This is a genomic window from Hymenobacter bucti (assembly GCF_042681145.1).
Taxonomy (GTDB): Bacteria; Bacteroidota; Bacteroidia; order Cytophagales; family Hymenobacteraceae; genus Hymenobacter; species Hymenobacter bucti.
Window position 1 is genome coordinate 284,148 of sequence record NZ_JBHUFD010000003.1, and the last position, 115,343, is coordinate 399,490.

Below are 115,343 nucleotides of genomic sequence, written 5' to 3' on the forward strand. Positions count from 1 at the left end.
AGGTAGCGGCGAAGGTGCTTGGAAACGTGGGTGCTACAAATGAGGCTGCGTTGGCATCCAGGCCCGCCAAGAACACATTTATCTGGTTGATGGCGGCGTAGCCCGCCCCCCACATATTGATAACGTCATTCTGCGAGGACTCCGTCTCCGTGTGGTTCCACACCGTTAGGCCCGTTACGGCATTGTTGGTGCGGTTGAGAAAATCGTTGGCGCGAATGTCTCCGTACACTTGAGCGCGGCCGCCCAGCAGGTTGCCGGCCTTCACGTAGCTGTAGAGGCCCTGCACCTGCAAACCGATGCGGGCGGGGTTGCTGAATACTACCTGGTCGGAAAGCGTAATCTGAGAAGCGGGTTCCAGTAGGTCGTTGTTGCAGGAAAAGGTACCTAGGCCCAGGAAAAGGGTGCACGCAACGGCGGCCGTCTTTTTTAAAGCTAATTTCATGGAGTGCTATAATTAAAAGCCAATGTTGAGTCCGGCAGTGTAGGTGCGGGCTTGTCCTACCGAGTTGCGGTCGACGCCGGCGGCACCGTTGTTGGCGCCATTCGACGAGATTTCGGGGTCTATGCCAGTATAGCCAGTCACCAGTGCCGCGTTTTGCACTTGCACGTATACGCGCACCGAGGCTACTTTAAGCGCACTCAGCTGGGTTTGGCTGAGGGTGTAGCCGAGCTGCACGTTGCGCAGGCGGGCAAAGTCGCCCTTCTCCACGTTGGAGGACATGATGAGGGCCGACCCGTTCGAGACGTTGTCGCCGTACACTACCCGCGGGTACTTGGCATTCTGGCCCGGGGTGGTCCAGCGCTCTAAGATGTCGGTGCTGTTGTTCCAGAAGCGCTGGTCATGCAAGCCGGCCTTGGTGCCGTTATAGATGTAGTTGCCGCCCGAGAATTGGACGAATACGCCCAGGTCAAAGTTTTTGAAGCGGAACGTGTTATCAAAGCCGCCGTACCAGGTAGGCAGCACGGGTCCGTAGTACACACCATCGGTGAGCTGAGTGGGCGCCGTCGTGCTGGCGCCGTTGGTGCCATCGGCATTCACGGTTGTCCAGCCGGCCGTCAGGTCAAACTGTGCCACGGTGCCATTGGCCTTTTGTATCAGGCGCCGGCCATTGGCCGGGTTTACCCCCAGCGTAGGCACGGCCAGGATGCTGCCAATCGAGCGGCCGGTTTCCGTGTAGTTAACGGTTTCCAGGCCCGAGGTAGCAGTGCCAATGCGCTGGCCCTCAGTGGCCAAAGCTTCCACGCGGTTTTTGAGGGTCGAGATGTTGCCACTCACCGTCCAGCTAAAGTTCTTGCCCTGAATGGCATTGAACCGCAAATCAAACTCGACCCCGCTGTTCAGCATCGAGCCAACGTTGGCGGCGATGGAGTTGTTGGGAACCCCGCGGGAGGGCGACGTGGGCACATTCAAAATAAGCCCGTCCACTAAATTGCGATAGTAGGCGAAGTTGCCCGTCAGGCGGTCCTGCAATAAGCCAAAGGAGAGGCCCAGGTCGGTTTTCTTGCTGGTTTCCCAGGTCAGGGCCCGGTTGCCGGCGTTGGAGAAGTACAGCGTAGAATTGGCCGCGTTCAGGCCCGAGGTGTACGTAGACTGCGAAACGAAGTCATTAATACCCTGGTTGTTGCCTACGTTGCCGAAGCTACCCGTCACTTTCAGGAAGGAAACGGCCTGGCCCAGTGCGGAGCTTTTCCAGAAGTCTTCTTCCGAAATGGCGTAGCCCAGCGAGGCGCCGTAGAAGTTACCCCATTTGTTGGCAAATGCCGAGTAGCCATCGCGCCGCGCATTGAAGGTCAGCAGGTACTTGCGGTTGTAGTTATAGTTCACCCGGCCAAAGAACGATACCAAGTAGTTGAATCCGTAGTCGTTACCCGTCGCGGCAATGTTAGTGAAGTTGCCCTGGAAGGTGGTGAAGAACGGGTCGGCCACCAGCGTGCGGACCGCGCCCCAGCGCAGCACGTTGGTTTGCTGTTGCTCGGTGCCGACCAGCACTGACACGTTGTGCTTGTCGCTGAACGTGCGGTCGTACTGGGCCGTAGTCTGCCAGTCCCAGCGCTTGTTGGTGCGGAAAACGTTGGTGGCCGAGCCGCCGGGGTAGCCATCGCCCGCGATGGGCGTGCTGAACGACTTATCCTCGAAAGAAGTGTTGTCGAGGCCAAACTGGGTGCGTAGGTTCAGGCCCTTCAGGATTTCCCACCCTAGGTAGGCGCTGCCCTGAATTTGGTTGCTCTCGGACGTGTAGTAGTTGTTGTCGAGGTCTACCACGGGGTTGAAATAGCCGGTTACCAACCCGCCGCTGGCGCCGGTGGGGTTGAGGTTGGCCCCCGACCCGATGTTGGGCCCGTTCGTGTTGTAGGTGCCGTCGGCGTTGTAGGGGCTGATGTTGGGCGGCAGTACCAGCGGCACCCGGCCGAGGCCCGAAATACCAAACGCTCCGTCCGCGCCACCCACCGAGCCCGAGTTGGGCGACGAGTTGAGGTTGTTGGAGTAGTTGAAGCGCAGGCCTACTTTAACCTTGTTGAAGAGCGTGTGCTCCACGTTGAGGCGGGAGGCGTAGCGCCGGAACTCGTTGTTTACCAGCATGCCCTTCTGCTTGGTGTAGTTCACCGACGCGTAGTAGGTCGTTTTGTCGGTACCGCCCGAGAAGTTCAGGTTGTGGCTTTGCGAAAAGCCCGTACGGTAGATGTAGTCGTACCAGCGCGTGTCAACGGTGCTGCCGTCGGCATTGAGCGTAGGCAGGAAGGGACCAGTAGCATTTAGCGGAAGTCCTTGATTAGCTCTTAGATTATTAACAGCCTCATTCTTAATTGTCATGTAGTCCGTTGCCCCCAGCACATCGTAGAGGCGTACGGCTTGCGTCAGGCCGGCCCAGGCATCATACGACAACCGGCCCTGGCCCTTCTTACCCTGCTTGGTCGTGACCAGAATAATGCCGCCCGCCGCCCGCGAGCCGTAAATAGCCGTGGCCGACGCGTCCTTGAGCACGTCCACGCTCTCGATATCGGCCGGGTTGATATTGCCCAGCGGGTTGTTGGGTACGGCACCAATGGCCGAGTTATTGCCCGTGAAGGTCGGCACGCCGTCGATAACCACGAGTGGCTGAGTGCTAAGCGCAATTGAGTTCACGCCCCGGATGCGAATAACGGGTGGATTGTTCAGCACGCCGTTGGGAGTAGTAATGTTTACGCCCGCCGCCCGGCCCTGCAAGGCCTGGTCGAAGCTTTGCACTGGTAGGTTGGCAATTTCCTTGCCTGCCACAGTAGCCACGCTGCCCGTCAGGTCGCGACGCGATTGCGTACCGTAGCCCACTACTACGGCCTCATCGAGGCTGGTCGGATTAGAAGTCAGGGTGATGTTAATGGGGCCATCACCAATTTTTGCTTCTTTGCTATCGTAGCCCACAAAGGAGAAAACCAGTGTAGTGGCTGTAGCCGGCACGGCTAAAGTGTACCGGCCATCTACGTCGGTAGCTGTGCCCTGCGTTCCGCCCTTCACCAGCACTGTAACGCCGGGCAAGCCCACTCCGTCACTGCCAATAACCCGGCCGGTGACGGGACGATTTTGGGCATGGAGGTCCCGGGCTCCTACCATCAGGACGACAGCAGAAAGAGGGAATAAGAGTTTCCTCATAATAAAAAGTAAAATTGTTGAAAAGAAGTAGAGTGCCAAATATAGAGGAGTATTTCATGAAGAAAGCACTTTTTTACGATAAAGACTATAAAAAAATATGTCTGTAATGATAGAAGATATACTTGTATCATAAAACGACCTCTTAAAAGAACCCATATTTCTCGAATTACCTATATCTGAGCACACTTTCGTAATTCTCTGAAAGGTTCTATGTAAACACCCGTATGAAAATGCGTTAAGTATCGTCAAACTGACTATATTCTAGCCCCTGAATTGATGATGGTGGGTGAGGTGGCTCGCGGCGAGCTCAGCAAAAACAGCCAATACACTGCTATGGCATTTGAGACCGCAGCACGGCGCTTGTTAGGGGCTACCCGCTTTGTTGTTCTGCAGCAGGCCAAGCACATTTACCCCGGCGCGTACCTACCGGTGAATTAGACACTCGAGTGTAGCCCATACTATTTCCCTTGCCAAAACAGTATCTACAGCGGTCGTTTCCCAACTCGAAGCTGCTAAAAATGAGCTGGTAGCTGGCTTACCAGCGTTTCAGTGTCTCATGCCAGCCTATGTATTAGCATCGCCATTGATAGGCCCGGCAAACGGAGCAAGCCAGGCGCACATTGCCACCGCGCCTAGGTATGCGTGAGCTGCTGTGTAAAATCGACCTCGCCTGCGCACCCGAGGTCTAATCTATGGGTGCGATATTCTCTTTACGCTGCTGCGTAGCCAGCACCTGCCCGTGTCCCACAAACTGCTAGGTAGATGCGGGCCTAGCAATTTGCTATAGGCGGACTGTCGGGCCACCTGCGGCTGCCACATATTATTCTAGCCGCGGCAGCTATTACTGTGGGGCAGCTCTACGGTAGGCAGGCTTGCCTTGCTCAGTGGCCAACGGCATAGCTATTAGCAGACCGCGCTGGCCAAGCGGGTGAATGGTATCTTGAAAGATGAGTGCTTGTCTATGCCGCCCGACAACCTGACTTAGGCGCGCTTATTGGCCAAACAGGCGGTGTCGCTCTACAAGCCGGAACGCCTGCGTAAGCCTTGAGCTACCCAATGCCAAGCCAAACTCATCGGCAAACAAAAACCCCCGCCGGAAAATCCGAGCGGGGGTTTTGTTTTTATCCCTGTCAGTGCATAGCTAGACGGGACGGGAAGCTGTGAGAATGCTTAATACCCCGGATTCTGCGTTACAGAGGGATTATTGGCGATTTCTAGTTGCGGAATAGGCCACAAGAATAGCGAACTAGTGTAAACAACAGGGGATACCAACTGGCCGGTTAGTAAGGACGTGTTACCGCAGGCGTAGCGGGCTAGCGTTACTTGGCCGCCAACGGTACCGTTGAACTTAGCCGGTATACCGCCGCCACTTACTGGCGAATACGTGGCATCTGGCGATAGGCGGGAAATGTCGCCCCAGCGCTTGCCTTCGCCGATGAACTCGATGCGGCGCTCATTCAGAATAGCGCGCACCAGGCTGGTGCCCGTCAGTGAGCCTGCCGCATATTGGTCACCATCGGTCGTCACCGACCGATTACGCACCGCGTTAAGCAGGCGCAACGCGAGGGCGTCGTTCGTGCCTGTGCGAGCCAAGGCTTCGGCCTGATTTAGCAGTACCTCTGCATAGCGAATGATGGGCGCAAAGTCAGAGCTGGTTGCAGCATCGGTGTACTTTTTGATAACGTAGCAGGGCCGCACGCCGTCGGGTTGCATCATTACCGTGCGGCGCAAGTCGTTGCAGGTAAAGAACGACGCGTTGTAGAGGTTAGGGCTAACGGCCAGCAGTGCCCGGCCATTGATGCCGCCGTTGGCGGGTGCTGCCGACGAGCCATACACGTTGGCTAGAGCGCCGTTTACGCCGGGGTTATCGGCCGCACTGTTTTCTACCGAAAATACGTTCTCCGCAGTGGTAGTTGCCCCGCCGGGGAAGGCCGCCCGCTGGGTAGGCATGAGGCTGTAGGTACCAATACTGGTTGGGCTGGTAAAAGTCGTAGTGCCCGAAATTAGCTTGTTGCCCTCCGTGACTGCCGCTGCCCAGTTAGCTTGGTGCAGGCGAATACGCTGCTTTAGGGCAACAGCAGCAGCTTTGGTAGCACGAGTGACCGATGGCGCAACAGCCCCCGAAATGGAGCGCGTAACTGGCAGATTGGTTTCGGCAAAATCTAGGTCGGCCAACATCTTCGTATAATCGTCAGCTACTGTGCCACGGGCCAGCGCGCGTGCTTGAGCTACCGATGCTGGGGTATTGACGGCGAAGTCCCGGTAAGGAACACCTATTGCGCTGCCATTGCCGTCCGTGAAGGGGCGGGAGAAGTGCATCACTAGCTCGTGGTGTGCCAGCGCCCGCAAGAAGCGGAGCTCGCCTTCGTATATCAGCTCGTCGGCCGCCGTGATTACGCCCGCTGCCTGCGCTTGCTTGATACCTTCAATGGTAACGTTGGCCTGGTTGATGACTGCATAGGCGTTCGACCAGATGTTCACCACGTTGGGGCTCGAGGAAGTAAACGTATTGGCAAACACAAGGCTAAAAAAGCCTGCCATATCCGATACATCTTCGCCGCGCGCATCATCCAGCGCATTGGTTGCGGCTCCGAAAGGATAGCCCCGTACCACAAGCCCGCTACCGTTCAGAGGGTCGTAAAAGCCCGACTGGGCCGAGTTGTATACCCCGGCTACGGCCAGGGCCACGCGCGCTGGGTCGTTGTACACGGCCGTTTCCGAGAGCACATTTTTGGGCTGCAAATCAGTTACTTCGCAAGCCCCTAAGCCTAGTGTTGCCCCGAAGGCAATAGTTAAGGCGCGCTGACGGCTGCCCACTAAGAAGGATAGTATATTTTTCATTGAACCTAACGGAAGCAAAAGATTAGAAAGCTACGTTTACACCACCCGTAAACACCCGCTGCTGCGGGTTGCTGTTGTAGTCAACCCCAGCCTGCGAATTCGACGTGTAGTTAGTATTGACTTCGGGGTCAACACCACGGTATTTGGTGATGGTTGCAATGTTTTGCGCTTGCACAAAAACCCGTACGCGGCTTAGGTTAACCGGGCCCAATAAGCGAGCTGGTAGGTTGTAGCCAAGCGAAATGTTCTGCAGACGTAGGAAGCTGCCGTTCTCCACAAAGCGAGACGAGGCATTATTGGTCGTGTTGATGAAATCGCTGGTGCCCGATACGTTGCGTGGCGTATTCGTGATGTCCCCTGGATTCTGCCAGCGAGCCAATATTTCACTACCGTTGTTCAGAAAGTCCGTGCGCAGCAATTGCTGGCGCGTTACGTTCATAATGCGGTTGCCAACATTATAGCGCAGGAAAATACCTAGGTCGAAGCCCTTGTAAGTAAAGGTGTTGTCGAACCCACCGAAAAACTTAGGGTTAGTCTGACCGAGGAGAATCTTGTCGCTATTGTTGATGGTCGTCGTTACGTTGGCTCCCGTGCCCGAAGTTACTAGGGCTGCCCCCGGGTTGTTAGAGTCGAAGGTGTAGTACCGGTTCACGGTGTTACCCGAAGCGGCCGTGCTGGCCTGAATCAGGTCGCCGTTGGGACGCTTGTAGATGGGGCTACCGTTGGCAGGGTTTACGCCTTGGTAATCGTAGCCGTACAGGGCAGAAATCGACTCGCCTACCCGGTTGATGTTGTAGGTGTACAGGATGTCCTCGTTGTTGTTGAGGGCCGTTATCTTGTTCTTATTGGTTGAAAAGTTGAAGCTTGACGACCAAGAGAAATTCTCGTTGCTGATATTCTGCGTGGCAATTGTCAACTCAAAGCCCTGATTGTACATCGAGCCAACGTTGGCATTGTAGCTATTGCCCGGTACGCCGACTGAAAGCGGAGTGCGGACGGCCAGAATGAGGCCATCAATATCGTTGCGGTAGTAATCGGCGCTTACGGTGATGCGACCACTGAAGAAACCGAGGTCAACGCCGTAATCCTGCTTCTTGGAGGTTTCCCACTTCAACTGGTCGTTGCCGAACTGGCCGTAACTAATGCCCGACATGGACGCATACTGCGCCGGCGAATAATAGCCAACGTAGGGAAAATTACCGATGTCGGTATTACCCACAACGGCGTAGGAGCCGCGCAGCTTGAAATCGGTCCACGACTTGGCCAAGGCCGAGTTTTTGAAGAACGACTCTTCCGACACGCGCCAGCCCACCGAGCCCCCGGGGAACAAGCCCCGGCGATTAGCTATCGGCAAGGACGACAAGGCATCCGAGCGCATGGTGAAGCTGAGCAGATAACGGTCTTTGAACGAGTAGTTTATCCGGCCAAAATAGGACTGCAAGCCGTTCTCGAAATAATCACCCCCAATGGTTGGCGTGGCCAGCGTGGAACTGATAATACCATTCTGCCCCAGCGTCCGGTCCGAAAGGCCTACGCCATTTGCGGTGAAATAGGAACCAGTCGTTTTCTGATACTCAGCCCCAACTACCGCGTTTATTTTGTGGTCGTCGGCAATGACGTTGTTGTAGGAGGCCGTATTTACCCAGTTCCAACGAATGCTAGGCCCAAAAAGCTGGTACACCGAGCCATTGGCGCTGCGGCCATCGCCCTGCCGGGGGTCTAGATACTGGAAGTCGTCCTGCAGCTGGGTGTCGGTACCCATTTGCGAGCGCAGGCGCAGGTTTTTTAGGGGCTCTACCTCTAAGTAGCCGCTACCCAGGATGCGGTAGCTAATAGAGCGATAGATGTTGTTCTCCAGCGGGAAGATGATGTTTGGGTAATTGAAAGCAATAGATTGCGTGTTATTGCCTTGCCCCAAAATACCGGCTGCATTTACATAAGGCGTGCCGTCGGCGTTGCGCGCCGGTACGTTTGGTAGCAGCGCGAGTGCGCCGGCTACGTTGCCCGACAAGCCGTTGGTGCTGCTGTTCAGGCCCATGACTTGCGAACGGGTCAGGCCCATCGTCATGCCCACCTTCAACCAGCTTTTTACCTCGCTGTCGATATTTGCCCGGAAGGAAAACCGACGCAGCGAGTTAGCCTTGATAACCCCCGTTTGGTCGGTGTAGCCACCCGAGAAGTAGTAATTCGTTTTGTCAGTGGCTCCCGACACGGAAAGAACGTGATTTTGCTGAAAGCCAGTCCGGAAAATCTCATTCTGCCAATCAGTGCTTACCCCATTGTTGCCGGCATTATTAGTGTCCGTGTAGGCCTGCGCAACCGTGCCAGTGCCGCCCGCGTTGCGGTCCCGCTCATTGGCGATAGTGATAAAGTCATTAGCTCCTAGTACACTGTAACGCTTCAGCGTCTGGGCCACGCCCATGTAGGTATCGTAGCTAACATTAGTTCTGCCCTTGCGGCCCCGCTTGGTCGTAATGAGGATAACCCCATTGGCCGCCCGTGAACCGTAAATGGCAGTAGCGGAGCCATCCTTCAATATCTCGTACGACTCAATATCGTTGGGATTGATATCGGCCAGTGCGTTCGAGCCATTGGCAAATGCGCTGGTGTTGCCCGTAAAAATGGGTTGGCCATCCACTACTACCAGCGGGTAGCTGCCCGACGAGATGGAGTTGGTACCCCGAATCTGAATACGTGGCTGCGTGCCCAGCAGGGCACTCGGAGTCTGAACGTTTACGCCGGCCGCCCGGCCGCCAAGCTGCTGTGCAAAGCTCGGCGAGGCGAGGTTGGCCACGGCTTCGCCTTGTACCGTTGCAATGGAGCCCGTTAGGTCGCGGCGCTCTTGCGTGCCATAGCCTACGACTACAGCCTCGTCGAGGCTGGTCGGGTTCGAAATCAGCGTGATGTTGATAGGGCCATCGCTAATCTTGGCTTCCTGGCTGGTGTAGCCCACGAAAGAAAATACCAGCGTAGTAGCAGTAGCAGGCGCCGACAAAGTGTACCGGCCATCTACATCGGTAGCCGCACCCTGCGTTCCACCTTTCACTAGCACCGTAACGCCGGGTAGGCCTGTGCCATCGCTACCAACTACTCGGCCGGTGATAGGACGATTTTGGGCGTGCAGGTCCCTGGTTCCTACCATCAGGACGATAGCAGAGAGCGGGAATAATAGTTTCCTCATATGTAAAGGATTAATTTATGAAAAGAAGCGGAGCGCCAAATATAAAGGGATATTTCATTAGGAGTTCACTCTAACCTGGTCAGTACCATACAAAAATGGGTCAATGGCTGCAAAAACTGCGTGTGCAATGTAATTTGTCCCATTTCGATGGTCCTTTTCTTAGTAGAATAAGCTAGATAGCCTAGGCTGCTGAATCTGCATTATCAGGCGACGACTGCCAATATTGACCATTCTCTCGCCATCGTCAAAAAGCTGCTCATGCTCTGCTGGGCCTCGCTAGCCGGCCGCCGGCTGATACTGGCGACAGTGGTGTAGCTCGGGTTGGTTTGCGGCAGGGGTGCGCGCAGCTAGTAATTTGCGAGGTATTCTCTCCTATTATGACCATTCGCAACCGTCTGACCTGGCTATTTGTGAGCGTGGTGGCCGTGCTGCTACTGGCCGTGCTTACGGTGGTGTACCTGCTGCAGAGTGGCTCGTCGCAGCGCGAGTTTCGGCAGCGGCTGCGCGAGCGGGCGCAGGTGACGAGCTACATCTACCTCGAAAAGGATGAGATGCGCGCCACGGCTTTCCGCGATTTCGAGAAAAAGTACCTGCAGTCGCTCACCAACGAGATTTTGCAGGTCTACGACGCCAGTGGACGCGTGCGTTTCGTGGCCGAAGACGAGCGCGTGCGGCTGAGCGATGCGCAGCTGGCTCGCATCGTCCTGTATAAGGAGTCGTATTTTAAGATAGGCTCGCGGCAGGCCGTGGGTATTTTTTATCACGACAACCAGGGCGACTACGTGATAGTGGCGGCGGCCGAAAATGTGTATGGGCAGCGGCGCCTGCACAGCCTAGCTACTATTATGACGGGCATTTTTGTGCTGAGCCTGGTGGTTATCTACCTTGTGGGCAGAATTTTTGCCGGCCGGGCGCTGGCGCCCATCGCGGCCCTCAACGACCAGGTCGACCGCATTACGGCGGCAGACTTGCACCTGCGCGTGGATGAGCCGCTGCGCACCAGCGAGAAAGACGACCTGCGCCGCTTGGCCCGCACCTTCAACCGCCTGCTTGGGCGGCTCGAAACCAGCTTTGAGGGCCAGCGCACCTTTGTGCGCAACGCCTCGCACGAGCTGCGCACGCCGCTCACGGCCAGCATCGGCGAGCTGCAAGTGCTGCTGGCGCGCGAGCGGGCGGCCGAGACGTACCGCGAAGGTGCTACGTCGGTGCTGAGCGAGTTGCAGCAGCTCAAGCAACTGATTAATAATTTGCTGGATATGGCGCAGGCCGACGAAACGGTGCCCTTAACCGATGAAATTCGCCTCGATGAGTTGCTGTGGGAGGTGCGTGAGGCCGTGGCGCCTGCCCAGCGCAGCCGCGTGCAAGTAGACCTAGGCGACCTCAGCGAACTGCCCGACGACCCGGCCGTGTTCGAGCTAAAAGGCCACCGTGTGCTGCTAGCCCGCGCCCTCGGCAACCTAGTCGATAACGCCCTGAAGTACTCCAGCACTGAGCAGCGCGTCACGCTCAGCTTGCGCTATTCGGCCGGGACCGGGCTGGTAGTGCAGGTGGTTGATGATGGGCAGGGCATTGCTGAAGAGGATTTAGCCCAGGTGTTTCAGCCTTTTTTTCGGGCGGCTAGCGTGCGTGGGGTAGTGGGGCACGGGGTAGGGCTGCCGCTGGCCCAGCGCATTGTGGCCCTGCACGGCGGCACGCTGGCGCTGCGCTCGGAGGCAGGGCGCGGCACGGTGGCTGAAATAGCTTTTAATCAGTAGGTAAACAGCAAACAAAGTTGGGATTATTCTGCTTAAATTCATAATTCTTCCTATTCTAATCCGTTTTTAATGTCTCTCTAATACCGGCCTAATGTCGGCTTCGCTAATTTGTATCTTCAAGGCCCAAGTAGGGCTGACTACAAGCAAGTGATTTTAGAAAGATTCCTAGGTGCGGCCCGCCGCTGCCTATTACCTGCCAAGGCCCAGCGGGCCAGTGAAGCGGGCCAATTGCTGCGCTATTGCGGGCTGGTGCTGGGCCTGGGTTTGGGCCTGAGCTCCACTGCGCACGCCCAAACGCCCCTCATCGCCGGCGCGATTTCGTCTGATACCGTGCGCCTGACTTTGCCCGACGCCGAAGCGCGCTTCGTGCAAAACAACTTGCAGGTGCTGGCCCAGCGCTACAACATCACCGCCCAGCAGGCGCTGGCCGTGCAGGCCCGCCTCATCGACAACCCCACCGTTACGCTCGACCAGAATGCCTTGCAGCAGGCCATTCACCGGCAGGGCGCGGTGGGCGACAACCCCGACCTGCGCCGCAACCAGGTGGCCATTCAGGCCCAGCAGCTCTTCTCGCTGGCTGGCCGCCGTAAGGCGGCGGGCCGGGTAGGGCAGCAGGCCGCCGTGGTCGAGCAGTTCAACCTCGAAGACCTGGTGCGCAACCTGCGTTTTCAGCTGCGCACCACGTTCTACGACATCCATTACCGCCAGCAAACGCTGCGCGTGTATGATGCTGAGATTCCGCAGCTGCGCCACACGGTGGACCTCTACCAGAGCCAGTTTGAGAAGGGAAATATTGCGCTCAAAGAGGTTATTCGCTTGAAAGCCTTCTTGTTTACGCTGGAAACCGAACGCGTGGGGCTAGTAACTGACCAGGCCAATTCGCAGGCCGACCTCCACATTTTGCTGCGCGACTCGACCAACGCCGTGTACCGGCCCATCACGAACCCCGACCGCATCCGCAACTTATCGCTGGGCGCTTACCCCGAGCAGCAGCTCATCGACACGGCCCTCGTGCGCCGCGCCGACCTGCTGAGCCGCCGTGCCGAGGTGCAGCGCCAGCAGCTAAACCTGCGCCTGCAGCGCGCTGTGGCCACGCCCGACCTGGCCGTGGGCTACAGCTACGACCGCCTAGGGTCATACTTCGACAACTATAACTCGGTAACGCTGGGAATGGCGGTGCCCATCTTCAACCGCAACCAGGGTAATATTCAGGCCGCTAAGGCGCAGATAAACAGCGCGCAAGCCCTGGCCGCTGAACAGCAGCTCACCGTGCGCCGCGATGTGCACGAAGCCTACCAGATAGCCCAGCGCCAGGACGAGCTCTACCAGCACACCAGCCGCGATACCACGCCCTTCTCGCGCCTCATCGACAACATCGAGCAGGGCTACACCAAGCGCCTCATCAGCATCGTGGAGTACCTCGACTTTTACGAGGCCTACAAAAATAACGTGTTGCAGCTCAATACGCTGCGTGCCAACCGGATGCGGGCCTTCGAGAGCGTAAACCTCTCCGTGGGCCGCGTGATGCTGAAGGCGGAGTAAGTCAATTATCAGTCATCAATTATCAGCCAGTGGATACCGCGTCCACGCAAGAGGGATGATAATTGATGACCGATAACTGCCTCGCTGATAACTGATAATTGATAACTGTTAACTGAACTAATGAATCGTTCGACCATCCTTTTCCTTCTGACCCTAGGTCTCGGCGCGTGCTCTAAACCGGCCGAAACGGCGAAGGAAGAACCCACTGCTACCAAGCAGTTTTTTCTGTCTAACCAAACCCTGAAAGAGCTGGCCTTCGACACCGTGCGCCTCGAGCCGATGCGCAGCGAGCAGTCGTACTCAGGCCAGGTGACCACCAACGGCGACAAAACGGCCAACGTGGTGCCCCTGGTGGGCGGCGTGGTCGAAGACCTGCGCGTGGAACTCGGCGACCACGTAACCAAGGGCCAGGTGCTGGCCGTGGTGCGCTCAGGCGAAATCGCCGACGTGCAAAACCAAAACTCCAACGCCGGTACTGACCTGGCCATCGCCCAGAAAAACCTAAGCGTGGCCGAAGACCAGTTCAAGGCCGGCCTGGCCGCCGAGCGCGATGTAGTGCTGGCTCGCGAAGAGCTACGCAAAGCCCAGAGCAACCTAGGCAAAACGGGCAAGCAGCTCGGCATCTACGGCGTCGATAAAAACGGCCATTATACCGTTGTCGCGCCGCTGTCGGGCTTCATCACCGACAAGAGCGTGACGGAAAACATGCAGTACACGACCTCGAGCGTGGACAAGTTTTTCACTATCGCCGACCTCGACCAGGTGTGGGTGTTGGCCAACGTGTTTGAGGCCGATATTGATAAAGTGAAGGTTGGCTACCAGGCCGATATTACCACGCTATCGTACCCCGATAAGCACTTTACCGGCGTGGTTGATAAGGTATTCAACGTGCTTGACCCCGAGAGCAAGGCTCTCAAAGTTCGCATCAAGCTGCAAAACCCCGGCTACCTGCTCAAACCCGAGATGTACGCCCAGGTCCGCATCCTGAATACGGGCACGCAGAAGGCGCTGTCGGTGCCCGCCAGTTCGGTAGTGTTTGACAAAGACCAGAATTTTGTGCTCGTTTACAAGAGCCAAAAAGAGGTTGATACCCGCCCCGTAACGGTGACCAAAACCGTGGGCAACATCAGCTACGTGACCGGTAATTTGAAGGCCGGCGAGGCGATTATTACCAAGAACCAATTGCTCGTGTACGACGAGCTGAATGACTAACTGTCATTTAACAGGTATCATCTAACATTTGACAGGCAATGAGTTGCGCGGCTTAAACTGCGGTAATTCTACTGTTGGTGGGGAGTGATAAGGCGCTGAAAGAGCAACTGTTAAATGTTAAATGATAATTGTTAAATGAATAAGTTCATCCAAGGCATCATTGCCTTTTCCCTGAAAAACCGGGGCTTTGTATTCCTGATGACGCTCGTGGCGGTTATCGCCGGGGTCATCAGCTACCGGAACACGCCCATCGAGGCGTTTCCGGACGTGACGAACACCGAAATCACCATCATCACGCAGTGGTCGGGCCGCTCGGCCGAGGAGATTGAGAAGTTCGTGACGGCGCCCATCGAGATTGCGCTGAACCCCGTGCAGAAGAAGACGAGCGTGCGCTCGACCACGCTCTTCGGCCTGTCGGTGGTGAAAGTAATCTTTGACGACGGCGTGGACGACGCCTACGCCCGCGTGCAGGTTAATAACCTGCTCAGCGGCGCCGACCTGCCCGAGGGTGCCAACCCCGAGGTGCAGCCGCCCTACGGCCCCACTGGCGAAATCTACCGCTACACCTTGACCAGCAAGGATAAAAGCACCCGCGAACTGAAAACCATTCAGGACTGGGTTATCGAGCGCAACCTGAAGGCCGTGCCCGGCGTGGCCGACGTGAACAGCTTCGGCGGCGAGGTGAAGAGCTACGAAATATCGGTAGACCCCAGTAAGTTGCAGGATTTTAGCCTGACGCCGCTAGATCTCTACAACGCCGTGCAACGCTCGAACATCAACGTGGGTGGCGACGTGATAAACGAGGGCCAGCAGAACTACGTGGTGCGCGGCATCGGCCTGCTCAACAACATTTCGGACATCAACAACACGGTCGTGAAGAACGTGAACGGCGTGCCCATCCTCATCAAGGACGTGGCGCAGGTGCAGGAGTCGGCCTTGCCGCGCCTAGGGCGCGTGGGCCGCGGCCTGGAGGACGATAAAGTAGAAGGCATCGTGGTGATGCGGAAGGGCGAAAACCCGTCCGAAGTCATCAAGCTATTGCAAGCCAAAGTGCAGCTGCTGAACGAGAAGATTCTGCCGCCCGACGTTAAAATCAGCACGTTTTACGACCGCCAGCAGCTCATCGACTTTTCGACCGAAACGGTAATTCACAACCTGATGGAGGGTATGCTTTTCGTGACGGTGATTGTGTTTCTGTTCATGGCCGACTGGCGCACGACGCTCATTGTGAGCATCATCATTCCGCTGGCGCTGCTGTTCGCGTTCATCTGCCTGCGCCTGCGGGGCATGAGCGCCAACCTGCTCAGCATGGGCGCCATCGACTTCGGTATCATCATCGACGGCGCCGTGGTGATGGTGGAAGGACTCTTTGTGGCTCTAGACCACAAGGCCCACGAGGTAGGTATGGAGCGCTTTAATAAGCTTGCCAAGCTGGGCCTCATCAAGAAGACCGGCCGCGAGATGGGTAAGTCGATTTTCTTTGCCAAGGCCATCATTATCACGGCGTTGCTGCCCATTTTCTCGTTCGAGAAAGTGGAAGGTAAGGTGTTCTCGCCGCTGGCTTGGACGCTGGGTTTTGCCCTGCTTGGGGCCCTGATTTTCACGCTAACGCTGGTGCCGGTGCTGGCCAGCATCCTGCTGCGCAAGAACGTGCGGGAAAAGGACAACTTTGTGGTGCGGGGCATCGCAAAAGGCGCCAAAAACGTGTTTGACTTCACCTACGCCCGCAAAACGGCGAGCCTGCTTTTTGCCGCCGCGCTAGTGGTAGTGGGCGTGGGCATGTACCAGTTCCTGGGTACCGAATTCTTGCCTGAGCTGAATGAAGGCTCGATTTACGTGCGAGCGCAGTTGCCGCTGAGCATTTCGCTCGACGCCTCGAACAAGCTCTGTAACGAGATGCGGCGCGTGTTTATCTCCTTCCCCGAAGTGAGCGACGTGGTGAGCCAGACCGGCCGCCCTAACGACGGCACCGACCCCACGGGCTTCTACAACAACGAGTTTCTAGTGCAAATCAAGCACGATGATGCGACGCAGAAAAAGATGAAATCGAAGGAGTACCGCGAGGAGCTCATCGCGCACATGAAGGCGAAGCTGAACCGCTTTCCCGGCGTGGATTTCAACTTTTCGCAGCCCATTACCGACAACGTGGAAGAAGCCGCGTCGGGCGTGAAAGGCTCCATCGCCGTTAAAATCTATGGCACCGACCTCAAGCTGATGGAGGGCAAGGCCCGTCAGGTGTTTGAGGTGCTGCAAAAAGTGGATGGTATTGACGACCTAGGGCTGCTGCGCAATATCGGCCAGCCCGAGCTGCACGCCGACCTCGACGAGCGCCGCATGGCTAGCTACGGCGTGAGTAAGAGTGATGCCAACGCCGTGCTCGAGATGGCGGTGGGCGGCAAGCAAGCCAGCCAGATGTACGAGGGCGAGCGCAAGTTCCCCATCCGGGTGCGCTACGAGTCGCAGTTCCGCGAGTCGCCCACCGAGGTGGCCGCGCTCATGGTGCCGACCCAATCGGGCAAAACGGTGCCGCTGAATGAGATTGCCGACGTGAAGCCGGTGACCGGCCCCAGCCTGATTTACCGCGACGACAACACCCGTTTCTCAGCCGTGAAATTCTCGGTGCGGGGCCGCGACCTGGGTTCAGCCATCGCCGAGGCGCAGGAGAAAGTGAACAAAGCCGTGGTGCTGCCCAAGGGCTACTCCATGAAGTGGACCGGCGACTTTGAGAACCAGCGCCGCGCCTCGCAGCGCCTGGCGCAGGTGGTGCCCATCTCGCTGGCGCTCATCTTCTTTATCCTCTTTATTCTGTTTGGTAATCTGAAAGATGCCGGCCTGGTGCTGCTCAACGTGCCGTTCGCCCTCATCGGCGGCATTGCAATGCTGCTCATCACGCACACCAACTTCTCGATTTCGGCCGGTATCGGCTTTATCGCCTTGTTCGGTATCTGTATTCAGAACGGGGTGATTCTTATCAGCGTCTTTAAGCAGAACATGCTCAACAAGATGAGCCTTGACCGTAGCCTCTCGGAAGGCGTCGCCTCCCGCGTGCGCCCGGTCGTGATGACGGCCCTCATGGCTATCATCGGCCTGATGCCAGCCGCCCTCAGCACCGGCATCGGCTCGGAGACTTCCAAGCCGCTGGCTATCGTAGTTATCGGTGGCCTGCTCACCGGCACGGTGCTCACGCTGTTCATCTTCCCCCTGATTTTCGAGCGCACCTACCGCGCCGAGCACACCCACTACGCCGACGACCTGCCCGCCAACCGCGCGCATGCGCACGCCTAGGGTAGCTGGAAGCAATAAAAAAGGCTTGCGCACCACGCAAGCCTTTTTTTATGCGCGGCCGTTCTAGCGGCAGTCTTAGCCGCACAGCGGCGCAACTGCTATCAGCGCGTCCGCGCTTTATGGTTGTCCAAAAAGTTGATTACCACCTCCTGCCACGCCTCCGGGTGTTTGAGCCAGTAGGGCTCGTGGCCCGAGCCATCAAAGTCGAGCCGCTGCTTGGGGCCGGCGAGGTTGGCAAAAATGGCGTCGGTTTCGGCGCGGGTCACGCGGGGGTCGGCGGTGCCCCACAGCAGCAGGGTAGGGGTCGTGATGCGGCGCGCAAACTCCTCGCCCTGTAGGCTATAAGCCCAAAAGCCGTTTTGCACGCCGCCCCAGAATACCAGCATATCGGCCAGCGGAAATGCCGGCACGTGCATCGAATGAAAGCGATTGTACACCGTTTGGCGCATGGTGCCGTAGGGGCATTCCAGGATGTTGATGTCCGCTTTTATCCCTAGCTCGGCTTCGGCCCGCATGATAGCCACCGCGCCCATGCTCACGCCGTAGAGGATGAGCGAATCGGGGCTGGCGGCGGTCTTTTGGGCGCGCAGATACTGCACGGCGGCGGCCACGTCGTCGGCCTCGCGGTAGCCGATGGTGGTGCGGGTGCCGGCCGAGTTGCCATTGCCGGTCTGGTCTACGAGCAGCACCGCGTAGCCTAGGCGGCGAAAGTAGCTGGCCTCATGGAGTAGGTGCGCCTTGCTACCCGTGTAGCCATGAAACAGCGCTACTGTGCCCCTAGGTGTCGCCGCAGGTGGCCTAGCGTACCAGGCTGACAGCGGGCCGTTGGGGCTATCGATGGTGATGTTCTGCACCGCGAAGCTGGGTTCCAGCAGGTTCTGCGGCTTGGGATTGCGCACGCCCGTCAGCAGCACCCAGAGCTTGTGCGAGGTGGTCAGCTGCTCGGGGTTGGGCGAGTGCACGCCCCCTTCGTCGGAGAAGTGCGTGAAGCGCCAGGCGTGTAAAAACGCCACCACGTTGCTAGCAACAAATACTAGGCTTCCGAGCAGAATAAGGCGGCGTTTCATGCGGCGAGTAAGTTGGTTAGGCGCGACGACCCTTAGAAGCTGAATACGGCCGCGCTGGTTTCGGCCGGGCCACGATATGGCTCTGGCCGGCGCCTGCCAGCCTACGCAGTGCCGTTACCTCGTCAGTAGTCAGCTCGCGCCACTGGCCGGGCGCTAGGTCGCCCACGGCCAGCTCAGCTAGGGCCACGCGCACCAGCCGCAGGCAGGGTAGGCCCACAGCGGCGCACATCTTGCGTACCTGCCGGTTCATGCCCTGCGAAATGGTGATGGCCAGCCAGCTCGTCGGGATGCTGGCCCGGTACCGAATGGGCGGGTTGCGCGGCCAGAGGTCGGCCGTGGCTTCTTCGGGCAGCGCCGCCACCTCAGCTGGCAGCGTGAGGCCATCTTTAATCTGCACGCCCTGCCGCAACAGCTCTAGGGCCGCCTCGGTGGGCAGGCCCTCCACCTGCGCCCAGTAGGTCTTGGGTACTTTGTAGCGCGGGTCGCTGAGGCGGTGTTGGAGTTGCTTGTCGTCGGTGAGCAGCAGCAGGCCCTCGCTATCGAAGTCGAGCCGGCCCACGGGATACACTTCGGGCACACTCACGAAGTCTTTGAGCGTGGCGCGGCCGTGCTCATCGGTGAACTGGGTGAGGACTTCGTAGGGCTTGTTGAGAAGGATGTATTTCAAGGTAATAAGGGCTAAAATTCGGCGAGCCGTAGCGCGAACTTTGTAGTTCGCGTTCGTTCGGGCTATTCGGTTGCCTGCTCGCAAACGCGAACTACAAAGTTCGCGCTACTAGCTCGCCTAGGTGTGCAAGCATAGAGTTTTACACGCCGCCTTGGTACTTGCGCGTGGCCCACTCGGCCGTTAGCAATGCCAGCAGCAGGAAGAACAGCCACTTCAGGTTAATCAGGTCTTTCAAATCCTCTTCGCTGGAAATGACTGGCTTGAAATTGCGGGCCACGATGTCCTGCGCTAGCTTATCGAGTTGGGCGGGGTAGTAGAGCTGCCCACCGCTGCGGCGGCTGAGCTGCGCCAGCAAGCGGTGGTCGGCCCGCGATTCCTGGGCTTCGAGAGGCTGGTTTTGCACCAGGATTTCCCCCGCGGCCTGCTGGGCTTGGCCGCCGAGCGTGGCACGGGCCTGGTAGCGGTAGGTGCCGGCTGCCAGCGGCCCTAGGTGCAGAGGCGAGCCATCGGCGGGGTTGCTGAACGCGACGGTGCGCGTCTTGCGGGCCGAGTCGGTGAGGGTAAGCGTGATTTTCTGGTCGTAGATGCGCTCAAACACGGCGTTGTAGGTCTCTGCGCCCAGTGTCACATCGTCTTGGGTGCCGAAGGCATCCTGGGTGGGGTACACGTCGAGGCGCTTTTTGTTGGCGTTTTGGGTGAGGAGTTGTAAAGTGCGGCCGATGAGGCGGTCGTAGGCCTCGGCGCGGTCGTCGTGGGCGATAGCTTCCTGCAAGCGCCACTGCCAGGTGTTTTCAGCCAGCAGCGTGGCGGCCCTCGGGGTAGCGGTGGCGCTGCCAAACACCAGCAGCGGCTTTTGGGTGGGCAGGCGGCCTACCTGCTGCCACAGTGCGGCCTCGGCCCCGCCGTTCAGCCGCAGCTCGCCAAAGGGCACCTGCGCGGGCGGGTACTGCCCAAAGCGCCGCCGGCTTTCCTCTTCCACCGGGAAGCGGGCGAAGCCGGGGTTGGGCAGCGGCGTCACCTCGTCGGTTTGGGCGCCGCGCGGCTGCACGCGCACGCCGCCGTTCAGCTGGTCGTAGGCCGCGAAGTCGGACTGCGCGCCCAGCACGTAGAGCACCGGCACGCGGGCCGCCCGTACCCGCGCCAGCAATTCCTGCCCTAGGCCGCCCCGCGCCGGCAGCTGGTGCAGCACGGCCACGTCGAAGGTGGTGCCGGCGGGCAGCGGCGCGCCCACGCCGGCCACGCTCAGCGTCAGGTCGAAGTTGTTATTAGCCAGAATGGCGGCTCGTAAGGCTTTCAAATCGGGATGCGGCGCGGCCCCGGCCAGCAGCACGCGCAGCTTGCCCTTCACCACCTCTATAAAGGCCGTGCGAGTATTATTCAGCACCGTAAACTCGCCGGCTTGGGGCACCACGCGCACCTCGTAGCGACGCTTGCCGGGCGCGGGCGCGGTGAGCAAAAATGGGACTTTGAGCCGGCGCCGGCCGGCGGGCAGCGCCACGCGGCGCGACTCCAGCACCCGGCCGCCCTCGCGCACTTCCACGGTGGCCACACCGCCCGCGTAGCCTTCGTAGCCGATTTCGGCTTCCAGCGGAAATTTATTGCCGCTGAAGGCTACCCGGTTGTATGCCAGGTCGGTGAGGCGCAGGTCTTTTTTGGCAATGGTATCACCTAGGGCCACGCCAAAAATAGGGAAGTTGAACTCCGCAAATTGGGGCTCCTGACCCTGGTTTACGATACCGTCGCTCACGAGTACTACGCCGGCCAGGTTGCGGTCGGCGGTAGCCTCGCGGCTGTCGATGAGTAGCTTGTTGAGGTCGGTACGGTCGGCGGTGAAGCGCAGCGAGTCGGGCGCGGCCTCGGCTTTGGTGAGGGTGCGCATTTCGACGCGGAAGCCCTTTTCGCGCAGCGTGGCCGCCAGCTGCGGCAGCCCGGCCGTGAGCTGTCCTAGGGCCTGCTTGGGTGTGAATAGGCTTACCGACTGCGAGTTATCAATCGCCAGCACCACGGTGGGCGCTTCAGTGCGGGTAGTCGTGGCCTTGACAAAAGGCGAGAGCAGTAAAAAGCACAAGAAGCTGACGACCACGAAGCGCAGCGCTGCCAAACTGTAATTAACGACCCGGCGCCATGGGGCCTTGGCCGAGTAAAGCAGCGCCGCGTAACCCACGCCCACGGCTAGGCACAACAGGATAAACCAGGGGGAATATGCAGTAGAAAGCAAGAGCAGGGGGGCGCTACCCAAGCAGCACGAAGCAATAAACGAAACAAACCCGCTCGCTTACCGCCGTACGACGGTGACCAACTCGGGGCTGCTAAAGATACTGGCCGGCGAAATGACGGGCTCCGACAACGGTAGTTGCGCGCCGTAGCGTTCCCGCAGCTTGGCCCGCACGGCGGGGTGGCTCAGATCAAAGTCGCGCAGCTGCTGCAATTTTCCGAGTTGCCGGTGCAGCCCGCGGTCATACACCTTCCAAATGAGCTTTGAACAATATATCCGTTCATCCGACCACTCAAAAGCTAGGTCGTACTTGTGCCCCAGCATCGGCTGGCCCGCCGCCCGCAGCCGACCTAGGGCGGCCGGCGTGAGGGCTGTTTGGGCATCGCGCAGGCGCTTCACCACGAAGTGTTGGCCCTGCCCCCGCGCCACCCAGCGGGTCAGCGGCGTCAGCTTCACCGGCTGCACGGCCTCAAATACCTGCCACTCACCGTTGGTTTTGTACAGCAGCCCGCAGTGGCTGTAGGGCGAGTGCGTGGCGAGTTGAATGGCCTGGCTCTGGGCCGATTGTGAGGTGTGGAAAATGAGGTCGCCCTCGTGCAGCGTAGCCGCTAGGGGCGCCGTGGCAGCAGTGGCTTGGCGCTGGGCCTGCCAGCGGTAGAACTTGGCACCTAGGCGCGGGTAGGCAAACAAGCCGGCCGTGCCAGCTAGTAGCAGTGATGAAAACAACAGCTTACCTGATAATGACATGTCAGTCTTCTGTTTCGTCCTCTTCGTCGTCTTCCGATTCGTATACCTCTGTTTGCCAGTCAGCAGCTTTGACTATGCGTTGGGCTTGCCAGCCATAGTTGAGCTGAAATAACTCATTAAGGGTAGAGTCACGTTTGACTAATGCTTCCAGCGCCACAATTTTCAAGTCCTCCACTTCGTATGTCGTGTCGCACAAAAATTGCCACTCCCCATCGGCTTCGTGAATGACGCGCAAAACGGGTAATCCTTCCAGCACCTGCCGGGTGGTGAAAACCGCTACGTTACGTTCCTCCCGAAACTTAAAATCCAGATTGCGGTCAAGCAGTGGCTGCCCAGCTTTCCAAGCTGGGTTAAAGCCCTCTTCCCAAGGAAAGAGGGCTTTTTTATCAGGCCAGACGATTTGCAGGGCTGGAAAGTCTTGGCCTTGGTTAAACCAGATGCCGTAGCCAAAGTAGTACTTGTACCAAGCTTTATCGACGGTCAAAAGGCGCACGTCGTAGTCACCGATAAAGTCTGAGTAACCTAGGGTTTGGTCGGGTATAGGCTGCTTATCCAGCAGCTCCTTACCCGACCAAAGTACCGAATGCAATAAGTCCTGATTCAGGCTGAAACAGATAAGCTCGGGGTACCCATGCGTTTTGTACAGCCCGATAGTGTAGGCAAAAGCGGGGGAGTAACCATCGCCAGGAACAATGGCGACGTGAAACCCATACTTCGCTACGTCGCTGCTAATCTGCCTTTCAGCGGCGGCATCATGTTCGGCATGCTCCTCAGGCGTAATCATCCTGCGGCTAGGTCAGCATTCCGCCATCTACTTGCAGCACCTGCCCGGTGATGTATGCTGAGTCATCCGAAGCCAGAAACGCCGTGGCCTTGGCCACGTCTTCGGGTGAGCCGCCGCGCTTGAGCGGGATGGCCTTGCGCCACTCGTCGACCTGCTTGGGGTCGAGGGCGTCGGTCATTTCGGTTTCGATGAAGCCGGGGGCAATGGCGTTGCAGCGGATGTTGCGCGAGCCAAGCTCCAGGGCTACCGACTTGGTGAAGCCGATGATGCCGGCCTTGCTGGCGGCATAGTTGGCCTGGCCGGCGTTGCCCTTGATGCCGACTACGGAGGTCATGTTAATGATGCTGCCAACTTTAGCGCGCATCATGGGCTTGGTGGCGGCTTTAGTGAGGTTGAACACCGATTTGAGATTCACGTTGAGCACGTTGTCCCACTGCTCCTCGCTCATACGCATGAGCAGACCATCCTGCGTGATGCCGGCGTTGTTGACCAGAATATCCAGCTTACCAAACTCCTTTACTACGTCATCAACCAGCTTTTCGGCCTGGGCATGGTCGGAGGCATCGGAACGGTAGCCTTTCACTTTGCTGCCGTGGGCGGCGAGTTCGGTTTCGAGCGCCTGGCCCTTCTCAACCGACGACAAATAGGTAAACGCAACCTGCGCGCCCTGCTGGGCAAACAATGTGGCAATGGCGCGGCCAATGCCCTTTGAGGCCCCCGTGATGAGGGCTACTTTTCCGACGAGAGTTTGATTCATGGGGCAAATATTAATAGGTAATGGGTAATGGGCAATGGGTAACGACTTCTACGCCGTTGCCCATTGCCCATTACCCATTACCTATTAATACTTTATAGCTCCGAGAGCGGCTCGGCGGCGAGGTGCTCCAGGCCCTGGGGGCCGTCTTCTTCCTCCACACGCTTGGCGGCGCGCACCAGCGACGAGCTAAAGATGAACTCGCGCAACTCGGGCACCTTAGCGTTCAGAATTTCCTCCTTGTTACCGTCCCAGAGCTTTAGGCCCTGGTGCAGGAAAATGATGTGGTCACCGATGCCCACCACCGAGTTCATGTCGTGGGTAATGATGGCAGTGGTGATGTTGTATTCGTGCGTGATTTCGTAAATCAGCTCGTCAATCTTGATGCTCGTGGCGGGGTCGAGGCCCGAGTTGGGCTCGTCGCAGAAGAGGTAGGTGCAGTTGGGCGCAATGGCACGGGCAATGCCCACGCGCTTTTTCATACCACCCGAAATGTCGGAGGGCATCTTATCACCCGCATTCTCTAGGCCCACGCGCTTGAGGCAGAATTCAACGCGGTCGCGGCGCTCCTCGGGCGTCATGTCAGGCGTTAGCATTTGCAGCGGAAACTCCACATTTTGGGCCACCGTCATCGAGTCGAACAACGCCGAGCCCTGGAAGAGCATCCCGATTTTACGACGGATTTCCTGGCGGATGTCCACCTTGGCGTTGGTGTACACGGTGCCATCGAAGGTAATAGAGCCAATATCAGGCTTTTGCAAGCCCACAATGCACGAGAGGAGTACACTTTTACCGGTGCCCGAGCCGCCGAGTAGCAGGTTGCATTTGCCGGTTTCGAGGGTACAGCTCACGCCTTTCAGCACCTGGTTTTCGCCGAAAGACTTCTGAAGGTTCGATATTTCAATCATATACAGAGTTGCGGAATTGTCGAATGGCTAAACTGATGGATTGTTCAAGGATTCAAGCAACAAGGCAGCCCAGTAGCTTAACCATTCAACAGTTCAACAGTTAATTTAGAGCAATATCGCCGCCAAGGCATAGTCGGCCAGCAGGATAGCGATGATGGAGTTGGTAACGGCCGAGGTGCTGGCCGCGCCTACTTCCAGGGCACCGCCCTCGGTATAAAAGCCTTTGTAAGCCGAAATACCCGATACCAAAAACGCGAATACGACGGCCTTAATCAGGGCAAAGAAAATATTGTACGGAATAAAATCAGTGCGAATGCCTTCAATGTAGTCAGTGGCTGCCATCACGCCCGAAAGCGTGCCGGCTAGGTATCCACCCAGGATGCTCAGCGCCATCGCCAGAATAACGAGGAGCGGAAACATGAAGATAGAGGCGAGAATGCGCGGCAGCACCAGGTAAGAAGTGGCATTGATGCCCATGACCTCCAGCGCCGAAATCTGCTCGGTGATGCGCATGGTACCTAGGCCGCCCGCGATGGACGAGCCCACTTTACCAGCCAGCACAATGCTCGTGATGGTGGGCGCCAGCTCCAAAATCGTCATTTCGCGCACCATGTAGCCGATGGTCGACTTCGGGATGAGCGGGTTGGTGAGGTTGTAGGCAATCTGAATGCAGGTAACGGCCCCGATAAAGGCCGATACGATGCCCACAATGAAGATAGAATCGACTCCGATAAGGATAGATTCTTCCATAAAGCGCCTCCAGATAACGCGCAGCCGCTCGGTGCGCGAAACCATATTTTGCAAAAACAAGACGAAAGAGCCGAAAACTTTGAGCATAGAGAGGAGGTAAACGGAAGTAGAGGGTGCCCGGATAAGCCCGCGCTTGCGAGGACCAAGCACCCTGCCGCGTCATACGTAAAAAACCGAAAAACAGTGAATTCTTCTTCGCAATTAGTTGTCGTGACGGGCGGTAGCCAGGGCATTGGCCGAGCATTGGTCGAGCGCTTCCTGCGGGCGGGCTACGCGGTGGCCACCTGCGCCCGCTCGGCCCAGGGGCTGGCGCAACTGCGAGCGGAGCTGCCCACCGCAGCGCTTGGCCAACTGCACACCCACCCGGCCGACCTAGGGCAATGGGACGACTGCCAGCGCTTTGCGGGCTTTGTACTGAGCCTCGGCCTGCCCCTGGCGGCCCTCATCAACAATGCCGGAGCCTTCGCGCCCGGCCGCCTGCAAGACGAGCCCGCCGATGGCTCGCGCCTGCGCGATATGCTGGGGGCCAACCTGCTGAGTGCCTACGACGTAACCCGGGCGCTGCTGCCGGCTTTTACAGCGCAGCGCAACGGGCATATTTTCACCATCTGCTCCACGGCCAGCCTCATGGCGTATCCCAACGGCGGCTCGTATGGCATCGCCAAATTTGCGCTGCTGGGCTTCACCAAAACCCTGCGCGAGGAGCTGAAAACCCAGAACGTCCGCGTGACGGCCGTGCTGCCCGGCGCCACGCTCACCCGCAGCTGGGACGGGGTGGGGGAGCCGCCCGAGCGCTTTATCCGCTGCGAAGACGTGGCCGAGGCCGTCTTCTCGGCCTTCAGCCTCTCGCCGCAGGCCGTGGTAGAGGAGCTGGTTATTCGCCCCCAGCTAGGTGATTTACTGTAAGCGACAGGCTCGCTACTGCCTCACTACTTTGCCCATGCCCTTAATGTCGAGGCTGCTGGGGCTACCGGTGTAGTAGAGCGTGCCTTTGCCCGCCACGGTGCCCCCTAGGTGCTGCGTGGTCTGCACGTGGGCATCGCCGATACTCGTGCGGGTGGTCTCGAAAAAGCAGCTGCGCGTGGCTAGTCCGCCCGCCAATAGAAAACCGGTGCCGCCTACCAGCGCGTGAAACTCATCAGCGGTGCCGTTGAGCGTCATGTCGCCGAGCTCATACATATCGGCGTATAAATACTTGCTGGTCAGGTCAAGCTGCACGTCGCCAGCCCCGAGCAGGTGCACAAACAGCGTGTCCTGCGTCCAGCGGCTGGCCGTGCTGACGAGGCCGTAGCCGAGCTGCCGCACATCGGTGAGGTGCGGCACGTGCAGGCGAACTTCGTAGGGCGTGTCGTAGCTGCGCGCCCAGTTGCAGCGGTTGGTGTTGTTGAGCACCAGGGTGCGGGCGTCCTGGTAGGTGAGCGTGAGGCCGTCGATGACGTGCTCGCCGGCGCGCACCTCGGCGTAGGTAGCCGTATCGGGCACGATGGTGAGGTCCACGTTGTCGTAGACCAGCACCGTGCGGGTGCGGCGGTCCACGGCGCGGCGGTGCGTAACTACGCTGCCATTGCTTTTCAAGCAGTCAACTTCGGCCGTGCAGGCACATAGGCCAATGGCGCCCGCCAGCAGCCACGCGCCGCGTTGCAGCCGCCCTAGGGCCTTACTTTGCAGCCAGATTAGAAAAGCCATCGCCTAAAATTTCATTAAAAATATGGACCTGACCGGAAAAATAGCCATCGTGACGGGCGTGAGCAGTGGCATCGGCCGCGCCACCGCCGAAGCTCTGCTGGCCCGCGGGGCCGCCGTGGCCGGCTGGGGCCGCAAAGCTCCCGAGGACCTCGACAACGAGCGGTTCCTGTTTTTCGAATGCGATGTGCGCGACGAGCACGCCGTGGCCGAAGCATACACCAACACCCAACGCGAGCTGGGGCTGGAAATCCACATCTTGGTGAACAACGCCGGCCTGGGCATCTTCGGGCCCATCGACGGCTTCAAGTCGGAAGACTGGCACGCCATGTTCGATACCAACGTGAACGGCCTGTTCTACTGCACCCGCGCGGTTTTGCCGCAAATGAAAAAGCAGCACGCCGGCCACCTCATCAACGTAGCCTCGCTGGCCGCCACGGCCGGCACCGCCAACCTGGCCGGCTACTGCGCCACCAAGTACGCCGTGCGCGGCTTCTCCGACGCGCTATTTAAGGAGGTGCGCCCCGATGGTATCCGTGTTACCTGCGTCATGCCTGGCTCGGTCGAAACCAACTTCAACGGCGCGCAGCCTGGCACCGACCCTGACCCCTACAAGATGCAGCCCGAAGACATCGCCGCCGCCATTATCCACGCCCTGGAAGCACCGGACGCAACGATGATTTCCGAGATTCAGTTGCGGCCGGCTAACGTGAAAAAGTAGTTGTCGCTGTATAGTTGTCGCTAAAAACGATTGTCATGCAGAGCGCAGCGAAGCATCTCACGTGTTTACGTCTGCTTGCGTTAGTAGAATACTGCGCCACGCGAGATGCTTCGCTGCGCTCTGCATGACAATCGTTAAAAATATAGAATACCCAAAACCCAAACCTGAATGGTAGAGGTAGAGCATCTTATTAAAACCTACGGCGCGCAAAACGCCGTGGACGATATCAGCTTCCAGGCCGGTAAAGGCGAAATCGTGGGCTTCCTCGGCCCCAACGGGGCGGGCAAAAGCACCACGATGAAAATCGCCCTAGGGTACCTGCCGCCCACGGCCGGCACGGTGCGCATCGCCGGCTTCGATGTGCAGCAAGACCCCATTGCGGTGCGGCGCCGGGTGGGCTACCTGCCCGAGCACAACCCGCTCTACCTCGATATGTACGTGCACGAATACCTCGAATTTATCGGCGGCGTGCACGGGCTGAAGGGCCGCGACCTGCGCCAGCGCGTGGCCCATCTGGTGCAGCGCGTGGGCCTCACCCGCGAGCAAAACAAGCAAATCGGCGCGCTCAGCAAAGGCTACCGGCAGCGTGTAGGTTTAGCCCAAGCCCTAGTGCACGACCCCGACGTGCTCATCCTCGACGAGCCTACTACCGGCCTCGACCCTAACCAAATAAGCGAAATCCGCCAGCTCATCCGCGAGCTGGGCGAGGATAAAACGGTCATTTTTAGCACCCATATTCTGCCCGAAGTCACGGCGCTGTGCTCGCGGGTGGTCATCATCAGCCGGGGCAAGCTCGTGGCCGATGCCCCCGTGGCCGAGCTCGCCGCCCGCGCCGCCGGCGAAACCGTGCTCCGCGCCGAGTTTGAAGGCGCAGTCACAACTGCAGCGCTGGCCGCTCTGCCCGGCGTGCGCGCCGTGGAAACGGCCGAAGCGGGCGTGGTGCTCATCCGCACCGCGCCGGGTACCGACGTGCGCGCTGCCGTGTCGCGCCTGGCCGTGGAGCAGGGCTGGCTACTGCTAGGGCTGCGCCAGGAGCAGCAGAGCCTGGAGGCGGTATTTGGGGAGTTGACGAAGTAGCGACTGCTATGGGCGATTTGACCAGAGTCAGAGAATGGATAGAAGGCGGCAAGCAAGTCGGTAAGTCTATTTTCTCTGGCGAAGAGGATGGGAAGTACTTGCTATCAATTGGGGTGCAGAAATGGGAAGGCGAGTACAAGCTTTATTTTTTCAAAGCAGACGAATCTAGAATGGCAGACCTCGATTATTACGATGCAGAAGGAGTGATTAGGGTTACGCATTTTGAGGCGCTTTCAAACCTGATTAGCATCCTGTCTCCATTCAAGCTTAGTGAATTAACGCCTTTAAAGGGACAGAAAATATTCAATCCAGCGTTCGACTAAATTTTTGCCGTTTTTAAAGCCTTTACAACGGCTGCTTACATGCTTACCATTTTACAAAAAGAATTCAACGCCTTCCTAAACTCGCCTGTCGCCTACGTCGTCATTGGCGTGTTTTTGGTAGCTACTGGCCTGTTCGTGTGGGTGTTTCCCAGTAGCAGCGTACTTGACTATGGCTATGCCGACCTGCAATCGCTGTTCAATCTCGCGCCCTGGATTTTCCTGCTGCTGATTCCGGCCATCACCATGCGCACCTTCGCCGAGGAGAAAAAGGCGGGCACGATAGAACTGCTGCTGACGCGCCCGCTCACCGATGGGCAGATTGTGGGCGGCAAGTACCTGGCCTGCCTGCTGCTGGCGCTGCTAGCGCTGGTGCCGACGCTGCTGTACTACTTCTCGGTGTACCGGCTGGGCTCGCCGGCCGGCAACATCGACTCGGCGGCCACGGTGGGCTCGTACCTGGGGCTGGCGCTGCTGGCGGCGGTGTTTGCGGCGCTGGGTGTGCTGGCCTCGGCCTTCACCCGCGACCAGATTATTGCCTTCGTGCTGGCCGTGGTTGCCTGCTTTCTGGTGTACACGGGCTTCGATTCGCTGGCCTCGGTATTTGATGGCGCGCCGGCGTATTACATCAGTCAGCTCGGTATTGCGGCGCACTACCGCGACCTCAGCAAGGGGCTGATTGACTCGCGCGACGTGCTGTATTTTCTCACCGTGGTAGCCGTGGCCCTGCTGGGCACCCGGCTGGCGCTCCGCAGCCGCAACTGGTAAATGGAATCCACAACGACTACGGCGGTTCCCGCCACCTCGCGCAAGAAGCAGGATTTGCTGCGTTTCGCCGCCATCATCGGCACGCTGTTCGTGCTGAATTTCGTGGCCCAGCGCTTTTTTTTCCGCCTTGATTTGACGGAGGAAAAGCGCTACACCATGTCGCCGGCTACCAAGCAGCTACTCACCGACCTCAAGCAGCCAGTGACTGTAACGGTGTACCTCACCGGCGACTTCCCGCCCGCCTTCCGCCGCCTCGAACAGGCCGTGCGCGAAACGCTGACCGAGATGCAGGTCTACGGCGGCGGCAATCTGAACTACGTTTTCATTGACCCCAGCGCGGCCGGCACCGAGGCCGGGCGCAATCAGTTCTACCAAACGCTGCTCAAAAAAGGCCTCAAACCCACTAACCTAGGGGCCAATGAGAACGGCAAGCGCATCGAAAAGCTGATTTTTCCGTGGGCTGTGGTGCAGGCCGGCGCCCAAACCCGCAACGTGCTGCTGCTGCGCGGCAGCCAGGTGGCCGCCCCCGAAGAGCGCCTCAATCAGAGCGTGGAAGGCCTCGAATACGAGTTGGCCAGCACCATCCGGCAGGTGGCGCCGCCCGGCGGCGCGAAGCGCCACATCGGCGTAATTTCGGGCCACGACGAGCTAACCAACGTGCAGATGGCCGACATCCTCACGGCGTGGTCGCAGAACTACGATGTGTTTCGGGTGGACCTGAACCAAGTGAAGGACCTGCGCGGCAACCTCGACGCGGTGGTGGTAGCCAAGCCCCAAAAGCCCTATTCGGAGGCCGAGAAATTTCGGCTCGACCAATTCATCACCCACGGCGGGCGGGCCATGTTTTTCGTGGATGCCTTGCGCGTGGACCTAGACAGCGTGGCCCGCAACGGCGCCGCCCTGGCCACGCCCTACAACCTGAACCTAGATGACCTGTTCTTTCGCTACGGCCTGCGGCTGAACCAGAATTTGCTACTCGACCTCAACTCGGGCCAGATTCCGCTGGTGACGGGCATGACCGGCAATAAGCCTAAAATCGAGCCGCTGCCCTGGCAGCTCTACCCGCTCATCAACCGCTTCAGCGCCAACCCCATCACGCGCAACCTCGACGCGGTGTACCTGAAGTTTGCGGGCAACATCGACACCGTGAAATCGGTGGGCGTGCGCAAAACGCAGCTCATGAGCACCTCGCGCTACACCCGCGTGCTGCCCGCGCCCGTGCCCATCAACTTCAACGACGCCCGCCTCGAGCCCAATGCCAAGCTCTACAAGGATAGCTACCAGTCGGTGGGCTATTTGCTGGAAGGCCAGTTCCGCTCGCTCTTCGCCAACCGCGCCGAGCCCGGCACCACCAAATATCAGCCCGACCAAAACCCCAACGCCCAGCCCAGTAAAATCCTGGTCATCTCGGACGGCGACTTCCTGCGCAACGACGTGGATGCCAAGTCGCAGCGCCCCATGCGCCTGGGCTACGACCGCCTCTCCAGCACCGAGTTTGCTAACCGCGAGCTTATTCTCAACGCCACCGACTACCTGCTCGACGAAACCGGCCTCATCGCCGTGCGCGGCAAGCAAATCACCCTGCGCCCCCTCGACAAAGTGCAGCTCGCCGAGAAGCGCCAAGCCTGGCAAGCCCTGAACCTAGGTGCTCCGCTGGTGCTGCTGGCGCTGTTTGGCGCGGTGCGGGCGTGGAGCCGTAAGCGGCGCTACGCGCGGTTTTAGGGCGAGCAGCGGCACTAAGTTTTAGCTAGAGACCTCTGTCATTGCGAGCGCAGTGAAGCAATCGCACCAGAATAGCTCGTCTGAGAACGTTTGTCATTGCTTCGCTGCGCTCGCAATGACAAACGTTCTCAGACTGTTTTCAACCTAGTTCAGATAGCCTCCCTAGGTTGCGCTGCCGCGCGACCTAGGAGCTAGTGGTACTACAAGAAGATTGCTTAGGAAATAAGTAGAGTTGCTGCGCAGCCCAGGCCCGGCTACATTCGCCTTTGTAGCTGCCGCTCCTGGTTATGCTTCAGCTTCACCGTCTCGAATGCCTAAATATTTACTCCTACTCGCCGGCTTGGCTTGCCAGCCCGCGTTGGCGCAGCAAGCGCCCAAAAAGCCGCTCGACCACTCCGTCTACGACCAGTGGCAAAGTGTTGCTAATCAGCGCATCAGCCACGATGGCAAGTATGTGCTGTTTCAGGTGAAGCCGCAGCAGGGCGATGGCGTGCTCTACCTCAAAACGACGGGCAACAAGACGCTGCGGCAGGTGAGCCGGGGCGATTCGGCGCTGTTTACCGCCGATTCCCGGTTTGCGGTGTTCAGCATCAAGCCGCGCTACCAGGACGTTCGCCAGGCCCGAATTAAGAAGAAAAAGCCTGACCAGATGCCGAAGGATTCCCTCGGTATCTACGCGCTGGCCACCGGCAAGCTCACCAAGTACGCCAATGTGAAGTCGTTTCAGTTGGCTGAGGAGGCGTCTGCGGTGGCCTTTCTGGCGATGAAGCCGGCCAGCAAGGATTCGCTGAAAAAAGCACCCGTTGATACCGTTAAGAAAATCACCGACCGGCTGCTGGAAGTGAAGAAGGACGGGGCGCCGCTCACGGTTATTAACTTGGCCACCGGCCAGTTGCGCACGTTTGAGGCCGTGACCGACTACCAAATCAGCAAGCCGGGCAACAAGGTGGCGTTTGCCGTGTCGGCCCCCAAGGGCAGCAAAACCGTGAAATCGGGCCTGTTTGTATACGATTTGGCCACGGGTAGCCTGCGCCAGCTCAGCGCGGGCAAGGGCGTGTATAAGAATCTGGCCTTCGACGATGCGGGCAAGCAGGTGGCGTTTACGGCTGAAAAGCACCCGGAAAAGGCTTTGGTGAAGCCTTTCAGCCTGTACTACTCCGATTTTGGCGGCGACAGCGCCCGGCTACTCGCCGCGCCGAGCGCCAACGGGCTGAAAACGGGCTGGTCGCCCAGCGGGTTTGGGAAAGTGGTGTTCAGTGACAACGGCGAGAAGCTGTTTTTTGGCACCGCCCCCGACCCCCTACCGCAGGACACGACGCTGGTCGATTTTGAGCACGCCAAGCTGGATATCTGGAACTACAAGGATGACTACCTGCAACCGATGCAGCTCAAAACCTTGAAGAAGGACTTGCAGCGCAACTACCTGGCAGTCATTTATCCGCGGCAGGCGGGCAAGTTTATTCAGCTGGAAGACGAGTACCTGCGCGACTCGTTTGTGGCCGAGCAGAACAACGCCGAGTACGTGCTGGCGCTCACCGACACCGCCAAGCGCGTGGCGATGCAGTGGCAGGGCAACACGCTGAAACAAGCCTACTTAGTGTCGACGCGCACCGGCGAGCGCCTGGCCATCAACCCCAAAGCCGCCAAGAGTCGCTTCCAGCTGTCGCCCCAGGGCAAGTACGTGGTGTGGTACGACTACGAGTCGAAAAACTGGTTTTCGTACGCAGTGGCCAGCCACCAGACGACCAACCTGACGGCCAAAGCCGGGGTCGCCTTTGCCGATGAGGAAAACGACTCGCCCGACGACCCGCAGCCCTACGGCGTGGCGGCGTGGACCAAGGACGACGCGGCGGTGCTGGTTTTTGACCGCTACGACATCTGGAAAATCGACCCAAGGACCGGCGCGGCTACCAACTTTACTGGCGGGGTAGGGCGGCGCGACAAGCTCATCTTCCGGTACCGCATGCCGGTCGAAAAGCAGAAGTTTATCGAGCCCAAGGACAACCTGTGGCTGCTGGTGCAAAACGAAACCAGCAAGCAGTGGGGCTTCTATAAAAAGAACATTGCCAGCGCGGCCGCCCCGCAGCCCGTTGTGATGGGCCCCGTGGGGTACTCGGCGCTGCTGCAGGCCAAGCACGCTGCCGAGTTCGTCTACACCAAATCGAGCGTGAGCCAGCCGGCCGACTTGTACGCCAGCCGCGACCTGCGCCAGGAAACCAAGCTGAGCAGCATCAACCCGCAGCAGAAGGACTACAATTGGTTTACGGCCGAGCTGGTGCACTGGACCACCCCCAAGGGCTACCCCGCCACCGGCGTACTTTACAAGCCGGAGAACTTTGACCCGGCCAAAAAGTACCCGATGGTGGCCTATTTCTACGAAAAGCTGTCCGACGGCTTGTATAAGTACACGGCCCCGGCGCCCACGCCCTCGCGGCTCGACATTGCGCTGTTTGCTAGTAACGGCTACCTCGTTTTCACGCCCGACATCAGCTACACCATCGGCGAGCCCGGCCCCTCGGCCGTGGAGTTTGTGAACTCGGGCGTGGAGAGCCTCAAGAAAAACAGCTGGGTCGATGCCGCCCACATTGGCTTGCAGGGCCAGAGCTGGGGCGGCTACCAGGTGGCGTACCTCATCACCCAAACTAATATGTACGCTGCCGCCTGGGCCGGCGCACCGGTCGTGAATATGACGTCGGCCTACGGCGGTATTCGCTGGGAATCAGGCCAGAGCCGGCAGTTTCAGTACGAGCGCACGCAGAGCCGCATTGGGGGCACGCTCTGGGAAAAGCCCGAGGTGTACATCCGCAATTCACCGTTATTTTCGCTGCCTAAAGTGCAAACGCCGGTCGTTATCATGTCGAACGATGCCGACGGGGCCGTACCGTGGTATCAGGGCATCGAGATGTTTACGGACCTGCGCCGCCTAGGTAAGCCCGTGTGGCTGCTGCAATACAATGGCGAGGCCCACAACCTGGTGAAGCGCGAAAACCGCAAGGATATTTCCATCCGCGAGCTACAATTCTTCGACCATTACCTCAAAGGCGCGCCCGCCCCCGTGTGGCTGGAGAAAGGTGTGCCCGCCGTCGAAAAAGGCCGCAACTGGGGCCTGGAAATCTCGAAGCAGTAGCCTTGATATAGGGCGTAAAAAAGGGCGCGCTGCGAAGTATCGCGGCGCGCCCTTTTTTACGCCCCACCTAGGGTGCCGCGAGGCGAGGCGTGCGGCCAGTTTCGCTTCTCGATGGTCCGCACATCCGCTTGGTCGAGCAGCGTCAGCAAGTACGGCGCGAGGTGGCTGAGCTCCTCATCCTGAATGCTTCCTAGGTAGGGCTTGATGTAGATGGCGTTGCCATAGTTCTGCTGCACCTTGGCCGGCGTATCGTCCACGATAAGCGTTTGGGCTAGTGAAAACCCGCGCCGCCGGACTTTCTTCAGCCGCTTAGCATACTCGTAATAGCTGGGGTTGTCTAGGTTGTAATACCCATACTCATCAATCTGCGGCGTGGCAAACGGCGTGCAGCGGCTGCGTCCCCACACAAACTCTGGGGTGATACCGGTTGGCAGAATATGTTGGACTACCGCCTGTACGTAGTCGTCGCTGGCCGACGACCAGATGGCGAGCTTAAAATGCTGCGCGCAGGTAGTCAGAAAATCGGCGAGCCCCGGCCGCTTGTAAACAAAGCAGTGGAAAACCTGAAAGTCAACCTCCTCCCTGACTTTGGTAGCCGAGGCGTGAATCAGGGTTTCGTCGAGGTCTAGGATGAGCAGTTTTTCTTGGGGCATAAAGCAGTGCGTATGCAATGGGCGCTTGCTCGGCATCTAGAAAGTAAAGTTGCCGAGCGGCACCTTGAAAACTCCTAATCATAACGCCCATGAAAGCTAACGTACTATCGAAATACCGTTGCTTATTACTGGCAGTGAGCTTGTTTGGAAGTGGCTGCGCAGCGCAGCGGCCGGCTTCTACGGCCATTTTGGCGAGCACTTCCGCGCCGGACAGCTATTACGAAAATGCCCAAAAAAATGTGACCCCCGCGGCAGTAGCTACCGTGAGCAAGGAGGCTACGTATGGTGTTACGGCAGAAAACCCCGTCAAAGTAGGCGGTGGTATTAATGGCGGCGTGCGGGGCGAACAAAGCTACCTGAATGCGCTGCGCGGCCCATCGGGCCAGCCCATTACATACCGCCGCCAGGGTAGCTGCTGCCCCTTCAAGACCCCCAACGGGCTGATTGATAATACGGGAATGCTGGATGCCTATACCGTGACGTGGGAGGGTAATGCAAAACCGCTGACGCTGTACATCAATATGTACGATAAGGGCGACTTGTTCATTCCGGTAGGCCTCACGGCAGCTCAATAACCTAGAGGCTGGGCGTTACTCGTAGCGTGATGTAGCTGGTACAAGGGCATCCGGCTCCGTTTCGCTACCTTTAAGGATAGTTTTTTGCTGCCCGATTTTGTCTGAAACGTATTACGCCCGTCTCGCCGCTTTAGCCAGTGCGCCCGCCGCCACGCCCGCCGACCTGCTGCCCAAGCTGCGCCAGCTGCTGGAGAAGGTGCTGCGCGACGAGTGCAAGCGCCGCGAAGCGCCCTTTGCCGACCTCAGCCAAGCCATCGGGCTCGTGGCCTACGACCACAACCTGCCGCCGCGGCTGCGCCGCCAGCTCCAAAACCTGCGCCTCGTGGCCAACCTGGTACTGCACGAGAGCTACCCCGGCACCGCCGCCGAGGCGGCTACCGGCTTCGTAGCCGTAGCCGAATTGGTGCGCCACCTCAGCGGCGCGGCGTACACTGGCCCGCTGCCGGCCGGGGCCGCCGCCAGCGCCGAAGAACAGGCGCAAGCCCTGATAGAAGCCGAAGCGCCGGTGCCCGCCGCCAGCCCGGTGTGGCGGGTGCAGGTGCTGCACGCCGACCTAGCCACCGGCCAGCTCACGGCTGAATTGTGCATACCCGCTGACGACCGGCCCAGCGGCCCGTTCACCATCAGCCTGCCCGCCGCCTACGACAACCTGCTGCCGCTGGCCGCCGCCCTGCATCCGGTGCTGCACCTGGTAAGCCCCGTGGCGCAGCCCGATGGCCGCATCCGGCCGCGCCGCGTGGTGCTAGAGCCCGATTACCTAGTGAGTGTCACCACCATTGCTGAGTGCGCGCAGGCGGGCGGCACCTTGCCCGATTGGGCGCTGCTAAAGGCGTTTCAGCCCGACGAAACATCGCGCCCGCTGGTAATCGGGAACCTGGTGAACATGCTGCTGGACGAGGAAGTGAGCCACGCCGCTCGGCAGGAGGAGTGGGCCAGCTTGCCCCCGTCCGCCGTGCTGGCCGAGGTAAACGAGGCCACTGGCAAAATCGAGTTTGCGGAGGAGCCGGCGAGCCGGGCGACGGAGTTCGACCTAGAGGGCTTTTTTAAGAAGCGTCTCTTTCGCTCCAACCCGCTCACCATTAGTGCGCTGCCCGAGTTTCAGACGCGCAACGGCGTGCCCGAGCTGCTCAACGACCTGCGCCGCCAGTACCAGACGCTGCGCAATACCCGCGTGCAGGGCTTCATTGCGGGCAGCCGCACGGGCTACCAGCAGCCGCCGCTGCGGGTGGCCGATTGTTTTTTGGAGCCGGCGTTTTTGTCGGCTACCTACGGCTTGCAGGGCCGCCTCGACCTCTTGCACGAAAGCCCCACCGGCTACGACATCGTGGAGCTGAAAAGCTCGACCAAAGTGCCCCACGCCGAGCCCTGGAGCAACCACGCTGCTCAGGCCCAGCTCTACCGCCTGCTGCTCGAATCGGTATTCGGGGCCGATGGCGAAACGGCCGGCCGGGGCCGCACTAGCATTCTGTACTCTAATGCCACGCTCGACCAGTCGGCCGTGCGCCGCGTGGACCAGGATACCGAGCTGGTCGACCGCCTGCTCATGGCCCGCAACCAGCTCGTGGGCACCGAGTTGCAGTTGGCCCGCGCCACCACGCCCGCCCAAGTCGAGAAGCTGCTGAGCCCGGTGCTGCACCCCAACCTCAATGCCTTGCCCGCTTTTGGCCGCACTAAGGCCGAAAAAATCGCCAACGCTTGGGCCGCCGCCGACCCCGTGGAACGCGCCTACTGCCTCGAAATGACCCGCTTCGTGGCCCGCGAAATGCGCTTGACCCTGCTCGGCGACGACTCGCGCCCCGGCGACGCGGGCGGCCAGGCCGGCCTCTGGCGCCTACCCGCCGCTCGCAAGCAGCAGAATTTCAGCCTTCTTGATGGCTTGGAACTGCTCGAAGACCACAGCAACGCCGACGACCTGGCCCGCGACGGGCTAGGGCCGCACCTGATTTTCCGGCGGCCTGTAGGTGGTAAGGAGGTGAACTTCCGGGCTGGCGACACGCTCATTTTGTACCCGAGGCGGAAAGCGGCTATTTCCTTAACTGCTAGCACTGAACAGGAGATTAGCGAAGAAATCAACAGCCAGCAGCCAGCAGTCAAAAGTCTATCCGTGCTCGATGCGCAGGTCGTCAAAGTAACGCTCGCCGAAGACCTAACCGCCGACGGCCTAGTGGTGGTGAGCGTGCGCAACCGCCGCCTGGCGCCGCGCTATCTGGCCGGCCACTCGCACTGGGCGCTGGAGCCCGATACCTACGATACCTTCCGCCGCGAGTGGGCGGGCCTGTCCAACTTTCTCAGCCTGCCCCCTGAGCGCCGGCAGCGCCTGATGGCCCGCACCGGCCCGCGCCCGCCCGAGGGCTGGGATGCCGCCGCGTCGCCCGCCATCACCGCGCCCGAAGTGGTGCGCCGCGCCCTGGCCGCGCCCGATTGGTTTGTGCTCTGCGGCCCGCCCGGCACCGGCAAAACCCGCGCCGTGCTGCGCGAGCTGGCCGAGCGCCTGTATAAAGATGACAAGCAGGCACTGTTAGCCGCCTACACCAACCGCGCCGTGGATGAAATCTGCGAGCAGTTGGTGGCGGCCGGGCTGCCGTTTATCCGGGTGGGTTCGCGGTTGGGCACATCGGCGCAGTACCGGCCCTACCTGCTCGATAACATGATACGCGACTGCCCCAACCGCCAAACGGTGCGGGCGCGCCTCACCGGCTGCCCGTTCTACGTGGGCACCGTGGCAAGCCTTTTGGGCAAGCCCGAGCTGTTTTTGCTCAAGCAGTTCGACCTGGCCGTGGTGGACGAAGCCAGCCAGGTGCTCGAAGGACCCATGCTGGCCTTGCTGGCTAAAGTGCCCAAGTTCATCCTCATCGGCGACCACCGCCAGCTGCCCGCCGTGGTGACCCAGGAGCCCGAGGCCAGCGCCATCGCCTCCTCCGCCGCCGCCCTGCTGCGCCAGGAGCTGGGTCTCAGCAACCTGCGCAACTCGTATTTCGAGCGCCTTTTCAAGCGGGCCGAAGCGCACTGGCCCCACGCCCATGGTACGCTGGCCGACCACTACCGGATGCACTCAGAACTGGTGGCGCTCGTCAACGACGACTTCTACGAAGGCCAATTGCGCTGCCCCATGCTGTGGCAGCACGAGCCGCTAGCCCGCCCCAGCTGGCCCGCGCCCGCTGATGCGTTTCAGCAACGCATTCAAAGTGAGCGCCTCATCTTCGTGCCCACCCGCCGCCAGCCCGAAGACCTGTCGATGAAGGAATCGGCCCAGGAAGCCGACCTAGCCGCCCGCGCCGCCGCCTACGTGGCCCAGGGCTACGGCCGCAGCTTCAACCCCGAAAGCACCCTCGGTATCATCGCCAGCTACCGCAACCAAGCCGCCCGCATTCGCGCCCGCCTCGCGCAGCTAGCGCAGGAGCTCGATTTGCCCAGCCTGCTGCATATCAGCGTCGATACCGTGGAGCGCTACCAGGGCTCCCAGCGCGAGGTGATTATCGTGAGCTTCTGCTGCCACCAAGAGCACCAATTGGAGCTTATGGTTTCGCCCGACGAAACCGGCCAGGTCGACCGCAAGCTCAATGTGGCCCTCACGCGGGCGCGCCAGCAGCTCATTTTGCTGGGCAATGAGGAGATTCTAAGGCGGGCGCCGCACCACGCGGCGCTGCTGCGGCGCTGTGGAGTGTAACGCGAACTTTCCAGTTCGCGGGCGAGCGCAGCGAGCAGCTGCGCAAGCGAACGTTTGCTAACGGGGCTGCTCGCTGCGCTCGTCCGCGAACTGGAAAGTTCGCGTTACTTGCCTAGCGCGCTCACCTGCTCTACCAGCACGGGCACGCTCAGCCCGCCCATGATAACCACCACGACCCAGCCGGCGGCCAGCATCCAGCGGGGGTGGCGGTAGGTATTCATTAGGCGGCGTACTATAGTAAGTTCGGATATCCCAGTACAGCAAGTAAATAGGTGGTGCAAAGCACACCTCCTCAATACGCCCGGCCGTGGGTCAGCTTCAAGATAATATCCGTCATAAATGGCAGCCTCTTGAGTACCTGAATGCCGGCCGTGGTGAGCGGCGGCGAGCCAAATACCTGGTGCAGCAGCCGGCCCGCCGTGATGCGCAAGCTCAGTAAGCGGCGCCAGGCGCGGGTGTAGCACTGCTCTAACTCTGCGCGCGACAGGCGGCCCTCGAAAAACTCCAGTAGCAGGCCGTGCAGCAAGTAACTGGCATTCATGCCCATGCTCATGCCGTTGCCGGCCAATGGGGCGATGGTGCCGGCCGCGTCGCCGAGCATCAGTACGTGGCTTTCGACGGTGGAGCGCTCGCGGAACGTGATTTGGGAGATAACGATGGGCGGCGTGCCCTGGCGGTGGGCGGCCTCCAGGTAGGGGCGCAGCAAGGGGTTCTGCATCAGTACCTGGCGCTCCATTTCGGCCACGTTGTTGCCGTGGGCGCGCAGGTTGCGCACGTCCGAGATGTAGCTGCAATTGGTGAGGCCGCCGGCCACTGGTGAGAGGCCGCAATAGCCGTCCCGGAAGTTATGCATCTCCACCATCGCCTCGGGGAAGTCGATGTTTTCGAGGTGGCGCTTCACGGCTACGAACTGGCGGGCGTGGCGGCTGGGCTCCAGGTAAGCGCGGTGCAGCTTGCTGTCGAGGTTGGCGTGCTTGCCCCACGCCCCGCAGGCGATGCGCGCCCGGTAGGTGCCGCCCTCCGCCGTGCTGAGCGTGAACTCGTCACCGGTAAACACCACGTCCGTAACCCGCGTGCCTTCCTGAATGAGCGCCCCGTGCTGGGTCGCCAGCCGGGCCAGCAGCTGGTCGAGCACGTAGCGCGAGATGCCCAGCCCGCCAATATCGAGCCGGTGGTGCAGGGCCACCCCGCTGGGCGAAGACACGGTAAAGTGCGTCATGCGCGGCAGGTCCATCTCGGCCAGCGGCACCCCGATGCGGCACAGAAAATCATAGTTTTCCATCGAAATGTACTCGCCACACACGCGGTGAAACGGGTACGTTTCCTTCTCAAACAGCACCACCCGCCGCCCCGCCTGGGCGAGCTGCAAGGCCAGCGTGAGGCCCGCCACGCCGCCCCCGATAATGGCGCAGTCGTAGAGGAGGTCGGTTGGGGTCGGCATAGGTTTTGGGGACGTATATTAGGATTAAAAGAACCTAGAAAAAGGTCGTCATGCTGAACGCAGTGAAGCATCTCTACCGCTTCATTGAAAGGCTTCGTAGAGAAGCGGTAGAGATGCTTCACTGCGTTCAGCATGACAGTCGTTTACAATGAGCCTAATGACTGCCCTTCTTCTGCAGCACCCGCGCCCCAAACAACACCCCGGCCGCCAGCAGGCTGGTATAAGCCGTGGCCATGAGCCACTTGGGTATCAGGTGGCCGCTTTCCTTGATGGTGGCGGTGGCGACTACCTCATCTTTGGCGGCGATGTCCTGGTTTACTTTTTCGTAGCCCTGGGCGATGTAGGCCACCGCCCCGGCCAGCGGCAGCAGGGCCAGGTAGGCGGCTTTGGGCGGCTTGTCGGCCCGGAATAGGTAGCTGAAGCTGCCCAGCGCCAGCAGGCCCGCGCCGCCCGTCAGGGCCTGAGCCACGCGCATACTGCGGTGCAGACCTAGGGCCACGATGGCCGTGCGCAGGCCGGCGGCCCGGTCTTCGGTGTAGTCCTCGGCGTTGTTGAGCATGAGCACGCCTACTTGCAGCAGGCCGTAGGCGGCGGCCAGCGTGAGCACCGCCGGCCGCGGAAAGCGCGTGACGAGGCTGCCCGTGTAGGCCATCGGCCCGAAGAAAATAACGGCCCACTGCGCCGCCAGCTGCCACACCCCGCGCGACTTGAGGTGCAGCGGCTGCCACGAATACTGAAAGCCCAGCGCCCAGCCAATAACCGTGAGCGGCACGAACTGCCAGCGCCCGGTGTGCCGCGTCAGCCAGAGACTGATGGCCACCGTGCCCGCCACCGAGGCGCGCATTTGCCAGCGCACGCCCTGGTCGCCCAGCTCGAAGATGGCGTTTGATAAGTGGCTCTTGTACACGGCATCCACGCCGCGGTCGGCGTAGGTGTTCACCATGTCGCCGAAGTTGAAGAGCAGATAAATACCTGCCAGGCCCACGTACAGCTCGGGCTTCCGCAGAAAGCGGCCATCCTCGGCGCTGAGCAGGATGGGAATGAGAAAGATTGGGATTTCAGCCGGCAAAAACTCGGGGCGGCGTAGGACGGTGCTGTTTTTCAAAAACCGCCGCAGCCCGCCGTGCGTCGGGCGCGCTAGCAGGTTGATGCGTTGGATGTGGCGCTCGTTGGGGTTCAGGAAGGCGTCGCGGCCGTGCAGCAGCACGTGGTTGTCGGCCAGCACAATGTCGTGGTCGTGCCAGGTGTGGGTGTAAAAAACCTCCGGCGCGTAGAGGGCCGCTTGCAACTCGGCGATGAGGTCGGCCTGGGTTTCGGGCGTGGCGTCCAGCACCTCCACGCGCACGGGGTTAAGGTCGTGCACGGGCTCGGCAAAGCGCAGCGTGGCCTCACCCGTGACGGGGTGCGCCTGCACCAGCCGCTGGGTGATGGTGCCGCCGTAGTGCACGATTTTCTCGGTGCTGTAACGCAGCGTGGCCTGTGCCCAGCGCTGGCGCTGAGCCTCGGTGGCGCGGGCCAGCGTGCGGCTGGTGTCGGCAAACGTGGTGCCGCCCCGGTCTTCGGCGCGGGGCGCTTTCAGGCACTGAAAGAAGATGAGGTAGGGAATGCGGCCGATAAAAGCGCCATCCCAGTGCAGCGGCACGGCGCTGGGCGTGTAGAGGTAGTTCTTAGCATCGGGCTTCACCACCAGCTCGTTGATGGCCCCAAAGGCCCATTGCAGCGGCTCGCCCAGCCGTTGCGCGTAGAGGGCAAACTGCGTTTTATCAAACAGCTCGAACCCCCGGAAAATCAGGATGCGGTGCGCCCGCACCCAGTCCATGAGCTGCGCGGCCGGGATGCCGGTGATGGTTTGGCCGGGGTGGTCGGCCCGCACGAGCAGGCCGAAAGGGGTTTGGGGTTCGAGGGTATAGGTGGGCATATAGTAACAGGATACTAGGCAGTTGTTTGAGTTAAATTAAAATGCTCCGAAGCCGTTTGTCATTGCGAGCGCAGCGAAGCAATCGCACCAGAACGGCGATGCTGAACAGGTGCGATTACTCCGCTGCGCTCGCAATGAAAGGCGTTTTTTTGGCTTACTCAAAACAGCTTTCTTGCAACTGGTAGCGACAGCAAAAGTGCGGTGCACTGGAAGTCATATCAGTTAAGAATTCGGACTGTTTGGTTCAGTATTCGGCCCCGCCACAAAGTGGCTCGGCTGGCCGTCTTTTTCCACTAGTGTCGCGCCCAGCTCTTCGGCCTGGTAGCGCTTAAGCAGCACATAGTCGTTGGCGCGCAGTAGCACCACGCCGTGCCAGGGGGTAAGCCAGTCGTCGGCGGCGCGGGTGATGCGGAGGCCGATTTTATCGGAGTGCGGGTGCTGGGGGTGGATGCTCAGGCGCAGCGCGTGCGGAAACTCTTGGGCCAGCAGGCGCGTCCAGGCGTTGCTGCGCTGGATGACCTCGTAGGCCACTTGCTTGCTTTCCTCTTTCACGCGGCTCTTGCTTTTGGTGGGGGCCAGCGCCAGGCCGTCTTCCGCCACGAAGCGGTGGATGCCGTTGAACATGGCGCGGGCGTGGTCGGTGTCGCGCACGCGGGCCTTGAGCTCGGTTAGCGGCTCGCCGTATTGCGTTACTATCCAGGCGCGGGCCGCGTCGAAGGAGCTGGTCGTCAGCAGGTCTTCTAGGTTCACCACGTCGAGGTCAGCGGTGCCTAGCTGGTGCAGCAGCGCCTTGAGCGCGTCGTTGTAGGCCGATACTTCAGCATCGCTCACCTGCACGAGGTCGGCGAAGACGCGGCCATCGGCGCAGATGCTGAGGCGGGCGCCCGGCGGGTACACCTGCCGGATATCGTCGCACAGGCTTTGCAAAAACGTGAGGGCGATTTCCTCGCCCAGGTCGGGCAGCGCGCCCAGTACCTTCTGCCGGTTGGGCGACTTGGCCGGGAAGGCCGGCAAAAGGAGGTGCACTGGCTGGCCCTGGCTGATGTAGTAGTGCAGCTTAGGTAGCTGCAAGGCAATGCTTTGCTCGTCGGGCGCGGTATCGTCATCTGGGCCGGTGCGCAGCACCTTGCGGTGCAGCAAAATGAGCTTGGCCACCCGCCGCGCCACCTCAAAATCGACCGCCGGGCGCACCTGCAAAAACTGACCCACCGCATCGCCCACCTGCCCGAGCAGCAGCGGCCCGAGCAGCGTCGAGAGCTGCGGGGTGGCCAGCGCCAGGCCGGCGCTCAGCAGCTCCAGTAGCTCGTCGGTAGCCCGCCCGTCGGCCGAGCGGTCGAGCAGGCGCAGGCCCAGCACGCCCCAGTGAGCGGCGTACAGCGTCTGCGTCAGTTGGGGTACCAGGGCTTCGGCCGGGGCATCGGTGGCGCCGCGCACCACCAGCTCAAACAAGGCCAGCCCGCGCAGGCGGATGCTTTCCGTTTCGGGGCTGAGGACGCCGGTGGGCGCGTCGGCCGCGAGCAGCGCCGCCATTTGCGAGCGTAGCAGGCGGTGGTGCGGGGCTAGCAAACGCAGCTTGGCCTGCACAAACGCCTGAAAGCGCAGGGCCAACGGGCCGGCCGGCAGGTCGGGCGCGCCGGCTTCTAGGTCATCGTGAATGCGCTGGTAGAGGCCGAGCACGAAGTCATTTTTGGAGCCAAAATGCCGGTAGACTTCGGCCACCGGCTGGCCCCCGGCCTGGGCAATATCCGCCATCGAAATGGCTTCGAAGCCCTGGGTTTCAAGTAGCTGCAAGCCGACATCGAGCAAGTGGCGGCGGGCGGAAAAGGGCGACGGGGCAGTAGGCATAAAACGGACGGGCGCGTGGCCTATTGGACCTGCTGGCTAAAGGTAGCTAAGCTCGGCGGTTGGGGTTGAGGGGCCGCCGGTAGCTGCAAGTCGTTTGCTAGGGGAAGTAACGCGAACTTTCCAGTTCGCGGGCGAGCGCAGCGAGCAGCTGCGCAAGCGAACGTTTGCTAACGGGGCTGCTCGCCCGCGAACTGGAAGGTTCGCGCTACTTGCCTAGCGCGCTCACCTGCTCTACCAGCACGGGCACGCTCAGCCCGCCCATGATAACCACCACGACCCAGCCGGCGGCCAGCATCCAGCGGGGGTGGCGGTAGGTGCCCATGAGGCGACGATTGGTGGCGGCAATGAGCACCACGGCCAGCGCGATGGGTAGTATCATGCCATTGATGGCGCCGGCAAAAATCAGCAGCTGCGTGGGCTTGCCCACGAGCACGAAAATGCTGGTGGATAGGATAATAAACACCGAAATACACACCCGCTCGTAACGCGCAAACACCGGGTGGAAGGTCTTGAAAAACGATACCGACGTGTAGGCCGCGCCCACCACTGACGAGATGGCCGCGCTCCACAGAATGACGCCGAACACCCGGAAGCCGACCTCGCCCGCCGCCGCCCGGAATACGCCCGCCGCCGGGTTCTCCTTGTCGAGCACCGCGCCGTGGGTGAGTACGCCCACGATGGCTAGGAACAGCACAAACCGCATGGCAGTCGAAATGACGATGCCGCTCACGGCGCTGCGGTTGACTTCGGCCACGGAGTCAGGCCCTTTGATGCCCGCATCGAGCAGCCGGTGCGCGCCCGAAAACGTGATGTAGCCGCCCACCGTGCCGCCCACGATGGTGACGATGGCCGCTGCGCTGAGTTTAGTCGGCAGCAGCGTGTGGTGTAGCGCCTCGGCCAGGGGCGGGTGCGCGCTGATGGCGATACCTAGGGTCAGTAAAATCTTGACGGTGCCCAGAATCTTAGTGAAGCCGTCGAGCATCTTCCCGACCTCCTGCACCCAAAACAGCACTAGCGCCACTCCGCAGCTGATGATGGCACCCTGCTCAAACGAGAGGCCCGTGAGCACGTTCAGCCCCAGTCCGCAGCCCGCGATGTTGCCGATATTGAAGGCAAAGCCGCCCAGAATGACCAGCGCTGCCAGCGCGTACCCCAGGCCCGGTAGCAGCTTGTTGGCTAGGTCCTGCGCCCGCAACTCGCTCACCGTAAGGATGCGCCAGGTATTGAGCTGCGCGCCCACGTCGAGCACTACCGATACCAGAATGACGAACCCGAAGCTAGTGAGCAGCTGCTGGGTGAAGACGGTCGTCTGCGTCAGAAAGCCCGGCCCGATAGACGAGTTGGCCATCAAGAACGCGGCCCCTAGGCTGGCTCCGCCAAACCATCTTGCCTTGAGCTGCTTCATTTGGCAAAGGCTGGGCGGGCCAGTTTTACCCCCGCGTCGCGCAACGCTTGGCTGAGCTGCTGGGCAAATTCCAGGACGTGCGCACCGTCGCCGTGCAGGCACACGGTATCGGCTTTGATGGCGATTTCCGGGCCCTGCTGGGTGCGGACCCAGCCGCCTTGCACCATGCGTAGTACCTGCGCAATGGCAGCTTCGGTGCTGGTAATGAGGGCGTCGGGCTGGCGGCGCGGGGTGAGCGTGCCGTTGGCCTGGTAAGTGCGGTCGGCAAATACTTCGTGGGCGGTGCGTAGGCCGAGGCGCTCGCCGGCCTTGGTTAGCTCCGAACCGGCCAGGCCGTAGAGCACCAGCTCGGGCTGCACTTTGTACACGGCTTCGGCAATGGCTTGGGCCAGCGCAGCGTTGGTGGCGGCCATGTTGTAGAGCGCGCCGTGCGGCTTGAGGTGGTGCAGGTGGCCGCCCTCGGCCCGCGCCACGGCCCCTAGGGCACCGAGCTGATAGACCGTCATTTCAAACGCTTCGTCGGCCGAAATATCCATGTTGCGCCGCCCAAAACCCGCCAAATCGGGTAGGCCCGGATGCACGCCGATGGCCACGCCGTGCTGCAAGGCCAGGCGCACGGTTTGGCGCATCACGGCCGGGTCGCCGGCGTGGAAGCCGCAGGCAATGTTGGCCGAGGTGAGGTAGGGCATCAGGGCGGCGTCGTGGCCTAGGGTCCAGGCGCCGAAGCTTTCGCCTAGGTCGCAGTTCAGGTCAACGGTAGGGGTAGGGGTCATGCAATAAGTTTGAGATGAATAGCCCGCTGCATTGCCCGTAGCCGGTGTTCCTGCGCAAGGTACAGCGTCTGCGCCTCGGCTAGCGACACTTCTTGAAACCGCAGTGCCTGCCCTGGCGCGGCCTGCGCCAGCGCCGCAAAATCGGCGGTGATAACCTGGGCCAGCCTAGGGTAACCGCCGGTGGTTTGGGCATCGGCCAGCAGCACGATAGGCTGGCCGCCCGGCGGCACCTGCACCGTGCCGAAGGTCACGGCGCTCGATAGTAGTTCGGCGGTCGTTTCGCGCCGCAGTTCCGGCCCGCGCAGGCGGTAGCCCATGCGGTCGGCGGCGGGCGTGATGCTGAACTGCTCGTGCCAAAAAGCCTGCTGGCTGGCTGCGGCAAACTGCTCATATTCGGGCCCGCGCACCGCCCGAATAATCGGCTGCGGGCGCGGCGCCAAGCACAGTTCGGGGCTAGGCGTCCAGCGGGCGGCGGCCCAGCCAGGAGCAGCGGAACCAGTAGCCAAAGACGCGGAAGCTACTGCCTGCCACAACTGCTGCCCCGCCGCCGTGGGCTCGCCCACTAGCAACTCGTCGCCCGCCCGCAGCGCCCGGCCGTGCCAGCCGCCCAGCGCCGCCCGCAGGTAGGTAGCGCGGCTACCCAGCACCAGCGGCACGTCTAGGCCGCCCGCCACGGCCAGGTAGGCGCGGCAGCCCGCCCGCGCCGCGCCAAACGCCAGCACTGTGCCCGCCCGCACCGCCACCGGCCGGTGCGGCGGCAGGGGCTGCCCATCGAGGGTAGGCGAGAGGTCGGCCCCGGTGAGGGCGATGAGGTAATCGGCTTCGAAGCGGATAGTGGGACCTAGGAGCGTGATTTCCAACCCGGCCGCGTCTTGCGCATTATCCACCAGTAGGTTGGCTACGCGCAGGGCCACGGCGTCGAGCGCACCGCTCACTACCACGCCTAGGTGCTGGTAATCGGGCCGGCCCAGGTCTTGCACGGTAGTCAGCAGGCCGGGGCGGAGGATGCTAAGACTCATGCGATAAGCGCTGAAATTCGGCCTCGCCGATGGGCACGAAACGCAGGTGCTGCCCGGCGTGCAGCAGGCTAGGAGAGGCCGCGGCGGGGTCAAACAAGCGCAGCGACGTGCGCCCGATGAGCTGCCAGCCGCCGGGTGTGGGCAGCGAGTAAATACCCGTTTGCGCGCCCGCGATGCCCACCGCGCCGGCCGGCACCAGCGGGCGGGGCTCGGCCCGGCGCGGGGTGGCCAGGCGCGCATCCATGCCGCCCAGGTAGGGGAAGCCGGGCGCGAAGCCTATCATATGCACCAGGTAAGTGGGGGCGGTGTGATGGGCGATAACCTCGGCTGGCGCCAAGCCCGTGTGGCGGGCCACGGCCTCTAAATCGGGCCCTAGGTCGCCGCCGTAGCACACGGGGACTTCCACGGTTGCGAGGGCGGCGGCCGGTGCAGTAGTGGGTGCCGCCCGCAGCCGCTGCTGCAAAATCTCGCACACGCGCTCGTAAGGCGAATAATGGCCCTGCGCGCTCACCAACCACGGGTCGTAGTACACGGTGAGGGTGGTGAACGCCGGTACGCACGCACGCAGCCCAACGAACGGCTCTTGCGCCAGGTAGGCGTTAAGCGCCTGAATGGCCAGGTGAATGGCGAGGCTGATGCTTTCGCCAAACTGCACGACCACGGCGGCATCGCCCAGTGGGAAGAGCTGCGCGGCCGGCCGGCCCGCGCCTTGCGCAACGGTTTTGACGAAGAGTGGTGCCATGGGAAAGCGCTTGCGCAGGTAGCCCTAGCGGCCCACAAGCTAGGGGCGGGGCAGCCTAGGGCCTATTGCACGTCGGCCAGTTCGACCTCGAAGCGCAGCACGGCGTTGGGCGGAATGTCGGAGCCCGCGCCATCGGGGCCGTAGCCCAGCGCCGACGGAATCAGCAGCACGCCTTTTTCGCCCTTGCGCATGAGGGCGATGCCCTGGTCCCAGCCCGGAATCACTTTGCCCTCGCCCAGCACGAAGCTGAAGGGCTCGTTGCCGTGCTTGGCCGAGGCGTCGAACACAGTGCCGTCGAGCAGCTCGCCGGTGTAGCGCACGGCTACCATTTTGCCCGCCGCGGCGGGCGTGCCCGCGGGGTTGGGCGCGCTGGGCACGTAATACAGGCCCGAGGGCTGCCGCTGAGCGGTGGTTATTTTATTGTCGGCGAGGTATTTGCGAATGAGTGCTTCGTCGGCTTTGGTGTAGTCTACGTTGGCAGCAGAAGTTGATTCCTGGTTGCCGCAGGCGGTTAGTAGCAAGCCCGGCGTGGCGAGCAGTAGTGCCAGGGCCAGCCGAGTGGCCAGGGTAGAAAAGCGAAATTGCATAAGTAGTTTTTTGGTAAAAGTAGCAGCACAGGGCGCTGCTGGGGCCAAACCTGACCAACTGCGGGCACTCCAGGCCACCACTTCTACGCCCGAAAATGCGGCAGCGCCAAAAAATAAAAAACTGCGCCCTGTAGCAGCGTCAGCAGTAAGGTAATGCGCCAAAAAGTAGCTTTCTGGTTTTTATGATGCAGCAAAAAAATGGCTGCCCACGCGCCCAGGGCAGCGCCGGGCAGCGTAGCCAAGTGCAACGTTTTTTCTGAAATACGCCGCTGGCCTTGTTGCGCTTTGCGCTTGTCTAAGGCAAAAGCTAGGAAGCACAAAGTATTGAAAAACAGAATAATTAAAGCTATTCGCGTCATGTAGAAAGGGCGGTTTATAGAAATTTCGATTCGCTTCGGCGGCCAGCCCAAATGCTTCCTGCTCAAAAGCTGAGGCTGTACGCTGCGCAAAAATGCCGCTTCGGCACCCGCGCGGCACGTAAGGCCACCGTAGTGCCCTAGGCCGCCCACGTAGTTCACCAAGCGCGCAGGAAGCGCAGTGGTGGGCCTTGGCGCGGCGTAGGCGCAGCCTGCTAGCCAGCGCGACGGCCGGTTGGCTACCTGATTTGCCGCACGATGGTTTCGTCGGTAATCTGGTCGTCATCCATCAATAGCAGGGCTTTGCTGAGGATGATGGATAGCACGGCATCGCCCTCGAAGGGGAGGAAAACGCCGGCCGTGCTGGCTTCTTTGCCGGCGCGGTCGGGCACGATGCAGAGGTACTGGTCGTTGGGCTCCATCAGAATATTGCCGCTGCCTAGGTGGATTTTGTAGGTGCGCAGCTGGCCGCGCACCACCAGAAACCGGCCGCTGAGCTCGCTCACTTTGCCGATTTTTAGGCGGGGTACCAGGCGCTCCAAGGCCAGCTTGCGGGTTTTAGCCACCTCGCTCAGCTCGCCGAAGCTGTAGTTTTCCCAGTGGTTGCGGTAGTGGGCGGGCAGGCCGCCGTTGTCGCGCCAGTTGGGGTCGTTGCCCACACTGGCCACTCCCACGAAGAGGTCCACGTCGCGCATTACTTCGGAGAATACCAGCGGCGGCACCTCGGGCAGCGGCACGGCCACGCCGGCCCGCTCGAAGCGCACCTGGTCGGTGGTGATGTAGTTCCAGATGCCCGCGCCGTTCCAGGCCTTGTCGGCGCTCACCTCGCTTACCCAAAACTGCGCCTGCAAGCCGTGGGCCGGCAAGTCGAGCGTGGTTGAGTCCGTGTCGTAGCCTTTGTCGTAGGCGCCCAGCAGGCGATAATGCCAGCCCCGGCCCCGCGCCAGGGCGCTAAACTGGTGCTGCCGCAGCAGGTGCGCCGCCATGCGGTTGGAGTACGTGCGGGTGCGTTCCTCGGGCGGCGTGAGCAGGTACACCTCCCGGAAGGCTTGCTTGAGCGGCTGGCGCAGCTGCTTGGTTTCCAAGAGCTCGCGCCAGGCCAGCACTTCCGCTGTGGGGGCCAGCACGGGGTGCCAGAGCTGCACTTCATCGGCGTCGGTGGGTGGCGCGGGTAGGGGCTGGCCGTGGGCATCGTGCCAGCTTTCGGCCAGCCACAGCATATCGTGGTGGGTGCCATCGGGGTGGTGCAGGCGCCAGATGAGCGGGCGCGCCAGCGGCCCCAGCAGGCCGTGCGCCAGGTAGTTTTGGGCAAACTGGGCCCACGGCAGGCGCCGCCCGGCCACGAAGCTGCGGTCGAGGCGGTCGCGCTGGGTGGTGTAGGTGTGCTGGGCCTGCGCCTGGGTGGCTTTCAGGATGCGCAGCTCGTTGGGGTGCGTGGCTTTGAGGGCGGCGGGCGTGGTTTTCAGGGCTTTGCCGGCCTTGGACCACTGCACTTCCAGCTTGGGGCCGGCCAGCGCCAGGGTGGCCAGGTAGTCGCCCACGGCAAACACGGCCCGCCCGGCGCGCAGGTCGTAGTCGGGCACGCTGAGGTCCTCCAGTTCGGCCGCGCTGATACCTAGGGCCGCCGAGGCTTTCGCTAAGAGGCCATCAATCAGAGTTTTGGTATTATCCTGAGCCATGAGGGGGCGCAGGCGCGCCAGGTGCGCCACGCCGGGCAGGTCGCTTTGCCCTAGGGCTTGCAGGGCGGCATTGCCGAGGCTCACGGCCAGCGGGCCGCTGCCCGGCCGCTTGCGCAGGCCGCGCCAGGCTAGGTCGGCGAACTGCTGGAGCAGGGGCGCGTCGGCCAGCGGCGCGAGGGCCCACACGAGGCCTTTGGCCGCGGGCTGGTTGGCTTCGAGCAGGTAGCTTTGGTGGGCCCAGGCCGCCGCGCCGTTGTGCCGGAAATCGGCCAGCGGCAAGTAGGCCAGCAGCGCCAGCCAGGCGCGGCCCTGCTCGCGCACTTCGGCAGCACCTAGGGCGGCGGTGGCCGCGGCCAGCTCCTTTTCGAGCTTGGCCGAGGGGCGGCTGCTGGTGGCTTTGGCCAACGCTTGCAGTAGGTGCAGCCACGGGCGCGTGCGGGCCTCGGCGGGCAGCAGGCTGGCCACAAACTCGTTGAGATTGTGCCCGAACGCGTCGCCGCCATCGAAGCGCACCACGGGCAGGCCATCGGGGCTGTGCTGGCTGAGCACGGCCAGCGTGCGCGTGCGCAGCCGCCCCAACTCCTTCGCGTAGTAGGCTCCCAGCGAAACGCCATCGGTAGCCGCTACCAACTGCTGGAGGCGCCCGGTGAGGGCCGGCGGCAGGAGAGCGGTAAGGCCCAGCTTTTCAGTTTGAGCTACCCAAAAGAAGTAAAAGGAAATGGTGGTTTGGCCCTGAAAGTCGCTGGCCCGCGGCCCGTCGCCATGAATGCCCGCCTCATCGAATAGCTTCACCAAGTCGCTCGTTTCCAGCGTTACGGTGCCTTGCAGCAAGTCGGCCAAGTATTCCAAGATATTGCCGGCCAAGCCATAATGACCTTTTCGCAAGCTGGCGCCGCGTAGGTCGGCCAGGGCCCGCACCAGCAGCGAGCGGCGGGCCGCCGCTAGGCCCGCTGCTCGCAAGGCGGCTAGCTGTGGACTCCGGCCTTCGTGCAGCAGCTCGGTGATGATAGCGGGCAGCTCGGGCAGGGCCGGCAAGAGCAGGCTAAAATCGGGTAGCAGGGCTCGGAAGGCCTGTTGGTCTTCAACAGATAAATACATCTTAAAGGAAGTGTAGCGCTGAAGAATAAGTGGTTGCCGACTGCGGCCGCTCATCAGCCGCCCACCAGCGGCGTGAGCTTCACGAAGCTGGCCGTGGCGCCGGCGCCGAGCCAGATTTCCTCGTCCAGCGTTTCGGCCTGACGGTCGTTCACGAGCAGGAAAAAGCCGTTTTGTTGGAAGGCTTCCAGCGCCCGGTACACCTGGGCTTCGGCGTCGATGGGCTTGGCGTGGTGCAGGCGGTAGCCGCTGCCGTTGAGCAGCCGCTCCGAGTCGGTGGGCTGCACCAGCCCCTGGAACAAGCTGGTTTGGCGGGCGTTGTGGGCGGCCACCTCGTCGTGCACGCGCCGGGCTATCAGCTCGCGCACAGTGAGCATCTCCTGGCTGATTTCTAATTCCAGGCGGTTGAGGATGCTGCCCGCGGCAGTTTCATCAAGAATGGTGAGTAATGCCATCGTTTTGCTTGTTAAAAAATTATAACTAACCACTTGCCTAGGGCCGAAAACACACTGACCCGCCAGTAGGGGGCTAAGCTAGCAGCAAGGCGCTGGCTTTTTTGAGTGCGGGCGCCGCTTGCCACAGCAGCACCTGCGCCTGCACGGCGGTGGGCATGGGCCGGCCGCTGCGGGCCGCGAGGTCGGAGTAGAGGTCGAGCAGCTTGCGGAGGTTGCGCAGCGGGGCGGCGGGCAGCTGGGGCAGCAGCGCGTCGAGCAGCTGCCCTAGGGCGTCATCCGCGACGGGCGACGTGCCCTGCGCCTGGGGCAGCAGGTCGGCGAGGCGGGCTAGGGGCGCGAAGCCCGCCGCTAGTAGCCGGCCCAGGTCGTGGCCGAGCGCGGCGGGCATCAGCCGGCCCGAAGCCACGGCCGCCAGCAGCACTTCCAGGGCCAGAAACCGGCACGCCGCCGCCTGGTGCGTGAGCCCCGCCGCCAGCAGGGCCGTGGTGGGCGCCCCAAACGCCGGCCCCGGCGCCAGCAGCGAACGCAGCACCAGTTGCACGACCTCGCTGCCCTCGGCGTGCTGGCCGGTGGTGCGGCAGGCCGTGCGCAGCACGTGCCAGTGCAGCGGGGCCGGGTTGTTGGGCAGCATAGCCAGCAGAAAGGGCAAATTGGCCTGGAGCGGCCAGAGGTAGTAGCGCTTGTCCTGCCACAGGCGGGCGTGCTGCGAGTAGAGTAGTAACGGAGAGGGCGGCACCTGGCCGGCGTGCTCGGTGGGCACGCGCAGCTCCTGCCAAGTGTGGGTAGTGGCCGGCTGCTGGGCTCTGTATGATTGGTGGGTCTGGCTCTGCGGCTCGATGCGCCAGCCCGGCTGCCAGGCCTCGGCCAGGCCGGGGTAGTCGGCCAGCGGGCGCAGCTCGTCCAGTACCGCATCGGGGCGGCGGGTGCGGGCGGCCACGGCCCACAGCCACGGCAGCGCGGCCGCCAGCGGGTCGGGCGGCGAGGCTTTGAAAAACAACAGCTTATGCAGGAAACCCGCCGGCTGTGGGGCGCTCAACGCGGTGGCTGGCAGCGGGACCCCTAGGGCCGTAGCCGGGGCCAAAAACCACGCCAGCAACTCGCGCAGCTCGGGGTGACCTAGGCGCGCCAGGAGCGGCCGGGCCAGCGCCGCATCGGCCTCGGCGGCCCAGGCGGTGCGGGCCAGGGCCAGCGTCAGGTCGGCGGGATTGGGGGCGTAGTGGGCGGCCTCGTAGGTGAGCAGCCGCTGCACCAGCGCCGAGGGCGCCACCCAGTGCGGCGCGTGGGTCGGCGTGCTCAGCAGGCCCACCGGGGCGGCCGGGGCGCGCATTTGCGCCTCCACTTCGGCCAGTCGCTGGCGCTCGGCCAGCAGGAGCGGGTCGGCGTTGTGGTGGTATTGGTGGTCGGAAAAGGCTATTTGCCGCACCTTGGGGCGCCGAAACCCGGTGGCCCAGCCCAGCAGCAGCGCCTGCACCAGCTCGCGCTGGGTGTTGCTCTCGGGGCTAAAACTGTGCTGCATCAGCTCCGCTAGGGCTTCCTCCTCCGTCTTATTCTTCACCAGCCACGGAAAATACTGCACCAAGTAAGGCTGGAGCTGGCGGGCATAGTCGGCGGGCAGCTGGTCGCGCAGCCGCAGCAGCCCCGCCAGCCAGCGCTCCTGGGCCACGGGGTCGTCGTGGCGCAGCACCTGCCCGGTCAGGAACAGCAGCTCGTGCCAATCAGCCACCGGCGCAATGGCCGTGGCCGGCGAAATAACCGGGCTAAACTGCGCAATCGGCGCGTAAATAGCCGGCGTGGTGGTAGCCGCGTCGGGTAGCCAGGGTGCTAGTAGTTTGCGCGCAGCCGCGCCCAGCAGCTCGGCCTGCTGGCCGATAGCCGCCCCGGTTTCGGCCGTTTCGGCGGCCGTGAGCAGCGATTTCTTGGCTTTCAGCAGCTCGGCCAGGTGCTTGGCGGCGTGCTCCTGCACCTGGTTGTCGGGATGGGCGAGGGCGGCGGCTATCAGGCGGGCCACGGCCGGGGCCTGAGTGGCATCGTGCTTAGGTAGCCTGCCGAGGCCGGTGAGCAGGGTTTTGAGGCCAGTTTTCAGGTCAGGCCGCGTGAGCAGGTTGTCGGCGTACAGCAGCAAGGGAGCCAGGTCGAAACCTGGCTCCGTCCACATATTCTTAAGCTGCTCCAGGGCAAAATTGACCACCAGCGGCAGCGGGTGCGCCAGCAGCTCCACGAGGTCGCTCTGGCGGGCCAGGCGCTCGGTAAGGGTCGGACGTAAGCTGCTAAACAGCTCTTTAAACCAAATTAGTAGCGGGCGCCGAAAGTCGCGGCGCAACGCCAGCAGGCAGCGCGTGAGCAGGTCGGCCCGGTCGAGGGCGCCCGTGGCGGCGAGGTGCCGCACCAGGTCGGCCCAGGTCACGAGCTGGGCCGGGTGCGCCTCGTGCCAGGTCTGCCACGTCAGGGGCGCCACGAGCCAGTTTTGGTTGGCCGACATCGGTAGTTGCACCCGCGCCTGGGTGTTGGCCACGCCGCTGTCGAAGTCAAAGAGCAAGGGTAAGTCGCGGATTAGCAGCTTGGTATCGCGCCGAAACTCGTCGGCTATCGCGTCCAGCGCGCTGGCCGGCACCGGAGTGGCTTGGCTCAGGCGGTTGCCGGTTTCGGCCAGCAGCCCCACCAGCGAGAGCGCAAACAGCCGCGGGTGGTAGGCGATGAGCTGCCGGCTTTCCAGCTCGCGCAGCAGCTGATAGTCAGGCAGCTGCCACGTCATGGTATCGACCCAGCGCAGCAGCCAGTCGAGCAGCCACGCCGGGCGGGCGTTTTCGAGCACGCGCCAAAAGGCGGCCCGGTGCTGCGGCTCAAGCTGCCAGATGCCAAAATCGCCCCCTAGGGCCTCCTTGCGCGAATACGTTTTGAGGCCGGCCAGGAACAGCATCCGGTTTTGCTCGGGCGTGCTGGCGCTGCCCCACCGGCCGTTGCCTAGGTCCTTAAACGCATTCAGCTCGCGGTGCAGGGCCTTGGTTTTCTGGCGGATAGCGACAATGTCGCTTTTCTCCAGTTCCAGCAAAAAAGGCAGCAGCTGCGCCGTGCTCTGGTGGCGAATGAGTTGCTCGAAGGTTTCGACGGTGGTTAGCATAGGGCAAAGAGGAGCTAGGTAACGCGGCCGGGCGCGGTACAAGTGGAAAGAAAACCCAAATAATTAGTTGAAAGCCAGTGCGCTACTGGCGCCTAGGCGGCAAACCGCAGCTGCGCCGCCAGCACGTGCTTGCACACGCCGCGCTGCCCCTGGTGGCTGCTAAACCACTGGCAGGTGCAGCGCGGCGCGTCGGCGCCGCCTACCAGCACGGTGTGCCAGGCGTCGGTGCCGCGCACGCGGGCCTCGGTGCGGCCGCCGCTGCCCACGCCCACCAGTTGCACATCATCAGCGTTGCTGAGTAGGGTGCGGGCGTTTTTGAGGCGTGGGTTCAGGCGCAGGATGCGGTCGGTTTTGAAAGGCAGGCGGCGGTAGAAATACTGGTTGGTGCTGAGGTCGAAGCCCAGCAAACCCATGGCCGAGAGGCTAGCGCACAGCCGCTCCACGGTGGCCGGCGCCAAGTCGTGCGCCAGTCCGAAGAGGGTGGGGTTGAAGGTTTCATTGCCCCGAAACAGGTTGTTGGCGCCCGCCAGCCACTCGGCCGGCAGCTCGTCGAGCAGGGCCCCAAGCTGCGTGCCCTCGCCCGAAAAGCCCCGGTTTACTTCGGCCGACAAGGCCAGCAAAAACTCGTGCCCGCCGCCCAGCTCTAGCACCACCGCCGAGGCCTGGCCATCGGGCGTGGAGTACACGCGGGCGGCCTGGGTTAGCGGCAGCAGGCCCTCGAGCAGCCGCAGCCGGTGCGCGCCGCCCACCCGCACCGCGCCTGGCCCGCCCACCGGCGAAAAGCTGAGCCGCGCCCCGCGCAGCATCAGGTGGATGGCGCCCTTGGCGGTGCCCGAAGGCAGGCTGTGCAGCAGCTGGGCGGCCTGGGTGCGGCCTAGGCGCAGCTTTTCGTCCATCTGGGCCAGGTAGCCCTGGGCGGCGGTGAGGCCCTTAATCCAGCGCTCGGGCAGGGCCACTTTGCGCTCGGTGACGTGGCCGGCGGCGCGCTCCAGGGTCACTGCCTGCTGGCCCACGCTGAGGCGCACCGGCTCGGCGCGGCCGATGCGGCTGAGGGCATTCACCATCGGCTCGTTGAAATCGACGTTGGTGGTGCCGCTCTGCACAAATTCGCCATCGAGGGCGGCCGGCCCTAGGTCGAGCCGGGCGTACACGCCGTTGCACGACGAAAACGCCTCGAAGCGCAGCTGCCCCGCGCCGGCCGTCACGATGGGGTCGCGCAGGGCGGCGCTCTGCGGCACAAACCGCGAGGCCACCACTTTGGCTAACGTAGTTAGCCCGCGGGCCGTCAGCCAGGAGTCGCGCAGCTGCCCCCGAAAAAAGCAGGTGGCGCCGCTGGCCGGGGCGTTTTCGGCGTAGGCGGCTAGGAGTAGGGTATCACCCTCGGGCTGGTGGGCCAGGGCCGAAGGCTGGGCGTAGGCATAGGTTAAATCCGACATAGCTCAGAAAGGGTAGGTTTTCGGAGAGGCAGCCGCATCTCCACTGCAAAGGTGCAGAACGGAATCGGTATTTTTACTAAAATTATTAGTTTTACTAAAAATAAAAATTGCCCTTTGCTAAAGCTACTAAGCTCCGCAAAGGGCAATTGAAATGGGGTATAGTGGGCCTGCTGTGGGGCGAGCCGCTACACGCGCTCCGGTAGCGCGGTTGGGGCGGCTGAGGCGGCCGGCTGTTTTTTACGCCGCCCAAAAATGTCCAGTATCAGCAGCGGCAGCAGCGTGAGCTCGGCCACTACGCCAAAAATCAGCGTGAGCCCGATGAGCAGCCCCACGTAGAATGTGCCGTCGAACGACGAAAACAGCAGCGTGCAGAAGCCGCCCACCAGGATGAGCGAAGTCACGACCACCGCCTTGCCCGCCAGCAGGTAGGTGCGGCGCACGGCCCGGAAGAGGTCGGGCTCGTGGCCCATTGTCAGGCGTAGTTTACTGATAAAGTGGATGGTGTCATCCACCGCAATGCCAAAGGCGATGGTGAAAATGATGCTTGTGCTCACCTTCATGCTCACGCCGGCCAGGCCCATCACGCCGGCCACCACTAGTATGGGCAGTAGGTTGGGCACGAGCACCACTAGCGTCATGCGCCACGACCGGAACAGGGCCAGCACGATGAGCGTCACCATCAAGATATCGATGGCCATGCCCTGTATCATGTTCAGGGTCAGGTTCTCGTTGTTTTTGTCGATAAGGTTGGATGAGCCCGTAAGGCGGGTGCGCAGCACCGTTGTATCGAGCTGAGTGCGTAGGTAGTGGCGCAGGTTGCGGTTCAGGGCATCGGCCCGGATGCTGCCCACGTCGGCCATGCGGCCGGTGAGGCGGCCGGCCGAGCCATCGGGCAGGGCCAGCGCCCGAAACTCGGGCCGCTTGCGAAACAGCTTAAGCCGGCTTTGCAGCTGGCGCACCTCCAGCGAGTCGGTGGGCAGGCGGTATTCGGCCAGCTCGCCACCGTGCAGAGCCTTACGCGTCGAGCGTACAAGGGTGGCCGGCGAGGCTTGAAATTGCAGGCCGTAGGTGGTACCTAGGTAGCCCTCAATCTGCTCAATCTCGCGCAGCACGGCCGGGTCGTAAATGGTGCGGCGGCCCACCGGCTTCAGCTCCAGCTCGAAGGGCCGCACGCCCGCGAAGTGGGTGTCGAAAAACGCGAAATCCTTCCGCACGGGGTCATTCACCGACAAGTCATCGAGCAGCGAAGAATTGATGCGCACCCGCGTAGCCAGCCCGACGCTGGCCACCAGCACTAGCCCGGCCACCACGTACACCAGCCGCCGTTGCCGCAGCACGTTGCTGAAGAGGCGGCCGAGCACGCCGTCCCAGTCGTGGCCGTGCTTGCGGGGCTCGCGCAGGGCGGGCTTATTGAGCAGCACCAGCATGGCCGGCAGCAGCGTGAAGCTGAGCACAAACGCCAGCAGCACCGCGATGCCCGTAAACAACCCGAAGTTGTGAATGGGCCGGATAGTGCTCGTCATCAAGGTGAAAAAGCCGATGCTGGTAGTGAGCGCCGACAGCCCCGAGCCAAAGCCCGATTCCTTGATGGTGATGCGCAGTGCGTCCTTCTTGCCCGCGCCGTAGCCCAGTTCGCTCACGTAGCGGCTGATAATGTGGATGGTATCGGACATGCCCACTACGAATAGCATCAGCGGCAGCAGCGCCGTCATCAGGTCGATGCTGATGCCGCAGGCGCCCATCACGCCTAAGCCCCACAAAATGGCCCCCAGCACCACGATGAGCGGCAGCAGCACGCCCCACCAGGTGCGAAACGTGAGCCAGAGCAGCCCCGTTACGAGCAGCACCGAGAGGCTCATAAATACGACCAGCTCCCACTGTAGCCGGTCCACGAACACCGACTGCGCCACTAGCCGCCCGGCAAAGTGCGCCCGCTCGGCGGGCAAGCCGGCCCGCGCCAGGCCCTGGCGCAGCGAGGCCAGCAGCGAGTCGCCGGGCGGCTTCTCTAGGTCAGGCGTGAGCTGAAAGACCAGCGCCACGGCCCGCGCATCGCGGCTGAAGACGTTGCCCACCAGCCCCGGCGTGCGAAAAATTAGCGTCGAGTCCTGCGCCCGGCGGGCGGGCTCGGCGGGGTGCAGGTAGGGCAGGTTGTAAAAGCCAAAACCTTCGACCACCGGGTTGGTGAGCGTAGTAGGGGAGGTGACGCTGAGCACGTGCGGCAGCCGCCGCGCCGCCCGCGTAAGGCTATCGACCTGGGCCAGGAAGCGCGGCGCGAATACCGTTTGGCCAGCCGGGGCCTCCAGGCCCAGCAGCAGGTAGTCGTTGTCGTTGCCGAAGCGCTGGGTGTAGCCCTGGTAATAGTCCAGGTCGGGGTCGCCGGCGGGGTAGAAGTCGTTGAAATTGTAGTTGAAGCGCAGCTGGCTGGCGTAGTAGCCGGCCAGCCCCGTGAGCAGGGCCAGCACCAGCAGCGTGAGGTGCGCAAGGCGGCGAAGTGGCATAAAAAAAGTAGCGCGGATTCTGCGAATCCGCGGATGAGCAAGACCAGGCGAACCGGCAGAAATTTAAGGATGCTTCAGGCCAGCAATTCTGAAAAAGTTGTGTACTTTAGAAGTCGCAATCTGCCTCAACTGTTCAATTTTAGCTTTTGTTTCCTATGAAAAAGTCCTTGCTTGCCCTCGCCCTGTTCGCTTCGGCCGCCACTGCCTTCGCCCACGACGGCGACAAGCCCGCCGCTAAAGGCAAAAAAGCCGACCATTGCAGCGCTGCGGCCGCCGCTAAGTGCTCGACCGGCATGACCGCCAGCGCTAAAATGGACGGTATGCCCGCCTGCTGCCGCGCCAAAATGAGCGCTATGAAATCTGCTATGCCGGCCACGGCGGCGACCAAGGCTGTAGTGAAGTCGATGTAATCGTAGTGTTACCGCAGGTTTTAAGAAGAGAGGCTGCCCGAAAGGAGCGGCCTTTTTTTGCACCTAGGCCGTCTTGTAAATGTGTAAAATGAAGCTTTTATCAGTACTGATTTTCTTCTTTTTGATTAAAATCGACTTCACGTTTGCCCAGTCTAATAATTGGCAACAGATTACTCTAGGTGATTCTACAACGGTTGATTTTCCTAGTAAGCCAAAAGAAGTCACTTATAAAGGTGAGACTGCCTATGGTCTCTACAAAGACGGAGTGCTCTATTCAGTGGCCATCCGAGCGAATGCCACCGATGCTGGCCTCACGATTGAAGAGAAGCGCCATGCCTATGACGAAGCAGTGCGAGGAGCTGCCAAGGCAATGAAAGCTTCCCAGATTAGTAATAAGATTAGGTTTGAGGTCAACGGATTTGAAGGGCTGGAAACCACGTTTATAGCTGCGAGCGACAAGCTCAAGAATCCGGTAATCATCCGCATGATACTGGTTAATGATACCTTCTATGGTCTCACATTCAGCGCTTCGGCCAGCCCAGCTCATACGGCCGCTCGCCAGCATTTCTTTGCTTCCTTTGCACCTAGGCTCCGTCCAGCTGCCACCACCCCGGCCGAAACTCATACTGCTGCCTATAAAATCGGAGAAGCAATAGGAAAGCTGCTTGTTTACGGCGGAATTATCGCCGGAATCATCGCCGGAATCATCTTCCTGCTATTGCGCTCTACTGCAAAAAAGAAGAATACGTCTGTTAGTTAATGCATCAGTACCAAGCCCTCCTCCGCCAGATTCTTGACCACGGCAACCAGAAAACCGACCGAACTGGTACGGGTACACTGTCCATTTTTGGGCCCCAAATGCGCTTCGACTTGGCCGAGGGTTTCCCGCTCGTTACCACTAAGAAGGTGCACCTCAAGAGCATCATTCACGAGCTGCTGTGGTTTTTGCAGGGCGATACCAACATTGCCTACCTCCAGGAGCACGGCGTGAAAATCTGGGACGAGTGGGCCGACGCCGACGGCAACCTAGGGCCCGTGTACGGCTACCAGTGGCGCAGCTGGCCCGACGGCCACGGCGGCCATATCGACCAGATTTCGCAGATTATCCAGCAGCTCAAAACCCAGCCCGACTCGCGCCGCCTGGTGGTGAGCGCCTGGAACGTGGCCGACCTGCCCAGCATGAAGCTGCCCGCCTGCCACGCCCTGTTTCAGTTTTACGTGGCCGATGGGCGCCTTAGCTGCCAGCTCTACCAGCGCTCGGCCGATGTGTTTCTGGGCGTGCCCTTCAACATTGCCAGCTATGCCTTGCTCACGCTCATGGTGGCGCAGGTTACGGGCCTGCAGCCCGGTGAGTTCATCTGGACGGGCGGCGATACGCACCTCTACAGTAACCACCTCGAGCAGGCCCGCCATCAGCTGGAGCGTGCGCCACGGTCGTTGCCCACGATGCGCTTGAACCCCGCCGTACAGGATATTTTTGCGTTCCGGTTTGAAGATTTTAAGCTGGAAAACTATGACCCCTGGCCTGCCATTAAGGCACCTGTAGCTGTTTAATAAGACGTTTTTCTGGAAATGGGAGAGAATTGTCTCAAAAAAGTACTTTTTTGTTGTACCTTATTGTCGAGTATTCGTATTGTTAGCAAACTGGCATACGGATTGTATTTTTTGGGAGACAACTAGCTCGCGTTTAGCCTTGGGTATTTCACTGCTTTCAACGTTGCATCGGGCGTTCATCACGCTTGCTGCTCTGCACTTGGGTCAAGGACCCAGAAAAGTTGTCTTGGCCAAAAACCAGGTAACGGAGGCCGACCTGCGCGAGCATTACGAGCATTGGCAGCGCCTGCAGGTGGTGCACCAGGCCAAGCAGGCCCGCTACGAGCCTAGGGTGGCTACGGCCAGCCAGGATGCCGGGGACTTCCCCGGCGTTGTGGAGCACACTTCTACCCAGTAGTTTTACCCCCGCAGCCCTCGCTGCCGTATAAAGGCCAGCATGAGGCAGTCGCTACGAGTTTTTTTATTGGGCCTGGGAGGAGGTTGGCTTCTTACCACACTTCCCGCCCGCGCCCAAAGTGGTGAAGGCTTGTATGCCGCACCCGGGCATTTTATTACGTTCCCGCACAAGAAGCCGGCTCCCCCAGCGCCGAAACCCGATGCCGTAGTATCGCCCATTTTGCCGCGCTTCTGGCATGATGAAGCCAACGGGCGGGAGCGGGCCAGCGATTTCTATCGCTTTATGAGCCAATATCTTAAATATCCTGAGCCGGCCGTGAAAGCGGGCGTAGTAGGGCGTATCTACGTGCGGCTGACGGTGGGCCCCAATGGCAAGGTAAACGCCGCGCAGGTCGTGCGCCGCCAGGTGGCCTCGCTGCTGGCCGCCCCGCCCACCCCCACCGACGTAGCCGCCGCCACCGCCTCGCTGGAAGCCGAGACTCTGCGAATTTTCTGGGCCGCCCGCTTCCAGGTAGCCAAGGCTAAGGCCGACACGGTTACGGTATCGGCCAGCTACCAAATGGAGTAGCCGCGCGGTACCGGGTAGCCCTAGGTCCGCAAGCCGGCGAGCAACGCTGGCTCAGGTGCCCCAAAGGTGACGTTTCCTACCTGCTGCACTACCCGCACGGCGGCTACGTTGGCCGTAAAAATGGCTTCGGCGGCTACTAAATCCTGCGCCAAATAAAGTCCTTCCCGGCAGGGCATGCCTAGGACTGCTGCACGCCGCAGCACGTCGGCCCGGCGCACGCCGGCCACGCAGCCGCTGGTGAGCGCCGGGGTGTATAAGGCGTTGTCTTTCAGCCAGAAAACGGCGGCAGCTCCGGCTTCGGCTACGTGGCCCGCCGCATCGCACAGAATAATTTCGTCGAGCCCGCGCTGCTGCCGTTCGTGGGCCGCTCGCACGTAGAGCCATGCCTGCGGACCCTTGCAAAAGCTGAGCAGGGAGTACATAGACTGCGTTTCGCGGGCAAAGTCGGCCACGCCGATGGGCGAGTCGTCGGGCACGAAGGGCTCGGCGGTGGCCAGCCACTCGGTGGTATCGGTGGGTGGGGTGTAGCGGCCCCCACCGCCGCGCCACACTTGCAGCCGCAGCCGGGCGGCGGGCAGCTGGTTGGCCGCCACCAAGGCCCCTAGGGTGCTGGCCAGCGCCTCGGCAGTGGCCAGCGGCGCGGGTAGCGTGAGGTAAAGCGCGGCGGTGGCCTGCCGCATGCGGGCGGCGTGGTCGTCGGCTAGGCGTAGCTGGTTACTGCTGAAAATCAGCGTTTCAAAAAAACCATCGCCAAAAGCCAGCCCGCGGTTGGGTAGGGGTAGGGCTAACTGCGTAGCTTCAACCAGCTTCTCATTAAATAATACTACGCTCATCGCAACGTCTACAAAATCCGATTAATCCGGCTAATCCGACAAATCTGTGGTCTAGATAAGTACAAATTTCTTGCCCGGCAGCGCCCGCACCACGCCCCGAAACTCGAGCCCCAGCAGCAGCGAAGCAACTATGTGAATGGGCAATTGCGCCTTCCAGGCGAGGTCATCCATCTGGGCTTCCTTGCTGGCCATGAGCACGGTGAGCAGCGCAAATTCGTCGGCCGTGAAGTCAGCAGCCAAGTAGGAGGGCGGTGGCTGAAACTTGCCGGGGAGGTGCAGCGCGGCGTCCCAATTCAGCAGTTGCTCCAGGTCCTTGGGTTCTTGATAAAGAGAGGCTTTGTTACTCTTGATGAGCGCGTTGCAGCCTTCGGAGGATGGTGCCCCCAGCGGGCCGGGCACGGCTAGCACGTCGCGGTCGTAGCCTAGGGCCAGCTCGGCAGTGATGAGCGCGCCGCCCTTGGCAGCGGCTTCGACCACCACCGTGCCATCGGCCAGGCCCGCAATAATGCGGTTGCGCTGCGGAAAGTTGTAGCGGTCGGGCTGGGTGCCGAAGGGAAACTCGGTGAGTAGGCCGCCCGTTTCGCGCATTTTTTCGGCCGTTTTGCGGTGTGCGGCAGGGTAAATGACGTCGAGCCCGGTGGCCATCACGCCCACCGTGGCCAGCCCTTCCTGTAAGGCGGCGCGGTGCGCCATGATGTCGATGCCGTAGGCCAGGCCGCTGATAATGAGGGGCTGATGCGGCAGCACGCCCTTCAGGATGCGCTCGGTTTGCTCACGGCCGTACTCGGTGGCCTGGCGGGTGCCCACCAGGGCCAGCGTTTTAGGCGCGTTCAGGTCGGCTGGGCCCTGGTAGTAGAGCAGCACCGGCGCGTCGGGAATGAGCTTGAGGCGCGACGGATATTTCTTGCTGGTATAGAATAAAATTTCGACACCCTCTTTCTCAGCCTTGCGCAGGCTGGTTTCAGCCTGGGCCAGTGCCTTACCGCGCTCCGGCCCAGTCAGGATTTTGACAGTGGCCGCGCCTACCCCGGGAATGCGTTGCAGTTTGCCCGGTGGCAGATTGAGCACGTTTTTGGCCGACGAGCCGTAGCTCATCAGTTGCCGCGTGAGCTGCGGGCCGATGCCGGGAAGTAGCGTCAGCGCCAGTTCGTGGTAGAGGTCGTCGGAGGGCATGTAGCGCGAAGCTCCACTTCGTGTACGAGCGCAGCGAGTTCTGCGGCCGGGTCGAATTGTCGGGCTTAAAAATAAGCGCAAGCACGCGCAGAACTCGCTGCACTCGTGCGCGAAGTGGAGCTTCGCGCTACTGCGGCTCGGCCTTGCCAGCCGCATCAATCTCCTTTTTCAAGCTCAATAAAAACCCGCGCACTTTTTCTAAAGACTGAATCACGTCAATCTTATCCTTTAGCTGCCCACCCTTTTGCTTCAGCATTTCGCGCGCGCCGGGGATGGTGTAGCCACGCTCCTTAACTAGGTGAAAGATAGTGCGAAAGGTATCCACGTCGGCCTGGGTGAAAAGGCGGTTGCCCTTCTTGCTCTTGCGCGGGCGCAGCTCATCAAACTCCGTTTCCCAGAAGCGGATGAGCGAGGTAGCCACGCCAAACTGCTCGGCCACCTCGCCAATGGTGAAGTACTGCTTGGTAATGTCGCGTTCTTTATAAGGCATAAGCCACTAACGCGGGCCCAGGGCCGGCGCGTATTTCAAAATCAATAAAACAGAGCCGCTACCTTTGCCCAAGGGATGCCCGGTGGTTTCGGCCCCCGAAAAGTAGCCACAAATCCTCATCAAAGCCTAATCACGCCGCCCGGCCGCAGCCGGGCGCCCTCCGCCATGTCGCTCCCAACCGCGTCGCACGTTCGCCAGCAGTTCCTCGATTTCTTCGCCTCAAAAGGCCACCACATTGTGCCCTCGGCCCCGCTCGTGGTCAAGGACGACCCCACGCTGCTGTTCATCAACAGCGGCATGGCCCCGTTCAAAGATTACTTCCTGGGTAACAAGCCAGCGCCCTATAACCGCATTGCCGATACGCAGAAGTGCCTGCGCGTCAGCGGGAAGCACAATGATTTGGAGGAGGTAGGCTACGACACCTACCACCACACCATGTTCGAGATGCTGGGCAACTGGTCGTTCGGCGATTACTTTAAGAAGGACGCCATCAACTGGGCCTGGGAGCTGCTGACCGACGTGTATAAGCTGGAGAAAGACCGGCTGTACGTGACCTATTTTGAGGGTGATGCCGGCGACGGCACCGGCCCCGATACCGAGACGCAGGACCTGTGGCGGCAGTACACCACTGACGACCGCATTTTGCCCGGCAACAAGAAGGACAACTTCTGGGAGATGGGCGACACCGGCCCCTGCGGCCCCTGCACCGAAATCCACATCGACCTGCGCTCGGACGAGGAGCGCGCCGCTAAATCGGGCCGCGAGCTCGTGAACGCCGACCACCCGCAGGTGGTGGAGGTCTGGAACAACGTATTCATGGAATTTCAGCGCCTGGCCGATAAGTCGCTCATCAAGCTGCCCGCCCAGAGCGTGGACACCGGTATGGGCTTCGAGCGCCTGATGATGGCCGTGTCAGGTGTAAAATCAAATTACGATACCGACGTTTTTCAGCCGCTTATTCAGTTTATTGCTAAGGAAGTGGGTGTGGAATACCACGGCACCTCGCCCGCCACGGTAAACGACCAGCCGGCCACCGAAAACGAGCGCACCGACATCGCCATCCGGGTGATTGCCGACCACATCCGGGCTATCGCCTTCACCATTGCCGATGGCCAACTGCCTAGCAACGTGAAGGCTGGCTACGTCATTCGGCGCATCCTGCGCCGGGCCGTGCGCTACGCCTTCTCGTCGCTGAATCAGAAGCAGCCTTTCCTCTACAAGCTCGTGCCAGTGCTGGCCGACCAGATGGCCGGCATCTTCCCCGAGCTGAAAGCCCAGCAGGCGTTCGTGACGCGAGTGATTGAGGAAGAGGAAATCGCTTTCCTGAAAACCCTCGAAACCGGCCTGCGCCGCCTCGATGCGCTCGAAGAAACCGCTCGCCAGAACGGCAACGTTATCGACGGCAAAACGGCGTTTGAACTGAGCGATACCTTTGGCTTTCCCTTCGACCTCACTGCCCTCATTGCCCGCGAAAAGGGCCTGACAGTGGACGAGGAGGGCTTCAAAAAGGCCCTAGAGGCCCAGAAAGGCCGCAGCCGCGGCGACCAGGAAACTGAGCAGAGCGATTGGGTAACAGTGCGCGACACTGACGCGCCCAATGTGTTTGTGGGCTACGACCAGGACGAGGCCACGGCGCATCTGCTGCGCTACCGCAAGGTGGATAAAAAGGGCAAAACCGAGTACCAGCTGGTGCTCGACCAAACGCCCTTCTATGCCGAGAGCGGCGGCCAGATTGGTGATACGGGCTACCTGGAGAGCGTTTTTGACAAGGTGCGCGTCATTGATACCAAGAAGGAAAACGACCTCATCATCCACACCACGCTGGAGCTGCCGCAGGACCTCACGGCCGAGCTGTTGGCCCGGCCCGACGCGGCGCGCCGTAACCTGGTGCGCAACAACCACACGGCTACGCACTTACTGCAAGCTGCGCTGCGCCAGGTGCTGGGTAGCCACGTGCAGCAAAAGGGCTCGCTAGTAACGGAGAAGCTACTGCGCTTTGACTTTTCGCACTTTACCAAAGTAACTGAGGCTCAGCTGCGCGAAATTGAAGGCATCGTGAACGAGCGTATTCGCCAGCAAATCCCGCTGGACGAGCGCCGCAACGTGCCCATCGCGGAGGCGAAGGGCCTAGGGGCGATGGCCTTATTTGGCGAGAAGTACGGCGAGTTTGTGCGCGTCATCACCTTTGACAAAGACTACTCGGTGGAGCTATGCGGCGGCCTACACGTGGCCAACACGGGCAGTATCGGCTACCTCAAAATAACCAGCGAAAGCGCAGTGGGCGCGGGCGTGCGCCGCATCGAGGCCGTAACGGCCGGTGCGGCCGAAGCCTTCGTGGACCAGCAAATCGACCTGCTCAACCAGGTGCGCGAAGCCCTCGGCAATCCGCAGCACCTGCTGCCCAGCCTCGAAAAGCAGACCGAGGAAATCGCGGCCCTGCGCAAGCAAATCGAGCAGTTTGCCCAGCAAAGCCTCAACCAGCAGAAAGCCCAGCTCACCAGCCAGGTGAAGGCCCTAAATGGCGTCAATTTCCTGGCCGCCCAGGTGCAGGCTACCAGCGCCGACGACCTCAAAAAACTGGCCTACGACCTGCGCCAGGCCGTGCCCAACCTCGTGCTCGTGCTCGGGGCCGATATCGACGGCAAGCCCCAGCTAGCCGTGATGCTGGACGATGAAATTGCCCGCGCCGGCAAGCTCAACGCTACCACGCTGGTACGCGAGCTGGCCAAGGAAATCCAGGGCGGCGGCGGCGGGCAGCCGTTCTTCGCCACGGCTGGCGGCAAGAACGTGGCCGGCCTAGGTGCCGCCATCGGTAAAGCTGAAGCATTAGTGGCAGCTGGCCTGTAGCCGCCGCTGGAAATACTAAATCAATTAAAACGCCCGCCCGATACTATCGGGTGGGCGTTTTTGTGGGTAGTGCGTGGGAGGGCGTGTAATGACTGCGTTGCTGATGCGATAGAGTAGGGCAGAAGCCGCGCAAGTGAGTTTTGTTCTTAACTAGCAGCTGCATAGACCTTTTTTACTTTTCTGCCATGTCCTTTTCGCTCATTTTCCTGGGGCTGCTGTTGCTCGCGGCTTTTCTTAGCTTCGTTATCGTGCCGCAGGGCACGGTGGCGGTGGTCACGGTTTTCGGCAAATACCGGCGCGTGATGGTGCCGGGCCTCAATTTCAAACTGCCATTTATCGAGATGGTCTACAAGCGCATCTCAATTCAGAACCGCTCGCTGGAACTCGAATTTCAGGCCATTACCATCGACCAGGCCAACGTGAATTTTAAGGCCATGCTGGTCTACGCGGTGTTTGACCAAAGCGAGGAAGCCATTAAGCGCGTGGCCTTCAAGTTTGTGGACGAGCGCAGCCTGATGCAGGCGCTGGTGCGCACCGTGGAGGGCAGCATCCGGGCCTTTGTGGCCACCCAGCGGCAGGCGGCGGTGTTGAGCCTGCGCGGCGAAATCGTGCTGCACGTGAAGGACCAGCTCGACGAAACGCTCGAAAGCTGGGGCTACCACCTCATTGATTTGCAGCTTAATGATATTGCCTTTGATGAGGAAATTATGCGCTCAATGGCTAAGGTAGTGGCCAGCAACAACCTCAAGGCCGCCGCCGAAAACGAAGGCCAGGCCTTGCTCATCACCAAAACTAAAGCCGCTGAGGCCGAGGGCAACGCCATCAAGATTTCGGCCGAAGCCGAGAAAATCGCCGCCCAGCTACGTGGCCAGGGCGTGGCGCTATTCCGCGAAGAAGTGACCAAGGGTATGGCCCACGCCGTGCAGGAGCTGGCCGACAACAACCTAGACCCGTCGCTGGTGTATTTTTCGATGTGGACCGAGGCCATCAAGCACTTTGCCGAGCAGGGCCAGGGCAACGTTATTTTCCTGGACGGCTCGAATGAGGGCCTGGAAAAAAGCATGCAGCAGATGCTAGCTCTGCAACACCTCGACCGGCCCCGGCCGGCTGGGCGCTAAGCGCTCGGCGGCCGCGACGCTTAGGGTAAGTGCAATATAATCTTCGTGTTGTTGCTTGATTATTAGCGAAATAATTGATGCGCTATTTATCTCTACTGCTGCTAGCTGGTGCTCGGGTTGCCTGCGGCCAAACGCAGGCCGACACGCTGGTAGTGGCGGCGCTGCCCCAGCAAGCCGAAGAAATACAACGGCGCGTAGCGTCGCGCACCGACTCCACGGGGCGGTGCTACGAAACCCTAAGTTGGACCGACGGCCAAGGGCTGGTGCGCATTTACTACGCGTCGGGCCGCCTCAAAGAATACGTGCCCTACGCCGACCTGGGCACGGGTCAAGTGTACGGCCTGGCCACTACCTGGTACGAAAGTGGTCAGTTGGAGAGTCGGCAGCCTTTTTTAGGGGGTAAGCGCACCGGCAAACTGGAGCTTTACTACGCCACTGGGCAGCTAAAGCGCCGAACGGAGTACGACGCCGGCGCCGAATTGCCGGGCCAATGCTTCGACGCAGCGGGCCGGTCGGTGGCGTATTTTCCCTATGAGCAGTTGCCGCTATATCCAGGTGGTCAGGGGCAGCTGGCCAAGGAAATAAGCAGCGCGCTGCGCTGGCCGCGCGATGTGCCGCCCCTGCCGGGGCAGCGCATCGTCGGTATTAGCTTTCTGGTTGATGAAGACGGGAGTATTCAGGACCCTAGGGTAGCGGTTTCGAGCCAGTCGCCTTCGTTGGACCGCGCCGTGCTGGCCACTATTGCCAAGCTCACGCGCCGCTTCACGCCGGCCCGGCGCGATGGCCGCGTGGTGCAGAGCAGCTACTACCTGCCCATTCAGTTTGGGGGAACTGCGTATAATGCCCGGCCCGAAAAAATTTAGGGCGCCCGGCGTCCCGTTTTCAGGTAACCAAAATCGGAACTCAGCAGTACCTAGCTGCGAGTGGGCCTTGGGGCAATTTGAAAGAAGCGTGCAATGCGCAAAATCTGGCTGCTTTAGAGAGACGCTAGTACCTTTGAGATGCTTTTTTGCGAAGCCAAGGCACCAACCTTACCCACGCCGGCTATTCAGTACCCTTTTTTCTTTCTCATGAAACACCACTTATTCACCGCTTCCGTGCTTGGCCTAGGGCTGCTAGCGGGGGCTACAAACGCGCAAGCGCAGTCGGCCGACCGCAAATGGGGCGTCAGCGGCTACACCACTATTCTGCGCTACCGGGGCGACCTAGGCGACAACTACTTTATGCGCCGCTACCCCACGTTCGGGGGTGGCCTCACCCTGAGCCGCTATCTGAGTAAAGGCCTCGATATCAACCTATCGGCCAACCAGGCCACGCTGCGCTTTCCCAGCAACCCCGGCACCGCCCTCTACGGCAACCGCTTCTATGCCAACGTTAGCTCGTTTGGTCTGGGCTTCAAGCTCAAGCTGAATAACGGCTGGGCAATTAAGGAAGACGCGGCTATCCAGCCCTACATCCTGTTGCAGCCGGGCTTCGCCTACGTTTACTCCGACCGTTATCTCAATAACGCCACGACGCCCAGCTCTACCAACTACGGCGCGTTTGACGCCCAGGCCGCGGTAGGTTTGAATTTTCGCATCACGCCGGGCTTCAGCTTCTTCGTGCAAGCGGGCCAGCACATGCTGTTTAGAGAGGATGCCCGCCTCGATGGGGTAGCCGGGCCGCAAAACGGCTGGTTCAATAAATACGACCAGTACCTGCAATACTCGGCTGGCGTAACGGCGAACCTAGGCAAAGCCAAAGACACTGACGGCGACGGCGTGCCCGACCGCAAAGACAAGTGCCCCGACACCCCGGCCGGCGTGAAAGTAGACCTGGTGGGTTGCCCCGTGGATACCGACGGTGACGGCGTAGCCGACTACCTCGACAAGTGCCCCGACGTGAAGGGCTTGGCTAGCCTACAAGGCTGCCCCGACGCCGACAACGACGGCGTGGCTGACAACGACGACAAATGCCCCAATACCCCCGCTGGTGTGAAAGTAGATGCTTCGGGCTGCCCACTTGACTCGGATGGTGACAAAGTGCCCGACTACCTCGACAAGTGCCCCAACACGCCGAGCGGCGTATCGGTAGACGCTAATGGCTGCCCGCTTGACCGCGACGGCGACGGTGTGCCCGACAACGAAGACCGCTGCCCCGACCGCGCCGGCCCCGCCAGCAACAAAGGCTGCCCCGAGATTAAGGCCGAGCAGAAGAAAATCCTGAACGAAGCCACGAAGTACATCAACTTCGACTTCAACAAGGCTACCCTGAAGCCTTCGTCGTTCCCGAAACTGGAGCAGATGGTGCAGATTCTCAACGAGTACCCCGACTACTCGCTCAGCATCGCTGGCCACACCGACAGCAAGGGTGACGATAACTACAACCTGCGCCTGAGCTACGAGCGTGCCGCTTCGGCCCGCAAATACATGGTTAGCAAGGGCATCCCAGCCGAGCGTATCGAATCGCGCGGCTACGGTGAGAGCAAGCCAATTGCCGACAACAAGACGGCCGCCGGCCAGGCACTGAACCGCCGCGTGGACTTTGACCCTTACTTGACCGGTGAGGCCAATGCCGCCGAAGTGAAGTATGGCCCGGCTCCGACCATCAGTGAGCTTCGCGCCGCTGGCAAGCCCCTGCCCGGCAAGAAAACGACCGGCACCGGCTCGCCCCGCAGCCGCAAGGCGCCCGTGAAAAAGGCTCCCGCTAAGGCCCCTGCCAAGCGCAAGTAAGCGCCCCTAGGTAGCTGATTAAAAGTGGCCTGCTCCGAGTGAGCAGGCCACTTTTTTTATGCCTTAAAAGTAACCGGCCGGTTGTGGTCGTTACCAAGCAGCATTCGCCGGGTCCTAAATAGGGGCTAACTTGCGCCTTCTTAGCTCAAGAGACTTATGGACGAAGCCACCACTGCGAATTACCAGACCGTTATCGGCCTGGAAGTACACGCCCAGCTGCTGACGCACAGCAAGATGTACTCATCGGACGAGAACGAGTACGGGTCGCTGCCTAACACTAACCTGTCGGTAATCACCCTAGGCCACCCCGGCACGCTGCCCCGCGTGAACCGCACGGCCGTGGATTTTGCCATCAAAATGGGCCTGGCCACCAATTGCCAGATTCAGCGCGAAAACCTGTTTGCGCGCAAAAACTACTTCTACCCCGACCTGCCCAAGGGCTACCAGATTACGCAGGACAAAACCCCGATTTGCTACGGCGGCCACCTCGATATCCGGCTCGCTGACGGCAGCACGCGGCGCATCGGCATCACGCGCATCCACATGGAGGAGGACGCAGGCAAGTCGATGCACCTAGCCGGCGAAACCGAAACCCTGGTGGATTTGAACCGCGCCGGTGTGCCGCTCATCGAGATTGTGAGCGAGCCCGACCTGCGCACCGAGGAAGAGGCCTACGCCTACCTGGCCGAAATCAAGAAGCTGGTAGAGTACCTCGAAATCTGCGATGGTAATATGGAGGAGGGCTCCTTGCGCTGCGATGCCAACGTGAGCGTGATGCTGAAAGGCGCCACCGAGTTTGGTACGAAGGTGGAAGTTAAGAACATGAACTCGTTTCGCAACGTGCAGCGGGCCATCGAGTACGAAGTGCAGCGCCAGATAGAAATTCTGGAAAACGGCGGCGTGGTAGACTCCGAAACCCGGGGCTTCGACGCCACCACTGGCACCACCAACGGCCAGCGCTCGAAGGAAACGATGAACGACTACCGCTACTTCCCCGAGCCCGACCTGCCGCCGCTCATCGTGGATGATGCGTGGCTGCACCGCGTACAAGCCGCCCTGCCGGCCCTGCCGCAGCAGCTCTATGCCCGCTTCACGGGCGAGCTGGGCCTGAGCGACTATGACGCCAACGTGCTGATTGACCAGAAGGAAGTGGCGCAGTTCTTCGACGAGCTTTCGCGCCTCACGCCCAACGCTAAGGCCGCCGCCAACTGGATAATGGGCCCCGTGAAGTCGTACCTCAACGAGCGGGCGCTCGACCTGGCTGATTTCCCGCTCGACCCGGCCCAGCTGGCGGGCATCATCGAACTGATTGACGCCGGCAAGCTCAACTACTCGGTGGCTTCCAAGCAGCTGTTTCCCTACCTGCTAGAGCACCCCACGGCCAACGCCACTGGCGCGGCCGAAACCCTAGGCTTGCTCACCAAGGCCGACGCGGGCGAACTAGAGGCGCTGGTGCAGCAGGTGCTCGACGCCAACCCGGCCAAAGTAGCTGAGTACCGGGCCGGCAAGAAGTCGCTCACAGGCATGTTTATGGGCGAGCTTATGAAGCTGACCGGCGGTAAAGCTGACCCCAAGCTGGCCAACCAACTGCTGCGCAAGGGCCTGGATGGCTAAGCGGGAACTACCGCCGCCGTTCTGCGCTTTCAGCCGCAATGCACCGGGCCTAGGTGCTCCTCTTTCGTTGTTTTGCCCCATGACTGCCACTATGAACCTGACTCTTGCTGCCGTGGCTTTGCTCGGCCTCACCAATGCCTGCCAGAACGCCAGCGCGGCCGCCGGCTACGAAATCAGCGGGCAGCTGAAGAATGCGCCCGCGGGCACCACGCTGCACCTGGCCGAGCTCACCAGCAGCCAGTTTGTGGAGCGTGGCACGGCTAAAACCGACGCGCAGGGCAATTTCACCTTCAAAGGTGAGCAGCCCGCCACAGCGGCCGTGTACCAGTTGAAGGTAGATGAGCCCAACCAAGTGCTACTGGTGCTCGACAACAAGACGCGCCTCACCCTGAACGGCGACGCCAAGAACCTAATGACGACCTACGCCGTGAAAGGCTCCAAGGATTCGGAAGTTATTCAAGAGCTTACGCGCAGTAACCTGGCCAGCAAGGTGCTGCTCGAAAACCTGGGCCAGCGCTACACTGCCGCCAGCAACGGCGGCCAGCCCGACTCGCTCGAAGCCATTAAGAGCCAGTACCTGACGACGGTGAGCCGCCTCACGGCCCGCAACAAAGCCATCATCCGGCGCAATGCCAAGTCGATAGCGGCGGGCTTCGCGGTACTGAGCTTTGTGAGCCCCGACGAGGAGTTTTCATTCGTCGATTCCATTGCCACGGTGCAGCGCACGGCGCAGCCAAACTCGCCCTTCACGGCCGCCCTCACCGAGCGCTTGGCGCCCATGCGGGCCACGGCCATCGGCACGGCGGCGCCCGAAATCAACCTAGCCAAGCCCGATGGTACGAAGCTGTCGCTCAAGAGCCTGCGCGGCAAGTACGTGCTGCTCGACTTCTGGGCGAGCTGGTGCGGCCCCTGCCGCGGCGAAAACCCCAACGTGGTAAAAGCCTACAACGAATACAAGGACAAAGGCAAGGGCTTCACGGTATTCAGCGTGTCGTTGGACGATGATAAAGCTCGCTGGACCCAGGCCATCGCGGCCGACGGCCTAGCTTGGCCCAACCACGTATCGGACCTGCAAAAGTGGAACAGCGCCGCGGCCGCTGCTTACGGCATCCAGGCCATTCCGCAGTCCTTTCTGATTGACCCGCAGGGCAAAATCGTTGCGAAGAACCTGCGTGGACCGGCCTTGCAAGCCAAGCTGGCCGAGGTGCTGAAGTAAAAGAAGGGCACAAAAAAGGCGGGGTCGTCTCCATGAAGGAGATGACCCCGCCTTTTTTGTGCCCTAGGGAGAGTAGCCTGGACTCGCAGAGTCCAAGCTACTCTGAATCAATTCAAAAACATGCGCTGTAAGCCGCCCCAAAGCCGCTTCTTGAGGCTGTTATCGTACTCTATCATCTCAACTTCAGCGCCGGCCAGGTAGGCCAGACCCACGGCCGGAAACTGCACCGGCTCATATATCTGGGTGGTGCGTACCGATACATCAAGCAGGTTTTTGCCGAAGGCCAGGATGTGGGTGGCGGCAATTTCCTTGCGTAAATTTTGTAGGGCTACGGGGTAGGGGCCATCCACGTTTACCAGCACCACGTCGGCCATTACCAGGCCAATGGCTTTGAGCAGGTTGTTGAGAAAAACGTTGCGCGGCAGTTTTTTAAATTGCTCAGCGGGCAGCCGCACCAGCACCACCACACCCTGCGCATTGGCGCCCAGGGTGCTAAACTCGGTGAGTAGGTAGGGCGCCACTACTGGTGCAGGCGCGGGACTGGTTGGTGCCGGGGGTGGGGTAGGTGGTGCTGCGCTCAGCCCAACGCCCGCCACCGAAGGAAGCTTGCTGGGCTGGGCGGCCATCGGCAGCGCAGCAATGGGTGGTAGCGGCGCAGCGGCAACCACTGGGGCGGCTGGTGCCGCAACGATAGGCGCCGACACCGCAACGGGCGGCACGAGTACCGGAGCGATAGGTGCTGGCGCTGCAACGGGCGGCACGGGCAGCACAGGCGCCACCGCAACGGGTGTCACGGGCACCGCAACGATAGGCGCCGGCGCTGCTACGGGTGTCACCGCCACTGGTGGCGCAGCCATGACACTAGGTGCCGATACTACGGTAGCCGGGTCAGCTACCGCAGCTGGGGCGCTGGCTGCGGCTGCGGGCGCGGGCTCGACTGCTCGCTCGTGCGCCTCGAAGGGCACGTAGAGCGTGATGTCGGTGTAGAAGTTTTGCAGGAAGGCCAGGGTGCCGGCTTGCTCGTCGTCAACCATAGGTACCTAGGGGTTAGGTTATTTCGAACAGGGCCTTGAGCTCGCTGGCGTCGGAGGGCTTCATGCGGCCGGCCAGTACCAGGCGCAGCTGGCGGCGGCGCAGAGCCCCTTCGTAGAGGGCAATTTCGTCGGCCGTTTCGGGCACGGCCTCGGGCACGTCGATGGGCCGGCCCGACTGGTCGACGGCCACGAAGGTGAAGAACGCCTCGTTGGTTTTCATCTTGGTGCCGCTCGGGATGTCTTCGGCCCACACGTCGATGTGCACCTCCATGCTCGAGCTGAAGGCCCGCGTGACCTGCGCTTGCAGCGTGACGACGCTGCCCAGGCGGATGGCATCGCGAAATGACACGTTATCAACCGATGCCGTGACGACGATGCGATTGGAGTGCTTTTGGGCGGCGATGGCGGCGGCAATGTCCATGAGGTGCATCATGCGGCCGCCCATCAGGTTGTTGAGGGTGTTGGTGTCGTTGGGGAGTACCAACTCAGTCATGATGACGTAGGAGTCGGCGACGGGGCGTTGCTTGCGCACTTCGGTTGTAGTTATAAATTAAAAAGTATGAATTGCAGAGATTATTTGGCACGCTACAAATACAGGGCAAAGGTAGGCCGTTGCCAGCCTGAGAAAACTATGGGCCCAAACAAGCCGCTGCTAGCCAGAGCTGCCGCAATTCATAATTTATAATTTTAAAATTATACTTAAACCTGCCACCCTGCCGCGCCCAGCAGCGGCACAAAGCGACAGCCGCCAAACTCTTCCCGCGTAAACGTCTCGGGGCCTTCGCGCGTGATGCGCAGGAGCTGCTGCTGGCTAGGGTCTTGCGCCCCCACCGGCACCACCAGCCGCCCCCCAATGCGCAGCTGCCGCAGCAGCGCCGGCGGCAGGGCCGGGGCGCCGGCCGTCACCAAAATGCCATCGTAAGGGGCGCCTGCGGGCCAGCCCAGCGAGCCATCGCCCAGGTGCAGGCCCGCTGTGGGCAAGCCTAGGGCGGCGAGGCGCGCTCGCCCGCGGGCATACAGTACAGGGTTAAACTCAATGCTTTGCACGTGGTCGGTAAGCTGGCATAGCACGGCGTACTGGTAGCCCGAGCCGGTGCCAATTTCGAGCACCCGCTGGCCGGGCTGCACGCCCAGCAGCTCGGTTTGGGTGGCCACGGTGGCGGGCTGCGATATCGTTTGGCCCTCGCCAATGGGGAAGGCTTTGTCTTGGTAAGCGTGGGCCTCGAAGGCGGGCTCAAAAAACAAGTGGCGCGGCACGGCGGCCAGCGCGGCCAGCACGCGCGCATCGCGGATGCCGCGCTGCTCGCGCAGCAGCGTCACCAGCGCGCGGCGCTGGCCGCGGTGGCGATAGGTGTCGCGGTCGGGGGAAATTGGAGGAGTGATAAGCGGGAAGGTTGAGCTACTGGCCCGGCGGCGCCGTATTTTTGCACTGTTCGTTGCAAAAATACGACTTACCTGCTCCTTTGCTTCCGCTCCGCCGCCTTCAATATTGCAAGCTGGTCGCCGCCGATTTTGGCGCGGCGCTGCTGGCCTGGGTGGGTTTCTTTCCGCTGCGCAAGTACCTGCTGCACGAGCAGCCGGCCAATTACCTGACCCGTGCCATGGTGGTGGACCTGGCTGGGGCCGCCCTGCTGGTCGCCATTTTCTGGACGCTGCTCTACACCCTGCTCGGCCTCTACCGCGACGTTTTTCGCAAGTCGCGCCTCTCCGAAATCATTCGCCTGGCCCGTATTTCGGTGTTGGGCGTGGTCGTTATCTTCTTCGGGCTGCTACTCGATGATGGGGTGAACAGCTACCAGCTTTATTACAAGACGGTTACGGCCTATTACCTGCTGCATTTCACGCTCACGGCTGTGCTCCACACCTGGGCCGTGAGTAGCGTGCAGCAATTGGTGCGCGGCGGCAAAATTTCCTTTCCCGCCTTGCTGGTGGGCTCTAATGCGCTGGCGCTAAATACCTTTCGGGAACTGCGGAGCACTGGTATGCACCTAGGGCTGCGGCTGGTCGGTTTTGTGCCCATCGGCGATACTATCAACCCCGAGCTGGCCAGCGCCCTGCCCGCGCCGGGTACCTACGAGCAACTGCCCGCGCTGGTGCAAGAGCTGCAAATCGAGCAGGTTATCATCGCCATTGAGCCCAGCGAGCACCAGCGCATTCAGGAAATCCTGGCCTTGCTCGAAGGCGTGCCGACTCGCATCAGCATCCTGCCCGACCTCTACCAGATGCTCCTAGGGTCGGTAAAAGTCAATCATTTATTTGGCACGCCGCTCATCGAAATCAAGCAGGATTTGCTGCCCCTGTGGCAGCAGGTGCTCAAGCGCGGGCTCGATGTAGCGGTCTCGGCCGTGTTTATGGTGCTGGCCTCGTGGGTCTACGTGTTCACGGCTGTGATGGTGAAGCTCTCCTCGCCGGGGCCCATTTTCTACCGCCAAAAGCGCATTGGCAAAAACGCGGTGCCGTTTTACATCATCAAGTTTCGGTCGATGTACGTCAATTCGGAGCGCCTGGGGCCGGCCCTCAGCTCCGACCACGACCCGCGCATCACCCGGTGGGGCCGCTTTATGCGCAAGGTGCGGCTCGATGAGCTGCCGCAGTTCTGGAACGTGCTCAAGGGCGACATGAGCTTGGTGGGCCCGCGCCCCGAGCGGCGGTTTTTCATCGAGCAAATTGTCAAAATCGCGCCCCACTACCGCCACCTGCACCGCGTGCGCCCCGGCCTCACCTCGCTGGGCCAAGTCAAGTACGGCTACGCCGAAACCGTGTCACAAATGGTCGAGCGCCTGAAGTTCGACATCCTCTACATCGAAAACATGAGCCTGGCCATGGACTTTCGGGTGCTGCTCTACACCTTGAAAATCATCGTGGAAGGCCGCGGCAAATAATCGCAGATTTAACGGATTTAACGGATTGCGCAGATACGCCCCGCTGCGCGGGGCTGACTATGCGGACTAGCCTAGGGACTTGTTTCTTTAACTTTTGGGCTTTGTATGGTGTTTGGCACTGCATGTTAGGTTCCTTCGCCTTCTCACGAGCTACAGGCATGTGCCGGCAGTGGCAGCAACAAGCGTTGCCCCAACAGCCAGTCAGCCCCGCGCAGCGGGGCGTATCTGCGCAATCCGTTAAATCCGTTAAATCTGCGGTCTATGTTTACTGGGATAATTGAAAATTTGGGTACTGTAGTTGGGGTGGCTGATGAGGGCGCCAACCGCCATTTTACCGTGCAGTCGCCCTTTGCGGGCGAGTTGAAAATCGACCAGAGCGTGGCCCACGATGGCGTGTGCCTCACGGTGGTGGCCCTCGATATGGCGGCGGGCACGCACACCGTCACGGCCATTGCCGAAACGCTGCGCAAAACCAACCTAGGGCAGTGGCAGCCCGGCCGCCACATCAACCTGGAGCGCTGCCTGGCCGCGGGCGGGCGCTTTGACGGCCACATCGTGCAGGGCCACGTGGATGCCACCGCCGAGTGCGTGCGCGTCGAAGACCAAAACGGTTCTTGGCTCTACCGTTTTCGCCACGAGCCCGGCCCGCAGCGCCTCACGGTGGAGAAGGGTTCCATTACTATCAACGGCGTGAGCCTCACGTGCTTCGATAGCGAGCCGGATGCTTTTTCGGTAGCCATCATCCCGTATACCTACGAGCACACCGGCTTTCATCAGCTGCAAGCCGGCGAGGTGGTCAACCTGGAGTTTGACATCGTGGGCAAGTACGTGGCCAAGCTGCTGGCGGCGCAGGGGCTAGTGCCCGCCGTTAGCTGATGTACTGGGTGCTGCGTAGCTCCAGCGAGGAACCCAGTATACCAGCTTACGCTAGCGCATTATTAACGAGCCAGCTGTGGCCCCCAGTGCTGAAAAGCCCACGCCGCTGCCCAGCCCAGGCTAGCCCCCACCAGCGCGCCGCCTAGCACGTCGCTTGGGTAGTGCGCGGCCAGGTAGATGCGGCTGTAGGATAGTAGGATAGCCCAGGTAAAGGCCGCTACTCGGAGTGCTCCAAAGCGGCTGCCCGGCAGCACCAGCAAGATAAAAACAGCCAGCGCAAACGAATTGGCCGCGTGCGAGGACAGAAAGCCGAACTGCCCGCCGCAGCCATCGGGCAGGTGCAATTGGCCCATCAGGCCCGGCGCGTGGCAGGGCCGCAGCCGCCCAAAAAACGGCTTAAATAGCTTACTCGCTATGCTATCGGCCAGGGCCACCGCGCCCACCAGCAGTGGCAGCAACTGCCAGGCCCGGTGCCGAAAAATATCTATCAGCCAAAGGATTAAGAGCAAGTAGGCCGGAAACCACACGTAGCGGTCGGAGGCGAAGACCATGAACCGGTCTAGAGCCGGCGTGTGCGCGTGATTGATGGCCAGCAGTAGCTGGTGGTCGAAGTCGGTGAGAGAGTGAAAGAGAGTACCTAGGGTAAAAAACAGGGCTGTCATTGCGAGGAGGAACGACGAAGCAACCATTCCTTTTACGTTAGCTCACATTGGCCAACGGTGGGGTAGCGGGAAGAAAAGGTTGCTTCGTCGTTCCTCCTCGCACTGATAGTTTTACCCCAATACTTACCTTTTTTAAATCACCCAGTCCACTCCTTTGCGGAGCCAGCCTAGGGTGGTGGCTTCGGGCGAGCCGGGGGCGGGCGGGGCGGGGTTATAGCTCCAGCCGCAGCGGGGTGGCAGGCTCATGAGGATGCTCTCAGTGCGGCCGCCGGTTTCGAGACCGAAGCGCGTGCCCCGGTCAAAGGCCAGGTTGAACTCGGCGTAGCGGTTGCGGCGCAGCGTTTGCCAGGCTTCTTCGCGCTCGCCGAAGGGCAGAGCGTGGTTTTCGCGCATGAGCTGGGTATAGAAGGGGCCAAATAGCTCGGCCACATCCTGCATTAGTTTAAACAGCTCGGCCGCGCTGCCGTCTTTGCCCACCGTGAGGCGGTCGAAGAAAATGCCGCCCACGCCCCGAGTTTCGTGGCGGTGCGGCAGGTAGAAGTAATCGTCGGCCCAAGCGTGAAAGCGGGCGTAGTAAGCGGGGTTATGCTTGTCGCAGGCCGCCTTGAGCTGCTGATGAAAGCGCTGGGCCTGCGCCTCATCCACGTAAATAGGGGTGAGGTCGATGCCGCCGCCCACCCACGCCTCGCCGTTGCCGGCCTCGAAGTAGCGCACGTTCATGTGGATGATGGGCACCCTAGGGCTGCGCGGGTGCAGCACCACGCTCACGCCGGTGGCGTAGAAGTGCGGGTCGGGCATGTGCAGCTGGCGGGCGGCGGCCTCGCTCATGGTGCCCTCCACAGCCGAAAACCCCACGCCGCCCTTCTCCAGAATTCGGCCGTTTTCGAGCACCCGCGAGTGGCCGCCGCCGCCGCCGGGGCGCAGCCAGTCATCCTGGCCAAAGCAGGCGCCGCCGTCGGCGGTTTCGAGCTGCTGGCACAGGCGGCTTTGAAAATCTTGGAGCCAAGCCGTGATATCGGCGCGGGAAGGGGAGGAGGTCGACACGTTATTCTGGCAAGCAAACCCTGGTAAAAACAGCGCGCCGCGGCGCCTAGGTCAGCGCGGCAGCAAGCGGCAAAGGTACGCCCGCCTAGGTGCGGGCGCAGCCTGGGGCGTACTTTTGACGCCCTATTCACCGCGCTTCTATGCCCACCGATTTTGGGGTTTCCCCACTCGCTCCGCCCGCTCCCGCTACCCTGGCCCTGCTGCGCCGCGCCTACCTGCTCATGCACACGGCCACCGAGATGGCCGCCTTGTTCGAAGAGCAAAAAGCAGTGGCCGCCCGCTACGTGCACGCCACCGCCCGCGGCCACGAAGCCGTGCAGCTGGCCGCCGCCTTTCTGCTCACGGAGATTGACTACGCGACGCCCTATTACCGCGATGATGCCTTGCTGCTGGGCCTAGGGCTGCGCCCGTATGAGTTGATGCTCCAACTGTTGGCTAAGCGCGACGACCCTTTTAGCGGGGGGCGCACGTACTACAGTCACCCGAGTTTGCGGCGGCCGGGCGTGCCGGTTATTCCGCACCAAAGCTCGGCCACGGGCATGCAGGCCATTCCGGCCACCGGTATGGCGCAGGCCATTCAGTACCTAGAGCGGGTGAAGTGGGAAGCTGCCAAAGCCACTGGCGCACCCTCGGCCAACGGCACTACCGCCGAAAAATCCTTTCAATACCCGGCGCATAACCCCGAAAACCCGTTGGTGCTCTGCTCCATCGGCGATGGCGCCATGACCGAGGGTGAGGTAGCCGAAGCCCTGCAAATGGCGGTGCTGCACCGCCTGCCCATCGTGTACCTGGTGCAGGACAACGACTGGGGCATCTCGGCCACCGGCCGCGAAATGCGAGCGATGGACGCCTACGAATTTGCCGCCGGCTTCCCTGGCCTGCTGCGCCTGCGGGTCGATGGCGCCGATTTTATTTCCTCCTACAAAGGTCTGGAAGAAGCCTTTGCCCACGTGCGCCAGCGCCAGGGCCCGGCCCTGGTGCACGCCAAATGCCCGCTGCTGGGCCACCACACCAGCGGCGTGCGCCGCGAGTGGTACCGCGGCGATAACCTGCTCGAGCACCAGACCCAGGACCCGCTGCCCCGCCTGCACCGCCGCCTGCTGCACCTGGGCCTGCCCGAAGCCGAGCTCACGGCCCTGGCCGCCCAGGCCCGCGCCACCGTGCGCCAAGATTGGGCCGAGGCACTAGGCGCCCCCGACCCCGACCCGGCCACCTTTGCCGACCACGAGTTTGCGCCGCCTGCCGTGCTGGCCGAGGCCGGCGAGCGCGCCCCCGCCGGTGCCGCCAAGGTGCTCATGGTCGATGCCGCCCTGCACGCCATGGAGGATATTCTGCGCGAGTTTCCCGAGGCCCTGTTCTACGGCCAGGACGTGGGCGGCGAGCTCGGCGGTGTGTTCCGCGAAGCGGCGCTGCTGGCCAAGAAGTTCGGCGATTACCGCGTGTTCAACACGCCTATTCAGGAGGCGTATATCGTGGGTAGCACGGCGGGGATGGCGGCCGTGGGCGCCCGGCCCATTGTGGAAATTCAGTTTGCCGATTACATCTGGCCGGCGCTCAACCAGCTGGTGGAGGAGCTTAGCAAGAGCTGCTACCTGAGCATGGGCAAGTTTCCGGTGCCGGCGCTCATTCGGGTGCCCGTGGGTGCCTACGGGGGCGGCGGGCCCTACCACTCAGGCTCGATTGAGAGCACGCTGCTCACCATCCGGGGCATTAAAGTGGTGTACCCCAGCAACGCCGCCGACATGAAAGGCTTGCTGCGCGCCTCCTTCCTCGACCCCAATCCGGTGGTACTGCTGGAGCACAAAGGCCTGTACTGGAGCAAAGTGCCGGGCACCGAAGAAGCTAAAACTACGGAGCCCGCCGCGGGCTACGTCATTCCCCTAGGGGTAGCGGCCGTATCCCAAGCCGCCGAGGTGGCGCAGCAGCAGCGCGGCGGCACCTGCGTGGTCATCACCTACGGTATGGGCGTGCACTGGGCCCGCACGGCCAGCCGCCAGCACCCCGGCCTAGTCGAAATTCTGGACCTGCGCACCCTCAATCCGCTCGATTGGGACGGCGTGCAGGCAGCAGTGCGCCGCCACGGCAAGGTGCTAGTGCTGAGCGAGGAGCCGCTGCTCAATAGCTTCGCCGAAAGCCTGGCCGGGCGCATCCAAAGCCACTGCTTCTTCGACCTCGACGCGCCAGTACGCACCCTAGGCGCCGCCAGCCTGCCGGCCATCCCGCTCAATGTGGAGCTAGAGAAGCAGATGCTGCCCTCGGCGGCGAAGGTGGAGGTAGTACTGGGGGAGCTGCTGGCATATTAAGCGGGCTCGCTGGGCGTAGCGCCTCATCCCCCGGCCCCCTCTCCTTTTCGGAGAGGGGGTAGGGGGGTGAGGCGCTCACGTTAGCACTGTTACCGCCCCACCGAGTACGTCTTGCGCTGTGGCCCCACACCCGTAATCTTCACTGACTGCCAGCCAGTGGGCAGCGTAGCCGCTCGCTGCACGATGCCGGTAGGCGTGATATCGAGCCCGCCGAAGCCCATGAGTACGGCTTGCAGCACGCCGCCCGCGCCGGTGGCGAAGTAGGGGTTGGTACCGCCCTTGGTCTCGGCAATGACGCGGAAGGGCGGGAGTAGATTGGGCGTGTAGGAATCCTGGAAGAAATGCTGGGCCTTGGCACCGTCGCCCAGCCGCGAATAGAGCAGCGCGAAGATGGCCTGCGTCATGGCGGGCGTGCCTTCGTTGGGCACGCGGGTTTCGTAGTAGGCGAGGTCCTTCTTGATTTGGGCCGGGTTGGTGATATTCTTAAGCGGGTAGGCCAGCAGGTTCACATCGCCCTGCTTGATGCCCTCGCCGTGGTAGGCAGCGTGTTCTTGGGTAGTGCCGTCGGCCATTTTCAGAATCGGAATGTTCTGGGCCACCAGAGCCCAATCAGCGTTGGCGGGGCGACCTAGGAGCTTGGCGGCGGCGGTGGCGGCTTGCAGGTTGGCCTGAGCGGCGGCGTTGGTGAAGGCATTGTTGTCCACGTTTTCGGCCCACTCATCGGCCGCCACCACGTTCTTGATGTCGTAGTGGCCGGGGCCGTTGCGCTCGACGCGGCTGGCCCAGAAATCGGCCGTGGCCGAGATAATGGGCCAACCCTTCTCGCGCAGCCATTCCTTGTCCTGCGTCACGCAGTAGTATTGCCAGGCGGCCAAGCCCACGTCGGCCGAAATGTGGTGCTCAAACGGCCCGCTCAAGGCCCATACCGGCGTTTCTTCCACGCCCGAGTCGGCGCTTTCCCAGGGGAACATGGCGCCCTTATAGCCGTGGGCAAAGGCGTTGCGCCGGGCCATTTCCAGCCGGTTGAAGCGGTACTCGACCAAGGACTTGGCAATGTCGGGGTGCAGCACCAGCAGCGCCGGGTACATCCACAAGTCGCTGTCCCAGAACACGTGGCCATTGTAGCCTAGGCCCGAGAGGCCCATCGGCGAGGGCGAATAGTCGGTGCCGGCCCGCGAAAAGCTGTAGAGGTGGTAGAGCATGCTGTGCACGTCCTGTTGGGCCTGCGCATCGCCGGTAATCTGAATGTCGCTGCGCCACAAGTCCTGCCAGGCCTTGGTATGGAAATCGAGTAGGCGCTGGCGGCCTTCGAGGCGGGCGAAGATGGTGAGGCGCTCGGCCTCGTTGAGCGGGTCGGGGTGGTGGGCCGAGGTGATGCTGGAGCCCGCCACGGCGTAGGCGTAGGTCTGGCCGGTCCGCAGCGTTTTGCCAAATTTCATGAGGTGCATATTATTGTCCCACATCTCATGAATAATGCGCGGCTCCTGCCCGTGCGGCTCGCTGAACAAGAAGCTGTTGGATGCGCACAGCAGCAGCTTGCCGGTGGGGCTTTTGGCCGACGAGGTGAGCAGGCTGAGCGTGACGTGCGGCCGGTCGATTTCGTTGTAGTAGTTCTGCACGTCGCGCAGGGCGTCGGGCGCCTCCATCACGCTGGCGGCGGTGAGGCCTAGGTCCTTCTTGGCGGTGATGGTCACGTCCATGAGCACCGTGTAGGGCAGGTGGCGCAGCGCGTAGTACGTGTAGCTGATGGTAGCCTTGTCCTGGTAGTCGAAGGTGGTGGTCAACGAGGCCCGCTGCATGTCGAGCTGCTGCCGGAAATTGGTGGCGTCCTGCGCGTTGAGGCGGTGGCCATCCACCTCCAGGTACATATTCAGCAGGTTGAAGCTGTTGAGAAAGTTACTGACCCGGCCCCGGCCGTACTGGTCGTAGGCGCCGGCCAGCACCACGTTTTTGACCTGAAACGGCACCGGCGCCGACACGATGCCCAGCATACCGTTGGCCACCGTCACGCCGTAGTAGTTGCTGGGGTCGATTTTGTCGGCGCTGATGCGCCAGGGGTCGGGCGCCTGCGCCTGGGCGGCTAGCGGGAGGGTGGCGGCCAGCAGCAGGAGCCAGGCGCAAAGGCGCCCCGGCAGGCGGGAGAAGAGGGGTGGGAACATAGAGAGGAAGAGAGCGTGGGCAGCCGTAGCCAGTCGCTAAAGCTACCGGAATCGTTTGCGCAAATATCCGGCCCGCGCCCGCGTAATTCCATGCTCAATTATCCCAAATGCGTTAAGAATTAATGCAAATCGAGAATTGCGTTTTCTCCCCTGAAAGCTAAGCGCTTAGTGTGCTGCCCGAGGACGTCAGGCGGGCAAATAGCTTCGATTTTGCCGGGGCCTGTTCAAAATTAGCTCGGGCGTGACCTCAGGAGGGCTGGCCTGGTCGGCGGTAAACTCCAGCATTTGCCCCTATCTTGAGCCAACCTTGTCAGCCGCTGACAGCCATAATTAACTGGCTTGCAATAGGTCACTAGCTAGGTCGGCGGCTACCTTCCACTCGCTTCCCTAGGTGCGGCTTTTCTCTTTCCCCACCCATTTGATTACCGCTCCCCGATTTATTCTCAAACGGTGCTTCGCCCTGCTGCTGCTCGGGCTGGCGGGCTGCGCCGCGGCCCCGCAAGAGCCCGTGTACCGCATCGGTTTTTCGCAGTGCACCACCTCCGATGCCTGGCGCCGGGCCATGCTGGCCGGTATGCAGAAGGAGCTGGGCTTCTACCCCGATGTGCAGTTCGAGATGCTGGACGCGCACAACGACAGCGACTTGCAGCGACGACAAGTACAGGAGTTGCTGCGCGAGCACGTCGATTTACTCATCATCTCACCCAACCAGTCGGGTCCGCTCACCGACCTAGCCGAGGCCGCTTACAGCCAGGGTACGCCCGTTATCATCCTCGACCGGCGCACTACCTCGCGCCTCTACACGGCCTACGTGGGCGGTAATAATCTGGAAGTAGGCCGCACCGCCGGCCACTACGCGGCGCAGCTGCTGAGCCGCAAGGGTAGCGTGGTAGAAGTGCTGGGTACGCCCGGCTCGTCGCCCGCCGCCGACCGCCACCTAGGCTTTGCGCAGGCGCTGGCCGCCTACCCGGGGCTGCGGCTGGTGGCCCAGGTGCAGGGCGACTGGCGCCCGGTCTCGGTGCGGCAGCAGCTGCCGGCCGTGCTGCGCGCCCACCCCGAGGCCAACCTGCTGTTTGTGCACAATGACCAGATGGCGCAGGCCGCCCAGCAGGTGGCCCGGCAGCTTGGCCTAGGGGCGCGGCTGCGCATCATTGGGGTCGATGGCCTGGCGGGGCCCGGCAACGGTTTGGAGCTGGTGCAAGGTGGCGCTTTGCAAGCCACGCTGCTGTACCCAACCGGCGGCGAGCAGGCCATTCGCACGGCAATGCGCATCCTGCGCCACCTGCCCTACGAGAAGGAAAACCTGCTCGGCACAATGGTTATCGACTCGACCAACGTGGGTGCTATGCGCAGCCAGACCGAGCAACTAGTTATGCAGCAGCAGGATATTCAGTTGCAGCAGCAGCGCCTGCAAGAGCAGCAGCGTCGCTACGCCAGCCAGGCCACCACGGTGTACTTGCTGCTGGCCAGCTTGCTGGGCGCGGTCGTGCTGGGCGCGGTAGCATGGCGCTCGGCGCGCCTCAACCGCCGCATCCGCAAGATGCTGGAGGGGCAGAATGCGGAAATTAGCTCGCAGCGCAACCGCATCGCCGAACTGGCCGAGGAAGCGCGTCGCTCGACCGAGGCCAAGCTGCGCTTTTTTACCAATTTCTCGCACGAGCTGCGCACGCCGCTCACCCTCATCCTAGGTCCGGTGGAGGAACTGCTGACCACGGCCGCCGACCTCACGCCCGCCCAGCGCCAGGACCTGAAACTGGTGCGCCGCAACACCCAGCGCCTCTTGCAACTGGTGAATCAGTTGCTCGATTTCCGCAAAATCGACGTGGGCAAGATGGCCGTGCGCGCCACCGAGGGCAACCTCGTCGGGTTCGTGCGCGAAATCATGGATGTGTTTGAGAAGATTGCGCGGCAGCGCGGCATCACGTTCCGGTTTTTACCCGCCGAACCGGTTATCAAGCTCTGGTTTGACGGCGATATTCTGGACAAAGTCTTGTTCAATCTTTTATCCAACGCCTTTAAATACACGCCCGACGGTGGCCAGATAACGGTGAGCGTGCAGCCCATGCCCGAGACTAACATGGTGCGCATCAGCGTGGAAGACAACGGCCGCGGCATCGCCGCCGAAGACCAGGCCCACATTCTCGAATGGTTTTACCAGGGTAGCCAGCCTTCGGCCAACAGCTCGGGCCTGGGGCTGGCGTTGGCTGAGGGGCTGACGCGGCTGCACGAGGGCAAGCTCTCTTTTAAGAGTCAGCTCGGCCACGGCAGCACTTTCGAGGTGACGCTACCGCTAGCCCGACCGGCTACCTTCCTCGACGGGGCACCCGCGGCACCTAGCGCAATGCACCCGCTTGCCGACGAGCCCGCTGAACTGCTGGAAGCAGTTACTCCAGTCGCCACCGACGTGACCGCGCTCATTATCGAAGATAACGACGAGCTGCGTCAGTTTCTGGAGCAGAAGCTGCGGCCGCACTTCCAGGTGAGCACGGCCGCTGACGGTGCCACGGGCCTGCGCCTGGCCGCCGAAAATTTGCCCGATATCATCGTGTGCGACGTGAATCTGCCCGAGCTGAGCGGGCTGGAAGTGGTGACCCAGCTCAAGGGCGACTGGCGCACCTCGCACATTCCATTAGTGCTGCTCACGGCGCGCAACGCGCCCGAGCAGCAGGTGGCCGGCGTGCAGGCCGGCGCCGACCTCTACCTCACCAAGCCCTTCAACCCCACCTTCCTGCTCGAAAGCCTGCGCACACTGCTGCGCAACCGCGACCAAATGCGCGAGCATTTTCGCCGCCAGCTCAGCGTAGACACCGCCACCGTGGCGCCCCAGCGCGGTGACCAAAAATTCCTGGCCGACCTCACCGCCATCATGGAGGCGCACCTCGACGAGCCGGGCCTCGGCGTCGATGACATTGCTCAGCGTCTGGGGCTGTCGCGCACCCAGCTCTACCGCAAGGTGAAGGCCCTGCTCGGCACCGGCGTCACGGACTACCTCCAGAGCCTGCGCCTCACCAAAGCCCGCCAGCTGCTGCTGCAAGTGGGCACCACTGTAGCCGAAGTCGCCTACCAAACCGGCTTTTCGTCGCCCACTTACTTCGCCACCGCCTTCAAGGCCAAGTATCAGGTATCGCCCACCGAGTTTCGGGCCTTGCATACCCACGCGCGAACCTGATTCAATTTTGAACGGCGTGCATCAAAAGTGAAGCTGCACGTCGGTTCTAGGTCAGGATTTTAGAAGTAAATTATTGATTTACAATGAATACGCAACTTAGTGCAAGATTGCATTAATTCTTAACGCATTTGGGATAATCAAGTACGGCGCCTTGGGTGGGTGGCCCGGATATTTGTGCAATCGATTCCGGTCTGTCCTTCTCCCCACCCCATGTCACAGCGTAAAGTACTCTTCTGGTCTATCGTCACGGCGCTGGGCGGCTTCTTGTTCGGCTTCGACACCGCAGTTATTTCGGGCGCCGAAAAAGCCATTCAGCAGCTTTGGCACCTGAGCGCCGTGGAGCACGGCTTCACCATTTCCATCGCCCTTATTGGCACGGTAGTCGGGGCCATGTTTGGCGGCATCCCCAGCGACCGCCTGGGTCGGCGCCAGACGCTGCGCTGGATTGCGGTGCTCTACCTGGTATCGGCAGTGGGCGCCGCGCTGGCCCCGAGCTGGGTGCCATTCATGGTATTCCGCTTCCTAGGTGGGCTGGGAGTAGGGGCCTCGTCGGTAACGGCGCCGCTCTATATTTCCGAGATTTCGCCGGCCCAGTCGCGGGGCAAACTGGTGGGTTTGTTCCAGTTCAATATCGTGTTCGGTATCTTGGTCGCTTACCTCTCCAACTACCTCCTGGCCAATGTGGGCGAGCACTCGTGGCGCCTGATGCTGGGCGTGCAGGCCGTCCCGTCAGTGGCCTTCCTGCTCTTCCTCTTCCGGGTACCCGAAAGCCCGCGCTGGCTACTGCTGCACGGCCGCGTGGACGAAGGCCGCGAGGTGCTGCGCATCGTCAACCCCGAAACGGTGGACGACGATGTGGCCGCCATCCTCACCAGCCAGGCCGCCGCGGCCCAGCAAAGCGAGTCGCTCTGGAGCCCGCAGTATCGCACGCCGGTACTGCTGGCGGTAGCCTTCGCCTTCTTCAATCAGGTGTCGGGCATCAACGCCATCATCTACTACGCCCCGCGCATCTTCGAAATGACGGGCCTTGGGCAGGGCGCGGCGCTACTGTCATCGGCGGGCATTGGGTTGATTAACTTCATCTTCACTCTGCTGGGCGTCAACGTGATTGACCGGTTTGGGCGGCGCACACTCATGTTGGTGGGCTCGGTCGGGCTCATCATTACCCTTGGGCTGGTGGCGCGGGCTTTCTACACGCAGCATTTCGGCACGCTGCTGGTGCCGGGGCTGCTCTTTGGCTATATCGCCTTTTTTGCTTTCTCGCAGGGTGCAGTTATCTGGGTTTTTATCTCCGAGATTTTCCCCAACGCCGTGCGGGCCAAGGGCCAGGCCCTGGGTTCCAGCACGCACTGGGTCATGGCCACGGTCATCGCCTTCACCTTCCCCGCCTTTGCCGATAAGCTCGGCGGCGGTCACACCTTCGCCATTTTCTGCGGCATGATGGTGCTGCAATTAATCTTCGTGTGGCGCTTCATGCCCGAAACCAAAGGCACTAGCCTGGAGGGCGTCGAACGCACGTTGGTCATGCACTAGACTTGGTAAATAGGGTAGTCGATTGTCATTGCGAGGAGGCCCGACGAAGCAATCGCATCCAGACAGTACCTAAGTAACTCGTCAATAACTCGTCCTGATGCGATTGCTTCGTCGTGCCTCCTCGCAATGACAATTGCTAACCTCTTCACTCATTCACCTCTTTTCCCACCCACCCCATGCCAATTGCCTGCTTCGGAGAAATGCTGTGGGACGTGCTGCCCACCGGCCACCAGCCCGGCGGCGCGCCGCTCAATGTGGCCGTGCACCTGCACCAGTTTGGGCTGGTGGCGCAGCTCATCAGTCGCGTGGGCCACGACGACCTAGGGGCTGAGCTGGTGGCTTTTGTAGAAGGCAAAGGATTGGATACCGCTTACGTGCAGCGCGGCGAAACCCACCTGACGGGCGTGGTAAAAGCCAACGTGGGCGACCGCAACGAGGTGGTATATAAGATAGTGCAGCCCGTGGCCTGGGATTATATCCAGTACGAGCTGGCCCTAAGTACGCTGGTCGAGGCGTCCGAGGCGTTCGTGTTCGGCAGCCTGGCCGCCCGCTGCCCCACCACCCGCGAAACGCTGTACCGGCTACTGCCCGCGGCGCCCTTCAAGGTATTCGACGTGAACCTGCGCGCCCCGCACTACTCGCGCGATGTGGTGGAGTATCTGCTGCGCCAAGCCAACCTAGTGAAAATGAACCACAATGAGCTGGCCGAAGTCATGGGCTGGTTCGACGCCAGCGCCGACGAAGCAACCGCCCTGCGCTGGCTGGCCGAGCACTTTCAGCTGCAAGCCGTGTGCGTGACCAAAGGCGCCGACGGCGCCGTGCTCTGGACCGGCCAGCAGCTCTACCACAGCCCCGGCATTGCGGTAACGGTGCAGGATACCATCGGCAGCGGCGATGCCTTTCTGGCGGCCCTGCTCAAGGGCTGGCTGGCCGGGCAGGCCCCCGCCGAGTGCCTGGCTTTTGCCTGTGCGGCGGGCTCGCTGGTGGCCACTTACCAGGGCGCCACGCCGGCCGTGTCGGTGGCGCAGGTAGAGGCTTTAGCCGCTCTTCAATAGGGTTTTAAGTTTCTTGAACGATGAAGAAATTTTACGCGGTAATAAGTGGAATATTGGCTCTAGCTACGGGCTGCAACCAAACTACTAAAACCGAAAACGCTACTACCACTGCGGCTACCAAGCCTGCTGGCAGCGCCATGCTCGATAAAAAGGCCGATTGGTGGAAGGAAACCGTGGTATACCAGCTTTACCCGCGTAGCTTCCAGGACAGTAACGGCGACGGGGTAGGGGACCTCAAAGGCATTATCTCGCGGCTCGACTATCTCAAAAGCATCGGCGTGGGCACCGTGTGGCTGAATCCCATTTACGCCTCGCCCAACGATGACAACGGCTACGATATCAGCGACTACCGCCAGATAATGCCGGAGTTCGGCACGATGGCCGACTTCGATGCGCTGCTCCAGGGCATGCACGCCCGCAGCATCAAGCTGGTGATGGACCTGGTGGTGAACCACAGCAGCGACGAGCACGCCTGGTTTAAGTCGGCGCGGGCCTCGCGCACCAGTCCCTACCGCGATTACTACTACTGGTGGCCCGCCGAAAAGGGCACGCCCCCAGCTCGCTTCAGCACCTTCGACGTGAAGCACGACGCCTGGCAATACGACGCGCCCACCAAGAGCTACTACCTGCACTACTTCTCCAAAAAGCAGCCCGACCTGAACTGGAACAACCCCAAGCTGCGCCAGGAAGTGCACCGAGTCATGCGCTTCTGGTTGGATAAGGGCATCGACGGCTTCCGCATGGATGCCTTCCAGTTTGTAGCTAAGGACCCCAGTTTCCCGGCTATTCCCGGTGTCACGCAGGCCACTTTCACCAACGCCTACAACCACGGCCCGCGCCTACACGACTACCTGCAGGAGATAAACCGCGAAGTACTAAGTCACTACAACGTGATGACCGTGGCCGAAGGCGCGGGCCGCAACGTCACCGAGGCTATGCTCTTCGTGGACCCCGCCCGTAAGGAGCTCGACATGACCTACACCTTCGACGGTACGGGCGTGGGCAGTGATGCCGATACCTACAAACTCACCGACCTCAAGCGCGTATTCACGCGCTGGGACAGCGCCTTTGCCCAGAAAGGCTGGCAGGCCATCGACCTAGGCAACCACGACCAGCCGCGCATGGTGAGCAAGTTCGGCGATGACCGCCCGGCCTTCCGCGCCGCCTCGGCCAAGCTGCTCAATACCTTTTTGCTGACCATGCGCGGCACGCCTTACTGCTACAACGGCGACGAACTGGGCATGACCAACAGCCAGTTTAAGGGCATTGCCGACTACCGCGACCTGGCCGCCCGTAATGCCTACGCGTTGCTCAAGCAGCAGGGCGGCGACGAAGGCGCGTTTTTTCACTCGCTCCAGCGCTTCTCGCGCGACAACAGCCGCACGCCCTTCCAGTGGAATACTACCGCCAATGCCGGTTTTACCACCGGCACGCCGTGGCTAAAAGTCAACCCGAACTACGCAACCATCAACCAAGCGGCCGAAGAAAAAGACCCTAGGTCGGTGCTCAACCACTTCCGCCAGGCCATTGCGCTACGCAAAGACCACGCGGTGCTGGTGTACGGGCAGTACCAGCTGCTGGACGCGGACAACCCCGATATCTACGCCTATACCCGCACCCAGGACGCGGAGAAAGTATTGGTGGTGCTCAACTTCTCATCGGCCCCGCGCACCTGGCGCCTACCCACCGGCCTAAAACCCACCGGCGAGCCTTGGCTCAACAACTACCCCACGCTGAAAATGGACGCTGCGCTGGCGCTGCAACCCTGGCAAGCAGTGGTAATCAAGTTGCAGTAAAACAAGAAGATGCACTAAATTCGATTCGCTTTCTTGAAGATTAAGCACCTTTTTTTATTCGGCACGCCTGCCGGTTGCCAGGCTAAGAACAAGTAATACAATTTTAACATTTCCTAAGCAGGAGTAGCGAGAGAAAGCTTTACAGCCTATACCTTTACCGCACTCGCGCTCAATCAGTCAAGAATAGCCGTTGTCGCAAGCGCATCCTGGAATCGTTTTCAGGAATCGTTTGCGGACTTTCAAGGCTCTCAAAGTTGTTTCTATTTCCCCACCCTTTACTTTTTTACCCATGCGTAACAGCAGTTACTCAGGCCATTACTCCTTCGAGCAGCCGGCGCGCCGGTCCGTTCTGAGCGGTAAGCTACTCCTTCTCACCCTTTTTCTGCCTATCACCGGCTACGCCCAAACCGCTCGCCAGGTAACGGGTAAAGTGCTTGACGGCACCGGCGGCGGCTTGCCCGGCGTCACGGTGCTCGTGACGGGCACTAGCATTGGCGCCAGCACGGGCGCCGATGGCAGCTTCCAGCTGCAAGTGCCTGCTACGGCTACCTCGCTCACAGTTTCGTTCGTGGGCTACGCTAGGCAGACAGTGACCATTACGGGCAAAAATGCGGTTACCATAACCATGAAGGACGATGCCCAGGCACTCGGTGACGTGGTGGTAGTGGGCTACGGCACGGCTCGTAAGCAGGACGTAACCGGTGCCGTAGCAGTATTGGGCGAGAAGGAGTTTAACCGCGGCACCTTCACCTCGCCCGACCAGCTCATTCAAGGCCGCACCTCGGGCGTGCAGGTGACCAACAGCAGCGGGCAGCCCGGCGGGGCGGCCACCATCAAAATCCGGGGCAACTCGGCCGTGACGGGCTCGGGCCAACCCCTGTACGTAGTAGACGGCGTGCCGCTCGACGGGCGCTCGGCCCGCCCGGGTCTGGTAGCCTCGACCGACGTGGGAACGGGCGCCGACAGCAACCCGCTCAACTTCCTCAACCCCGACGATGTGGAGTCGGTAACGGTGCTCAAGGATGCATCGGCCACGGCTATCTACGGCTCGCGAGCCGCTTATGGCGTTGTGCTTATCACCACTAAAAAGGGGAAGACGGGCGCCCCGGTACTGGCCGTGGGGGCCTCCGGCGGCTTTTCGACCCTGCTGCGCCGACCTAAGTACCTGGATGCCGGCCAGTACCGCCAGGCCCTCACGTACTACGGCGTGAGCAACGGCGACAAGGGTGGCGACGCCGACGCGCTGAAGGAGATTCTGCGCACCGGTACCCTGCAAAATTACAACGTGGCCATGAGCGGTGGCAACGAAACGGGGCGCTACCGCCTCTCCATTGGCTACCTCGACCAGAATGGCATCGTGCGCAAAACGGGCTTCCAGAAGTTCAGCGCCAACCTCTCGACCAACCTGCAGTTTCTGGAAAGCAAGAAGCTAGGGCTCGACGTGAACATTGCCACCAGCCAGTTTAGGGAGAAGCTAGCCCCCATCACGACGGATGCCGGCTTCCGGGGCTCGCTCATCGGGCAGGCCTTGCAGTGGAACCCCACCCAGAACCTGCGCAATGCTGACGGCTCGCTCTTCATTCAGGCTGGCGACGTGGTAAACCCAGTGGCCGCCCAGGAGCTGTACAACGACAATTCGCGCGTGACGACCATCCTGGCCAGCGCGGCGCCTTACTATAAGTTTACCGACTGGCTCCAGTACCGGGCGCTGGTGAGCGTGAACTACAACACCGGCGAGCGGCGCACTTCCATCGACCAGCGCCTCATCAACTACCCCGGCATTGAAGGGCAAGGCTTTGCCAGCATCAGCCACAACGAGCTGCTGACGCAGCAAATGGCCCATACTCTGAGCTTCAATAAGCAGATAACCAGCAATTTTAACCTGAACGCGCTGGTTGGCTACGAGTACACGAAGTTTGCTAATTCGGGCTCCAACCTCAACGCCTACGGCAACCGGGACGCCGGCGGCTTCGGCTCGTTTGGCCTCGACTACACCAACTATATCCAATACTCGGGCACCGGCAACCGCGGTATATCGTCGTTCGTTGACCCCTCATCGGCGTTGCAATCGGTGTTTGGCCGGGCCATTCTTAACTTCAAGGAGCGCTACGTATTCACCGGTACGCTGCGCCGCGACGAAAGCACCAAGTTTGGTCCTAACAATCGCGTGGGCTATTTCCCCTCGTTTGCCGCGGCCTGGGACCTAGGCCAGGAAGCCTTCTTCCCGGCCGAGCGCCTGAGCCAGCTCAAAGTGCGGGCGGGCTACGGGCGCACCGGCAACCAAGAGTTTCCGGCCGGCTCGGCCCAGTACCGCTACACCCTGGACAACAACGGCGCCCAGTCGCCGCTCAACGACCGCAACGACGACCTGAAGTGGCAGTCGGATGCCCAGTACAATGCGGGTATCGACATCGGGGCGTTCGAGAACCGCCTCACCTTCTCGGCCGACTATTTCTACAAGACCACCACCGACCTGCTGTTCCCGACCACGCCCGGCGAGCCCCGGCCTGCCAACGCGGCCATTCGCTGGGAAAACCTCGACGGCAAAATCGTTAACAAAGGCGTTGAACTTAGCCTAACGGCCGCCATTGTGCGCAACGATAAAGTGGATGTGGGCTTCAACGCCAATGCTACCTTTATCCGCAACGAGGTGTCGGACCTAGTGGGGGCCGCCATTCCGACCGGCGCTATTAACGGCCAGGGGCTGTCGGGGGCCCTGGGCCAGAGCATTCGCAATGGCTATCCCATCAATGCTTTCTTCCTGCCCCAGTACAACGGCCTGACTGACCGCGGCCTCAACAACATCGGCGCCATCGTGTACGCCGGCAGCCCCAACCCCCGCACGCTGCTGGGCATGGGCCTGAACGCCCGCTACAGCAAGTTCTCTGTAGTAGCGAACATGACCGGTGTGTTTGGCCAGATGATTTACAACAACACCCTCAACGCCATTGGCGCGGTGGGAGGCATCGGGGCCGGCAAAAACATTGCCCTCTCTACCTTCGAGAATCCGGTTAAGGAATCTACCGGCAACCCGACGGCCGCCTCCACGCGCTACTTGGAGAAGGGTAACTACCTCAAGCTCTCCAACCTGACCTTCTCATACTCCATCGGCGATGTGATAGGCTTCATGAAAGGGGCTCGCATTTACGCCACCGGGCAGAACCTGTTCGTGATTACCAAATACACGGGCTTCGACCCCGAAATCAACACCATTAAGCAGGGCGCTAACCAGGTGCCTTCGGTCGGCATCGACTACCTGGCTTACCCCAGCGCTCGCATCTTCACGTTCGGCGTCAACTTCTCTTTGTAGCACTCTCTTCCATCACCCACCATGCGATATCTTAAAATCAGCGGCGCGGCGGCCGTACTGGCGCTGCTCCAGATAACCAGCGGCTGCGCCATCGACGAGAAGCTGGGAGGCCAGCTCACCGAGGACCAGATTCCGAAGGGCGACCCTGCATCCCTCCTTCAGGGTGTCTATAACTCGCAGCGCGACCCTATTCAAGGCTGCGTCAGCGTATTTGCCCTCGAAGAAGTGTCCACCGACGCCCGTATTATGCCCACCCGCGGACCCGACTGGGATGACAACGGCAAGTGGCGCGCCCTCTACAACCACACCTGGGATGCTCAGAACGAGCGGGTGCGCGATACTTACACCCAGCTCAACGGCATCATTTATGCCTCCACCGATTTGCTGCGCTTTTCGCCCACTGCTCAGCAGCAGGCCGAAGCCCGATTCTTGCGGGCCTGGGCCAGCTTCCTGGTGCTTGACCTCTACGACCAGGTGCTGTACCGCGAGCCGGGCGAAACCCTGAGTATGCTGGCTCGGGTGCGGAAGGGTACGGAAGCCCTTACCTACATTATCAGCGAAATCACAGCGGTGCAGGCCAGTCTGCCCGAAGGCCGCGCCGGCCAGGCCAACAAGGACGCCGCCCGCGTGCTGCTGATGAAGTGCTACCTCAACCGCGGCGTGTACGCCAACCGGCAGGCCCCAACCTTCGCGGCGGCCGACATGAACCAGGTGATTGCCCTGGCCGACCAGATTATCAGCAGCAACAAGTACACATTCACGACCAACTTCTTCGACAACTTCGCGCCCAACAACACCGCTATTGGGTCGGAAAACATCTTCACCCAGGAAAACACGTTCGGTAACAGCGGCCCCACGCGCGACTCCTGGAAATTTGTGTCGCACTACAACATGCTGCCCGTCAACGGCTACAACGGCCCGGCTACTACCGCCGCATTCTACGACCTGTTTGAGGCGAGTGACAAACGCCGGGGCGTCGCTTACCAAACCGCTAGCGGGCCGGCCAATCCCGGTGGCCGCATCAACGTGGGCTTTCTCATAGGCCAGCAGTATAACCTGACAACCGGCGCCGCCCTTACCACGCGGAGCGGGGCCCCGCTGTCCTTCACTAAGGATATCAACCTCTTCGAAACGGGCTCGGACCTGGAAGCCAAGGGCATCCGGCCGATGAAATACCCGGTCGACTACGTGAGCGAGGCCAAAGGCGGCAACGGGTGCGAGAACGACCACGTAAGTTTCCGACTAGCCGATGTGCTGCTGATGAAAGCTGAGGCTATCTTGCGTGGCGGTACTGCTACCAGCGCGGGCAACTACGGCAACACCGCGCTGGCCATCGTTAACACACTGCGCACTCATCCCTCGCGTGGAGCCAGCGCCTTGACTTCGCTCAACCTCAGCACCTTACTCGACGAGCGCGGCCGCGAACTGTACGGCGAGTCGTGGCGCCGGCAGGATATGATTCGGTTCGGTACGTTTTTGCAGGCGCGCAAAGACAAACCTCAGAGCGACCCGAAATACCTCATCTATCCTATTCCACAGACGCAGGTAGACGTGAACTCGAACATCACGCAGAACCCAGGCTACTAAGGTACCAAGTAGCCCTTACCCACTAAAAAAGCCCACCTACTAAACTAGCAGGTGGGCTTTTTTAGTGGGTAGCAATCAAAACCTAACCTAGGGCCGGGCTTCTAGCTCCCGTATCCAGATATTACGGAAGCTGTCGGGCTCGCTCTTGTCGCCGTGCGACTGGAGCTTGATGGGCGAAGCGCCGTGCGCCTGCCGGTAGCCGGCCGGGCCGATGTACTGCGTGGGACCCGCCAGCTCCACGTTGTTTTGCACCACGATGCCGTTGAATATCACCGTGACGCGGGCCGGCGTGGCTACCGTGCCATCGGCCTTGAAGGTGGGGGCCAGCCACACTACGTCGTAGCTCTGCCACTCGCCGGGCTTGCGGGTGGGGTTGGCCAGGGGCACGCGCTGCTTGTAGATGCTGCCCGCCATGCCGTTCACGTAGGTCTTATTATTGTACGAGTCCAGAATCTGCAACTCGTACCCTAGGTCGCCCTTACCAATTGAAGCCAGGAAGAGACCGCTGTTGCCGCGCGCCTGCCCGGTGCCGGTGATGTTGGCCGGCACGCGCCACTCTAGGTGCAGCTGGTAGTTGGTGAAAGACTTCTTGGTTTCGATGTTGCCAGTGCTCTTGTCCACGGTAAACGCGCCGCCGGCCACTTTCCACTTGGCGGGCGTTGTGCCGTCCTCCGTCATTACCCACTGGCTGAGGTCTTTGCCGTTGAAGAGCACGAGCGCATCGGCGGGCGGCGGGGCCAGGTTGGGGGTGGCGGCCACTACCTTTGGCACGGGCTCATATACTTCGGTGTCTTCGGGCTTGCCCTGCGGCTGGGTTTGTGCGTAGGCCGCGGCGCTGACGAGCAGCGCAGCGGGGAGAAAGAGTTTCTTCATGAGGTGAGTGGGGATAAGTAAACAGCCTGAACCGGGCGCAATGCCCGGCCCAGGCTGAAGGGTAGGTTATTTCTAGGTGGCGTACGGGCCGCCTACACGTCGCAGAGGCGCACGGCCTGCCGCAGCGAGGCCAGCTTGTCTGGTTGCTTCGGGATGAACTCCTGGGCTACGTAGCCCTGAAAGCCGGTAGCCTTGATGGCGCGCATAATGGCCGGGTAGTTCAGCTCCTGGTTGTCGTCGAGCTCGTGGCGGCCGGGTACGCCGGCCGTGTGGTAGTGCGCGATGTAGGCGTGGTTATCGGTGAGGGTGTGAATGACGTCGCCCTCATCAATCTGCATGTGGTAGATGTCGTAGAGGAGCTTAAAGTGCTCTGAACCTAGACGCTTGGCCAGCGCCACGCCCCAGCTGGTACGGTCGCACTGGTAGTCGGGGTGATTGACTTTGCTGTTGAGCAGCTCCATTACCAATACTACTTTGTGCTTGGCGGCCAACTCTACCATCGGCTGCAAGCCTTTCACGGCGTTGGTCAGGCCCACCTCGTCCGTCATGCCGCGGCGGCTGCCGCTAAAGCAAATCAGGTTGGTATAGCCGGCCGCGGCCACCTTCGGAATCATGGCCGCGTACTGCTTGTGCAGCTGGGCATGAAAGCGCGGGTCGTTGAAGCCGTCGGTCAGGTTGATTTCGGCGCCGTTGCACATCGGTGAGTCGAGGCCGTGCTTTTTGAGCGTGGGCCAGTCATTCGGCCCTACTAAGTCGATGCCTTTGATGCCCATTTCCTTGGCCTTTACGCACAAGTCGTCCAAGGGCATGTCTTGAAAACACCAGCGGCAAACCGACTGCTTGATGTTATTGAGCAGCGGCGCAGCTTCGGCCGCGGCGGTTTGGGCGGTTTCCATAGAGGAGGCGCTGGCGGTACCCAGCGCGCCTAGGGTGGCAGTGGTGGTAAGCAGGCCCTTGAGTGCCGCCCGGCGATTGAAATTTTTCATGCTTTTAAGGAGTAGCGGCTAACCGGGTGCCACGGCCGAGGCTTCGCCGTAAGCCACCGGAGCTTCGGTCGAGTCGGTGGCCACGGCCGCGTTGCGCTCGCGGAAGAACAGCAGGAATAGCACCAGCACTACGGCCGCGATGGCAGCCGGAATCAGCCAAATCATGCGCCAATCGTGGGCACCACCGGTCAGCGTGTTTTTATCAAAAATATCGCCCGAAAGCAGCGTGCCAATCAGCATGCCGACCCCGTAGGTAGCCAGCGTGATAAAGCCCTGGGCCGAACTCTTGAAACGCTCGCCGGCCAGATTATCGGTATAAATCTGGCCCGTTACGAAGAAGAAATCGTAGCATACGCCGTGCAGCACGATGCCCGCAATCAGCATCCAGTAGTTGTCGCCGCCGTTGCCGTAGGCAAAGAAGATGTAGCGCAATACCCAAGCGCCCATGCCGATGGCTAGCATTTTCTTTACTCCCAACTTGCTGAAAAACAGCGGAATAGCTAGCATAAATAGCAGTTCCGATACCTGGCCCATGCTTTGAATAGCGGCGGCGCCCTTCATCCCTACTTCGTTGAGGAAGGGGTTGGTGAAGCCGTAGTAAAACGCCAGCGGAATGCAGATGGCAATGGACGCCAGGAAGAAAATCAAGTACGAGCGGTTCTTGAGCATCCCAATAGCTTCGAGGCCCAGCAGGTCACCTAGAGAGCTCGACTGCCCGCTCTTAACGGGCGGCGTGGCCGGCAGCGTGAAGCTGAACACGCCCAGCAGCGCCGCGGCGCCCGCGGCCATTAAAAAGGTAGCCTGCAAAGCGTTAGTCTGCTCCCAGTTAAGCCAGCCGATGGTGAGGCCCGCCACAATCCAGCCCAGGGTGCCCAGCACCCGCACCTGCGCAAATTCCTTCTGCGGGTTCTGCATTTGCCGGAAGGCGATGGAGTTAACCAGCGCCAGCGTGGGCATGTACAGAATCATGTACGTCAGAATGTTGGGGTAGAAGCTATTAAAATCGGGGGACGAGGAGGCGCGCCACAGCAGCAGCGCGCCCGCTAGGTGCAGCACGCCCAGGATTTTCTGGGCCGAAAAGTACCGGTCGGCAATCAATCCTACGATAAACGGCGCCACGATGGCCCCGATGGACTGCGTCAGAAAAGCCACCCCGACCTGCGTGCCCGATGCGTTTAGGTTGTGCAAGAGGTACGTTCCGAGCGTCACAAACCACGCGCCCCAGATGAAAAACTCCAGGAACATCATGATGGACAGCTTAATCCGAATAGCAGTAGACATGGGCAAAAGGGTGGGTTAGAAAAAAGTAGGACCTAGGCGGTAAGACCCAGCGTAGTCGGGCGATTACTTGAGGCTCAGTACGTAGCGTATCATCTCCTTAGAGTCGCTCTCCGATAGGCCGGCGTGCGGTGTCATGGCGATGTCGCCCCAGTTGCCTTTGCCGCCGCTGATAACCTTCTTGGCCAGCATCGCGACGTTCGCATCAGTTGAGGGGTACTTGAGGGCCACGTCGTGGTAGGCTGGACCCAGCAGCTTTTCGCGCTCGCGGTGGCAGCTGCCGCAGTCGGAAGCGGCTACTAGCTGCGCGCCCTTTCCAGCGGGCTTGCCCACCGGGGCCGTGCCGATTTTGGAGGCATTGGTGTCCACCTGCATCTGGTGGTCGACGGCCGAAAGGCGGGTGCCCGCCGCGCTGTCCTGCGTGAGCGGGGTAGGGGCATCCTTAGCCTCGGGGTTTTCCTGGCTGTTGGCGCGCTCGGTGGCCGTCATTTCGGCCTTTTTCTCGGGAGTTGAGGTGCAGGCCGCCAGTGTGGCGCAGCAGCTCAGTAGCAGCAATACTTTCTTCATAACGTGGTTCAGAGACAATTAAAGACCTAGGAGCTTCCGGTTCGCCGCCTCGCCGCCGCCCGAGGCGACAAAGTCATCAAAGGCGTGGTCGGTGACGCGGATAATGTGGTTTTGGATGAACTGCGCGCCTTCGCGGGCGCCGTCGGCCGAGTTTTTGAGGGCGCATTCCCACTCCAGCACGGCCCAGCCGGGAAAGTCGTACTGCGCCATTTTGCTGAAAATAGCCTTGAAATCAACCTGCCCATCGCCCAGTGAACGGAAGCGCCCGGCCCGGTTCAGCCACGACTCGTAGCCGCCGTACACGCCCTGCCGCCCGGTGGGGTTAAACTCGGCATCCTTGACGTGGAACATCTTGATGCGCTCATGGTAGATGTCGATGTGCTCCAGGTAGTCTAGGCATTGCAGCACGTAGTGCGAGGGGTCGTAGAGCAAGCAGGCGCGCGGATGGTCGTTGACCTCGGTCAAAAACCGCTCGTAGCTGATGCCGTCGTGCAGGTCTTCGCCGGCGTGCAGCTCGTAGCAGAGGTCCACTCCGCAGGCATCGAACTTATCCAGGATGGGCAGCCAGCGGCGGCCCAGCTCCGCAAAGCCTTCCTCGACCAGTCCGGCCGGGCGCTGGGGCCAGGGGTAGAGGTAGGGCCACAGCAGCGCCCCGCTAAACGTAACGTGCGCCGACAAGCCCAGCCGCCGCGACGCCTTGGCCGCGTACTCCAGCTGCTGCACCGCCCACTGCTGCCGGGCGTGCGGATTGCCGCGCAACGTCTCGGGCGCAAAGCCATCGAACAACGTGTCGTACACGGGATTCACAGCCACGAGCTGGCCCTGTAAATGGGTCGAAAGTTCGGTGATTTCCAGACCCGCGGCCTGCACTTTGCCTTTCAGCTCGTCGGCGTAGGTCTGGCTTTCGGCGGCCAGCTTTAGGTCGATAAAGCGACTGTCGAGGGTAGGCAGCTGCACACCCTTGAAGCCCAAGCCGGCAGCCCAGGCGCAGATGCTTTCCAGGCTATTAAACGGCGCCTCGTCCCCAATGAATTGGGCCAGAAAAATAGCGGGTCCTTTGATAGTTTTCATACGGGGCAGCTACACAGTAAATTCGGTCCACTTCTGGTCGGAGTGGCCCGAGGCAATGACGTTTTCAATGAAGGCCATGCCGCGCACGCCGTCCTCGATGCTGGGGTAGTCCAGGGCTTCGGGCGGGGCGGGCTGGCCAGCTAGCTCGGCTTGCAGTGTGAGGGCGAAGTTGCGGTAGAGGTTGGCGAAAGCTTCTAAGTAACCTTCGGGGTGGCCGGCGGGCGTGCGGGTGTTGTGGCGGGCGTAGGAGCCCACGCTGGGCCCGCCCGTGCGCCAGATTTCGGTGGGCCGGTCGAGCCACTTCACCAGCAAGGTGTTGGCATCGGCCTGCATCCAATCGAGGCCGCCTTTTTCGCCGTAGATGCGAATGCGAACGTTATTCTCCTCGCCAGCTGCTACTTGCGTAGCCACCAGTACGCCGCTGGCCCCGTCGCTGAGGCGTAGCAATACCGCACCATCGTCATCAAGCCGGCGGCCTTCGACCACCGTGTTGATGTCGGCGCAGAGCTGCTCGACGCGCAGTCCACTCACGTACTCCAGTAGGTTAAAGGCGTGGGTGCCAATATCGCCCATGGCGCCCGCCACGCCGCTCTTGGTCGGGTCGGTGCGCCAGGCTGCCTGCTTGTTCTCGCCGCCTTCCTCAAACTTGCTGAGCCAGCCCTGCGGATATTCTACGTACACCTTTCGGATGCGCCCTAGGGTGCCCTGGGCCACCAGTTGGCGGGCCTCCTTCACCATGGGGTAGCCGGTGTAGGTATGTGTGAGGCACAAGCGGCGACCGGTGGCGGCCACTACGGCGGCCAGCTCTTTGGCCTCGGCCAGCGAAAAAGTCATGGGCTTATCGAGTACCACGTCGAAGCCGCTTTCGAGCGCCAGCTTGGCCGGCGCAAGGTGTAAGTGGTTGGGCGTCACGATGCTTATAACCTGCACCCGCTCGGCGGCGGGCCGCGCCTGCTCTTGCGTAATCAGGTCCTCGTAGGAACCATACACGCGGTCGGGCGCCAGGCCCAGTAGATGTCCAGTGGTGCGGGAGGTATCAGGGTTGCTGCTGAAGGCCCCGGCCACTAGCTCATATTGGCCATCGAGGGCCGCCGCCAAGCGGTGCACCGCGCCGATAAAGGCGCCCTGCCCGCCGCCAATCATACCTAGGCGTAGTTTATTCATGCGGTATTAATATTATTTGCTACTGCTCAACGCAGCGCTTCACCCCTATGGGTAAGGCGCTGCGTTGAGCAGTAGTCAGAACCCAAAATCAGGTAGTGGCCCAGGCGCGGTCGCCTTTTTTGTAGGGTACGTTGCCGTCGTATTTGCCCGGTACGGGCAGGTAGCGGAGCACCTGCGTAGCGCCGACCTCCGACGTGAAAAAGCCCAGCAGCGTCAGCTCCTTCACCATGCGAAAATAATGGTTGGGCTGCTCGGGCGTCTTGGTTTTGCCGTAGTTTTTCTGCTCCGCATCGAGGGCTGTGAGTAGGGCCGTGCGCTGAGCGGGTGTGCTCTCCAAAAAGCCTTTGCTGTTCTGCTTCTGGCTGGCAGCTTCAAGCTTACCCAGACCGTCCATGAAGATTTGCTGGTCTTCGGGTTTGTAGCAGTCGCGCACCATCACGGCCATGAATGAGCCTACGTTGGCAGCCTTGGCGCCCGGCGTTTTGGTGGCGGGCAAAATGGTGTCGGCCACCTCAGTGAGGTAGGCGGTTTGCTCTGGCGTGAGGGACTTGAAGTTGTTGGCTGCGGCCTTATCCTTCGTGTCGCCGGCCTGCTTGTCGGAGGCGGCGGGGCTGCACCCGGTCAGGAAATAATCGCCCCCAATCACGGCACCGCCCATCAGCAGCGCTACCCGGGTTAGGGCATCTCTTCGGTTCATCATGGCTAGGTAATTGAGGGAGTTAGACGTTCTGTTTTTTCAATTCACTCACGGCGTGGTTTACGGCGCGCGCCGTGAGAGCCAGGTAAGTAAGCGAGGGGTTCTGACAGCCTGCCGAGGTCATGGCGGCCCCGTCGGTCACGTACACGTTGGGTGCGTCCCACACTTGGTTATGCTGATTGAGTACCGACGTTTTGGGGTCGCGGCCCATACGCGCGGTGCCCATTTCGTGGATGCCGCCACCTAGGGCGTAGGGGTTGTTGTAGGTCTTCACGTTTTGCAGGCCGGCGGCTTCGAGCATCTCCTTGGCGTCGGCCATCATGTCGACGCGCATCTTCAACTCGTTGTCGCGGATAACGGCGTCCATCGCCAACACCGGTAGGCCCCACTTGTCCTTCTTGGTTTTGTCGAGCGTAATCTGGTTGTCGTGGTAGGGGAGGGTTTCGCCAAAGCCGGTGAGGCCCATGGTCCAGCCGCCTGGTTCGCTGAGGGCGTCCTTGAGGTCGCCGCCAATGTTCATCTCCGCGATTTCGCGGCTCCAGCCCTGGCGGCCGGCGCTACCCTGGTAGCCAAAGCCCCGGATGTAGTCGCGCTTTTCACCGCCTAGGTTGCGGAAGCGCGGCACGTAGATGCCGTTGGCGCGGCGGCCATACACGTATTTGTCTTCATAGCCGGGCATTTCGCCGCTGGCGCCAGCCCGGAAGTGGTGGTCCATCAGGTTGTGGCCTAGCTCACCGCTGCTGCTACCTAGGCCGCCGGGCCACACGTCGGTGGCCGAGTTCATGAGTACCCAGGCCGAATTGAGGGCCGAGGCGTTCACGAAAATGACTTTGGCGAAGTACTCGTAGGTCTTGTTGGTCTCCGAGTCCAGAATCTCCACGCCCTTGGCCCGCTTGGTGTCCTTGTCGTAGATAATCTTGGTAACGATGGAGAACGGCCGCAACGTAAGGTTGCCGGTAGCCATGGCCGCCGGCAACGTGGCCGATTGCGTGCTGAAATAAGCCCCAAACGGGCAGCCCAGCCAGCATTTGTTGCGGTACTGGCAGCTCACCCGGTTGTTGTGCGATTTGGTGATGTTGGCCGTGCGGCCAATAATCATGTGGCGCTGCTCCTTGTAGTGCTTCTTGATGCGGGCGGCCACATCCTTCTCCACGATGTTCATCTCCATAGCCGGCATGTAGTCGCCATCGGGCAGGTGCGGAATGCCGTCGCGGTTGCCACTGATGCCCGCAAACTTCTCGGCGTGGCTGTACCAGGGCGCCAGGTCTTTGTAGCGAATGGGCCAGTCCACGGCCACGCCATCCTTGGCGTTGGCCTCAAAGTCGAGGTCGCTGAGGCGATAGCTCTGGCGGCCCCACATCAGCGAGCGGCCGCCCACGTGGTAGCCCCGAAACCAGTCGAAGGGCTTTACCTCCACGTAGGGGCTTTCCTTCTCATTCACCCAGTAGCTGAGGTTGGCTTCGTTGAGGGTGTAGTCGCGGCTCAGCACCGGGTGGTCGGCTACCATCTGCTGGGTGCGGCCGCCGCGGTGGGGTAGCTCCCAAGGCGCTTTGTTGGCGTTTACATAGTCCTTGATGTGCTCTATGTTGCGGCCTCTTTCGAGCATGATGGTCTTCAAGCCCTTCTCGGTCAGTTCTTTGGCGGCCATGCCGCCCGAGATGCCAGAGCCAATGACGATGGCGTCATAGGTGTACTTTTCCATTGGAAATAGAGTGGGAATAAGGTTGGTATTTAGTGATTAGTGGCTAGCGGTTAGCAATGAGTAAGTACTAACTACTCATCACCAAACCCTAATCACTAGCTACACCAGCGTGCGCTTGATGTAGGCCACGCTTTGCTTAATACTGTCGAAGGGCGAGCCAGGCGTTTTGTCCTGCTCCACAAAGAAATACTGCATGCCGGCCAGCTTGGCCTGGGCGAAGATGCGCTTGAAGTCAATCGAGCCATTGCCCACTTCCGTAAAGTTGCGCTCAGCCGTCTTGTCCATGTCCTTCACGTGCCAGAGCGGGAAGCGGCCGGGGTGTTTCTTAAACAAGGCCACCGGGTCTTGGCCGGCCTTGGTGGCCCAGTACAGGTCGAGCTCCATTTTCACCAGGTTTTTATCGGTCATGCCCAGCAGCGTGTCATAGGGCATCTTACCATCCTGGGCCTGAAATTCGAAGTCGTGGTTATGGTAACAAAGCTGAATACCAGCCTTTTTGCAGCGCTCGCCGGCCTTGTTCAGGTGCTCCGCAATCTGCTTGTAGTGGTCGAGGCTGCCGCGCTCGCTGTCCAGGAGGTAGGCGCACACCATGTACTTGACGCCCACCTGGGCCGCGTCGTCCACGGCCTTGTCCCAGCCGTGCAGGATGGTACCCTGGGTGGGTTGGCCATTCTGCTGCGCCTCGCCCAGCACGTAGTGGCTGCTGGGCATGATAAGACCATTCTGCTTGAGCACCTGGGCAAAAGCGGCCGGCTCCATGCCGTAAAACTTCTGGGAGCCAGTGTAGGTGGCGCCCTCCACCGAGTTATAGCCGAGCTGGACTATCTTGGCCAGCGTGCCCGCTGGGTCTTGCTGCATCGCCTCGCGCACCGTATAAAGCTGCAAACCAATGTATTGCTTGGAAGCAGCCAGGAGGCTGGGGCTAGTCAGTACGCCAGCGGAGAGCAGCGCGGCTGACTTGACGAACGCACGTCGGGAAGTCATGGTGGTGGGGAGTAAGTGGAAGAGCAAGGGCAGGCGAAAGAGCAATTAAATACCCGGCAGTTGCAGCAAGCTGTTGCTTGCGATGCTTTTATGGCTGCTTGGCTAAATAGCTTCCCTCGATAAGCACGCTAAATGTAGGGCCTAGGCAGCAATTCTGCATGCACTACCCGTCGAGCTGATGAGTGAGTACTAGCTCAGTAGCTTGCACTTCGGTCCGAAAACGATTGCGATATGTTTTCTAGCGCCCTGAAGATGAATGGGCTACACTATCTGGGTAGAGTAATTCTGCCCGCTATTGACTTCATAAGCAGGACAATAAGATAGTGTGCGAAATTTGATTCGTTTAATAAGATACCGGAATAATTCCCTCCTTAAATGTTGCTCTAGGTGCGCCGGCTGTGCGAGCGGGGGCCACGGGATAAACGCAACTAGCCGAAGCTTTGTCGCTGAGCGGCGGGGGCCACGACAAAACTTCGGCTAGTGCACAAGGGCTGCCTGGGGGGTAGCCTAAGCCACGGGTTGTGCCGTAAAGCCAGCTTCTTCTACCAACGCCACAACCTGGGCGGCGGGTAGGTCGGTAGTCACGGTCAGGAGCTTATCAGGGTTGGCGGTGTCTACTTGCCACGCAGTGATGGCGGGCTCGGCGTTGAGAGCAGGCGTAATGGCACGCAGGCAGTTGGCGCAGTTGATGGTGGTTTTGAACTGTTGGGTTGGCATAGAAAAGTCAATTAAAGCCCCGCAAGGACGAGCGGCGGCTAGCCTATAAACAGGTAAGCCGCCAGTTTTGTGCGGCTAGGGCTATTCTGCCGCGGGCAGCACCGTACCGCGTACCTCGCCCAGGCCGATGCGAATGCCGCTGTGCTCGGCGTAGCCGCGCAAAATTATCGTATCGCCATCGCGCAGGTAGCTCAGCTGCAAATCGTTGGGTAAGGCCAGCGGCTGGGTACCGCCGTGCGTTAGTTCGAGCAGGCAGCCCAGTGAGCCGGGCGTGGGGCCGCTAATGGTGCCCGAGGCGCAGAGGTCGCCCACTTCGAGCGGGCAGCCGCCGGCGGCGTGGTGAGCCAGCTGCTGGGCCATGCTCCAGTAGAGGTGGCTGGTGCTGGTGTGACTGATGACGAACGGGGCCGCCGTGGCGCCGGCCGGTAGCAGCAGCACTTCCAGCTGAATATCAAAGTGGTGCTCGCCCGAAGTTTGCAGGTAGGGCAGGGGTGTAGGCTCCTGCGCCGGCCCGGCCACCCGGAAGGGCTCCAGCGCGTCGAGCGTCACGACCCAGGGCGAAACGCTGCTGGCGAAGTTCTTGCCTAAAAACGGCCCCAGCGGCTGGGCCTCCCAGCGCTGCACGTCGCGGGCGCTCCAGTCGTTAAAGAGCAGTACGCCAAAGATGTGGCTTTCGGCTTGGCCCACGGGCACCGTCTCGCCTAGGGCCGTGCCCTGGCCGACCACGAAGGCTGTTTCCAACTCAAAATCGAGCTGCTGGGTGGGCCCAAAAACCGGCTCGGTCTGGCCCGACGGCAGGTACTGGCCGTGGGGCCGCCGGATGTCGGTGCCGCTCACCACGATGGAGCTAGTCCGGCCGTGGTAGGCCACCGGCAGGCGCGACCAGTTGGGCAGCAGCGGGTTATCGGGCCGGAAAAGCAGGCCTACGTTGGTGGCGTGCTCGCGGCTCGAGTAGAAGTCGGTGTAGTTGGCGGGCTTTACGGGGCGCAGCATGGTTACGTCGCGCTGGCGCAGCAGGCAGGTGCGCACGGCCAGCTCGTTGTCGCGCAGGGCGGGGTTGTCGTGGCGCAACAGCTCGCTCACGCGCTCGCGCACTGCCCGCCAGGCCGTGGGGCCGAGCTTTAGAAAGGCATTGAGCGAGCGCCGCCGAAACACTTTAGGCAGCGCCGCGCCCAGCTCGGGCACGTCGTCAGCCACGCTGTCGAAGTAGCCGAGCTGGGCGCAGGCATACAAATCGAGCGCGTAGCCGCCGATAGCTACCGCCAGGCGTGGCCCCCAGTCGGGCACGTCAATTATTCCAAAAGGCAGGTTCTGAATTGGGAAATCGTCGGTGGGCCGGATGTCAATCCAGGAGCGTAGGCTAGGGTCGTTGGCGGGCGAAGCGGGCATAGGAAGCAAAAAAAAGCTAGCGCGAACCGGATAGTTCGCGCTAGCTAGGCAATACGCAAGCTAAATGGCTGGTGTTGGTTCGTTAGTCGAGTAAACCTGCGGGCTCGCCGAGTCCGCGGTGCGCCTTAGCGGGCCTCGACGGCCGTAATCTCGGGCACGGCCCGGCGCACGGTGTCTTCGAGGCCGGCACGGGTCATGGGCGACATGGGGCAGGCGCCGCAGGCACCTTCCCACTCCAGCTTCAGCACGCCTTCGGGCGTAATCTCGGCCACGCGCACGTTGCCGCCATCGGTGGCCAGGTAGGGGCGCAAGCCATCTAAGGCTTGCTCGACGCGGGACAGAACAGTATCCATTTTAGGTAATTAGCAATTAACAATTAGTACTGAACAGCGAAATAGAAAACATCGTGCAGTAGGCAATTCAACCAAAGCGAATAGCTTACTGTTCAGAATCCTCTACTGAGCGTTCATTGTGACGATGGTCGTCTTGGGGGCTACGTTGTTGCGAATGCTGACCTGACGGGCCAGGCTTTCGGCTAAATCTCGGAACGTAGCCGCTTCTGGCGAAGTTACGTCGGCTAACACGGCCGGGCGGCCTCGGTCGCCGGCCTCACGCACGGCCTGTATCAGCGGCAGCTGGCCAATGAGCGGCACCTGGTGCTTGTCGGCTAGGCGTTGGCCACCGCCTTCGCCAAAGATATAGTATTTGTTGTCAGGCAGTTCGGCAGGCGTAAACCACGCCATGTTTTCGATAATGCCCAGCACTGGCACATTGATTTGCGGCTGGCGGAACATCTGCAAACCCTTCTGGGCATCCATCAGTGCCACGGGCTGCGGCGTGGTTACGATGATGGCGCCGGTCACGGGTACCGTCTGCACCATAGTCAGGTGAATGTCGGAGGTGCCGGGCGGCAAGTCGAGTAGCAGGTAATCGAGGTCGCCCCATTCTACCTCCGTAATGAACTGCTTGAGCGCCGACGAGGCCATTGGCCCGCGCCACACGATGGCATTTTCGCCGGGCGCCAGAAAGCCGATGCTCATCAGCTTCACGCCGTATTGCACGATGGGCTGAATCCGGTTTTTGCCCTGCTGGTCTTGCAACACGTGCGGCCGGGCGTCTTCCACGCCAAACATCATGGGCATGCTAGGGCCGGAGATGTCAGCGTCAATCAGCCCGACTTTGGCGCCGGTGGCGGCCAGCGCCACGGCGAGGTTAGCGGTTACGGTGCTTTTGCCCACGCCGCCCTTGCCCGAGGCAATGGCGATGATATTCTTCACGCCGGGCAAAATGGTGTTGTTGTTGCGCATGGTGGTCACGCGCGACGTCATCTGAATTACCACATTGGCGTCTTTGTCCACCATCGTGTGCACGGCGCGCTCGCAGGCATCGTGGATGAGCTGCTTGAGCGGGCAGGCGGGCGTGGTGAGCACCACGGTGAAGGACACCGTGCGGCCTTCTACCTTGATGTCTTCCACCATGTTGAGCGTAATCAAATCCTGCCCTAGGTCGGGCTCTTCCACGAAGCTTAGGGCGTGGCGGACGGCTTCTATCGTTAGTTCGGGCATACTGGGCAACTGCGCCACCTAGGGCGCAAGCTGCAAAGGTAACCCGCGCCGAGGGGTAGGGGTTTCCAAATAGCGTAGCACAATGCGTAAATCAAAAGCGCCCCGACTTTTGCAAAAGCCGGGGCGCTGAAATCAATTAGGCCGCCGTGCTAGAATCGCAACGAGAAGGTGCCATTGGTGACGATAATAGTGTTGCCGCCTAAGTCGCCAGTCCATCCCCAAAAGCTGAAGGTGCCGGCCATTGTACCAGTAGTTTCGTCATATTGCGTGATAACTAATGGATTATCGGTAGTGCGGTCACGGTAAACTTCGGATGCGCCAACCGTAGTGCGCCAGTACTCGGCCAAGCTCAGCGTGTAGCTGCCCACGCCGGAAAAGCCGTTGTTTCGTCTCAAGGATACCTCATCCGTCTGGTTGCCGTTGACAGACCTGCCTTTTATATAGAGCGTACCGCTCTGCCCAACTTGCCGGTTGATAGTGCCTGCTGTAATGGTGGCGGTATAAGTTTGCCCACCCGTGGTCCAGCTCATGGTGCCGCTTTTGACAATGCCATCGGAGGTGGCTTGCACGGTGCCAAGGGCCGTGTTTTGCCCTGCTACCACACTGGTGCTTACGCTGGCCATAGGTTTATAGCCGCTGGCCATCGTGAAACTAAGCGTGTACTGCCCCGCTACTAGGCCGCTAAAGCTAAAGGCCCCGGTAGCAGCGTCGGGCGTAGCTGAGAAGCTGAGGCCAGTGCTGTTTTGGGCCGTGACCTTTATAATGCTGCCAACTGGGCTTACCGTGCTGCTTAGGTTGCCCGTAGTAGGCGTAGCCGGCTCGTCTTTTTGGCAGCCCGATAGTAGAGGAGTAGCCAGTACTGTCATGAGTAGGAAGCAGCGGAAAAGGTGTTTCATAGCAGGGAAGATGAGTAGCGGATGAACAAAGGTAAATATAGTGTAAAGTTTTTATTCGCTGTAATATTTTCGTCCGATAAGTGTGTGCATAAATTGCAAATTATTAATTATTTGCAGCAATGCTTAGGATAATAGGCTGTTGCGAAGCCAACAACTATGTCATCCTGTTCCGGTATTTAGCCTACCAGAAATTATCCTTCACGCCAGCGTACATAATCAATACGGATTGAGCACACAGTAAAAAAGCCGTAGCGACTGCTACGGCTTTTTTACTTATGTTTCACGCTGATTTGTTTACCCCGGCCGCCCCGGTTCCTCTGAGCTTAGCAGCCCCGCCGGCACCTCCAGCTGGCCGCTGTGGAAGCCAATCAACCCGTTGCGCTCGTCTTCGATGTTGGTGGCCTGAGTATACACGTCGCCCGCGATGGGGCGGGCGCGCAGCTCGCGCTTGAAGTCGCGGATGCTGTTGGTGCGGGCCTCGGCATCGGCGGGGCCGCCGTAGTCACTGAAGCCGAAGCCGCCCCACTCGCTCACCAGCAGCGGGCGCTGGCCGCGGTAGAAGTAGGGGTCGCCCACCACCAGTGGGAAGGCAGCCGTGCCGTCGAGCTCGCCGTGGATGAGGCGGTCGAGCAGCTCGCGCCAGCGCCCTAGGTCGGGGGTGTAGAGGTGGGCCGTGAGCAGGTCCGACTTTAGCTGGCCCTGGTACGAAATGTGGTGCCAGCCGTCGTTGTCAATCACCAAGAACTGCGGGTGCGCCAGCTGCATAAAGTTGTACATCTGCACGATGTAGCGCTGGGTGGCCGGGTTGGTGGCGATGTCCTGGGCGCCCCAGTCCTCGTTATACAGGCTCCAGATGACGATGCTGGGGTGCGTTTCCATCAGGCTCAACATGCGGAGCAGCTCAGCGCGGTGGTTTTCGCGGCTGCGCGGGGTGCTGCTGTGCGGGCTGGGCACTTCTACCCAGAGGAGCAGGCCGAGCTCGTCGGCCAAGTTGTAGATGCGGGGGTCGATGCCCGCGATGTGCACGCGCACTAGGTTGCAGCCCAGCTCCTTCATGGCGTGCATGTGGCGCTGCATCTCGGCAAAGGTGGCAGTGCCAGGCTGGTAAAGGATGCCGTCGAGGTAAATGGGCTCGTTGTTGAGGTACACCTTGCGGCCGCGGGCCTCGATTTTGCGCATTCCGAAGCGCGCCTCAATCTGGGCCACGTAGCCGGTGCTATCGATGAGCTGGGCCACGAGGCGGTAGCGGTGCGGGTTTTCGGGGCACCACACTTCGGCCCCCAGCACCTCCATCGAGAAGCGCTGCTCGTGCTGGCCGGCGGCCAGGTGCATAGGAAAATCGGAGGTCGCCAGCGGGGCTTCGTCCGGCGTAGCGTCGGGCTCAAAGACTTGCAGGCGCACCACGTAGTCGGCTGCATCGTGGATGCGCAAAGTCAGGTTGAAGCGCACTAGGCTATCCTCAATCGTACTCACCACGCCCACCCGCGAGCGCAGGCGGTTGCGCTCCACGGCCTCGAGCCACACCGAGCGCACGGCGCCCGAGTGCGTTTGGTACCAGATACCGCCGCGCTTGTACACGTGCGATTCTTGCTTGCCGCGGGTCGTTTCGGCGTCCATCGTGTCGGCAATGCGCACGGTGAGGCGGTTGGTGGCGTGCAGCAGCTCTTCGGGCAACTCGTAGGTGAAGGAGGTGTACTCGCCGTAGTGCACGTCTTCGCCCTCGATGGTGCGCAGCAGCACGCCATTGAGCCAGACGCGCGTTTCGTAACCGCAGGCCCCGAAAGTGAGCTGAATCAGGCGCGACTTATCGCCGCTGGCCACCTCTGGCAGCGGAAACTCGCGCTCGTACCAGGCCACTATTTTGTCTCGCCAGCCGGCATTGCCCTCCGTAGCGTGGGCCGATTCGATGTGCTCCTCAATCGAGCCCGGCCACTGGGCCGTGAAGCGGTAGTCGTGGCCCTCCTGCCACTCTTCAATCAGGCCCGCGTCGTCGGCGTCGAGGGCAAAGCGCCAGGTGCCATCGAGCAAAAAATGGGTGCCCGTGCGCAGGACTGCGCGGGGCAAGGAATTATCGGTTTCGGCCGTCGAGTCGGTGCTGGGCGGGGCCGACAGGCCGTAGTTTGATTGGGTGAGGTCGTCCATCAGGGAAGGTAATGGGAATAGCAGAATGGGTAAGTAACAGTCTGCGGGCGCCGAATGATACGACACCCGCGGTGACATAGCGCGGCTGGTACAAACGCAAAACCCTGGCCAAAAATGGCCAGGGCCTGGTACCGCGCTGTTTTTAAGCGGGTTTAAGTCTTGAGTTTTTTCTTCTTGGCCGCCGGAAACAGCACGTTGTTCAAAATGAGCCGGTAGCCGGGCGAGGTGGGGTGCAGGGCCAGGTCGGTGGGTTCTTCGCCCACCATGTGTTGGTAGTCTTCGGGGTCGTGGCCGCCGTAGAAGGTCCAGGTGCCCTTGCCCAAGGTGCCGTGCATGTAGCGCACCTCGCCGGTTTGCTTGGTTTCGCCCATTATCACCACGTCGGGCTTGATGAGGTTTTTGCGAAACGCCGTGGTCTGGCCCATAAAGCCGTGGATAGTTTTCTCGTGGTTCTGGGTCAGCATGGTCGGCACGGGGTCGTACTTGGCCGAGAAGGTAAAGAGCTGAAAGTAGTCGTTTTGCTCGTACAAGCCGCGCTCCCGAGGGTCCATGTCGATGTTGGAGTACTCGTACTGCATCGGGTTCATGTAAAGCTGAAAGTTCTGAAAGGCCAGCGTGCGGTTGAAGTTGAGCTTGCTTTGGGCGGCCGGGTCGGCGGGGTCGCCGTCGTACATGCTTTCCACCATATCGACCCCTAGGCCGGCCAGCGCAATGTCGTAAGAGTCAGTGGCTGAGCACATGGCGAACATGAAGCCGCCGCCCGCGATAAACTCCTGCATCTTCACGGCTTCGGTGGCCTTCATCTGGCTCACCTTGGCAAAGCCGTTGCGCTTGGCGGCTGCCTCGGCGTCGCGCTGCTGCTGCTGGTACCAGGGCGCGAAGCGGTAGGTCTGGTAAAACTTGCCGTACTCACCGGTGAAATCTTCGTGGTGCAGGTGCAGCCAGTCGTACTTAGGC

Annotated in this window: 86 protein-coding genes (2 of these 86 cut by a window edge); 33 read left to right on the forward strand and 53 right to left on the reverse strand. The window is 61.1% G+C overall.

What is annotated here, in order from left to right; genetic code table 11:
- The 4 genes from ACFSDX_RS08940 to ACFSDX_RS08955 all read right to left on the reverse strand — a co-directional run.
- A protein-coding gene (locus ACFSDX_RS08940; RefSeq protein WP_382312993.1) for a RagB/SusD family nutrient uptake outer membrane protein crosses the window boundary here: on the reverse strand, positions 1–442 show its 5' end (the start). 1,091 nt of this gene lie to the left of the window's left edge; 442 of the gene's 1,533 nt are visible here — the first part of the coding sequence; its start codon is at positions 440–442; its stop codon lies off the left edge, out of view.
- Between the two features lie 12 nt (positions 443–454).
- A complete protein-coding gene (locus ACFSDX_RS08945) occupies positions 455–3,628 on the reverse strand; it encodes a SusC/RagA family TonB-linked outer membrane protein (RefSeq protein ID WP_382312994.1) in 3,174 nt (1,057 codons plus the stop codon).
- Between the two features lie 1,170 nt (positions 3,629–4,798).
- Positions 4,799–6,469 carry a RagB/SusD family nutrient uptake outer membrane protein gene (locus ACFSDX_RS08950; protein WP_382312995.1) on the reverse strand — a complete coding sequence of 557 codons (1,671 nt, stop codon included), beginning with the start codon at positions 6,467–6,469 and terminating at the stop codon, positions 4,799–4,801.
- Positions 6,470–6,491: 22 nt separating this feature from the next.
- Positions 6,492–9,650 (reverse strand): SusC/RagA family TonB-linked outer membrane protein, encoded by a 3,159-nt coding sequence (locus tag ACFSDX_RS08955; protein ID WP_382312996.1) that lies wholly within the window; start codon positions 9,648–9,650, stop codon positions 6,492–6,494.
- 377 nt (positions 9,651–10,027) lie between these two features.
- On the opposite strand from ACFSDX_RS08955, the gene ACFSDX_RS08960 reads away from it, so the two are divergent.
- From ACFSDX_RS08960 to ACFSDX_RS08975, 4 genes are all read left to right on the forward strand, one after another.
- A complete protein-coding gene (locus tag ACFSDX_RS08960) occupies positions 10,028–11,404 on the forward strand; it encodes a sensor histidine kinase (protein WP_382312997.1) in 1,377 nt (458 codons plus the stop codon).
- Positions 11,405–11,551: 147 nt separating this feature from the next.
- Positions 11,552–12,946 (forward strand): TolC family protein, encoded by a 1,395-nt coding sequence (locus tag ACFSDX_RS08965; RefSeq protein ID WP_382312998.1) that lies wholly within the window; start codon positions 11,552–11,554, stop codon positions 12,944–12,946.
- A 120-nt stretch (positions 12,947–13,066) separates the two neighbouring features.
- The gene (locus tag ACFSDX_RS08970) at positions 13,067–14,158 is read left to right on the forward strand and encodes an efflux RND transporter periplasmic adaptor subunit (RefSeq protein ID WP_382312999.1); all 1,092 of its coding nucleotides are present in this window, start codon (positions 13,067–13,069) and stop codon (positions 14,156–14,158) included.
- 135 nt (positions 14,159–14,293) lie between these two features.
- Positions 14,294–17,443 carry an efflux RND transporter permease subunit gene (locus ACFSDX_RS08975; RefSeq protein WP_382313000.1) on the forward strand — a complete coding sequence of 1,050 codons (3,150 nt, stop codon included), beginning with the start codon at positions 14,294–14,296 and terminating at the stop codon, positions 17,441–17,443.
- Between the two features lie 101 nt (positions 17,444–17,544).
- Here ACFSDX_RS08975 and ACFSDX_RS08980 read toward each other — a convergent pair whose 3' ends face one another.
- The 8 genes from ACFSDX_RS08980 to ACFSDX_RS09015 all read right to left on the reverse strand — a co-directional run bounded on the left by ACFSDX_RS08980 (position 17,545) and on the right by ACFSDX_RS09015 (position 25,422).
- On the reverse strand, positions 17,545–18,510 hold the full coding sequence (locus tag ACFSDX_RS08980; RefSeq protein WP_382313001.1) for an alpha/beta hydrolase: 966 nt from the start codon (positions 18,508–18,510) through the stop codon (positions 17,545–17,547).
- 16 nt (positions 18,511–18,526) lie between these two features.
- Positions 18,527–19,177, reverse strand: coding sequence for a pseudouridine synthase (locus ACFSDX_RS08985; protein WP_382313002.1), 651 nt, complete (start codon positions 19,175–19,177; stop codon positions 18,527–18,529).
- Between the two features lie 139 nt (positions 19,178–19,316).
- Positions 19,317–21,395 carry a VWA domain-containing protein gene (locus tag ACFSDX_RS08990; protein WP_382313003.1) on the reverse strand — a complete coding sequence of 693 codons (2,079 nt, stop codon included), beginning with the start codon at positions 21,393–21,395 and terminating at the stop codon, positions 19,317–19,319.
- A 57-nt stretch (positions 21,396–21,452) separates the two neighbouring features.
- Positions 21,453–22,118: a YiiX family permuted papain-like enzyme gene (locus ACFSDX_RS08995; protein WP_382313004.1), complete on the reverse strand. Its 666-nt coding sequence runs from the start codon at positions 22,116–22,118 to the stop codon at positions 21,453–21,455.
- Between the two features lie 22 nt (positions 22,119–22,140).
- Positions 22,141–22,923: a DUF4262 domain-containing protein gene (locus tag ACFSDX_RS09000; RefSeq protein ID WP_382313005.1), complete on the reverse strand. Its 783-nt coding sequence runs from the start codon at positions 22,921–22,923 to the stop codon at positions 22,141–22,143.
- Positions 22,924–22,930: 7 nt separating this feature from the next.
- Complete coding sequence (fabG, locus tag ACFSDX_RS09005) at positions 22,931–23,680, reverse strand: 3-oxoacyl-[acyl-carrier-protein] reductase (protein ID WP_382313006.1); 750 nt, start codon at positions 23,678–23,680, stop codon at positions 22,931–22,933.
- A gap of 92 nt (positions 23,681–23,772) precedes the next feature.
- Complete coding sequence (locus ACFSDX_RS09010) at positions 23,773–24,585, reverse strand: ABC transporter ATP-binding protein (RefSeq protein WP_382313007.1); 813 nt, start codon at positions 24,583–24,585, stop codon at positions 23,773–23,775.
- Between the two features lie 105 nt (positions 24,586–24,690).
- Positions 24,691–25,422 carry an MlaE family ABC transporter permease gene (locus ACFSDX_RS09015; RefSeq protein WP_382313008.1) on the reverse strand — a complete coding sequence of 244 codons (732 nt, stop codon included), beginning with the start codon at positions 25,420–25,422 and terminating at the stop codon, positions 24,691–24,693.
- A gap of 96 nt (positions 25,423–25,518) precedes the next feature.
- Between ACFSDX_RS09015 and ACFSDX_RS09020 the strand changes: the two genes are divergently transcribed.
- Positions 25,519–26,241 (forward strand): SDR family oxidoreductase, encoded by a 723-nt coding sequence (locus tag ACFSDX_RS09020; protein WP_382313009.1) that lies wholly within the window; start codon positions 25,519–25,521, stop codon positions 26,239–26,241.
- 12 nt (positions 26,242–26,253) lie between these two features.
- Here ACFSDX_RS09020 and ACFSDX_RS09025 read toward each other — a convergent pair whose 3' ends face one another.
- On the reverse strand, positions 26,254–27,021 hold the full coding sequence (locus ACFSDX_RS09025) for a GIN domain-containing protein (protein ID WP_382313010.1): 768 nt from the start codon (positions 27,019–27,021) through the stop codon (positions 26,254–26,256).
- 22 nt (positions 27,022–27,043) lie between these two features.
- Between ACFSDX_RS09025 and ACFSDX_RS09030 the strand changes: the two genes are divergently transcribed.
- The 6 genes from ACFSDX_RS09030 (at position 27,044) to ACFSDX_RS09055 (ending at position 34,753) form a co-directional block, all read left to right on the forward strand.
- Complete coding sequence (locus ACFSDX_RS09030; RefSeq protein ID WP_382313011.1) at positions 27,044–27,739, forward strand: SDR family oxidoreductase; 696 nt, start codon at positions 27,044–27,046, stop codon at positions 27,737–27,739.
- A gap of 168 nt (positions 27,740–27,907) precedes the next feature.
- Positions 27,908–28,816 (forward strand): gliding motility-associated ABC transporter ATP-binding subunit GldA, encoded by a 909-nt coding sequence (gldA, locus tag ACFSDX_RS09035; protein WP_382313012.1) that lies wholly within the window; start codon positions 27,908–27,910, stop codon positions 28,814–28,816.
- 8 nt (positions 28,817–28,824) lie between these two features.
- Positions 28,825–29,139: a hypothetical protein gene (locus tag ACFSDX_RS09040; protein WP_382313014.1), complete on the forward strand. Its 315-nt coding sequence runs from the start codon at positions 28,825–28,827 to the stop codon at positions 29,137–29,139.
- 39 nt (positions 29,140–29,178) lie between these two features.
- Positions 29,179–29,904, forward strand: coding sequence for a gliding motility-associated ABC transporter permease subunit GldF (gene gldF / locus ACFSDX_RS09045; protein WP_382313015.1), 726 nt, complete (start codon positions 29,179–29,181; stop codon positions 29,902–29,904).
- The gene (gldG, locus tag ACFSDX_RS09050) at positions 29,905–31,626 is read left to right on the forward strand and encodes a gliding motility-associated ABC transporter substrate-binding protein GldG (protein ID WP_382313016.1); all 1,722 of its coding nucleotides are present in this window, start codon (positions 29,905–29,907) and stop codon (positions 31,624–31,626) included.
- Positions 31,627–31,936: 310 nt separating this feature from the next.
- Entirely contained in the window at positions 31,937–34,753 is a 2,817-nt protein-coding gene (locus ACFSDX_RS09055; RefSeq protein ID WP_382313017.1) for a S9 family peptidase, read from the forward strand.
- Positions 34,754–34,809: 56 nt separating this feature from the next.
- Here ACFSDX_RS09055 and ACFSDX_RS09060 read toward each other — a convergent pair whose 3' ends face one another.
- Complete coding sequence (locus tag ACFSDX_RS09060; protein ID WP_382313019.1) at positions 34,810–35,406, reverse strand: NIF family HAD-type phosphatase; 597 nt, start codon at positions 35,404–35,406, stop codon at positions 34,810–34,812.
- 188 nt (positions 35,407–35,594) lie between these two features.
- Between ACFSDX_RS09060 and ACFSDX_RS09065 the strand changes: the two genes are divergently transcribed.
- Entirely contained in the window at positions 35,595–35,981 is a 387-nt protein-coding gene (locus ACFSDX_RS09065) for a hypothetical protein (protein WP_382313020.1), read from the forward strand.
- 97 nt (positions 35,982–36,078) lie between these two features.
- On the forward strand, positions 36,079–39,648 hold the full coding sequence (locus ACFSDX_RS09070; protein WP_382313021.1) for a DEAD/DEAH box helicase: 3,570 nt from the start codon (positions 36,079–36,081) through the stop codon (positions 39,646–39,648).
- A 292-nt stretch (positions 39,649–39,940) separates the two neighbouring features.
- On the opposite strand, the gene ACFSDX_RS09075 is transcribed toward ACFSDX_RS09070, so the two are convergent.
- The 14 genes from ACFSDX_RS09075 to ACFSDX_RS09140 all read right to left on the reverse strand — a co-directional run bounded on the left by ACFSDX_RS09075 (position 39,941) and on the right by ACFSDX_RS09140 (position 60,015).
- On the reverse strand, positions 39,941–41,089 hold the full coding sequence (locus ACFSDX_RS09075; RefSeq protein ID WP_382313022.1) for an NAD(P)/FAD-dependent oxidoreductase: 1,149 nt from the start codon (positions 41,087–41,089) through the stop codon (positions 39,941–39,943).
- Between the two features lie 154 nt (positions 41,090–41,243).
- Complete coding sequence (locus ACFSDX_RS09080; protein WP_382313023.1) at positions 41,244–43,007, reverse strand: TauD/TfdA family dioxygenase; 1,764 nt, start codon at positions 43,005–43,007, stop codon at positions 41,244–41,246.
- A 222-nt stretch (positions 43,008–43,229) separates the two neighbouring features.
- Positions 43,230–44,852: an L-tyrosine/L-tryptophan isonitrile synthase family protein gene (locus tag ACFSDX_RS09085; RefSeq protein ID WP_382313024.1), complete on the reverse strand. Its 1,623-nt coding sequence runs from the start codon at positions 44,850–44,852 to the stop codon at positions 43,230–43,232.
- A 205-nt stretch (positions 44,853–45,057) separates the two neighbouring features.
- Positions 45,058–46,257, reverse strand: a complete 1,200-nt coding sequence (locus tag ACFSDX_RS09090; protein ID WP_382313025.1) for an NRAMP family divalent metal transporter — start codon at positions 46,255–46,257, stop codon at positions 45,058–45,060.
- Positions 46,254–47,030 (reverse strand): LamB/YcsF family protein, encoded by a 777-nt coding sequence (locus ACFSDX_RS09095; protein WP_382313026.1) that lies wholly within the window; start codon positions 47,028–47,030, stop codon positions 46,254–46,256. Before ACFSDX_RS09095 ends, ACFSDX_RS09090 begins: the two co-directional genes overlap by 4 nt.
- A complete protein-coding gene (locus ACFSDX_RS09100; RefSeq protein WP_382313028.1) occupies positions 47,027–48,049 on the reverse strand; it encodes a 5-oxoprolinase subunit C family protein in 1,023 nt (340 codons plus the stop codon). The genes ACFSDX_RS09095 and ACFSDX_RS09100 overlap by 4 nt, the downstream gene beginning before the upstream one ends.
- On the reverse strand, positions 48,039–48,791 hold the full coding sequence (gene pxpB, locus ACFSDX_RS09105) for a 5-oxoprolinase subunit PxpB (protein ID WP_382313029.1): 753 nt from the start codon (positions 48,789–48,791) through the stop codon (positions 48,039–48,041). The genes ACFSDX_RS09100 and pxpB overlap by 11 nt, the downstream gene beginning before the upstream one ends.
- A 62-nt stretch (positions 48,792–48,853) precedes the next feature.
- Complete coding sequence (locus tag ACFSDX_RS09110) at positions 48,854–49,378, reverse strand: FKBP-type peptidyl-prolyl cis-trans isomerase (protein ID WP_382313030.1); 525 nt, start codon at positions 49,376–49,378, stop codon at positions 48,854–48,856.
- A gap of 83 nt (positions 49,379–49,461) precedes the next feature.
- The gene (locus ACFSDX_RS09115; RefSeq protein WP_382313778.1) at positions 49,462–49,896 is read right to left on the reverse strand and encodes a DUF1294 domain-containing protein; all 435 of its coding nucleotides are present in this window, start codon (positions 49,894–49,896) and stop codon (positions 49,462–49,464) included.
- A gap of 77 nt (positions 49,897–49,973) precedes the next feature.
- The gene (locus tag ACFSDX_RS09120) at positions 49,974–52,511 is read right to left on the reverse strand and encodes a DUF4132 domain-containing protein (RefSeq protein ID WP_382313031.1); all 2,538 of its coding nucleotides are present in this window, start codon (positions 52,509–52,511) and stop codon (positions 49,974–49,976) included.
- A 53-nt stretch (positions 52,512–52,564) separates the two neighbouring features.
- Positions 52,565–52,963 (reverse strand): hypothetical protein, encoded by a 399-nt coding sequence (locus tag ACFSDX_RS09125; RefSeq protein ID WP_382313032.1) that lies wholly within the window; start codon positions 52,961–52,963, stop codon positions 52,565–52,567.
- 73 nt (positions 52,964–53,036) lie between these two features.
- Positions 53,037–56,081: a DUF6493 family protein gene (locus ACFSDX_RS09130; protein WP_382313033.1), complete on the reverse strand. Its 3,045-nt coding sequence runs from the start codon at positions 56,079–56,081 to the stop codon at positions 53,037–53,039.
- A 92-nt stretch (positions 56,082–56,173) separates the two neighbouring features.
- Positions 56,174–57,517 (reverse strand): hypothetical protein, encoded by a 1,344-nt coding sequence (locus tag ACFSDX_RS09135; protein WP_382313034.1) that lies wholly within the window; start codon positions 57,515–57,517, stop codon positions 56,174–56,176.
- A gap of 185 nt (positions 57,518–57,702) precedes the next feature.
- Entirely contained in the window at positions 57,703–60,015 is a 2,313-nt protein-coding gene (locus ACFSDX_RS09140; protein WP_382313035.1) for an efflux RND transporter permease subunit, read from the reverse strand.
- A 155-nt stretch (positions 60,016–60,170) separates the two neighbouring features.
- Here ACFSDX_RS09140 and ACFSDX_RS09145 point away from each other — a divergent pair, with 155 nt between their 5' ends.
- The 5 genes from ACFSDX_RS09145 (at position 60,171) to ACFSDX_RS09165 (ending at position 62,943) form a co-directional block, all read left to right on the forward strand.
- Positions 60,171–60,425: a hypothetical protein gene (locus ACFSDX_RS09145; protein WP_382313036.1), complete on the forward strand. Its 255-nt coding sequence runs from the start codon at positions 60,171–60,173 to the stop codon at positions 60,423–60,425.
- Positions 60,426–60,513: 88 nt separating this feature from the next.
- On the forward strand, positions 60,514–61,185 hold the full coding sequence (locus ACFSDX_RS09150) for a hypothetical protein (protein ID WP_382313037.1): 672 nt from the start codon (positions 60,514–60,516) through the stop codon (positions 61,183–61,185).
- A complete protein-coding gene (locus tag ACFSDX_RS09155) occupies positions 61,185–61,979 on the forward strand; it encodes a thymidylate synthase (RefSeq protein WP_382313038.1) in 795 nt (264 codons plus the stop codon). The genes ACFSDX_RS09150 and ACFSDX_RS09155 overlap by 1 nt, the downstream gene beginning before the upstream one ends.
- Before the next feature lie 226 nt (positions 61,980–62,205).
- Positions 62,206–62,376, forward strand: a complete 171-nt coding sequence (locus ACFSDX_RS09160) for a hypothetical protein (RefSeq protein WP_382313039.1) — start codon at positions 62,206–62,208, stop codon at positions 62,374–62,376.
- A gap of 282 nt (positions 62,377–62,658) precedes the next feature.
- The gene (locus ACFSDX_RS09165) at positions 62,659–62,943 is read left to right on the forward strand and encodes an energy transducer TonB (protein ID WP_382313040.1); all 285 of its coding nucleotides are present in this window, start codon (positions 62,659–62,661) and stop codon (positions 62,941–62,943) included.
- A gap of 20 nt (positions 62,944–62,963) precedes the next feature.
- Here ACFSDX_RS09165 and ACFSDX_RS09170 read toward each other — a convergent pair whose 3' ends face one another.
- From ACFSDX_RS09170 to ACFSDX_RS09180, 3 genes are all read right to left on the reverse strand, one after another.
- Positions 62,964–63,776: an aminotransferase class IV gene (locus tag ACFSDX_RS09170; RefSeq protein ID WP_382313041.1), complete on the reverse strand. Its 813-nt coding sequence runs from the start codon at positions 63,774–63,776 to the stop codon at positions 62,964–62,966.
- A gap of 51 nt (positions 63,777–63,827) precedes the next feature.
- Positions 63,828–64,949 (reverse strand): DNA-processing protein DprA, encoded by a 1,122-nt coding sequence (dprA, locus tag ACFSDX_RS09175; protein WP_382313042.1) that lies wholly within the window; start codon positions 64,947–64,949, stop codon positions 63,828–63,830.
- 127 nt (positions 64,950–65,076) lie between these two features.
- The gene (locus ACFSDX_RS09180; RefSeq protein ID WP_382313043.1) at positions 65,077–65,439 is read right to left on the reverse strand and encodes a MerR family transcriptional regulator; all 363 of its coding nucleotides are present in this window, start codon (positions 65,437–65,439) and stop codon (positions 65,077–65,079) included.
- Positions 65,440–65,604: 165 nt separating this feature from the next.
- Between ACFSDX_RS09180 and alaS the strand changes: the two genes are divergently transcribed.
- From alaS to ACFSDX_RS09210, 6 genes are all read left to right on the forward strand, one after another.
- Positions 65,605–68,286 carry an alanine--tRNA ligase gene (alaS, locus tag ACFSDX_RS09185; RefSeq protein WP_382313044.1) on the forward strand — a complete coding sequence of 894 codons (2,682 nt, stop codon included), beginning with the start codon at positions 65,605–65,607 and terminating at the stop codon, positions 68,284–68,286.
- 185 nt (positions 68,287–68,471) lie between these two features.
- Positions 68,472–69,404, forward strand: a complete 933-nt coding sequence (locus ACFSDX_RS09190; RefSeq protein ID WP_382313046.1) for an SPFH domain-containing protein — start codon at positions 68,472–68,474, stop codon at positions 69,402–69,404.
- A 77-nt stretch (positions 69,405–69,481) separates the two neighbouring features.
- The gene (locus tag ACFSDX_RS09195) at positions 69,482–70,267 is read left to right on the forward strand and encodes a TonB family protein (protein WP_382313047.1); all 786 of its coding nucleotides are present in this window, start codon (positions 69,482–69,484) and stop codon (positions 70,265–70,267) included.
- A 207-nt stretch (positions 70,268–70,474) separates the two neighbouring features.
- On the forward strand, positions 70,475–72,115 hold the full coding sequence (locus tag ACFSDX_RS09200) for an OmpA family protein (protein WP_382313048.1): 1,641 nt from the start codon (positions 70,475–70,477) through the stop codon (positions 72,113–72,115).
- A gap of 156 nt (positions 72,116–72,271) precedes the next feature.
- Positions 72,272–73,729, forward strand: coding sequence for an Asp-tRNA(Asn)/Glu-tRNA(Gln) amidotransferase subunit GatB (gene gatB, locus ACFSDX_RS09205; RefSeq protein ID WP_382313049.1), 1,458 nt, complete (start codon positions 72,272–72,274; stop codon positions 73,727–73,729).
- Positions 73,730–73,808: 79 nt separating this feature from the next.
- Positions 73,809–74,945, forward strand: a complete 1,137-nt coding sequence (locus tag ACFSDX_RS09210; protein ID WP_382313050.1) for a redoxin family protein — start codon at positions 73,809–73,811, stop codon at positions 74,943–74,945.
- Between the two features lie 107 nt (positions 74,946–75,052).
- On the opposite strand, the gene ACFSDX_RS09215 is transcribed toward ACFSDX_RS09210, so the two are convergent.
- The 3 genes from ACFSDX_RS09215 to ACFSDX_RS09225 form a co-directional block, all read right to left on the reverse strand.
- Positions 75,053–75,979, reverse strand: a complete 927-nt coding sequence (locus tag ACFSDX_RS09215) for a hypothetical protein (protein ID WP_382313051.1) — start codon at positions 75,977–75,979, stop codon at positions 75,053–75,055.
- 13 nt (positions 75,980–75,992) lie between these two features.
- Positions 75,993–76,472, reverse strand: a complete 480-nt coding sequence (locus tag ACFSDX_RS09220) for an acyl-CoA thioesterase (protein ID WP_382313781.1) — start codon at positions 76,470–76,472, stop codon at positions 75,993–75,995.
- Between the two features lie 206 nt (positions 76,473–76,678).
- Entirely contained in the window at positions 76,679–77,362 is a 684-nt protein-coding gene (locus ACFSDX_RS09225; RefSeq protein WP_382313783.1) for a protein-L-isoaspartate(D-aspartate) O-methyltransferase, read from the reverse strand.
- An 80-nt stretch (positions 77,363–77,442) separates the two neighbouring features.
- Here ACFSDX_RS09225 and ACFSDX_RS09230 point away from each other — a divergent pair, with 80 nt between their 5' ends.
- Positions 77,443–78,861 carry a sugar transferase gene (locus tag ACFSDX_RS09230; protein WP_382313053.1) on the forward strand — a complete coding sequence of 473 codons (1,419 nt, stop codon included), beginning with the start codon at positions 77,443–77,445 and terminating at the stop codon, positions 78,859–78,861.
- A 261-nt stretch (positions 78,862–79,122) separates the two neighbouring features.
- Entirely contained in the window at positions 79,123–79,737 is a 615-nt protein-coding gene (locus ACFSDX_RS09235) for a riboflavin synthase (protein WP_382313054.1), read from the forward strand.
- Positions 79,738–79,799: 62 nt separating this feature from the next.
- On the opposite strand, the gene ACFSDX_RS09240 is transcribed toward ACFSDX_RS09235, so the two are convergent.
- Entirely contained in the window at positions 79,800–80,399 is a 600-nt protein-coding gene (locus tag ACFSDX_RS09240) for a phosphatase PAP2 family protein (RefSeq protein WP_382313055.1), read from the reverse strand.
- Positions 80,400–80,531: 132 nt separating this feature from the next.
- A complete protein-coding gene (hemF, locus tag ACFSDX_RS09245; RefSeq protein ID WP_382313056.1) occupies positions 80,532–81,443 on the reverse strand; it encodes an oxygen-dependent coproporphyrinogen oxidase in 912 nt (303 codons plus the stop codon).
- Between the two features lie 140 nt (positions 81,444–81,583).
- Between hemF and ACFSDX_RS09250 the strand changes: the two genes are divergently transcribed.
- A complete protein-coding gene (locus ACFSDX_RS09250) occupies positions 81,584–83,746 on the forward strand; it encodes a thiamine pyrophosphate-dependent enzyme (RefSeq protein WP_382313057.1) in 2,163 nt (720 codons plus the stop codon).
- An 89-nt stretch (positions 83,747–83,835) separates the two neighbouring features.
- Here ACFSDX_RS09250 and ACFSDX_RS09255 read toward each other — a convergent pair whose 3' ends face one another.
- Positions 83,836–85,905 (reverse strand): glycoside hydrolase family 65 protein, encoded by a 2,070-nt coding sequence (locus ACFSDX_RS09255; protein ID WP_382313058.1) that lies wholly within the window; start codon positions 85,903–85,905, stop codon positions 83,836–83,838.
- Between the two features lie 418 nt (positions 85,906–86,323).
- On the opposite strand from ACFSDX_RS09255, the gene ACFSDX_RS09260 reads away from it, so the two are divergent.
- The 6 genes from ACFSDX_RS09260 (at position 86,324) to ACFSDX_RS09285 (ending at position 98,355) form a co-directional block, all read left to right on the forward strand.
- On the forward strand, positions 86,324–89,074 hold the full coding sequence (locus ACFSDX_RS09260; RefSeq protein WP_382313059.1) for a substrate-binding domain-containing protein: 2,751 nt from the start codon (positions 86,324–86,326) through the stop codon (positions 89,072–89,074).
- 210 nt (positions 89,075–89,284) lie between these two features.
- The gene (locus ACFSDX_RS09265) at positions 89,285–90,607 is read left to right on the forward strand and encodes a sugar porter family MFS transporter (RefSeq protein ID WP_382313060.1); all 1,323 of its coding nucleotides are present in this window, start codon (positions 89,285–89,287) and stop codon (positions 90,605–90,607) included.
- Between the two features lie 176 nt (positions 90,608–90,783).
- The gene (locus ACFSDX_RS09270) at positions 90,784–91,662 is read left to right on the forward strand and encodes a carbohydrate kinase family protein (protein WP_382313061.1); all 879 of its coding nucleotides are present in this window, start codon (positions 90,784–90,786) and stop codon (positions 91,660–91,662) included.
- A 20-nt stretch (positions 91,663–91,682) separates the two neighbouring features.
- Positions 91,683–93,458, forward strand: a complete 1,776-nt coding sequence (locus tag ACFSDX_RS09275; RefSeq protein WP_382313062.1) for a glycoside hydrolase family 13 protein — start codon at positions 91,683–91,685, stop codon at positions 93,456–93,458.
- A gap of 289 nt (positions 93,459–93,747) precedes the next feature.
- Positions 93,748–96,768, forward strand: a complete 3,021-nt coding sequence (locus tag ACFSDX_RS09280) for a SusC/RagA family TonB-linked outer membrane protein (RefSeq protein ID WP_382313063.1) — start codon at positions 93,748–93,750, stop codon at positions 96,766–96,768.
- Positions 96,769–96,789: 21 nt separating this feature from the next.
- The gene (locus ACFSDX_RS09285) at positions 96,790–98,355 is read left to right on the forward strand and encodes a RagB/SusD family nutrient uptake outer membrane protein (protein WP_382313064.1); all 1,566 of its coding nucleotides are present in this window, start codon (positions 96,790–96,792) and stop codon (positions 98,353–98,355) included.
- An 87-nt stretch (positions 98,356–98,442) separates the two neighbouring features.
- On the opposite strand, the gene ACFSDX_RS09290 is transcribed toward ACFSDX_RS09285, so the two are convergent.
- From ACFSDX_RS09290 to ACFSDX_RS09365, 16 genes are all read right to left on the reverse strand, one after another.
- The gene (locus ACFSDX_RS09290) at positions 98,443–99,228 is read right to left on the reverse strand and encodes a 3-keto-disaccharide hydrolase (RefSeq protein WP_382313065.1); all 786 of its coding nucleotides are present in this window, start codon (positions 99,226–99,228) and stop codon (positions 98,443–98,445) included.
- A 92-nt stretch (positions 99,229–99,320) separates the two neighbouring features.
- Complete coding sequence (locus ACFSDX_RS09295) at positions 99,321–100,214, reverse strand: hydroxypyruvate isomerase family protein (RefSeq protein ID WP_382313066.1); 894 nt, start codon at positions 100,212–100,214, stop codon at positions 99,321–99,323.
- 18 nt (positions 100,215–100,232) lie between these two features.
- Positions 100,233–101,495: a nucleoside permease gene (locus tag ACFSDX_RS09300; protein WP_382313067.1), complete on the reverse strand. Its 1,263-nt coding sequence runs from the start codon at positions 101,493–101,495 to the stop codon at positions 100,233–100,235.
- Between the two features lie 63 nt (positions 101,496–101,558).
- The gene (locus tag ACFSDX_RS09305; RefSeq protein ID WP_382313068.1) at positions 101,559–102,059 is read right to left on the reverse strand and encodes a c-type cytochrome; all 501 of its coding nucleotides are present in this window, start codon (positions 102,057–102,059) and stop codon (positions 101,559–101,561) included.
- 18 nt (positions 102,060–102,077) lie between these two features.
- The gene (locus ACFSDX_RS09310) at positions 102,078–103,130 is read right to left on the reverse strand and encodes a sugar phosphate isomerase/epimerase family protein (RefSeq protein ID WP_382313069.1); all 1,053 of its coding nucleotides are present in this window, start codon (positions 103,128–103,130) and stop codon (positions 102,078–102,080) included.
- Positions 103,131–103,139: 9 nt separating this feature from the next.
- On the reverse strand, positions 103,140–104,294 hold the full coding sequence (locus ACFSDX_RS09315; protein ID WP_382313070.1) for a Gfo/Idh/MocA family protein: 1,155 nt from the start codon (positions 104,292–104,294) through the stop codon (positions 103,140–103,142).
- 88 nt (positions 104,295–104,382) lie between these two features.
- Positions 104,383–104,994 carry a gluconate 2-dehydrogenase subunit 3 family protein gene (locus ACFSDX_RS09320; RefSeq protein ID WP_382313071.1) on the reverse strand — a complete coding sequence of 204 codons (612 nt, stop codon included), beginning with the start codon at positions 104,992–104,994 and terminating at the stop codon, positions 104,383–104,385.
- A gap of 19 nt (positions 104,995–105,013) precedes the next feature.
- Positions 105,014–106,693 (reverse strand): GMC oxidoreductase, encoded by a 1,680-nt coding sequence (locus tag ACFSDX_RS09325; protein WP_382313072.1) that lies wholly within the window; start codon positions 106,691–106,693, stop codon positions 105,014–105,016.
- Positions 106,694–106,792: 99 nt separating this feature from the next.
- On the reverse strand, positions 106,793–107,677 hold the full coding sequence (locus ACFSDX_RS09330) for a sugar phosphate isomerase/epimerase family protein (RefSeq protein WP_382313073.1): 885 nt from the start codon (positions 107,675–107,677) through the stop codon (positions 106,793–106,795).
- Between the two features lie 507 nt (positions 107,678–108,184).
- A complete protein-coding gene (locus tag ACFSDX_RS09335) occupies positions 108,185–108,394 on the reverse strand; it encodes a heavy-metal-associated domain-containing protein (RefSeq protein WP_382313074.1) in 210 nt (69 codons plus the stop codon).
- An 81-nt stretch (positions 108,395–108,475) separates the two neighbouring features.
- The gene (gene fahA, locus ACFSDX_RS09340) at positions 108,476–109,783 is read right to left on the reverse strand and encodes a fumarylacetoacetase (RefSeq protein ID WP_382313075.1); all 1,308 of its coding nucleotides are present in this window, start codon (positions 109,781–109,783) and stop codon (positions 108,476–108,478) included.
- Positions 109,784–109,908: 125 nt separating this feature from the next.
- Positions 109,909–110,136: a NifU family protein gene (locus tag ACFSDX_RS09345; protein ID WP_382313076.1), complete on the reverse strand. Its 228-nt coding sequence runs from the start codon at positions 110,134–110,136 to the stop codon at positions 109,909–109,911.
- Positions 110,137–110,238: 102 nt separating this feature from the next.
- Positions 110,239–111,348, reverse strand: coding sequence for an Mrp/NBP35 family ATP-binding protein (locus tag ACFSDX_RS09350; protein ID WP_382313077.1), 1,110 nt, complete (start codon positions 111,346–111,348; stop codon positions 110,239–110,241).
- Between the two features lie 149 nt (positions 111,349–111,497).
- Positions 111,498–112,244, reverse strand: coding sequence for a carboxypeptidase-like regulatory domain-containing protein (locus tag ACFSDX_RS09355; protein ID WP_382313078.1), 747 nt, complete (start codon positions 112,242–112,244; stop codon positions 111,498–111,500).
- Positions 112,245–112,538: 294 nt separating this feature from the next.
- The gene (locus tag ACFSDX_RS09360) at positions 112,539–114,386 is read right to left on the reverse strand and encodes a glycoside hydrolase family 2 protein (protein WP_382313080.1); all 1,848 of its coding nucleotides are present in this window, start codon (positions 114,384–114,386) and stop codon (positions 112,539–112,541) included.
- 152 nt (positions 114,387–114,538) lie between these two features.
- On the reverse strand, positions 114,539–115,343 hold the 3' portion of the coding sequence (locus tag ACFSDX_RS09365) for an asparagine synthetase B (protein WP_382313081.1). 461 nt of this gene lie beyond the right edge of the window; 805 of the gene's 1,266 nt are visible here — the last part of the coding sequence; its start codon lies beyond the right edge, outside the window; its stop codon occupies positions 114,539–114,541.

What these genes read in the sequence shown, in the direction of transcription:
- ACFSDX_RS08945 (WP_382312994.1), bottom strand. Translation starts at nt 3,628, where the DNA reads ATGAGGAAACTCTTATTCCCTCTTTCTGCTGTCGTCCTGATGGTAGGA.
- ACFSDX_RS08950 (WP_382312995.1), bottom strand. Translation starts at nt 6,469, where the DNA reads ATGAAAAATATACTATCCTTCTTAGTGGGCAGCCGTCAGCGCGCCTTA.
- ACFSDX_RS08955 (WP_382312996.1), bottom strand. Translation starts at nt 9,650, where the DNA reads ATGAGGAAACTATTATTCCCGCTCTCTGCTATCGTCCTGATGGTAGGA.
- ACFSDX_RS08960 (WP_382312997.1), top strand. Translation starts at nt 10,028, where the DNA reads ATGACCATTCGCAACCGTCTGACCTGGCTATTTGTGAGCGTGGTGGCC.
- ACFSDX_RS08970 (WP_382312999.1), top strand. Translation starts at nt 13,067, where the DNA reads ATGAATCGTTCGACCATCCTTTTCCTTCTGACCCTAGGTCTCGGCGCG.
- ACFSDX_RS08975 (WP_382313000.1), top strand. Translation starts at nt 14,294, where the DNA reads ATGAATAAGTTCATCCAAGGCATCATTGCCTTTTCCCTGAAAAACCGG.
- ACFSDX_RS08980 (WP_382313001.1), bottom strand. Translation starts at nt 18,510, where the DNA reads ATGAAACGCCGCCTTATTCTGCTCGGAAGCCTAGTATTTGTTGCTAGC.
- ACFSDX_RS09000 (WP_382313005.1), bottom strand. Translation starts at nt 22,923, where the DNA reads ATGATTACGCCTGAGGAGCATGCCGAACATGATGCCGCCGCTGAAAGG.
- fabG (WP_382313006.1), bottom strand. Translation starts at nt 23,680, where the DNA reads ATGAATCAAACTCTCGTCGGAAAAGTAGCCCTCATCACGGGGGCCTCA.
- ACFSDX_RS09010 (WP_382313007.1), bottom strand. Translation starts at nt 24,585, where the DNA reads ATGATTGAAATATCGAACCTTCAGAAGTCTTTCGGCGAAAACCAGGTG.
- ACFSDX_RS09015 (WP_382313008.1), bottom strand. Translation starts at nt 25,422, where the DNA reads ATGCTCAAAGTTTTCGGCTCTTTCGTCTTGTTTTTGCAAAATATGGTT.
- ACFSDX_RS09025 (WP_382313010.1), bottom strand. Translation starts at nt 27,021, where the DNA reads ATGGCTTTTCTAATCTGGCTGCAAAGTAAGGCCCTAGGGCGGCTGCAA.
- ACFSDX_RS09030 (WP_382313011.1), top strand. Translation starts at nt 27,044, where the DNA reads ATGGACCTGACCGGAAAAATAGCCATCGTGACGGGCGTGAGCAGTGGC.
- gldA (WP_382313012.1), top strand. Translation starts at nt 27,908, where the DNA reads ATGGTAGAGGTAGAGCATCTTATTAAAACCTACGGCGCGCAAAACGCC.
- ACFSDX_RS09040 (WP_382313014.1), top strand. Translation starts at nt 28,825, where the DNA reads ATGGGCGATTTGACCAGAGTCAGAGAATGGATAGAAGGCGGCAAGCAA.
- gldF (WP_382313015.1), top strand. Translation starts at nt 29,179, where the DNA reads ATGCTTACCATTTTACAAAAAGAATTCAACGCCTTCCTAAACTCGCCT.
- gldG (WP_382313016.1), top strand. Translation starts at nt 29,905, where the DNA reads ATGGAATCCACAACGACTACGGCGGTTCCCGCCACCTCGCGCAAGAAG.
- ACFSDX_RS09055 (WP_382313017.1), top strand. Translation starts at nt 31,937, where the DNA reads ATGCCTAAATATTTACTCCTACTCGCCGGCTTGGCTTGCCAGCCCGCG.
- ACFSDX_RS09060 (WP_382313019.1), bottom strand. Translation starts at nt 35,406, where the DNA reads ATGCCCCAAGAAAAACTGCTCATCCTAGACCTCGACGAAACCCTGATT.
- ACFSDX_RS09075 (WP_382313022.1), bottom strand. Translation starts at nt 41,089, where the DNA reads ATGCCGACCCCAACCGACCTCCTCTACGACTGCGCCATTATCGGGGGC.
- ACFSDX_RS09080 (WP_382313023.1), bottom strand. Translation starts at nt 43,007, where the DNA reads ATGCCCACCTATACCCTCGAACCCCAAACCCCTTTCGGCCTGCTCGTG.
- ACFSDX_RS09085 (WP_382313024.1), bottom strand. Translation starts at nt 44,852, where the DNA reads ATGCCTACTGCCCCGTCGCCCTTTTCCGCCCGCCGCCACTTGCTCGAT.
- ACFSDX_RS09090 (WP_382313025.1), bottom strand. Translation starts at nt 46,257, where the DNA reads ATGAAGCAGCTCAAGGCAAGATGGTTTGGCGGAGCCAGCCTAGGGGCC.
- ACFSDX_RS09095 (WP_382313026.1), bottom strand. Translation starts at nt 47,030, where the DNA reads ATGACCCCTACCCCTACCGTTGACCTGAACTGCGACCTAGGCGAAAGC.
- ACFSDX_RS09100 (WP_382313028.1), bottom strand. Translation starts at nt 48,049, where the DNA reads ATGAGTCTTAGCATCCTCCGCCCCGGCCTGCTGACTACCGTGCAAGAC.
- pxpB (WP_382313029.1), bottom strand. Translation starts at nt 48,791, where the DNA reads ATGGCACCACTCTTCGTCAAAACCGTTGCGCAAGGCGCGGGCCGGCCG.
- ACFSDX_RS09110 (WP_382313030.1), bottom strand. Translation starts at nt 49,378, where the DNA reads ATGCAATTTCGCTTTTCTACCCTGGCCACTCGGCTGGCCCTGGCACTA.
- ACFSDX_RS09120 (WP_382313031.1), bottom strand. Translation starts at nt 52,511, where the DNA reads ATGTATTTATCTGTTGAAGACCAACAGGCCTTCCGAGCCCTGCTACCC.
- ACFSDX_RS09125 (WP_382313032.1), bottom strand. Translation starts at nt 52,963, where the DNA reads ATGGCATTACTCACCATTCTTGATGAAACTGCCGCGGGCAGCATCCTC.
- ACFSDX_RS09130 (WP_382313033.1), bottom strand. Translation starts at nt 56,081, where the DNA reads ATGCTAACCACCGTCGAAACCTTCGAGCAACTCATTCGCCACCAGAGC.
- ACFSDX_RS09135 (WP_382313034.1), bottom strand. Translation starts at nt 57,517, where the DNA reads ATGTCGGATTTAACCTATGCCTACGCCCAGCCTTCGGCCCTGGCCCAC.
- ACFSDX_RS09140 (WP_382313035.1), bottom strand. Translation starts at nt 60,015, where the DNA reads ATGCCACTTCGCCGCCTTGCGCACCTCACGCTGCTGGTGCTGGCCCTG.
- ACFSDX_RS09145 (WP_382313036.1), top strand. Translation starts at nt 60,171, where the DNA reads ATGAAAAAGTCCTTGCTTGCCCTCGCCCTGTTCGCTTCGGCCGCCACT.
- ACFSDX_RS09150 (WP_382313037.1), top strand. Translation starts at nt 60,514, where the DNA reads ATGAAGCTTTTATCAGTACTGATTTTCTTCTTTTTGATTAAAATCGAC.
- ACFSDX_RS09155 (WP_382313038.1), top strand. Translation starts at nt 61,185, where the DNA reads ATGCATCAGTACCAAGCCCTCCTCCGCCAGATTCTTGACCACGGCAAC.
- ACFSDX_RS09165 (WP_382313040.1), top strand. Translation starts at nt 62,659, where the DNA reads ATGAGCCAATATCTTAAATATCCTGAGCCGGCCGTGAAAGCGGGCGTA.
- ACFSDX_RS09170 (WP_382313041.1), bottom strand. Translation starts at nt 63,776, where the DNA reads ATGAGCGTAGTATTATTTAATGAGAAGCTGGTTGAAGCTACGCAGTTA.
- dprA (WP_382313042.1), bottom strand. Translation starts at nt 64,949, where the DNA reads ATGCCCTCCGACGACCTCTACCACGAACTGGCGCTGACGCTACTTCCC.
- ACFSDX_RS09180 (WP_382313043.1), bottom strand. Translation starts at nt 65,439, where the DNA reads ATGCCTTATAAAGAACGCGACATTACCAAGCAGTACTTCACCATTGGC.
- alaS (WP_382313044.1), top strand. Translation starts at nt 65,605, where the DNA reads ATGTCGCTCCCAACCGCGTCGCACGTTCGCCAGCAGTTCCTCGATTTC.
- ACFSDX_RS09190 (WP_382313046.1), top strand. Translation starts at nt 68,472, where the DNA reads ATGTCCTTTTCGCTCATTTTCCTGGGGCTGCTGTTGCTCGCGGCTTTT.
- ACFSDX_RS09195 (WP_382313047.1), top strand. Translation starts at nt 69,482, where the DNA reads ATGCGCTATTTATCTCTACTGCTGCTAGCTGGTGCTCGGGTTGCCTGC.
- ACFSDX_RS09200 (WP_382313048.1), top strand. Translation starts at nt 70,475, where the DNA reads ATGAAACACCACTTATTCACCGCTTCCGTGCTTGGCCTAGGGCTGCTA.
- gatB (WP_382313049.1), top strand. Translation starts at nt 72,272, where the DNA reads ATGGACGAAGCCACCACTGCGAATTACCAGACCGTTATCGGCCTGGAA.
- ACFSDX_RS09210 (WP_382313050.1), top strand. Translation starts at nt 73,809, where the DNA reads ATGACTGCCACTATGAACCTGACTCTTGCTGCCGTGGCTTTGCTCGGC.
- ACFSDX_RS09215 (WP_382313051.1), bottom strand. Translation starts at nt 75,979, where the DNA reads ATGGTTGACGACGAGCAAGCCGGCACCCTGGCCTTCCTGCAAAACTTC.
- ACFSDX_RS09220 (WP_382313781.1), bottom strand. Translation starts at nt 76,472, where the DNA reads ATGACTGAGTTGGTACTCCCCAACGACACCAACACCCTCAACAACCTG.
- ACFSDX_RS09235 (WP_382313054.1), top strand. Translation starts at nt 79,123, where the DNA reads ATGTTTACTGGGATAATTGAAAATTTGGGTACTGTAGTTGGGGTGGCT.
- ACFSDX_RS09240 (WP_382313055.1), bottom strand. Translation starts at nt 80,399, where the DNA reads ATGACAGCCCTGTTTTTTACCCTAGGTACTCTCTTTCACTCTCTCACC.
- ACFSDX_RS09250 (WP_382313057.1), top strand. Translation starts at nt 81,584, where the DNA reads ATGCCCACCGATTTTGGGGTTTCCCCACTCGCTCCGCCCGCTCCCGCT.
- ACFSDX_RS09255 (WP_382313058.1), bottom strand. Translation starts at nt 85,905, where the DNA reads ATGTTCCCACCCCTCTTCTCCCGCCTGCCGGGGCGCCTTTGCGCCTGG.
- ACFSDX_RS09265 (WP_382313060.1), top strand. Translation starts at nt 89,285, where the DNA reads ATGTCACAGCGTAAAGTACTCTTCTGGTCTATCGTCACGGCGCTGGGC.
- ACFSDX_RS09270 (WP_382313061.1), top strand. Translation starts at nt 90,784, where the DNA reads ATGCCAATTGCCTGCTTCGGAGAAATGCTGTGGGACGTGCTGCCCACC.
- ACFSDX_RS09275 (WP_382313062.1), top strand. Translation starts at nt 91,683, where the DNA reads ATGAAGAAATTTTACGCGGTAATAAGTGGAATATTGGCTCTAGCTACG.
- ACFSDX_RS09280 (WP_382313063.1), top strand. Translation starts at nt 93,748, where the DNA reads ATGCGTAACAGCAGTTACTCAGGCCATTACTCCTTCGAGCAGCCGGCG.
- ACFSDX_RS09285 (WP_382313064.1), top strand. Translation starts at nt 96,790, where the DNA reads ATGCGATATCTTAAAATCAGCGGCGCGGCGGCCGTACTGGCGCTGCTC.
- ACFSDX_RS09290 (WP_382313065.1), bottom strand. Translation starts at nt 99,228, where the DNA reads ATGAAGAAACTCTTTCTCCCCGCTGCGCTGCTCGTCAGCGCCGCGGCC.
- ACFSDX_RS09295 (WP_382313066.1), bottom strand. Translation starts at nt 100,214, where the DNA reads ATGAAAAATTTCAATCGCCGGGCGGCACTCAAGGGCCTGCTTACCACC.
- ACFSDX_RS09300 (WP_382313067.1), bottom strand. Translation starts at nt 101,495, where the DNA reads ATGTCTACTGCTATTCGGATTAAGCTGTCCATCATGATGTTCCTGGAG.
- ACFSDX_RS09305 (WP_382313068.1), bottom strand. Translation starts at nt 102,059, where the DNA reads ATGAAGAAAGTATTGCTGCTACTGAGCTGCTGCGCCACACTGGCGGCC.
- ACFSDX_RS09310 (WP_382313069.1), bottom strand. Translation starts at nt 103,130, where the DNA reads ATGAAAACTATCAAAGGACCCGCTATTTTTCTGGCCCAATTCATTGGG.
- ACFSDX_RS09315 (WP_382313070.1), bottom strand. Translation starts at nt 104,294, where the DNA reads ATGAATAAACTACGCCTAGGTATGATTGGCGGCGGGCAGGGCGCCTTT.
- ACFSDX_RS09320 (WP_382313071.1), bottom strand. Translation starts at nt 104,994, where the DNA reads ATGATGAACCGAAGAGATGCCCTAACCCGGGTAGCGCTGCTGATGGGC.
- ACFSDX_RS09325 (WP_382313072.1), bottom strand. Translation starts at nt 106,693, where the DNA reads ATGGAAAAGTACACCTATGACGCCATCGTCATTGGCTCTGGCATCTCG.
- ACFSDX_RS09330 (WP_382313073.1), bottom strand. Translation starts at nt 107,677, where the DNA reads ATGACTTCCCGACGTGCGTTCGTCAAGTCAGCCGCGCTGCTCTCCGCT.
- ACFSDX_RS09335 (WP_382313074.1), bottom strand. Translation starts at nt 108,394, where the DNA reads ATGCCAACCCAACAGTTCAAAACCACCATCAACTGCGCCAACTGCCTG.
- fahA (WP_382313075.1), bottom strand. Translation starts at nt 109,783, where the DNA reads ATGCCCGCTTCGCCCGCCAACGACCCTAGCCTACGCTCCTGGATTGAC.
- ACFSDX_RS09345 (WP_382313076.1), bottom strand. Translation starts at nt 110,136, where the DNA reads ATGGATACTGTTCTGTCCCGCGTCGAGCAAGCCTTAGATGGCTTGCGC.
- ACFSDX_RS09350 (WP_382313077.1), bottom strand. Translation starts at nt 111,348, where the DNA reads ATGCCCGAACTAACGATAGAAGCCGTCCGCCACGCCCTAAGCTTCGTG.
- ACFSDX_RS09355 (WP_382313078.1), bottom strand. Translation starts at nt 112,244, where the DNA reads ATGAAACACCTTTTCCGCTGCTTCCTACTCATGACAGTACTGGCTACT.
- ACFSDX_RS09360 (WP_382313080.1), bottom strand. Translation starts at nt 114,386, where the DNA reads ATGGACGACCTCACCCAATCAAACTACGGCCTGTCGGCCCCGCCCAGC.